Source organism: Kordiimonas laminariae (assembly GCF_023008165.1).
GTDB lineage: Bacteria > Pseudomonadota > Alphaproteobacteria > Sphingomonadales > Kordiimonadaceae > Kordiimonas > Kordiimonas laminariae.
The window spans coordinates 342,889-456,811 of sequence record NZ_JAKQZA010000003.1 but is presented as its reverse complement, the minus strand read 5'-3'; the positions used below and the strand labels follow the sequence as shown (position 1 = coordinate 456,811).

Genomic DNA, 113,923 nt, shown 5'->3' with positions numbered 1-113,923 from the left:
GTTGGGGTGATAGCTTCCAGTCTGTTCTCTTCTGTAACGCCCGATGCTTTGGAACCCTGCCAGGCGGCAAGCATACCTTCAAAAGCATCAATGATATCAGCTTGTGTTTTTTGCACCCGGCCATCAAAGAAACTGAGAAGGGCAGATGCTGGAATAGCAACTACAAGCCCTGCAGCGGTAGTAAGAAGAGCGCCCCAGATACCCCCCGCAAGCGCCGCAGGGTCAGCACGCATGCCGGCACCCTGTAGTCCCTGAAACGCTTCAATCATCCCGATTACGGTTCCAAGCAAGCCAATGAGCGGTGCGAGGGAAGCAATTACATCAAGTCCGCGCAGGTACGCGTTTATTTGGAAGAGCGCGGCATTCGCCATGCGCTCCCCCTGTTGTCTTGGAAGTGTGTTGGTTTGTTCGCTCGTATGCATTTCTTCAAGCGCAGCATTCAGAACTTTTGCAACAGCATGGTTGCTTGCTGAGGTAATTGCCTTTGCTGCTTTGATGTTTTTTTCGGCAACAAAATTAATGACCTGCACAGATTGTTCTTTGTGCCACCGGCCTGCGCGCCATTGTTCGATCAACTTAAACACAGTGATCGTCAGCACAATAATAGACATAGCGCTTAGGAGTATGGTGATAGCACCGCCAGAGAGAATGAGAGAAAGCAAATCCATTGGTTCTTCCAATCAGGTTAGCGAGCTGCTGAAGCTTTTGCTTTCTTCGGTTTCTGAGTTGCCTGCTGCTCCCGTTTTGGCGCAGGGTCATCATCGGCAATGAAACCATCTTTATTGGTATCAAGACGATCAAACATGCGAATGCCGGAAGCTTCAAATTCTTCCCAGCTCATGGCGCCGTTTTCATCTTTATCAATGGCTTTAAAGCGGATTTTTGTTTGCTTTTCTGAAGCTTTTACGGAAGCAGGGATTGCAGCAACCGCTGCTGCTTCAGCAGCGCCAACATATTCAATGCGGCTTAATACGCCGTTGCCACTTTTATCCATGTTCTTGAACATGGTGTCGCGTACTGCGTGATGCTCACCGATGAGAACGATATTATCACCGTTGGTGTCGTATTTTTTATAAAGCCCCTTATGCTTGCCGTTTGATTCCTTTTGGTCAACACGGCCATCATGGTTTGGGTCATGCTTATAAAAGTGTTCGTCTGATGCCACTTTGTATTCTGCTGCCGTCAGCACATAGTCTTTGTTCGTATCCGTTTTGCGGAAGTTATCGAAAGCGTGCTGCGTGCTTTTAAGTTGGCGTTCTTTCAGCATGCTTTCATAGCGTACTTCAAATTCAGTGAGATATTCAGCTGGACTGATAGTGCCATCACCATTTGTATCGGTGTTTGCGAAGCGCGCGCGGCGCACCTGCGCAAATTCCTCTTTGGATACTTTGTTATCGCCATTCAGGTCATAGTCGCGGATCATGCCTGCTTTGAAGTGAGATGCTGGTAGAGCGGGGGATGTAATAACAAGAACGCTTGCAGCAATTGCCAGTGTTGAAACAATCTTTTTCATGGGTCTTTTCCTTCGGGCCAGATTAACGCGCCGCTTCGAAAGTGAGTGTGTATGTATAGCTGTAAACAGGGGCTTTAGCGCCTTCCGGAGCTTTCACTCTGTGACGAGCGCGGGCTAGATAATTCCCTGTTTTTTCAGGTGTGAATTCGATTTTACCTTTGGCATCAGTCTTAAGCTTGGCTACTGGCTCTTTTGCACTGAAGGCACCGCTTGCATCATATACAGGGATTTCAAGGCCAACGGCTGGCTTGCCTTCAAACAGCACAGTTAATTCAACTGGTTCGCCTGCATAAACATCGTTGGGATGAGTGATAGGCGTAATTTCAAGCCCTTTGCCTGATGGTTTGAGGGCCGCTTCTGTTGGCGCACCTTTGGATACATATGTTTCTGCGCGTGTTACGGCCTGAAAATGTGCAGTTTCTTTTGCGCCTTCGGGCAGAGGTTCGCTTGGGTCTTCCATACGGCCTGGTTTGCCGTTTAGCTCATACATACGGAAGATGCGACCATAGCGCATACCGGTGGAGAATTTATATGTACCCTTGTCTTCAAGAGAATGCTCGATCACCACGCGGGTTTTCAGATCACTTCGTGTATCTGGGGAAATCTGCTCGCCGTTTGGAGTGACGATGTAAAACTCGCTTCCAGTGAAAGCAGCTTCAGGCAAGAAGAACTTCTCAGCAAATGAGGCATCCAATGTAACCATTTTGCCAAAGGCCGGATCAAAGCTGATTGGAACAATATAGGGCGTGTGTGCGGATGCTGTGCTCGCGAGCAGTGCTGCTGCCCCAATGGAAGTAAAGAGAAGTTTGCGAAGTTTCATGTGCCTAGCCTCAATTAAAACTGAATGAATCAGTTAATAATGAAAGTAAGAATGATTATCAAATATAAAATGTTGGTTTTGTGAAATATAGAAGCGAAGACTGTGTTCAAAGTGATTCCTGTACGGTCAGGTGATGTTCTGGAGGCTACGGCCACCTATTTTATTCAGTGTGGTTAAGCCAGTAAGGAAGGATTATTTAAATGAGTGCTGGGAGTTTGGCGATTAGCTGTGCCACTTGGGCTGTGCGAAGGCGTCCTTAAGGAAATCAATGAAGGTTTGTACTCGTGTAGCCCGGTTGGTTCTGCTTGTTACGAGAGCGACAACGGGTGCAGCGGGTAGATGAAAATCACCAAGTAGTCTTACAAGCTTTCCGTCACGTATATCCTGCTGTACGGCCCATTCAGAACGCTGGATGATCCCCAATCCCTGATGCGCCCATTTTTGAAGCGTCTCGCCATCATTTGCAGACATTTGAGATTTAACTCTTACATTGATTTGTTGCTGGATATCGTCATCCGCAGATTTAAATGACCAATATGTGTCATCTTCCTCATTCTCTCGCAAAGTTAGACATACGTGATTTATCAAGTCTTGTGGTGTTTCCACCGAAGGGTGGGTTTCAAGATATTCGGGGGAGGCGCAAACAAAACGCTCGTTCTCAGCTAACTTGATTGCAATTAGGCCGCTATCAGCGAGAGGTGCTACCTGAATTATAATGTCCCAGCTTTGATCAGGGAGTTGCGCAAGATTATCGGAAAGGGTTAGGTCGATAGATACATCGCTATGTTTTTGCCTGAAATCAGCAATAACTGGTGCAATATAGTGTCTTCCAAACCCGAGGGGAGCCATAACTCTTAGCCTGCCAACAATCTTCTTCTGACGATCAGCCAGTTCTGAGGTCATGCTATCTATATCAGCAAGAATATTGATCGCTCTTTCAGCTAAAAGCTCGCCATCTGAAGTAAGTAGTACGCCTCCGCGGCCTGACCGTTCAATTAAGCGTAAACCCATTTTTGTTTCTAAAGAAGAAAGGCGTTGGCTGACTGCTGGTGGGGATATGTTCAAATCCCTTGCTGCAGCGGCGAGAGATGTGTTTTTTGCCAAAGCGACAATAAATTCCATATCTGCAACAGATATCATCACAACCTCTCTCTATAGTTACGCTTCATTGTCAGGCCAATGTTAAACCGTGGTTTTCTATAACTACCGCATATAGAAAACCTGTGTAATCCCTGCCGCTGTTAATTGAACAATAAGAGCTGCTTAATGGCAGGGCTACCTGATTTTCACTATCTTAGTGCTGAAATTATCAGACGAGGTTTGCTATGCTGGAAATTCATAACCTATCAAAAAAATATTCGAATGGTGTACAGGCGCTGGATAATGTGAGCCTTGAGATAGGGAAAGGTATGTTTGGCTTACTGGGGCCGAACGGAGCTGGTAAATCTTCTCTGATGAGAACCATCGCAACACTTCAAGATGCAGATGCTGGCAATATTACTTTTAACAATATTGATATCAGCAAATCCCCTCGGGAATTACGCTTACAGTTAGGATATCTGCCTCAGGAGTTCGGGGTCTATCCAAAATTTTCGGCATTTGACCTGTTGGACCATATGGCAACGTTGAAGGGTATTTCTGATAAAAAGCAGAGGCATGAGCAGATTAATGCTCTTCTGCACCAAACAAACCTGTTCGATGCTCGCAAGCGTGCGGTAGCAAATTTTTCAGGTGGTATGAAACAGCGATTTGGTATTGCCCAAGCGCTACTTGGGGACCCTAAGCTTATCATTGTTGATGAGCCTACAGCAGGATTGGACCCGGAAGAACGTAACCGTTTTCACAACCTTCTTAGCGAGATTAGTGAAAATATTATTGTGCTGCTTTCCACGCACATTGTTTCTGATGTTGAAGATTTATGTACGCGTATGGCGATCTTGTCAGGTGGAAAAATTCGCGAATGCGGCCACCCGACGGAGTTGATTAACCGATTAACGGGCCGTGTATGGATGAAGGCTATTGGAAAGGCAGAAATAGAGCCTTTTGAACGGGATTATCAAGTGCTGTCGCGGCAGCTTCACCTGGGCAAGATACAAGCCCGGATATTGTCGGAAGTTTGCCCTGAAGATGGCTTCAAGTGTGTAACGCCAACACTTGAAGATGTTTATTTTAATACATTGCAGCAGGGTTAGGCTATGATTGGCACATATTGTAATTTTGAATGGCAGTATCATACTAAACAATTAGCGTTTGTTATTACCTTCGCCGTATTTCTATTTCTTGGACTTATTCTTACTTTTAATTTCAGTAGTGGTGATGGGGGTGTTCATACAAATTCACCATATCTTATCACCTTTAAATTTGGGCTGATTTCTTGGCTTGTAACCTTTGTGATTGCAGCTTTTTGTAATCGCGCCGTATTGCGCGATTTAGATAGCAATATGTCTGAGTTGGTGTTGTCGACTTCCATTACGAAGAAGCAGTTAATCATTTCACGCTTTGTTGGGGTTTTACTGTCTTCAATATTGGTGATGCTAGCTGTACCGCTTGGTATGATGCTTGATTTTATTCTAACATCAAATGCCGCAGCATCAGCCGCTAGTTTTAAGCTTTTTGATTACATCTGGCCCTTCCTGGTCATGATAATGCCGACTGTGTTTTTCATCAGTAGCTTCTTGTTTTTTATTAGTGTGGTGACGAAAAGCCATATTGCGACATATTTGGCGGCTGTCATGCTTTTCGGGATGTATATGTTTTCATCCACATTCATTGGTTCTCCATTGCTTTCTGGAACAGGATCAGTAGTAGCAAGTTCGGGAATCCAGCAATTGGCTGCCCTTGTCGATCCATATGCTGTTTCGGCCTTTTTACAACAAACTGAATATTGGAGCACTCAGGAGCAAAACACTTTGTTGGTGGGGTTAAGCGGTAATTTTCTTATTAACAGATTGTTATGGACAGTTAGCGGCGGCGCACTGCTCTGGCTTGCCTTTACAAAGTTTAATATGCAGAAGGCATATGTTCATGAAAAATCAGCTGATAAAGAGGTAGGGGTAGATAATGTTCAATTGAAGGGCATAATCCCTTCGGTTGCTTGCAGGGTTAATGATCTCAAAAGTGTGCTTTCTTTAATAAAGATTGAAACGAATCTTTTGATTAAAAGTAAAGTATTCTGGATAGCGATGACCGTTTGGGTTGCTTTCGTGAGCGCTGAAATGCTCACAGTTATCGCCAAGTTTCCTTTCAGCAGCCCGGCACTTCCCACAACAGCAGCGCTTATCAAACGCTTCCAGCCTGATCATTTGCCAACATTTGGGTTGTTGATGCTGATTTTCTTCAGCGGGGAAATTTTCTCCAGAGAAAAGAATATAGGCATCAACTACATTTTGCATGCTTTACCGGTTAAGTCTTTAGGGTTTCTGTTTGCGAAAGTTGTTGCTCTTAGCGTTATCCCTGTTGCGATGATCACACTTGCTATAATGGCGAGTATGGTGCTGCAATTGCTCAACGGCTTTTATGAATTTGATCTTGGAGTATATGCATCACTGTATTATTTCGGGCTAATTCCACTTGCTATCAATGGTGCGATTTGCGGATTTTTTCAGGTTATTGGTAATAATAGATATGTTGGCTTGTCACTTTCATGTTTGTTTTTTGCCGTTTTTTCCACTGACCTTGCCATCCCGTTAGGTATGGAGCACCCCCTGTTTCACTTCGAACAATTTCTACCTGCTCCTTACACAAAATTCAGTGGGTATGAGACAAGCTTTGGGGCTTTTAGTGCCTACCAATTATATTGGCTGGCATGTGTAGCGCTGTTGTTGGTAGGGGCAGGTAAGATATGGGCAAGAGGCAACCGAACGCCTTATAAGAATTTAACTTTGGTGAAGTTGACAGATTTTAAAAACATCTCTCCTATCCCCGTTGCTGTAACCTGTATTGCTTTAATCTCTGGTAGTTGGATTTTTTACCAAACGAACATCGCAGCAACCTATCAACCGCCAAGTCGTATCGTTGCTAATAAGATTGCCTATGAGCGTACGTTTGCGGCCTTTAAAGATGTGCCTCAGCCCGCAGTTACAGCAGTTACTGCTGAATTGGAGTTGATGCCAAAAGGGCGTGCTTACCGTCTCGCCGGACAGATGGAACTCGTCAATCAAACAAGTGCCGACATATCCCGGATTTTGGTTGGTGGCGCCTTATCTGCTGAAAGTGAATTTGAAATCATTGATGCAAAAATTATAGATGACAACATTCACCATCACACGGCTATTTTCGAACTAAATACTCCTTTAAAACCAAATGAAAAGACCACACTGAATTTCTCGGTGAACCATCGGCAGTCAGGTTTTAGTAATAGTCGGCCTGTGAATACAATTACCCAATCGCATGCTTTTATTTTCTTGGATCGGTATGTTTTGCCAACAATTGGGTATCAAAAAAAGCGGACTATAGTCAGGCCCCGTTTACGAAAAGAACATAACCTTCCAGCTATGCCTGCTATGGTGAAACCAGAAGCTGCTGTGGCTGTTGATGGTAGTGATCTTGAGCGGCAGGGCGACTGGATCACACTTGATCTTACAGTAGCAGCACCAGATGATTTCACGGTTGCAGCACCTGGCAAACTTGTAGGTTTGGAAAAGTCTTCAAAGGGAACAATACATCATTTCACCGCGCGGCAGCCTATTCGCAATATTTTGCCTGTTGCTGCGGGTCGGTATATTGGTACAGAACAAATACATAGCGGCGTTAAAACAACGGTATATTCATCTCCTGATTCTTTAAGGAATGTGGGCCGTATACATGAAGCTGCAGCGAACGCGATTGCACATTTTTCCGAGATATTCGGACCATATCCTTATGAAGAGTTGAAGATTGTTGAAGCACCGGCTTTTGCTGGCATCACAATAAGAGGCTTTGCTGCACCTGGAATGCTGCTGTTCGGGGAACAATCGATTTTCAGTTTGGATATACGTAACTTGCAGGACGATAAGATTTTCATTGATCATGTGTCTCGCGTGGTTGCTCGTGAAGTTGCCCGGCAGTGGTGGGGACATAGTTTAGCACCCGCGAATACGGATAAATATGAAGGGGGTGGTTTATTCCTTGAAACTGTGGCTCGTTATGCGGAGTTACTCTCGCTTGAGAAGCATCAGGGAAGAGATATTATGCTTGGTTGGCTAGGAGTGGAACACGATCGGTATCTTTCAGGACGGTCAGGACTTTCTTCTCCAGAGGTGCCTCTATACCGCGTTCAGGACCATCAAAATTACCTCTCCCAGTATAAGGGTGTTATGGCGTTGCATGCACTGAAGGAAACTCTTGGGGGAGACTTGGTAAATGGTGCATTGAAGGAAGTTCTGGAGAAGCACAGATATCCTAATACACCGCCTATTTCTCTAGACTTGATTATGGCATTAAAAAAATTTACGCCGCTCGAAAAACAAAACCTGATTGATGAATGGTTTAAGGCTACTTCTTTCAGTGAAATTGGAATCGATGAAGCGCATATCCTGAAGATAGAAGGAGGCAAATATAAGCTCGAACTATCAGTCGCGGCTAAAAAAATCACTACCAACGGCTCAGAAACCCGAGAGACTGAGCATCTGACACAAGATATTACTGTTGGTATTTACAATGCTGATCGTGAAACAATATATGAAATCAGGCATAATATCGCGCTGTCAGGTAATCGGCTGACATTGATTTTAGATGAAAAGCCATTCGAGATTGTACTGGACCCATATCTAGCTGTTATCGACCTGAATAGAGATAATAACCGAGTAAGATTGGAGTAGATGAATGGCATAAAGACTGTTTATCTCTGGTATTATAACCCGAGTTATCTGAAATCTGTTTTTTATGCTGATATCATTATTCTTCGCGCTGACTGGTATAGAGGGCAATTGGATAGTTAGGTTGCGAGCAAGCGTTTCAGGTGTGCTTACAGCCCTAGGCCTTTAAATATGATGACTGGAAGTAAACCACTCATAAGGATAGTTATAAGTATTGAAGCTGTGTTTGGTTTGATCAGGAAGCTCTTCTCTGGTGATTTCGGATTATAAAAAACCGCAACTTTATCAGGTGAAATTTTGGTTATTCTGTTCATCTGCCATCTAATAATAAACTTCAGGTTATATGTAACTAGAACAGCCCACGGCGATAGGCGTTTACCAGAATAATCTTTTCCATCCACCGTGTAGGTATATTCAACTTTTGCTGCAAACTTTTGGTCGTCATCGGCGCGAGGTACCCCCCACCCTGATACTTCAGCTGTTTCTAAGGTGCCGATTGCCATTGGCCATAATTTAACCCGCCACTGATAAATGAGGCTCATAACCCCCATTAAAATAATATAGGCACTCGAAGCTATGAAAAGAGCTTGCTTATCTCCATCAAGGAGGTTCTCGAAGAAAGAATGTAACACTTCCACCATATAAAATTACCTCATGTAGCTTGCCTTGAATGCTTCTCTGTAAGTGGGCGGAAAAGGCTCCGAATTCCCTAGTTAGGAAGTTTCATTGATGTATGTTTGTTTTGTTGTACGTCACGCCTTGTTTGGAAATCTCAGATATTAACCATGGTAATGATATTCCTGAATAGCGCTGCAATTGAATAGATGGTTTATTATGGAAGTGAGCCCAATATTCGGTCTCATCCACGGCTTCGTGCTTATGAATGTATCGTTCTTCAATCCCAGTGATATCTGAGAGAGCAGAACGAAAGCCCGTCTCTTGTCCGTGCGCGTGATTTGGGACATCCCAGATCAAATACTCATTATCTAGCCTGAAATGCCATTCGCCTACAGTATTCAAGGAACGGCGGGCAAACGCAGCAGCTTTAAAGAGCGTCACCACCCCTGTGCCAATGAATATTACCCCTAAAAAATCCCATACTGTAAATGCCGTGGGGCTATCAATTCTGGATAAATTTAAAGCATCCTCCGGTAGCAGGTATGTGCCCAATAAAATCCAGAGACTGGCAAACAGTGGGGTGATAATCAAACGTTTCATATTTCTACGTTTGAGAGGCACTCGTACATCAAATGCTGGCTGGTCTTTATTCATCGCATAATTTGTGGGTGATGTAAGGCGCATGATGGCGTTTCACAGAATCCCTTATCTTTTATCAACCGTTGATACATAAGTTGCAACAGTATGCCGCATATCTTGAGATAATCCATAATTTTTGACACATAAAATGCGCTAATCGGACGGCTTTGAAACATGCCGTGGTGTGTGGCGTGTTGTGCTTTTAAGGATCAAACACTTTGCTGGACTAGTTGAAAACCATAGAGTTATAGAGTGATTGGTGAGTCTATTTTTTCAGTTTATCAGATAAAAAGTCGACAAATGCTCGGACCTTCGGAGCCAGATGCCGATTATTTGCAAAGACTGCACTGATAGGGGTTGAGGATGGCATCAGAGCAAAGGGTCCAAGCAGTGGGGTTAGCTGTTTATCCTTAATGGCAGCTTGCACCATCCAGGAAGGGATCATGATGATTCCTTGCCCCGTGAGAGCAAGCTCTTTCAGGAATGTCAGGTTATTAGCATTCAGGTTACCGGAAATTGGGATTTCCAATATTTGCTGGTTTTCTTGGAATTTCCAGTAATTCTTCCCCGGCGCCGTTCTGAAAGATAAACAGTTGTGCTCGGTAAGCTGGCTTGGATGGGTTGGGGTTCCGTGTCTGGCAAGATATTCAGGGCTAGCACAAATCACAGAAGAGCTTGTGGCAATTTTCCGGGCAATCAATCCGGAATCGTCAAGGTGCCCAAAGCGTATCGCAAGATCAATGGCGTTATCAACAATGTCTATATTATCCGTGTTCATGGAAAACCGAATTTGGACATCGGGATACTTTTCGAAAAACTCCGGTAAAATCGGGGCAATAAAAGCGGCGGCAAAATCTGTTTCTACAGTGACATGTAAATGCCCTTTAGGTGTTGCGGCTAACTGGCTGACCGACTGTTTTGCTTCTTCAATATCTTTCACTATCCGCATTGCATGTTGATAGTAAATCTGCCCCGCCTCGGTAAGGCTTTGCCTGCGTGTAGTGCGGTGAAAAAGCCGCGTTCCCAGCTCATCCTCTAAATGCGATATTTGTCTTGATACCGATGATGGCCTGACACCTAAAAGCCTTGCTGTCGCAGAGAAACTGCCTTCCTCAACCACTTTTACAAACAATTGCATGTTAGATATTTGATTCATTTGTGCATTAAGCGCATCAATCCTTTGCTTTTCAAGTCATTTATCCCCTGAGTGGCGAATATTATGTTTATCCCAAGCCGAAGGCCAACGTATTTCACGGATGAACAGCAGCTAAGGAAAAATAAAATGCCGCTTATAACTGTCAAAGTTTTCAAAGATGAACTCAGTCAATCTCAGTCAAAAGAATTAATCGAAAAAGTAACGGACTCTGTTTTGGAGGTGACCAGCGAAAAGCTGCGCGATGCCACTTGGGTGGTGATTGAAGAAGTAAAGGATGGCCAGTGGGGTGTTGGAGGCAATGCGCTTGGTCTTGATGATGTGAAAGCCATGATTGCTGATTGATCGCGCGCTGAGCAAAGGAAACAACCAATGAAAAACTTGAAAAAAACATATGAAGGCTGGGCGTTAGTTACCGGTGCATCATCAGGAATAGGTGAAGAGTTCGCCCGTGAACTCGCCAAACAAAAGTTTGATCTTATTCTCGTGGCAAGAAATCAGGCTGCTCTTGAGCGGTTATCAAAAGAGCTTGTATCGGAATATCAGATCAACACCCGGGTTGTGGCGATGGATCTTGTTCAGGTTGGTGCTGCTCAGGCGCTTTATAACAGTGTTAATGATCTCAATGTGAGCCTGTTAATAGCCAGCGCGGGCATCGACGAGATGGGCCCGTTTTTAGAAAAAGATTATGCAGACCTTGGTAGGATGTTGAAGCTGAATGTAGATGTTCCAAGTGAGCTTGCTCATTTATTCGGTAAAAACATGGCGGCGAATAATACCCACGGAAACAAGCGGTCTGGTATCATTTTGGTGTCTAGTTTGTTTGCCTATCAGGGCATCCCAAATTTTGCCGCATATGCAGCGACAAAAGCTTATATCCTAACCTTGGGAGAAGCCCTTACCGCTGAAATGAAAAGCAGTGGTATTGATGTTCTGACACTGTCACCTGGGCTTACCTCCACACCATTTGCTGCTGGTTTAAAGTTGAATGCCGCGCTCTTGCCTATGATCCCACAACGCCCGGAAACTGTTGCACGTACTGGCTTACGTAATCTTGGACGTAAAATGAGCGTTGTGTCTGGATTGCTTAATAAATTGTATGCCTGGGAAAATCGCCTTATCCCGCGTTCGTGGCCTGTTCATCTCTTTGGTTTTTTGATCGGAAACGCGATGAAATCTTATGAGCGACGCCAAGCCAAATTAAACACCGAAAGCAAGACAAACACCTGATGATTATTGACCAGCTGAGGTAAATAATCCGAATGAAGGATGAAATCATGAATACAGAAATTTTCCCATTACTTGAAAAAGATACTGCGCCGGAGGCTTCAGTAGAATGGCTTGAAAAAGCAGAAGCAAATTTTGGAATGATTCCCAATGTTGAAAAAGTTATGGCGCTCAGTCCGCAATTGTTGGCTGGATACACATTCATGTGGGATGGCTTCAATACTGCCAGTTTAAATGCACAGGAGCGGCAGGTCGTATATCTGACCGCGAATTATGAGAATGAATGTAACTACTGTGTCCCGTGGCATAGTATTTTAGCAGAACAAAGTGGGCTATCTGAGAAAGATATTGAAGCTTTAAGAGGTGGAGGAAGTCTTTCCAATTCTAAACAAAATGCCTTGAGTCAATTTACGCGGCTGTTGATTGCAAACCGGGGGAAGGTCTCGCAAATGCAGCTACAGGAATTTTTTGATGCGGGCTATAATTCGCAGCAGGCTCTTGAAGTGATTTTGGCATTAGCAGTTAAACTTATTAGTAACTACACTAATTCAATTGCCGGTACGCCGCTGGATAAAGAAGCTGCTCACAAACGCTGGGTAAAACCAGTTATTCGTGAAGCTTAATGCTGGTTTAACGATATCAGCCTCCATAGGGGCATAATCCGGTGCGATTATGTCCCTATGGGTATTGTTGGGTGAAGCAATAGGTACGACTGGATTCCACAGAATTCCTCATGTTTTGTCGGCTTTTGACACATAAAGTTCGGTAATCTTATGAAAGAGAAGTCACCGGGCATGCTGATTGATATGAGCTAAAAGATTGGTTCAGGATTTTTAATCCACAGTCCTATCCACACACACGCTGTAACCCCCCTTCACTGTTCCCCGTCAGGCTCTATGGAACGCAAAAGCGCTTTGCTTCTATCATTCTTAATCTTGCGCTTCATCTTGAAATTCGAGGATGTCCCCTGGTTGGCACTCTAAAACCTTGCAAATAGCATTCAGTGTTTCAAGGCGTACAGCTCTGGCTTTCCCCCGTTTTAGAATGGAAAGATTTTGCACAGTGACACCTATCCGGCTTGCTAGTTCTTTTGACTGCATCTTCCGCTTTGCTAGCATGATATCTAAATTAATAATTATGGTCATATCTAAATCGTTAATGACTGTTCTTGTTGTAAATCAACCGCCTCATGAATTACCCGGGAAATGAGTACGATAACACCGCCAAGAAAAAGCGGGAAAAAATCGGACAGATAGATATCCAATTCTATATAATGACCTAGGTGAGAGCCGTTATCTTGCGTTAAAATAAGACTGATTAATACATCGAATATAATATTGGTGATGATCAGGAACATCAAGGCAAAGCCGAGACTACGAAGACATTGTGCGGTTTGTTCAATGAAGATAGTCCCATCCTTTAAATACCCTAACCAGCGCCGTAAATTGATTAGCCCATAGAGCACCGGTGACAATGGAACTAGTGCAGCTGCAAATGCTTGTAAACCTATTTGTATGGAAATCGGTTGATTTGGCACACTGGCCCACACATTCAGATTTTCAGGCAGGTAGTTGAAAGAAATCCAATACAATAATGTCAAAACCGGAAGGCCATACAATAATGCCGCTGCAACAATATTGAGACGACGGCTCAGTTTTTGAATACGAACTCTATTTTCCGTTACCACACGCTTGCCCTTACTTATCCACACAATCAATAATTTATCATCAAAACATCGCAATTCGATCATTAATGATTGAATTACGATAATTAATGATTAATATACGAGCTATGTTATCAGAAGGGTTATTAGAAGCCTAAGGAAAAATTCAAGATAAGGAACTAGTGAGAAATCGCTAAGAAAATAACAAGGCCATCAATGAAAGGCCAAATAAGACAGTGACGAGGAATAGAGATGATTAACTTAAAAACTGCTATTCACCGAATGGTGACCGGAGGGCTTATATTAAGTTCTGTACCTGTTTATGCGCTTCCACCTACCAATGAAAATCAAGCATACGAAGTTCCTGCTACAAAACTAGAGCGTTTTATAGGGGACTATGTCACCAACGATTTTTCTGGAACGCTTTTGATTGCCCAAAACGGCAAAATACTTCATGCCCAAGGGTACGGCCTTGCGAACCGAGAACAAAGTGTCCCCAATAAGATGGACACAGTTTTCGCAACAAACTCGCTTACACAATATTTTACAGCAACCGCTGTTCTGAAACTGGTAGAGCAAAACAAGCTTTCGCTGGATGATACGCTTCCTGATTTCTTTGATAATGTTCCTAAAGCCAAACAGCATATCACTGTTCATAACTTGCTTACACATACACCGGGTTTACTTGGTGAGGAGGGCCTGGATGTTCTGGAAGCTGTAGATGAAAGCGACTTTTTAGAGGATGTTTTTGCCAGAGAGAACAGTTTTAATCCGGCGTTCTTTTTACCAACTTTTACCTTTCAGCCCGGGGATAGGCAGATCGGATTTGACGAGGGCTATAATCTGTTGGCGCTTATTATTGAGCGACGCTCTGGTCAGTCCTTTGAAGCCTTTCTAAACCATCAGCTTTTCAAGCCGGCAGGCATAATAAATACCGGTTATCAGATACCTGATTGGAAACCTGAACAACTGGCTAACAGCTATGTTGGCGAGGATGGTGAAAATTGGGGTAATTTGCCTGACCGCCTTATGATTCAGGATAAATTACCGCTTTATTTACAAGGTAGTGTCGGGCTCTTGTCTTCGGTCGATGACCTTTATGCTTGGCATAAGGCGCTTTATGCCGGGAAGGTTCTGCGCAGGGACTTGCTCGATCTTTTACATACCCGTCATATTGGCGTTACATCAACCGATGAGTCCGATATCGATTATGGATACGGTATTGAGATATTGGAAACCTGGACAGGCACACCGTGGATATCGAATCCGGGTGCAGGCAGTAGGAGCAATAATAGTATCCCCGCTTTTGAAGCCAAATACCACTATTTTCCGGATGAAAATATAGTCCTCATTTATGGCAGCAATGGAGGAGTTAACCGCGAATTCACCGACAAGATTAACACGCTTGTTCGTGTACTTTTAGAACCTGATTATGAACCGGTTCTTACTAGTACCAATAACCAGCAGTAGGGAGAATTGAGCAATGCAAATATTGTTGAAAACGTTTTCTACACTACTAGTTTTCCTGGCTGTTGCCGCATGTGGTTCTAGTAATGAAACTTATTTTGCGGGCAATGAATATGCTAAACGCGGTGTTGTCACTTCGGAGACCAGTGAGGGTGCATTTAACATATCGTATTTGACATCTGGCAGCACTGGCCGCCGGGTAATTATTTTGCACGGAACCCCGGGTGCCGCAGATGACTATTACCGGTTTATACGTAGTAGCCCACACGATATCGAATATATTGTCGTTGATCGCCCAGGGTACGGTGAAACAAAACCCCATAAACTTGTTGCGTCTCTTGAAACGCAAGCTGATGCGATTATACCTTTGTTAGTCGAGAAAAACGGTCAAAAGCCTATCATTGTTGGCCATTCGTCAGGTGGCCCGATCGCAGCGATGGTGGCTATTCGGCACGGAAATAAGATAGGCGGGCTGCTTTTGGCATCGTCTTCACTTGATCCGGAACTGGAACCTACCCCTCTGTTTGTTCAGAAATTAGGAAATGCACCCGTCATTTCATGGTTCGTGCCGAAAGAGCTTAAGATTATTAATAGAGAACTGCTGGCTTTGCCAAAACAGCTGGAAGCCATGGGGCCGCAGCTCAGCAACATCACCGTGCCGACCATTATTATGCATGGTACAGCTGATGTGTTGGTTCCTTACGGCAATGTGGCTTACATGGAAAAACATATTACCAACGTTTCCCATAGAGAAACTGTCGCCATTAAAGGCCTCGGCCATGAGGTCCCAAGGGAACGTTTGGTTACCTTTAGCAAGGGCATTCGCAAACTGGTTGACCAACGTTATGATATTGCAACGCGCGATATTAGAATCGATAGGCGCCATTGGCCCCTCCAATCTCAAATCCAAGAAGAGTTTTGGGATCCGGAAAGTCGGGCGGAAAAATAGATATCACATAAGATTACCAGAAACATAGTCAGGAACCGCACGGATTTCCGGTGTGGGTTCTTGAGCGGCAACAACACAACATTTCACACTCTTGGGATAAAGAAATTATGAAACGCTTCTTTCTAGTTGCTATATTCGTTTTATGCGGCGCTAATGCATACGCATTTCAAGATCATTCAGGCCTGCGCATTCAGGTTGACCCAGATGAAAAAGTCTTCGCCAACAAGATCACACAGGATAGAGCAATTTACGATATCCTGTTGCAGAATCTCTGGATTTCTAATGACAGTGATAAGACGCTTAAGATTGATAAAGTAACAATCAGTGTTCTGAGAAAAGAGCGTGTTCTGATTGAAAGATACATTGAAACGTCAGCGATCCGGGCCTCTGCTAAGCAAATTGTTCGACTGGAGAAAGCTGGAGCACTTGATCTTTACGACTTTCAATTTCGCACCAAAGAACAGAAAACAGCTGGCATGTCACTCGCGACCTCTGAAAAACTGGTGCCGAGTGAAACTATTCTGATGATCCATCAATATCTAACTGTTCAAGGTAAGCCTGATACGGTCAAAATTACGGTTCATGCACTCACTGAGGATGGTTCGAAAGTTTCGGCGAGTCATCATCTCAATGTTGCAACCAAACCTCACAACTCAGATTTCATTTTCCCTCTAAAAGGTGATTGGTACATCGCAGTGGGGCCTGATGTACGCGGACACCATCGTTGGAATGTAGCGAGTGAATTCGCTTTGGATATTGTAAAGCTAGGCGAAAATGGCGCTTCCTTCAGCGGGTCCACAGGCAAGAATACAAGCTACTTTATATATGGCGCCCCTGTTCGCGCGGTAGCAGATGGTGTAATCGTTGGAATGAAATCAGATGTGCGGGAAGATGAAACTTTACTACGACAAACGGGTGAAAGCGTTGAAGCACATGAAGAACGCAGTTCAACTGCGCAGACAGAATTATTGCTTCAGGGCGCTGACGGCATCGCCGGGAATTATGTGATAATAAAACACAAAGGTGGGAGCTATTCGCAATATGCGCACCTTCGCCCTGGCTCACTTCGTGTGAAGATCGGTGAACGAGTTGCTCAAGGTGATATTGTTGGTGAGGTGGGAAATAGCGGTAATTCAAGTGAACCCCATTTGCATTTTCAGGTAACAGATGGCCCTGATGTTCTTTATGCACGCGGCTTACCAGTTACGTTCAGACGGATTTCGAACCCATGGACGGACCTCAATGACGCGGTGCTTCTGACGGGTACGGTTGTTCATGCCAAATAATAGTGATTGCTGGTCTTTGCTGTAGGTGGCGTTCTCCGTTAAAATAATGGTACGTTGAGGCGAATTTTTACCGACTTTGCATCACTTCAAATGAAATCAAAATCCTCTCTTGGGTAATCCATAACTTTGGTTCCATAGGGCATGACACATATTTTTCGATAATCCATCGGTTTTGATACATAAGACGCGGCAATTCTATGAAGCTGAAACCACCGTAGAGTGAATGGAAAATGTGGTTTCGATATTATCTGTTTTCAGCTTGCTTAGATCAAAACATGAAATAAGGAAATGCTATGTTTACCATATATGGACCACTTCAATGGGGCTGGGTCAAGTAAGTAGTCACTTGACCTGTATCTACTCAGTTGATCGCCCCTTTGCCACAAGGAAGGCCAGCCTTTCAGGACATTCAACCGCAGGCGCAGCAACGCCCGTTGGTGTGAAATAACGCCAAGGTCATCGAAGCGAAAGCAAAGATAAATTCTACTCCCAAAACCACTAAAAAGTCTCGTTATAGGGTGGCTTTCGTGTTCGGGATTAGGATAAATCACTGCCTAATTCCGAAAAATAAAGCTCCCACTGGCAGTCGGCGCAATATTTCATACCCTAAGCAGCACCCTGCCAGCGTTAATAAAAGCACAAGGCTAAATTCAATGAATGGGTTAAGCCCATAAGGAGTAAGCATGTAGCCAGCGATTATTATGATCGTCTGATGCATAATATAATAAAAGAAGACTGCATTCGTGAGGTACGACAATGTCCTGCTGGATTGATTTAACCAACGCTGACTAATACCCAAAAGTGCAACTATGGATGACCATGCATAGACAGTGAGAAGAAACATAGCCAAAGGGCGTAATGGCATTTCAAAGAGAGATGGATAGATTTCTGGGTGACTTAGCATCAAGTAAAGTCTAACAGCACAAATACAGATAGCTGTAGCAAGTGCATAAGGCCATGATTTTACAATCGCTGCCCAGAAACCGGCATGCTTGGCAACAAAATAGCCCATTAAAAAGATAGTGAAGCGATGTGCATGGTTTGCCCAATCATCAATGAGGGCGTGAGTGACTGGAAAACGAGAACTCAATGTCAATTCGAAGAAAACAAACGGAAGAGGCATTAAAAAAATAAGTGAGATAGTGTTGTTGGATACCCAAGATATTATTTTACCAGCGCTCCCGTTTGAAACGGATCGCAATACGGGGAATAATGGTGTCACCATCAGGATATAAACCAATAGATACACGATATACCATAGATGGTTCCATGTTGGTGTGATGATTGAAAATGCTTGCGAGAGGTTCAAATATTCTGGCCAAAATGTCGTAAAACCGGATGAAACTTCATTTGCTTGGCGAAGTTCCAAATAGGCTTGAGGTGCAACAACCACGGTCATTCCCAACAGAATAGGCAACCCCAAATGCTTCAAACGTACCTTAGCAAATTTCAACTTGGAAACCGCCTTGTCTGATGCGAACCGAACGGCAATACCTGAAATAAAGAATAACAAGGCTAATCGCCACGGATTAACAATCTGCATCAACGGTTCGAGGTCTGAATTAGCATACTGACTTTTTACATGCCAATCCCAGCTCACATAAAGCATACCGATGTGATAAAATATAAGGAGACCAAAGGCGATCACACGAAGCCAATCTAAATCATATCTACGGTCGTTAATTTTGGATTGAGGCTCAAATTGCATTAGTTGACTTCTTTTTATGCGACGTACTGTAAAGGAAAGCGATAGATTTATTTTCTCGAAAAATATGCTCTTTCATCGGGGTAATCCATAATGACCCTAAAATATTGTAAAAGTGACCCGCCAACAGCTCCGTCGATTGGTTGATCCATAAAGGGGCCCATCCCTTCAACAAAATTCTTATCAGGGCGGCGGGCAAACCAGACTGGCCCAACCTCGAGGCCTGCTATCTCAATTTTTGGAACTTCAATTAGAGGAAGTGGCTTGCCCAGTATGAGGTCACCTTCTTCGATATATCGCCAATCAGGATGCTTGTTATGCCATTCGTCGAAAATAGACGCTATCATGTATGACGCGCCCACAAGTGACCCTTTCGCCCCTAACATTACTTGTGTAGACGAGCTTACTTTTATCGTAGCACCAGTATCGAACAGCATAGAATGCACAGTTCCATCCACAGTAATCTCTATCCGTGGGAATGCTGTTACATAATTGCCAAAGGCGTTTTTTAAGATGGGTGCAGGTATAGATTTAAGGTCTGCGATGTTAGTTCTATCGATTGAGGAATGAAAGGCCATCGTGTGTTTTATATAGTTCCATTCAATGATTTTTTCAGCATGCCATTTACCGCCGAGAAACCCATCGTAATTATCTCCTAAAAATGTCAACTGGGCTTTAGGAACTAAGATTAGACGGTTGCGAAGATTATTATTCAGCCCAGCATTGGGAATACTCCGATTTTTATGCCATTCCGGCATTGGAGTTATTTTGAAAGTCCTTGTTCCTCTGAACTCTTTCTCTAATGGCCAATCATATTTGTGGGCAAGGACAACATCGACCATATTCCATCCCCCACCAGTATCAGTATAGAAACGCAGAACTTGCCCGTTTGGGAGCATGGGAGTAACAGTCACCCTATTGTCTACGAATTCAGCAGGTATTTGGTCGGCCTGGGCCGCGAAATGATCCTCTATACAATATACTGTTATTATTAGTAGTGAGAGAAACCTTTTTCCAATTAGCATATATGTTCTCATGTTGGTGCGTATTAAAGTGTTGCTAGTTCTCATTACTGTTGTGCTTGGTGATGAGGCTAGCTGTTTAGGGTTAGATACAACTGCTATTGTGGACTGCAATGCCGTAGTGTCGATTGCCAGTGTGGCTGAGGTATAAGTACCCAGTTTGTGTTGAATAACGGCTTATGAAGGCTGATTGGCGGAAAGATGTTCTCGCACTTCAGGGGTGTTTTATATATTCATTGCGTATTGCAAATAGGATAATTGCTAATATTGCTCAAAGATGGAAGCTCGATGGTTACCGAAGGAGAAAACTTCATAATTCAAAGGAAAGTAACAGTTTATATTCTAGGTTTTTTATTTGCTTTTATGGTTGTTGATGTCTTGTCTATTGCGACGGAAAAAACTCGACAAAACCTTACCCCAGATTTTCTACATATCTTTGTCATGGAGGGGACAGCGATTATAGCGTTAGCACTATCTCTACCAATCATCTCCTATATCAATCAACGGTTTCCCTTAGATATAGTCAGGATTAAAACTGCTTTATGGATTCATACAACGTCGAGCATAGTTGTAGCTGCATTCGTTATAATTCTGATGATAGCATTCAGAAGCCTCTATTTTGGTGATGCTTATAGTTTTGGCTCTAACTGGTTTCAGGAGGTGGTCTATGAATATAGAAAAATCCTCTTATTCTATGCTGGTTCCGTTGTTTTTTATACGTTGGGTTTGCAACTTTATAATGCACAGCAAGAGCTAATTGCTGCTACTCAAGAAGCCAAAGAAACCCAGCGCATAACATTGAAAACCAACGGCCGTACAGTCTTTGTGTATGGTAGAGATATTCTATGGATGAAATCTGGCATGAACTATCTAGACATAAAAACAAGCTCCAACCAATATCTAGTAAGAGGTACTCTCAAAGATATGGAGACCTGTTTAGATGAAACTGGTGGGAATTTTGCTCGTGTTCATAGGTCTTACATTGTAAATTTAGATGAGATTCAAGATATACAATCAGATGGTGAAGGTGGTTTAAACCTAACAATGACTGACAATCAGGATATTCCATGCAGTAGGAAATATCGTTCTATCCTTAAGGCGTGATTCACGTTTAATATTTAGCAGAGCTATGGCGAATATGAATACAATATTGTAATATATGTTCATGGCTCAGATTAAACCAATTAATGATGTATATGACTATCGAAGGGCAATCGTTCGTATTGCCGTTCTGATGGATGAAATGTCAGATGATCGAGAAAATGACGAGTTTGAGATTCTCAGCATATTGGTAGAAGCCTACGAGGAAAAACACTTCTCTATGGGTATTGTTGATCCCGTTACAGCTATTGAATTTGTTATGGAGCAAAAAGGCTTCGATCACAATGATTTAGCTATGATCTTGGATGTGAAGAAGCCTGAGGATATACTTAATGGTAGTCGTTCCCTGTCAATTTCCGAAGCGCGTATATTGCATAAAGAGTGGGGCATTCCCGCTGATACGCTTTTAGCTTAGTTGTATTTCTCTGGCTAATCTTGAGATTGCTTTTCGGCAAAAAACATATCGCCTAGATCTATTTAGTGGTCTGTTTGGTAGTGGAACAATTTTACCACCTTTAATGAGTTTGTTAGCTCGTCTTTCTCCAATGCCTAAAATAGATCTCATTTCTTTCGCGGTAATAATATCCTTTTGACCTTCAAGGTAGCCTTGAATACTTACCTTGGTGATCAGCCTCAATGTTCTGCTTTTCGCGTCAGAGCATATGGCAGTTAGTTGGCCGTGATCAATTAACTCCAATATCTTCCTATAACTCAATTTCAGAGTTTTCTTTGTTTCTGCCAAGGTCATGTATTTTGAAGAGTGAAGCCGGTTTTCTGATAGGCGTTTATTCTTGTTGCTGAGGAAGCCTGCTTGCCAATTGTTTTGTGCGTATGATGCGAGAGCTTCCTTAAGGAACTCAAACTGGGGTTTACGGAATTGTTTATGCCAGGTTTCATAAAAGCTGCCCAACCGCTTCTCTAGCCCTGTGTCTTGACGGGTGTTTTCAATTTGGTTCAATAGGGCGAGGAAGTTTTCGGGCCAGCAAGTTAGGACATTCAGTGCCACTGAGATGAGCTGATGCATTTCGGCGTTTGTAAGTTTCGAGCAGAGCCAGTACCCGGTACCATGAGTTTTCTTGAAGCATGCATGTGAACCGAGAAACAAAACTAGTTTCATAATATCAGATAAGGACAGCGGCGGTGTTTTTGCTAAATATGATATCTGCTTGGTCGGTATATGAATGTGACTGATCAACTGCCTAGTGAATGCAATCATTCTCGGTTTACAGGGCTTAGGGTTAAGTGCTGTGAAAGACTGTTCGCATGTTTTGCAATGCGTAATGCCACAGTTTTTCCAGCTAATGGATGTTTTGCAGTTCGGGCAGGTGTCAACCAACAAACAACCGTGATCTGGGCAGCAAGTTATCAGGCTATAATCCCATGATACGTGACGATAAGAGTTATGCTTTAAGCACTCGGGGCAAAGTTTAGGAGAATACAGAGAAAAATAATATCTCTTCATGCCTTGCTTTGATAGCCAATGTGCACTGTCAAAGAGTTTGATTGTTGGGGTTGTGGTAACGATGGCCAACTTGGCAAAATCGCTTTCAGTAAAGTTGCTCCTCGCCCGTATGTTTGCCAGCCCAAGTATCCAGGTGAAATCCTCGTATCCATTATGCTCGGCTACCCTTGTGAGATAGCCGAACAGGCTTTCATGCTGTCTTATACTTGGTGTAATCAATAGTGGCATGGGGTTAGCTAGCTATAGATTTCCCTTATCTCTCTACTTGCTTCAGCTTTTGACATTGGAGGTTTGCGTTTTGCTGCAGGCTTTTGAGATTTAGAGGAGGGCTTAACTGCGTCTGCCGGTGTCCAATCCAGGCTGAATGGGTTTTTTTCGTACCTGCTTGTTCGGAGATTAGGGTTTCCCTTTGACATAGCAGAGATTTTTCTATGATGAAACTCTGCCATATCCTTAAGCTCGATTGTTTTTTTGCCTTGTTTTTTGCAGGAAAAAGTGACCATTCGAACAAGAAGCATGAGCGGTGATAGATACCCATTGGTAGCAGCATACATACGGGGCAGCATGTCCTCTGATGTTAGGTCCATGTCGAACTTAAGTATTGCATGCTCTTGAATGATTTTGAGTAGATGCTTGAAGTCTTTATTGTTAGCGGAAGGGTATTTGATAGGCGAGATATGTAAAATATCAGAAAAGCGTCTTTCAAGTTGTGAATTGGCAAACAATACCCTCAACGATTTCGGTAGACCAATAAGTGTGACTGGAACCTTTGTCTCACTGATTAAATTCTTCAGCCAGTTTGAAACTGAGTTGAGGATTTTTTCACTGTCGCAATCGATGAAATGATGAAACTCATCCAGCAGAATCATTTCTGTTTCACATTCTTTGAGAAGCCGGTAAAGCCTCAGTGTTTTCTGGTGGAGTGTACCTTTTACAGCGAGGGGATCACCAATTTTGGTTAGCAGAGCGGTGACTAATGTCATCATAGTGGCAGGAACAGGAATCGTTGCTGACAGCACTGGCACTTTGGTGCCTGTATCAGTTTTTTCTATAGCATATTTTGCTGTATAAAGGTCTTTGATCGTTGTTTTACCTACACCTGGTCGGCCAAGGATAAGCATACAGTTTGGCTCTCGAGATCCTTTCGAGGCTTCTTTATATTCATCAATACGGGCAATTGTCCGTTTTATTTGCGGGTGTTCAATGACCAACTGCTGCATGGCCGTATAGGCGTCAGGTTTCAGGCCGTCACGGGTGCTATTCCGGGAAGTTTTCATTGGATGAGATCCCCCATTCATAATCATCTTCAAAGTCATGGTCGTCTTGGAATTGTTCAGTGAAACCGTCTGCTTCTGTTTCGCTGAGTGGTTCAGGTGCCGGCGGCTCAACTGATGCTGTCTCGAAGGATTGGTATTGGTTACTTCCAATGCCTTTTGAACGAGCAATTTTCTTTTGGTGAGAAACCTTTTGAGCACTTCTTTGAATGCCTGAAAGCTTGTCTCGAATTTGCTCTCGAGCTTCCGCTAAACTGACATCCCGGTCGGATGCGTCTTTGAGTTTAGCAGCGTATTTCTTAATGATCTTATGATGCCACAGGCCTAGACTGCGCGCATAATCCATATCAAGGGCCGGCACCTTGATGTATATTTCTTCATTCGGATCGTACACATGAATATGGGAAATGTCCGATGGATCGAGTTTTATGAGAGCGTCAGGGTTTTTATTGCCTTTATATAAATCCATGCGTAGGGCGCCTAGTGCCGGGCTGTTGTATCTTAAGCTATTGAGTTCAATGCCATAGGTATGGATTTTACGGCTTTCTGTTTTGGACAGTGTGATAAGAAGGTCTTGTGAACTTGATGGTATTTTGATCAGAGGATTTGTTTCCATTCCCTCGTTCCAGCGCTGAATAGGAATACCCGATAATTCTCTATGATATTTTTGAGCATAAACATCCACTATCCACTGATTTAACACCTCAACAAATGTTGCCAGGTCTACGACCGCATCTTCTTTAGGGTCATATTCTTCTTGAGGCAGTAGTTTGGAAAGAAACTTGGCAATCGTTCGGCCTTTGGCTTGAGATGTTAGCCCTAGATCCAGTGTGTGGAAAAACCGCTCGATTTTGCCTTTGTACCAAGGCTTGGCTCTGGGAGCATACTCGATATCGATATTGAGTTGTTGGCAGGCGAGATCTAAATCATCGGAATGAAACTCCCGTCCGTTATCAACAATCAGAGTCTCGCATGTACCTGCAACGGGCCAATCGTTTTTATGTCCGGGTATTGCGCGAGTGTCGGTCCCTTGGGTAGCACTGAGTGTCTTAAGCAGTGTAAAACTGATGACCAACCGGCAGGTTCAAAACCTACATAAAAGCCCGTTGGCATTCTTGAGTAGGCATCTATAGCCATGGTGAGTGTAGGTCTACCGATGGCAAGGCCTGTTTCCAAATCAATGAGAAATAGATTTAAAACTGTATGGTCAATCTCAACGCGCTCAAGAACCCTTGTGGCAATAGGCGCCTTTTGTACATTCGCGAATAGACGCTCAGCCGCAGCTTTGCCGTGCCGCTTCTTTATCCTGAGATATGGGTCTATTTTCTCGATTTCACGGTAGATTGTCCGGACGTTTGGCGTCTCTAGCTTCTCAGGGCCCCTTCGAAACTCATTGGCTTTAGCGATGTTTATTTTTACACGATCATAAACGGCTTCTACACAACCGTGTGGGCCACAAAGATAACGTGCTTCTATAGCGGCAGTGATGATATCGTAAACCTCCGGAGCCAGCCGCTTGTTTTGGTTTCCCTTTTTACCGTGTGAATCGATGAGTGCACGCGGATCACTCTTGGCAGCAATAAACGCATTATACCAATTGAGAAGCGTACTGAAGTGTGGAGGGTTATCGTCGTTAATCTTCTTGGCAGCCTTTAGAATAATGGGCTGCATGCGCTCTTTGGTTTTGGGAACCGGCATATAGTTGATTAGTGTTTTTACATAAGCAAGCTTACGGTCCAAGCTCTCGCGGGCTGCAGGCTTCAGGTCTGATATTTCCTGCCGAAGCCTGTCTTTAATACGGCGTTTCTTGTCTCTGTCTGTCTCTTCGAGAAACAATATTTCTGCTTCACCATTGGTAATCTTCTCCATCAAATCGAATAGGTTGGTTTCAATGAACTCCTGATCGTTGGTTCGAAGGAGGCGTAGTTTTTTCGGATCAGGTTTACCGATCAATGTGTGATGTACACCGTTGATTTTGAGGGGTGTTGAAGATGTAAGGTTTATCGCAGGCATTATTGATGTCCTTTCAGAGTAAGGAGGGATGCTGGCGTAAGAGGAGTGTGGAGGTCGCAGCTGAAATAGTGCTCTGATAGAAGCCAATAAGCCATAAAGTTGGGTATTGAAGAAGCGGCAAAGAGCCTCTCGTATTTGGATAGAGGTAGCTGTGGATTACCTCTGGCAAGTTGGATGCAATCCTCCAACATGCTTGCAGGTGGTTGGTATGACCGAAATTTAAGCAAATACCGGATATTAGGCAGGAACGGTTCTATGCGGATTTCATTTTCTGTGAGTACAGCGAAAGCTGTTCCTTCATCAGCAAGGGTTGCTTCGAAAGCGTCGAATACAGCTGCATATTTGGCGATCTGTTTTGAAGGCTTAATCTCTTCGTAGATTTGCCCTGTGGTTAGCTGTACCAGGAAATCAGGTGTGTAACGGGTTTGTTGGCCATTAACTATCAGTTGGAATGTTTTTGGCTGCTCGGCATAGCTGAGAACGTCCTTATGAAATTCCAGCATCATTATTCTGTCTCTTTCCAATTGAGACTCCCAATGCACATGGCGAGCGTTCTTTCGGCTAGGAAACTTACCCACCAATCTTGTTGGGCCTCGGGTGATGACTTTTCTTGCTGGAGTGTACATGATGACTACTTTCTATACATATAAAATGCACAATGTGCAAATATGTATATCTATCAAAAATGATTTTGCAAACAATGAATCATCATTTATGATGGTTTTTGCATACAAGATCATGTTTGTGAAAATCAGGAAAAGGCACTTTTGATGGATGTTTCTGAGGCTGTATCTGCGTTAAAAGATGCCAAGAAAATCAAGAAGGATTGGCAGGAAGTAGCTGGCATTGTTCGCTTTATTCAGGAGAGTGGGTATTGGCAGCAAAGTTTTTCCACACCGTCGGCTTGGCTAGATAAGGTCGCAGAAACAACAGGTTATAGTGTTGGCGTTATCCGCCGTATGTGTGCCACATATGATTTTCTTCAAAAAATTAGCTCGGAAATCTCAGATTTTGAACTGCTGAAGAAATCTACTGACGCTAAATTTAATTTCCCTACAATAGAGATATTCAAAAGGCTGTATGATTTAAAACCTGATGACGTAAGAAAATTACTTCCTGAATTTGTGCAGGGACAAAAATCATCCGGTGATATCAGAGAAATTTACCTACAGGCTAGTCATTCGGCTGTTAGCAACCATGGTAATGATCCTCGACTCGGTAAAAGGGACTTTGTGAATGCTACATCCTTTTCCCGTAAAGCTGGTAAGATTGCTGTCAAAGAATTTATCCAGCATGCCTCTGTAGCTATAGAAGCTCAGTTAAAGCAGGTTACGGCTAGTGAAACATGCCGTTTTTATACCGGCCAATATAAGTTCAAATATGTGCGCCCTCAAGCGGTAGCTTTTGAGCTTGATGGCTACAGCCCCAAGTGGGTTGATGGATTTGATTTTAAGCATTTGTCCGGAGCGCATTCATCCCCAGGCAATATACTGACAGTTTCTAGTATTGCGCTAGCGTGCAGTTTCTTTCGCCATTACTGGCTTGTGGTACCGAAGCATGAACGTATGGTTCAGCGGCTTCTAGAAGATTTTGAAAACTTACGGCTGAACAATGCTGGGCTTATTGCGTTTGATGAGGAAACTGGTTCTATAGAGTTGAAGCTAGTTCCTCAGGGTGTTCCAATGCCTGACAGGCAACATCATGTTGTTGCTCGTGTTGTTGAACAGGGTATTCCAGAGTTAGTTGAATTTTGAGAGCTATTATTTATACATAAGCGATTTTGTAAATTTATAACCTATCTAGTCTGAGTCTCAATTTATTGTTCGCCTAATATGTTTCGAAGGTGTTCTAGGCGCTTCTCCAGTTGTTCCAATTTTGTTGCGCTAATATCCTTACCACCGGGTGAGAAAATTTTTGCACCAATTTTGAACCATTTAATCTCATCTTCAATAAACTGTCGTTCAGCGGTAATCCACTTTTCTTGTTCAATCTGCGATGTGTAGTTTTTCATTATAACACCTTACCTTACGAATTAGTCTTAAACGGATAGTCTCATTGTTTAACGAGGTGCGCTAAGTTCTTGTTTTTGAGTCACTTTTCATGCCATTAACACTTTGTAAAAAAAGGACTTTTCTTGATTGTTCTAATGTACTAGGATTTTGAAAATTTTCTCTAAGCAAAATAGTATCGTTGATAGATATATGGAAGCTACTGTTGAGTACTCGCCACCTCCGGTGGTAGATTACACAGATATATATGAAGCAATAATGCAGTTTAATAAAAATAAAACTGCATTCATTCATCAATGGTATCCGTTTGTTGAGGGTTACTCTAGAGAATTTATAGAGAGCATTATTAATGAGTTAGATTATGAGCCAACTCATGTGCTTGATCCTTTCGCTGGTAGCGGAACAACTCCGGTTGAACTACAGGCAATGGGCATAAAATGTTCATCATTTGAAGTTAGCCCATTCATGCATTTGCTTGCGTCCACAAAACTTAATACACAATATCATCTGAGTTCTTTTGAACGAGAGCTTACGCGTATGTCTGGTTTTTTGCGAGGGGCACTTCTACCGATCCGACAATATATGTCTCCTCCATTGGCGAAAACTTTTCAGCCTAGAAAGGGACTTAAAAAGTGGGTTTTCGACCAGGGGGTCATGAATGGTATATTGGATGTCAAATATACTATCTCTTGTACAGATGATGCGAAATATAGGTCTCTTTTCAATGTAGCACTTGCATCAATTCTACTTGATGTAAGCAATGTATACAGAAATGGAAAGTGTCTTTCTTACAAAAAGAAATGGCAAGAAACAAAAATGTCCCGTCGTGAAGTGCATGAACGCTTTCTAGCCAAACTTGAAAAGATGAAAGATGATATTGCTCAGATAGAGAAAAGCGAATACCTCGTCCAGAATCGATTTGATTGCCATTACGGAGATGTTCGATCATCTATTGATGTTTTGGCGGAAGATAGCATTGATTTAGTGATTACTTCTCCCCCTTACCTGAATTCCCGAGATTATACAGACATCTATATGGCCGAGTTATGGATGCTTGGCCTAGTCAGTTCATATGAAGATATTAGAGCATTGAGAAGAAGAACACTACGCTCGCATGTTCAAGTGAAGTTGGGTGAGGTAGAGACTCCTGAAGTGTCAAAATTGCAGGAGTCTTTGCGGGCGTTAGACGCTGTGGATGCAGATCTATGGAATGAGGATATTCCTAATATGATTAAAGCATATTTCTTGGACATGGACCTGCTGTTTAAGAAAATGAAAGCCAAAATGGCGCCGTCTAAAAAGGTTTTCTTCAATGTGGCAAACTCTGCATATTATGGTGTTAAAGTTGATGTCGACGAGATTGTATCTGAAATTGCCGATCAACATGGCTTTCACGTGGAGGAAATTCGCGAAGCCAGGAAACTTGAACCTAGCAGTCAGCAAAAGAAGCAGGTTGGAAAGTTAAGAGAAAGTGTCATTGTAATGACTTCCTAAGCAATACAATCTAAGTTGATTTTATTTAATGCCTTAAAATGTTGATCGTAATACGGCTTTAGGTCTTTTTGCTCGTCTAAAAACTTGAAATCGTCATAGTCAATCTCTGTTTTTTCATCACGGACATCGAAAACACAAAGAAGACCACAGTGAAGATTGTGGTTCATTTCTTTAATGACCTCTCGAATATATTCTAAGGTTTGGATCACACCATTTCTAATTGTCGCGTTTGTATAATTGGTGCTGGAAACACCACTATTATCGGATTTAATAGATCTACCCATCCATTTGACTTCAAGGATATAATGCTTCCCATCAGCTTCAGTGTATAGGTCGAGTTCGCGTTGGTTATTAAGCTCGGCTTCTTTCAGGAAGGTATATTGAGTGTTTAGGTTCAAGAATTCTAAAAGATTGTCCCTCAGGGTTTTTTCAGCCTGATATTTTAATAGGTTCTTAGGACAATCGGAGAGGGTCTTTTTTAAGGACCTATCACAGAAGAATGCTTCATTTACTCCCGGCTGGTTTATATACCTTTCATATTCCTTCAAGCATTCAGGTAGCTGGTCCATACTAAAATTCCTTTTATACTTGGCACGATCAAGTTCATTGTAAAAGAAATTATGATTGGTAATGAATTTTCCTTTAACTACAATGTCAATGCCAGTCTCTCCAAAAAAGATAGCGATCTGACCGCTTTCTGATAGCGATTCCAGTAGTGTTCGGGTTAAGTTGAGGTGCTTGGATGCCACAATGCTGAAATCGGGAGCCAAATATATGCAGTTATGAGTCTTTAAACTCTCTGAAATACACGTATCAAGCGCCGTAGTCGCCTCAGTAAGTGCAAGTTTATCGAGTTCATCTTCAGCTAAAAAAAAGGCAAAGTGTGTTCCTTGGTTGACTCTTGCTCCCCAGAAAGCGGGCAGTGCTATATTAACTAATTTTTTAAGTGGGAAAGAGTTCGCAATCTCATTGCGTTCTGTATCAGCCAGGAGAGCAAAGTCGTCTTTATGTGCCTTGAATAGCTTCTTCACATCATCAAGTTCGGACATTAATTCTCTCTTTTAAGAATTTTACTGAAGACATACTCGAAATAGAGTTCCAAATATTGGGTAGCGTCCACATTTTCACTGTGTTGAGGAAGCGTCTCTTCAAAGGCTGCCTGGAAGCCTTTTAGGAACTGAATCGTCCTATTTTCAGGGCCAATATCAAACCCGGTGGTTTTGTTTGACTTGATGGCATCTTGATATTCTTTGTCGCGGAAAATGAAGTCATAAATCTTATTTTCTCCGTAGAGACTTAAAATTGAAACGATCAATTTGAGCCATTCATCCCTCGCTTGCACCAGAGCTTCCTTAAAGATCTGATCTGCGGCATTGGTTCCTAGAGAGTATAGGGGTTCTTCTTCTCCAGAGGGGATTAAATACTCATCTTTAGAAAGAAAATTTACACCCTTTTCGATATCTGAACTGAAAGGGCCTACGTACTTTTCAATCGAAAAGTTGTATTTTGAAAATATGTTATCTTTTTCTGGGAATTTGAAACCAAACAATACTGAGGCAAGATACATGACTCGATGAACAGAAGACTTCCGTAGAGATTTCCAGTCTAGCGCATCTGCTGATCGAAAAATTGAGAGTATATCCGCATATACGACATATTTATTGGTGTCGTTCATGGATCTTCCTTTTCACTTTTCTAGACGCAGCAATCAACTGGTCACTGGTCGCTTGAACACCTGATTGTCTGCCTATCTCAAGCAAGTTCAGGCAATCAATGTTGGCAGCTTGGCTTATTAGATAGTCTAAAAACTCACTGTTATTTAGGTTGGATGTCAGGATCAAGTTGTTTGGACGTTCTAGATACCTCATAAAAATCTTTGCAGCATTCTGTTCGTAAGAAATATCAAGGCTGCTGTCAGGGGTTTCGCACATAAAAAACGATGCTTGATCATTAAGAAGCCTTATGAGGCTCATGCGAAACGATTGGTCAATGAAAAAACGTTGAGATTCCGAAAGGGCTTCTTCCTCATACCGAACTACGCCGTTAATTTGAGGATAGTATCTTCTCTCACCGTTTCTTTCTGGCGCTTCGTAGACTAGAGTGCTTGGTTGACCTAAGAAAAGGCCACTAAATGTATCAAATATTCTTGAAAGCTCCGCTCTTCGGTCATTCAGTTGCTCATCAATTTCTTCTGCAATCTCATTTGCTTTGTTTTGTGCTTCTTTTGCTAGCTGATAGTTCTCTTCTTTTTCTTTATCAAGTTCGTCTAGCCTCTTACGCATGACCAAAAACTCAGTGTCGGTCTTTTTTACAATATCTGTTTGGTGGCGTTGGAATTCATATTCTAGTGCTCTCGCATCAACGATCGCTTTGTTTCTCTTGGAAGAGATAGTGCTAAAGCGTTTGTCAATTTTTTCTAAAAGGCCTTCTAGTTCGATAATTTTCCGTTCTTGAGAGCGCAGAGAATTTAGATTGCCGTCTATTTCTTTGTTAATTTTATCGAGTTTCATGCTTGACTTATCCGCTTTGCGAATGTCGTTCTCGCAGAGCATGCATTTATGCTCATTTGAGACGATCTTTATCTTAAAGTCTTGCGTGATGCCTTGATTGCACAACGGGCAATCGTCCGTAGATTTAAGAAACTCCAAATATTCTTGATATTTAGGGGTTAAGCGCTCAAAGACACCCAGAAATATCTGGCGTTCTTCTTTATTTTTTTTCTTTTCAAGATCTTCGATATTTGCTGTTAAGGAGTTCTTAGTGCTGTGAGCTGATTTTACTTTTGACTCGAGTAAACGGCGTTCTGCTTGAAGAGATTCAAGTTGTTTAAATAGTGTTTCTACCTCTGTTTTTTTGTTCTCAAAATCTTCGGAAAGTTTCACATAATTTTTATTTCTGTCCTCAGAGTCTTGCAGAGAAGAGAACATCCTTCGGATGGCTTTTCCTTCTTCGGATTTATGGCGACCTAAACTATTTCGATACTTTGCGTGTCGCTCATATTCGCCTTTCAGATGATCCTTTTCGGGATCAATTAGGAACTTGCTAGAGAGATCTTTTTGAATGTCCTTATCCCACATGATTGTCTTACGACTTTCATTAAAAAATAGAACTTCATTGACGATGAAGATCAAGCTATCAAAGTAGTCAAAACCTGAAAGTTGAGCGACAGTCTTTTCGTATTGGCCTTGAAGCGACTCTTCTGCTTTTGCAAGCATCTTTTCATCAGCAAATGCTGCATCATAGTCACTTTGTTGGAGGCTCAATCCGGCAATAGGTTTCCATTCATCGCCAGATTTTAATGCAGCAGCAGTCACTTTTGGAGTACATAAATCTCTTGTTACAGAAACTAAACTATCGCCTAGTGCGAACTCAAGAGTGACGGATGCTTTCTCATTATAATCTACAGTCGGATCTACGCGAGCTTCAAAGAAATCATATGGAAGATTACTACGCTTATCATAGCGTTTTTCCTTACCCTGATACTCGCGACGTCGAACATTGATTTCTTTTTTATACAATCCGATAAGCGCATATTTGATTATGTTGAGGAATGTTGTTTTTCCAACACCATTTCCACCAATGATCAAATTGACACCATCAATGAAATGATACTCTAGATCCAAAGCCTTTGGATATAGCGAATAATTTTGAATCTGAATCCTTTTTAAAGAAGGTAAGTATCTAAGTGTCACTAGCTGGGTCACCGAATTGAATGCTTATATCTAACTATTATCTATTGGAGGCGAATAGTTCAATCCTAAATATAAGAGTTATACCTATAGCGATAGTGTTGATGTAGTTCTTAAATAATTACAGGCCAATAATATTATATGGTTATGCTCTAAAAAAAAGGCCCAAACGCTCGGAAACGCTGGGCCTATTATCGAAACTTATGTGTCGCATTGTCGAACTTTATGCGTCATTTGTCGAAACTTATGTGCCATCCGACAACTTATGTGCCATCCGACAACTTATGTGTCATCCGACAAAAATCTGAGGCAGATTAAATATCCAGGTTGCTCACGTTGAGCGCGTTTTCCTGAATGAAGTTTCTACGTTCTTCAACCACATCACCCATCAGCTTGGAGAAGATTTCGTCAGCTGTATCTGCTTCTGAAACTTTCACCTGAAGAAGTGAGCGCGCGCTTGGGTCAAGTGTTGTTTCCCAAAGCTGCTCCGGGTTCATCTCACCAAGACCCTTATAGCGCTGAGTGTAAAGGCCCTTACGGCCGAAGCTGAGAAGTAGCTCCAGCATTTCAAGCGGCGTTGCTGCGCTGTGCGTTTCTTCCTTACGCATGATAGAGAGCGGCTTGGTAAACAGTTCAATCATATCCGCCATGCGCTTATGAAGATTGCGGGCTTCTGTTGTCTCAAGCAGATGACCATCAATTGTGTGAACATCTGTTACGCCGCGTACGACATGACGGAAGATATAGCCGCCTTCATCAGTAACATCACCGCTCCAGCCTGCTTCATCGTCGTTTTCTGCAACAGCATTGAGGCGCTCAGCCACTTTGTCGGCTACAGTCTTGCGACCAGATGCATCATCACAAAGAGCCACATCCATACCGCCCATAAGTGCGATGGTTTCAATCAGCGTTTTGTTATAACGAGGCGGCATTGCAGCGATCGTATTTTTGATAGCGCGTGCGCCGGATGCCAGATGCTTGATCTCCTCACCAGCGTGCTGCGCGCCTGTTGCATCAGTGATGACAATATCCGCAGTACCAGCGTTGAGGAGATAATCAATCAGCTCTTTATCGTCCTTCAGATAGACCTCTGATTTACCGCGACCAACCTTATAAAGTGGTGGCTGGGCAATATAGAGATATCCATTTTCGATGAGCTCAGGCATCTGGCGGTAGAAGAAAGTGAGAAGTAGTGTACGAATGTGTGCGCCGTCCACGTCCGCATCAGTCATGATAACGATTTTATGGTAGCGCAGTTTCTCAATATTGAAATCTTCACGACCGATACCTGTACCAAGTGCTGTGATCAGCGTACCAATTTCCTGGCTTGAAAGCATGCGGTCAAAGCGCGCGCGTTCCACGTTCAGGATTTTACCTTTAAGCGGTAGGATCGCCTGGTTCTTTCTGTCACGGCCCTGTTTTGCAGAACCACCCGCAGAATCACCCTCCACTATGAACAGTTCGGCTTTAGAAGCATCACGTTCCTGACAGTCTGCCAGCTTACCGGGCAGGGATGCTATATCCAGCACACCCTTGCGGCGGGTCAGCTCGCGCGCTTTCCGAGCAGCTTCACGGGCAGAGGCTGCATCAATAATTTTCTGGACAACTGCTTTGGCTTCATTCGGATGTTCACCGAACCATTCGCCAAGCTTTTCGTTCACAAGGCTCTCAACAGCAGGGCGTACTTCAGAAGATACAAGTTTATCTTTGGTCTGGCTGGAGAATTTCGGGTCTGGCACTTTCACGGAAAGTACGGCTGTTAGACCTTCACGAGCATCATCACCAGAGAGGCTTACCTTGGATTTCTTCGCGAGCCCGCTTTCGTTCACGTAAGTATTGATGGTACGTGTCAGCGAAGCACGGAATGCCGCGAGGTGTGTACCACCATCTCGCTGTGGAATGTTGTTTGTAAAACATAGTACGTTTTCGTGGTAGCTATCGTTCCACTGCAGAGATAGTTCAGTGGTGATGCCGTCTTTTTCGCCAGTGATGGTGATTGGTTCACCGATCTGGCTTGCTTTGTTGCGGTCCAGATAGTTTACGAATGCAGTGATACCACCTTCGTAAAAAAGATCTACATCTTGAACATCAGCATGGCGGTTGTCTTGCAGGCGGATATGAACGCCTGAGTTCAGGAAAGCAAGTTCCCGGTAGCGGTGCACAAGACGACCAAAATCAAATTCAATGAACTGGAAGGTATCTAGGGACGGATGGAATGTAACCGCAGTACCTTTTTTGCCATCTGCATCACCAACAACCACCAAATCTTCAACCGGTTCGCCTTTTTCAAAGCGCATGAAATGTTCTTTACCGTCACGCCAGATGCGTAGTTCAAGCCAATCAGAAAGCGCGTTTACAACAGATACGCCCACGCCGTGCAAACCACCGGAAACTTTATAGCTGTTCTGGTCAAACTTACCGCCAGCGTGAAGCTGGGTCATGATCACCTGTGCAGCTGATACGCCTTCTTCTTCGTGAATATCTGTTGGGATACCGCGACCGTTATCTGTAATGGTGCAGCTACCATCCGGGTTCAGGGTCATGGTTACAAGATCACAGTGGCCGGCTAAAGCTTCATCAATAGCGTTGTCTGATACCTCAAACACCATATGGTGGAGGCCGGAACCATCTTCGGTATCGCCGATATACATGCCAGGACGTTTTCTTACCGCATCAAGACCCTTGAGGACTTTAATGGAATCCGCGCCATATTCTTCAGCAACGCCTTCAGCTAGTTCTTCACTCATACCCAAATGACCCTTCCTTATTACCTGCCTGATGGCTGGATCTTGCCGTCAGACACTTCAAAAAATTCTGCTTTACCAGACAGGCCTTCGAAAAGGCTTTTGTCGGTTCCTGTCAGCCAACATTGACTTCCAAGCGATGCAAGCGCTTCGAAAAGCGCTATTCTGCGGTCTATATCAAGATGCGCCGCAACTTCATCCATGAGCATTAAGGGTGCCCGGCCCTTGAGCGCTGCCTGCAGCTTTGCGTTCGCAAGAACAAGAGCTACCAGCAATGCCTTCTGCTCACCTGTTGAACACAGGTCAGCACGCATATTCTTTGGCGCATGGGCTACAACAAGATCAGTCTTGTGAATGCCCACATTTGCCCGGCTGTTTGACCCATCAGCCATACGGCCCGCCTTTAGCCGCTCGCGAAACGCCAATTCCGCATCAACGGGGGCGGTTCCATCTGCCAGCATGCCCTCAAGCCAACCATCAATCGCGAGCAAGGCCTTTGGAAAAGGACCGTCCTCAGCTTCATCCAGTTGGCCTGCCAGCTGCCCGGCAAATTCGAGCCTGGCAATGGCGGCCGCGATACCGTGTTCCGCCATTCGAGCTTCAAGAGCGCTTAACCACGCACCATCTGCTCTGTTTCCCTGTTCAGCCAGCAGTTTGTTTCTTTCGCGCATTACACGCTCATAGGCACCAACCTGCCTGCTGTGGTCAGGGAACAACCCTAAAACCAGACGGTCTAAAAAGCGCCGTCTTGAGGATGGTCCCTCAATGAACAATCTGTCCATTTGGGGCGTTAGCCACCCGACTGACCATCTTTCACCCAGAACATTACTGTTTTGGGCATTTTCACCGTCAACTCTTACGAGCCGTTTTGCGGTTTCTCCGCCGGGAGTAGGTTCGATCCCCGTTCCAACTTTAATCATTTCATCGCCAACCATCAGGTCAGCGGCGGCGGCCCAGCTTCCGGGCCCTGATTGTCTGGCAACGTCTGTCAGGCTTGATCGCCTTAACCCTCTGCCAGGGGCCATATAGCTCAGTGCTTCCAAAATGTTTGTTTTGCCGGCGCCGTTTGGGCCTGTCAGCACAACAAGAGGATGGTCGCAGCCGAGCTTAAGCTGGGTATGCTGGTAACAACGAAAATCAGTAAGGGTGAGCTTGGAGATAAAAACGCGATTATGTTCCAAACTGCTCCATGCATTTTTATCCGTCACTGAGGATATTCCTTTGCTGCGGAGCAGTTTTCACCCTTTTCATCTAGTTTCGCCGCCAGTCGCTCGTCTTACACTCGCATCGGCATAAGAACGTACAGAACCGCATCATCCATAATATCTTTCAGCACTGTAGGGGCTGAAGGATCATTCAGGTAAACCTGTACGGTTTCGCCTTCAATCTGCGCTAGGATATCCAGAAGGTAGCGGCTGTTAAAACCGATCTCCAGCGGGTCTGCACTGTAGGCTGCAGCCAGTTCTTCTGTCGCTGTGCCACTATCTGGGCTGTTAACAGAAAGTGTCAGGTTATCTGGTGCGATAGATAGTTTCACAGAACGTGTTTTATCAGAGCTGATTGTGGATACACGGTCTGTTGCTTCAGCAAAGATGCGGCAATCCATTTCAAGCTGCTTGTCGTTACCTTCAGGGATCACACGGCTGTAATCAGGGAAAGTACCGTCGATCAGCTTGGATGTGATCGTCACGCCTTCAAAAGCGAAGCGGATTTTTGTGTCAGAAAGAGCAACACTGATTGCGCCTTCTGTTTCGTCAATCAGCTTGCGTACTTCTGCAACTGTTTTGCGCGGGATAATGATGCCCGGCATGCCAGATGAACCTTCAGGAACATCCTGCTCCACCTGTGCAAGGCGGTGGCCATCTGTTGCTACCGCGCGGAGGCGTGGACCATCTTCTGTTGTTGCAACATGAAGGTAAATGCCGTTCAGGTAATAACGTGTTTCTTCAGTTGAGATCGCAAAGCGAGCTTTATCGATAAGGCGCTTCAGTTCCTCGGATGCAATTTCGAAACGGTGAGGCATATCGCCTTCGTTCATTATCGGGAAATCTTCTTTGTCGAGGCATGCCAGTGTAAAGCGAGAGCGACCGGCTTTAACAACCAAACGATCATTTTCTTCAAGAGTTAGCTCAACTTCAGAGCCATCAGGAAGTTTGCGGACGATATCAAACAATGTATGCGCAGGGACAGTTGTTGACCCTGCTGTAATTACCATCGCATTTGTATTTTCAATGATGGCGATATCCAGATCGGTTGCTGTCATGGCAACAGTGTCGCCGCTCGCTTCGATCATCACGTTTGAAAGGATAGGAATAGTATTCCGACGCTCTACAACAGACTGTACGTGCCCCAGAGTTTTCAGAAGGCTATTGCGTTCGATAGTGACTTTCATGGAATGTTTCTTCTTATCTGACTGCTTATCTTTGGCCTAACCACACTTGTTTGAAAGCTAATCATCCTCCTCCCCGGAAGAATGAAAGAGGGGGTAAAACCTCTCTTCGCCACAAGTGGGTATCTATTTATAAAGACAATAGCGATTTTCGCCCTTAAACCAAATGAAAAAGCATAAAAAACTGCATTTTTTTCTCGGTAGAAACAGAGTGATTCCTACCGAGTCGAAATTTATGAAAATAAGGCTTGGGAAAGCGTTTTATTTTAAGCCTCTAGAAGACGTGAGAGACGGGTAATATCTTCGTCCAGCTGGCTATCATCTTTACGCAGATCTTCGATCTTGCGTACAGCGTGCATCACCGTTGTGTGGTCACGGCCACCGAAGCGGCGACCGATTTCCGGCAAGCTTCGACTCGTTAACTGCTTGGAGAGATACATAGCGATCTGGCGAGGGCGAGCAATATTACGTGCACGGCGCTCTGACAGCATTTCTGAAAGCCGCAGGTTGAAGTAATCCGCCACAGCACGCTGAATTTCATCGATGGTTAGCTTACGGTCGTTTGCTCGGATCAGGTCCTGCAGTACATCCCGTGTCATATCCATCGTGATAGGGCGACCAACCAGTGTTGCGTATGCCATCACCCGGTTAAGGGCACCTTCAAGCTCACGGACGTTAGACGTGATCCTGCGTGCAAGGAATTCCAGTACATCAGCTGGTACGTCAACGCCGGCTTGTTGTTCTGCTTTTGACTGAAGGATGCCGAGACGGAGTTCATAATCAGTTGGATGGATGTCAGCCACTAAGCCCCAGCCGAGACGGGAGATGATCCGGTCTTCAATGCCTTCAAGATCAGTTGGTGAGCGGTCAGCTGTGATAATCACCTGGCAGCGGTTGTCTACAAGCGCATTGAAGGTGTGGAAAAATTCTTCCTGCGTACTGTCTTTGTTGGCGATGAACTGGACATCATCTACCATCAGCAGGTCAACATTCCGGAATTTCTGTTTGAAAGCGTGTGTGTCTTTGAAACGGAGAGCTGCGATAAATTCAAACATGAATTTCTCGGCCGAGATGTAAGCTACTTTCTTCTCGGGCTGGCTCTTCTGAACTTCCCAGGCAATAGCATGCATAAGGTGGGTTTTACCGAGACCAACGCCGCCGTGTAGGAAGAGCGGGTTAAAAGCAACTTCAGTGGATTCTGCAATGCGCTTCGCGGCCGCATAAGCGAGTTCGTTAGATTTACCAACAACAAAAGAATCAAAGGTATATTTAGGATCGAGAGCAGCCCCTTCCATCTGTGGAGCCTGTGATGGAGCGGCAGGTACACTTTCCGTCTCTGACGAAGTATTGCCAGTTGGCCTCTTTACTTCGGAGCGCGCTGAAAGGCGGATGTTTAAGCCCTTGATGGATGGGTTTTCTGCAGAGAAATAATCTTTAATGCGTGGTGCATAGTGACGTTGAATCCAGTCACGAACAAATTTTGTTGGTGCTGTCAGCTCAACGGTACCTGCATCAACACCATTATAACCGATTTGATCGAGCCACGTTGTATATGCCTGTTGTCCAAATTCATGCTTGAATTTCTCGCAAACACGCCCCCATGACATATCGTCAGTACTAGCATCAAATTGCTGTACTGCAGCGTTCTGTGCTCCCATTTTATTTGGCTCCCTGTTGACCATCGGGTTTATTTACTCCTTCACCACGCGCTACCGGCTACCCAACTTGCCAGTCCCGATGAAACATCCACGCCCGCGTTGGACTGCCTTATGTGTTGGCCGTGTGCAGTCTCTCGAGACAAAAAAGCACTGGCGCGCCAAAACAGGAGCGTGAACATCAAAATTTTTTCAAAAGCGATAGCGTAACCCCAGCTTTTAAACCCCTTCGCCTGAGTTACTTCCAAGCAGCTCTCCTATCGGAGATGGCTGGTTGCTCGGTAAGGCCTATCGCAGTCAAGAAACGAAGATACATCCGGCTCAGAACGCCAGCAACTGAATCTATCGCTTGACTCTAAGATTCTTAGTAGCCGTATGGTGATTCATGATTTGGACCACAAGATATTGATTCAGGGAAATTGTATACAATTTCGTGTGCATGCTTTGTTCTGGTTTTTGTCTCAAAAATGAAAAAGGCCACATCAGGTGATGCAGCCTTTTTTCAATTTGAACCGCTTCTGAAGAAGCGAATCGGTATTTCGATTAAGCGATAGCTTTAACGCGAGCGCTTAGACGAGAAACCTTACGTGATGCAGTTTTCTTGTGCATAACGCCTTTAGTAACACCGCGCATGATTTCAGGCTGTGCAGCTTTAAGAGCTTCTGTCGCAGCAGCTTTATCACCAGCTGTGATCGCGTCTTCAACTTTACGGATGAAAGTACGGATACGGCTAACGCGTGATTTGTTAATAGCAGCGCGGCGGTCATTACGACGGATACGCTTTTTGGCTTGAATTGTATTTGCCATTTTTTTCAACCTTCGTTGGCGGCGCTTCCTGCTGGTTTCTTCAACCAATCGGGCGCTCACCCTAATTACGTTACATAATGCGTTTTCAGCAGCCTATTACAGTTTTACTGCAACGCCAATGAATTTGACGCGGTGTTTAAACTGTTTCGAGCCTTCGGTCAATAGTGAAAAGACTGGAAAACCAGCCTTTTCCGATTCGTTTTTACCGGTTCTTAAATTGAGGCTGACGCTTCTCAATAAAGGCGTTCATGCCTTCCTTCTGATCTTCTGTTGAGAAGAGCGAATGGAACACACGGCGTTCAAACAGCAGGCCTTCTTGAAGTGTTGTCTCAAGAGCACGATTCGTTACTTCTTTGGCAAGGCCAACAGAAGGTGCAGAAAGTTCGGCGATAGCGCTTGCTACTTCAAACACGCTTTCCTGCAAGTCTTCTGTTGGAACGATGCGACTAACAAGGCCGGAACGTTCTGCTTCTTCAGCATCCATCATGCGGCCTGTAAGCATCATATCCATTGCTTTGGATTTGCCAACAAGGCGTGTAAGGCGCTGAGAGCCACCAATGCCGGGAATGACGCCAAGCTTGATCTCTGGCTGGCCGAATTTTGCATTTTCAGCTGCGATGATGAAATCACATGCCATTGCAATCTCGCAGCCGCCACCAAGGGCATAGCCTGAAACTGCTGCAATCACTGGTTTGCGCACTTTGGCGAACACTTCGTTGATTTCAGCAAACTTGTTTTCTTTGAGTACGTCAGCAAATGTTTGTTCAGACATTTCTTTAATGTCTGCACCTGCGGCAAAAGCTTTTTCACTGCCAGTTACAATAACAGCGCCGATTTCATCGTCGCTATCAAGAGCAAGAAGCGTGCTGCCAAGTTCACTGAGGAGCTGTGCATTCAGTGCATTGAGCGCGTCTGGGCGATTTAGCGTGATAACGCCAACGCCATCTTGCTTATCAAGCAGGATCGTTTCAAAAGTCATAAATGAGCCTTCTTTTTGGTCCGACTTCTTAAAAGCAGACTCCTACTTTGTAGCGAACCATTTGAAAAGGGTTTTGTGACGAACAGAGTATGTTCGGGAATATATGGTTATTTTGTTGGCGCAAGCCTCAAGATGATGCGTCCTGTTTCCGCCTGAGGTGCATCATTCAGAAAGGTAACAGTATTACCGCCGCGTGTGCATTTTAGACTCTGGGGAGGGCGTTTACAGCTCCAACCAAGGGCGGAAAGGGCAGTTTTGTAGGCATTTAACGCCTCTGTCCCTTTGTTGCTGGTAAGTAAAGTAGCTTCAGCAACCGTGCCGCTCGGGGTATCAAATACCACTGGATCACCTGCAATTTCACTTACGATTTCAAGCTTCGGTATATCCGGAAACCCTTCAATAAAGCCATCTTCAGCTATCAGCACCGATGAAGCAAATGTGAAGGCAAAAAGTGCGAATATCTTGGTTAATTTGGTCATAAAGCTCTTATCGCTGACATTTGGGGCAAAAAAATGTTGATCGATTCGATTGCACGATCCGGTCAACCGTACCACCACATCCTTCTTTCAGGCAAGTTTCGCCTTCACGACCATAGGCCTTGAAGCTGTGCTGGAAATAACCAAGTTCTCCATCCACTTGTGCATAATCCTTCAGGGTGGAGCCCCCTGCCTCTATAGCTTCGCTGAGAACAGCGCGAATTGTTGGCACAATCGCTTCAATTTGTTTTTTACTGATGTCTTTGGCAGCTGTTTCTGGGTGCACGCTTGTGCGCCACAGCACTTCACACACATATATATTGCCAAGCCCGGCGACGATTCGTTGATCCAGAAGCGCAGCTTTAATATTCGTCTTCTTATTATGGAAGGCGGTCAGCAGGGTATCTTCATTAAAGCTGTTGCCAAGTGGTTCAGGGCCGATGTTTTTAATATGGTCATGATCATCAATGGAGTTGATGTCGGAAAAGAGCCAGAAACCAAACCGGCGCGGGTCATTATAAACCACACGGTCGCCTGCCTCTGTCTCTATATAAATATGATCATGCTTCTCAAGCTCGGGCGCTGTACCAGCCTTATATATATTAAAGCGTCCTGACATGCCTAGATGTAGGATAGAGACAAGCCCGTCTTCGCATTCCATTAGAATATATTTTGAGCGTCGCTTAAGGGCAGTAACCTTATTGCCTTCAAGTCGTTCGCTGAAATCTTGCGGAATATCATAGCGCAGGTTTTTTCGGCGCGCTTTGGCAAGGCGAATGGTTGAGCCTTCAAGAACAGGGGCTAAACCTTTGCGTACAGTCTCTACTTCGGGAAGCTCGGGCATTTTGTCGCTATATTCTCTCTAAATATAAAGGAAGCTGGTATCCTCGGTTAGCCTAGTTTATGGTCGCCCGCAATATTCAAGTAAAGTAAGTTTAAGGCACTGGTGCTATGAGCAGTTCAGCAAGCGAAAATCAATCCGGCGAAAACACTACCCATTTCGGCTATAAGACCGTGCGGGAAGAGGAAAAAGCTGGCCTTGTAAAAGGTGTGTTTAATTCGGTTGCTGACAAGTATGACGTGATGAATGATGCCATGAGCATGGGGATTCATCGTGTTTGGAAAAACTCCCTTATTGATACCGTGAATCCTCGCCGGAAAATGCATCTGCTTGATATGGCAGGCGGTACTGGTGATATCGCTTTTCGTTTCCTTGATGCATCACCTGAAAGTTCTGTAACTGTCTGTGATATTAACGCGGAAATGCTGCGCGTTGGCCGTGACCGCGCTGAAGAAAAGGGCTACGCTGATCGCTGTGAATTTGTGTGCGGTGATGCCATGAAGCTGCCGTTTGAAGACCGCAGCATGGATGCATACACCATTGCGTTCGGTATCAGGAATGTAACCCGCATTCATGAAGCGATTGAAGAAGCTTACCGTGTGCTCAAGCCCGGCGGTACATTTTACTGCCTTGAATTTAGCCCTCAGGTGGTGCCTGTGCTTCAGGAAGCCTATGATACATACAGCTTCAATGCGATCCCGTGGATGGGCGAAAAAATCACAGGCGACAAAGAAAGTTATCAGTATTTTGTGGAATCAATCCGCCGTTTCCCAACACCTGATAAATTTGAGGCGATGATCCGAGAAGCTGGTTTTAGCCGTACTGCTAAGCGATCTATGTCGGCAGGTATTGCTTACATCCATTCTGGCGTACGTATTTAATAGGGCAGCTATACGTGAAGACACTTTTCCACTTATGGCAACTGATTACCATGGCTGCAGGGTTCCGCCGCTATGGAGCTTTGCGCGCACTAGATAATATTCAGGAAGTACCCGATTGGGCACCGCGTCTCCTGCGCTGTTTTACTTTCTTTATTCCGCGCCGCAGGAAGTTACCTGAAGCAGACGGCGAACGTCTTGCGCTTGCACTCGCTGATATGGGGCCGGCTTATATTAAGCTTGGGCAAACACTTGCTACACGCCCCGATCTGGTTGGTCGCCCCATTGCAGAAGGGCTTTTGACCCTTCAGGACAGTTTGCCTGCTTTCTCATTCGGTAAAGTAAAAGCAACAATAGAAGAAGAGCTGGGCGGCCAGCTTTCTGATCACTATAGCGAGTTTGCGGAAACTCCAGTAGCTGCTGCTTCTATCGCACAGGTGCATAAAGCGGTGACGACTGAGGGGAAGAAGGTTGCTGTGAAAGTGCTGCGCCCGGATGTGGAAAAGCGCTTCAACCGCGACCTTTCCTTGTTTAATTGGCTTGCAAATCTGGCAGAAAAGCACAGCAAGGAAGCACGCCGCTTGCGCCTTAAAAAGGTGGTGGCAAAAGTTCGGGAAACCGTAAACCGTGAGATGGATCTGCGCCTTGAGGCCGCGGCTTGTGCAGAACTCGCTGAAAACATGGCGAGTGAAAGCAATTACCGTACACCTAAGATGGAATGGGAGCTTACCGCCCGCCGTGTGATGACCCAGGAATGGGTGGATGGTATTCGCCTTGCGGATAAAGAGGCACTTGAAAAGGCAGGCCATGATCTCCCGAAGCTCGGCAACACAGTTGTTCAGGTGTTCCTGAAGCAGGCGCTGCGGGATGGTTTTTTCCATGCTGATCTCCATCAAGGTAATCTTATTGTGCAGCCGGACGGCAGTATTGTTGCGGTGGATTTCGGGATTATGGGCCGCCTTACCAAGCGTGAGCGCCGGTTCCTTGCGGAAATTCTGTTTGGTTTTATTCGCCGCAATTATACACGGGTGGCGGAAGTGCATTTTGATGCGGGCTATGTGCCACGTACTGAAAGCGTTGAGGAGTTTGCGCAAGCTATGCGTTCGATTGCTGATCCAATTATGGATCTGCCGATCGAAGAAGTATCTGCAGGCCAGCTTCTTGCACAGCTTTTTGCCACAACAGAGCGGTTTAAGATGCAAACCCAGCCACAGCTTTTGCTGCTGCAGCGTACGATGGTAATGGCGGAAGGTATGGCACTTCATCTGAACCCGCAGGCGAATATGTGGAATATCTCAGAGCCAGTGATTGAGGAATGGATCAGATCTAACCTGTCGCCAGAAGCACGTCTGGCGGATTTGGTGAATAAGCTGCCAAACCTTCTGGAACGCATTCCAAGCCTTATTGAAAAATGGCTCGATGAAGACGAAGCTACCGAGGAAGACGAAGAAGAAACTGTTGAGCAACCACGCCCGCAAAAGCTCTGGCCGTTTGCACTCGGGCTTATCACTGGTGCAGCTATTCTGAAAATTCTCACACTTTGATGTTACCTCGCTGTACGCCAGCGTGATTGCAGCGCGGCATGTTTCCCTTTATATGAAGGGTGGAATTAAAGTTTAAGGAAGCCCTTATGCTGAACGGCAAACGCATTCTTCTTATCATTGGCGGCGGTGTTGCGGCCTATAAAGTGCTTGATCTGGCGCGCAGGCTAATGGAGCGCGGTGCGCACGTGCGCGGAGTGCTCACAAAAGGCGGGCAGGAATTTATCACCCCGCTTTCTGTTGCAAGCCTGACAGGTGAAGAATGCTATACAGAACTTTTCTCGCTGAAAGATGAAGCAGAGATGGGGCATATCCGCTTATCGCGAGAAGCCGATCTTATTCTTGTGGCACCTGCAACAGCTGACCTTATGGGCAAGATGGCTGGTGGGCTCGCAAATGATCTCGCGTCTACTGTGCTGCTGGCAACTGATAAACCAGTAATGGTAGCGCCAGCAATGAATGCGCAAATGTGGGACCACCCCGCAACCAAACGTAATGTCGCAACACTCAAAGGTGATGGTGTCCACTTTATCGAGCCAGGCGAAGGTATGCTGGCTTGTGGTGAAGTTGGTGCCGGGCGCTTGGCCGAAGTGCCAGACATGGTTGAAGCGGTTGACCAGTTTTTTTCGTCCGCACCACAGCCTCTGAGCGGCAGGCACATTATCGTGACAGCGGGGCCGACCCACGAGCCGATTGATCCTGTGCGCTATATCGCCAACCGTTCAAGCGGCAAGCAAGGTTTTGAGATTGCAGGCGCGCTCGCAGCCCTTGGTGCAAAGGTTTCATTGGTGGCAGGGCCTGTGAACCAGCCAACACCAAAAGGCGTGAACCGCATTGATGTGGAAACAGCGCTTGAAATGAAAGATGCGGTGGAAGCCAGCTTGCCAGCCGATAGTGCAGTATGTGTTGCTGCAGTGGCTGATTGGCGTGTAGAAAATGGTGGCAAGACCAAGCTCAAAAAGTCTGTGAATGGCCTGCCTGAATTGGCGCTTGCTGAAAACCCGGACATTCTCAAAACTATATCGAACTTAAGTGGTAATCGACCACATTTAGTTGTTGGTTTCGCTGCCGAAACAAATAACGTGCTGGAGTATGCTGCCGCCAAGCGTGAGCGCAAAGGCTGTGATTTAATCGTTGCTAACGATGTATCAGACGCTACTGGAATTATGGGAGGGGACCATAATGAAGTGCATCTGGTAACCGGTAGCGGGGTTGAAAGCTGGCCGAGCATGGCGAAGGCCGACGTGGCGGGTAAACTCGCTCAAAAGATTGCTGATTTATTAGGATAAATTTGATGACTACTACCGTATCCATTGAAGTTAAGCGCCTGCCGCACAGTGAAGGCTTGCCGCTTCCGAAGTATGAAACATCTGATAGTGCTGGGATGGACCTTTATGCTGCGCTTGCTGAGGGAGAGACAATCCCGCTTGGTTCCCTTGAACGTGCAATGATCCCCACAGGATTGGCGATGGCGCTGCCAAGCCGGCATGAAGCACAAATCCGTCCGCGCTCCGGTCTTGCTGCAAAGAACGGAATCACCTGCCTGAATACACCAGGAACCATTGATGCCGATTACCGCGGCGAGGTGAAAGTGATCCTCGTAAATCTATCAAATGAACCATTTACTATTGAACGCGGCATGCGCATTGCCCAAATGATAATAGCGCCCGTAACACAAGGTGAGTGGTTAGAAGTTGTGGAACTTGGGGAAACAGAGCGCGGCGAAGGTGGATTTGGATCAACGGGGACAAAATAATGTCAAAGCGCTGGGAATGCCCAAAGTGTGCAAACACTTCTTATGAAACAGATGAAATTACAACGACAGGCTCTACATGGAGCAAGTTCTTCAATATTCAGAACCGCAAATATGTAGCGGTGACCTGCCGGAACTGTAATTACACTGAATTTTATAAAGGCCAGACCAGCACCCTTGGTAATGTGATCGATTTCTTCGGCAATTAGGAAGCCTTCTTGGATTTCACAGACGAACAATTAGAGCGCTATGCCCGCCATATCATCTTGAAGGAAGTTGGCGGTGCTGGGCAGATGGCTTTGTCACAGGCGAAAGTGCTTGTGGTGGGGGCTGGTGGTCTTGGTGCGCCTATGCTGATGTACCTTGCAGCCGCAGGCGTGGGCACCATTGGTATTGTGGATAATGACCATGTGGAGCTATCAAACCTGCAGCGGCAGATTATCCATCACACGCCCGATGTAGGTGCCTTAAAGGCAGAAAGCGCGAAGGCAAAGCTTGAAGCGCTGAACCCTGAGGTAACTATCAATATTATTCCTAAACGTCTTGTGTCAGAGAATGCGGAAAGCATTATCGGTGGCTATGATATTGTGGCAGACGGTACTGATAACTTTAAAACGCGGCACCTTATCTCCGATACCTGTGTAAAGCTTGAGAAGGTACTTGTTTCAGCGGCTCTTGGCCCATACGAAGGGCAGATAGCAACCTTTAAACCCCACGCGGGTGAAGGCTTGCCGTGTTACCGTTGTTTCCTACCCATTGAACCTGATCCATCGCAGGAGCGTACTTGTTCTGATTTCGGTATTCTTGGTGCGGTCGCTGGTGTGGTTGGCAGCCTTCAGGCACTTGAAATTCTCAAGGAAATCACAGGTGTAGGTGACGGTCTCGCGGGAAAAATGCTGATGGTCGATACTTTCAGTATGAATGTACGCAAGATTGGTTTACCGAAAGACCCGGGTTGCCCAAGCTGTGGGGAAGGAAACTAGTATGGCAAAGCAAGCACCTCGCAGACCAATGACCTTGATGGTCATTAGCCCGGAGGCTGACCGTATTCATATGGCATTGATGACAGCAGCGACAGCTGCGGCCATGGGCCAGCCAACAACTTTCTTTTTCTCAAAAGCTGCCGCCAAATTTCTAACGAATGAAGGTTGGGAAAAGCTTCAAACCAGTGAAGGGGTGGCGTCCACTGAAATGGATATAGCCCTTGATGCAGCTGGCGTAGCAGACAAAGCTTTGTTGATGGATGGCCTTGCTGCGCTCAACGTTCGTTTTGTTGTGTGCGAATCAGCGCTTCGCGAGCATAATATCGATGCTACAGAGATTATTACCCGACCAGCGGTGGAAGTTAGTGGCCTCGCTGATATCATCGAAAAAGGTACTGGCGGTGATTGGCTGACTTTCTAAAAAGCCAGCCTTTGGTGTTTAAACGCGGGCGCGTTCCATTTCGTAGGTGCCTAGAATATTCACACGCTTTGAATGAAATTCCAGTTCCTCCATCGCGCGTTTCACGTTTGCCATACCCAGATGGCCTACGATATCCACGTAAAACTCTGAAACGGTAAAGCTGTCTGATTCGTAATAGCTTTCAAGCTTGGTCATGTTCACGCCGTTAGTGGCGAAGCCGCCAAGGGCTTTATAAAGCGCGGCAGGGATGTTCTTCACTTCGAAAGTAAAGCTTGTCATCAGTTCTCCGCGTAATTTCTCAGGCTCTGTTTTTTCCTGTGAAAGTATAACAAAGCGCGTGGTGTTATTGCCTTCGTCCTGCAGGTCTTCGGTGATGATCTGAAGGCCGTAAACTTCTGCAGCCAGCTTGCTGGCGATGGCAGCAACAGAATTATCGCCGAGTGCTGCAACATGTTTGGCCGAACCCGCAGTATCTGCGAAAGGTTCTCTGTGCAGGCCCATAGCACGCAGGTTTTTCCGGCACTGGCCAAGCGCCTGTACGTGGCTGGTTACTGATTTCAGTGTTTCTTTACTGGCATCTGGTGTTGCTAAGAGGCAGTGACGGATGCTTTCAAAGTGCTCACCAATGATATGAAGGCCTGAACCTGGCAGAAGGATATGGATATCCGCCACGCGGCCAGCGGTGCTGTTTTCAATGGGAATCATCGCAAGCCGGGCTTTACCATTTTGTACCGCTGCAAGCGCATCTTCAAAGCTTGGGCAGGGCAGAACATCCATAAACGGAAACTTCGCCTGTGCTGCCATGTGGGAATAAGCGCCGAGTTCGCCTTGGAAGGCGATCGTATTCTTTGGGTCTTGGGCAGAGGTGTTCATTGAAATTTCCATTTAAAAACATATTAGAAGGGTAGAATTTGTGCCAAGAGCAGCGCGCTAAGTCAACGGATTGAGAGGCGTTTTAGGTCCTGCGGCTTCGTGTCACGCCAAAAAAAGTGATTTTTTTGTCGAGATTCTTTAAAAAGGTGCAATTGACATCTTGAAAAAGATGCCCATGAGCGGCTATTGTCGCGCCGAACTGGTTACCGCGCTATATTAGGCTCTGTCAGGGGTGATAGAACGGGTAACTGATGGATTGCTCGTCTGCAAGGAGAAGAGCCTGTGGATTCCTTTGAGTGGAATAAAGTAATGGGCGCGGTTATTTCGTTTGCCCTACTGATCATGGTTATTAGAACCATTTCTGATAGCACGTTTCATGTAGAAGAAACGAAGCCTGCTTTCACAATTGAAGTTGCCTCTGCTGGTGGTGCTGCTGAAGCTGTAGAAGAAGATAAGCCTTCGCTTGCAGTTCTTCTTGCTTCTGCTGATGCTGCAAAAGGTGCGAGACAGTTTGCTAAGTGTAAAGCTTGTCACACTGTTGAAAAAGGCGGCAGAAACGGTACTGGCCCGAACCTTTACGGTATTATTGGTCGTTCAGTTGCTGCGGATGATACGTTCAAATATTCTTCAGTTCTTGGTGGTGCAAACCAGATTTGGACTTGGGAACTTATGGACCAGTGGCTTACAAGCCCTAAGAACACATTCAAAGGCACATCAATGGGCTTCGCTGGTATCAAGAAAGAACAACAGCGTGCTGACCTGATGGCGTACCTACGTACATTTGCTGATGTTGAAGAAGCACTTCCAGTGGAAGAAAGTGCTGAGAAAGCTGAAGAAGCTGCTGAGGTTTCCAGATAAGCTTTAAGCTGATAAGAATTTCAGGAAGGCGGTACCATCTGGTATCGCCTTTTTTGTTGCTTGGTATCTAGGTTGTGAGGCGCTTGAAACCTGAAAAAGGTGGTTTGTCTGTCTCGCTTGCCACCCAGCGAATCACGTCTTCAAGTGGATCAATAGTTACAGCCATGTGAGTGGCGTTCGCGTGCAGTAAGCGTGTATCATCCAGCATCCAGCCTACGTGGCCTGGAAAGAAAGCCAGATCACCATGCCTTGGTGTTTCATGCTGCTCTAACAAACGACCAAGACTGTTAAACTGAGCACCTGAATCCCGATGAGTGCGAATACCGCATGCAGCAAGGGATATTTGTATGAGACCTGAGCAATCTATCCCCAAGCGTGAGCGACCACCCCACAGGTAAGGCGAGCCAAGGAAAGAAAGCGCAATACCAACTGGGTCCGCTGTAACGGCGCCTATTTCATCAAGGTGCTTGCTGTAAACCCAGTTACCATCAGCAAGTGGCAGAAACTTATTCTCCTCTGCTCCGGTGGTCGCCGTAAGGTAAGACCCCATCGGAACTGCCTGCATAGGCTGGGATTTAAGAGAAGGCTTCGCATAGATATGTGTAAGAGGCGCTGAAACTTGATGGGTTGGTTTCTGAAGAGTTTGGCTCAGAGATGAAATCTCCACCCACCCTCTATAGCCATCAATAAGGCTAGTGATAAAAGCCCAGCCCGTTTCTGCTTTTTCCAGATATACTGGTTCGCCGTAAAGAAGGCAGCTTAATGTTTCTGCATGAAGATCGCCGGCTTCTTTAAGTAAAACAATCGGCTCTGAAACCTGATGGCTTGCTTCATCTCTCAGGGAAAGATGCGCTGCTGTTTCCAGAAGGCCTTTTGGGTCCAGAAAATCAGGAAAGCCAAAAGCCTGAGTTACGTTATTCATCGTCCTGCGGGATTTTCTTATCAGCGGCTACGATACGGTCAGAAAGCTCGCTGAGAAATACTGCACCTTTCACTGTGCGCTGTACCAACACACTGCGTTTGTCTGCATCGTCTCGTTTCCGTTTCACGAGACCCATCTGGCCCATTGTATCGAGAGCGCGTGTGATAACAGGTTTTGTTACATTCAGGTCAGCCGCAAGGCCGCGAACAGTGTGTGGTGGCTCTGTCATGTAAACAGAAAGAAGAACAGACATTTGTCTGGATGTTAGGTCAGGGTCTTTTGATCGCACGCTTTGAAGGTGAGCTTCACGCCACACTTTCAGCATTCGCGGATTTGTTTTCTCTGACATAACAGCGACTCCTCTAACCCCATAGTATAGCTGTATCTAGACAGCGGAACAAACCCTGTCCCAGAAAGAGGTTAGTCGTCAAGCGTCAAGATTGTGTTAATCGCTTTAAATGATGCACGAATTCCCTGTGCGGCACCTCCGTGAGGGCGCCCAGGTTTGGTAGACTGAGACCAAGCATATACGTCAAAGTGAACCCACGGAATATTTTCACCAACAAACTTCTGGAGATAGAGTGCAGCTGTAATAGAGCCGCCAAAACCACTTTCAGCGCAGTTGCTCATATTCGCGATACGGCTGGAGAACATATCATTATAGGGAGCCCAAAGCGGCATCCGCCATAATGGATCGCCTGTTTCCTTTGCGCCTTGTTCTAGAGCTGACCAAACAGAATCATCATTGGTGTATGTAGCGGGTAAATCTTGGCCCAACGCTACGCGTGCAGCACCGGTTAGGGTTGCGAAATCGAGCATAAGATCAGGGTTTTCCTCAGATGCTAAGGCGATAGCATCACAGAGAACGACACGGCCCTCGGCATCTGTGTTGTGGATTTCCACTGTCAGGCCCTTGCGGGTGTCGATTACATCACCCGGTCTGTAAGCGTTTCCGGATACGGCGTTTTCTACAGCAGGTATAAGAAGGCGCAGTCGCACTTTCAGGCCAGTAGCCATGATAAGCTGCGCGAGCCCAATAGTGTGTGCGGCGCCGCCCATATCTTTTTTCATGAGGCGCATGCCGGCCGCAGGTTTTACATCCAGTCCGCCTGTATCAAAACAAACACCTTTGCCAACAAGAGTTAGCTTTGGTGCATCTTCCTCTCCCCACTGCAAGTCTATTAGGCGTGGGGCTCTGCCCTCAGAGGCGGCACGGCCCACAGCATGGATCGCAGGGAAGTTTTCTTCAAGAAGATCGTCGCCAACAATCGTAGAGCAGGTGGCGCCATATTGTTCCGCCAGTGCTTCAACGGTATCCTGAAGATGGGCCGGCCCCATATCTTCTGTTGGCGTGTTTACAAGATCGCGTACCGTGGCCATCGCGGATGCTTCGGCCGCGATAAATTCCATATCGATGCTGGCAGGAAGAAGAAGTTTCTTCGCTGGCTTCTCTGCCTTGTCTAAATATTTGGTAAAGCTATGTTGAGCAAGGCACCAACCAAGTGCCCCTTGGCTAAGAGCCGTTTCAGAAGCTTTACCTTCAACACGATATGCTCCGTCTTCCAGTCTTTCTGCAACTGCCGCGAGCCACCAAGGGTCGTCGCCAGAAATACCATCGCCAGTTCCCACAAGAACTTTGGTTAGTTCACCTTCCGTGTTCGCTACAGCAAGTTGCTCACCTGCTTTGCCAGAGAACCCGTTTGCTTTACACCAGTTTAATTCTGTAGCTGATAACCCTGACAGGCCTTTAGTAAAAGCACCGTTATCTACAAGAGTTAAAGAAACAGCACTTTGAGTATCAGAATCTGTGCCGAGAAAGGCGGTGAAATCAAACAAAAGGGATCTCCGAAATAGCTTGTTAGGGAAGTTTAGTCTTCTGGGGCCAAGGTTACTTTAAGGCCATCCATGCTGTCATCAACTTCTACCTGGCAGGAAAGGCGGGAGCTGCCGGACTGGAAATGCTCACTATCTTCCAGAAGATACTGTTCATCATCTTCCATCTCGGGAAGTTTGGAGCATTGCTCTTCTTCAATAAAAACATGGCACGTGCAGCAGCTACAGCAACCACCACAAACAGCGGCCATATCATCAAAATCATTGTTACGGATATTTTCCATTAGAGAAAGACCAACCTCGGCTTCGATTGTGCTCGTTTGGCCCTCGAGGTCTGTCACAGAAATCTTTACCATGCTTCTTTCCAATTGTAAGGCATCACTAATATATACTAGGGAGATAGGTTATTCGGCAAAACATCAAGCTTTGGCAAGCAAAAAGCGGAAAAATTACGGTGAACTGATGCATATTGTAAAAATGGATAACGTTAAAACCCCAACGATTGATTTGGGTGGTGAGCGCATATTTGAGCTTTTAAATGCTTCAAAAGCCGGTGGCGGTGTTCAGAACCATAGTATGATTTTGTTGGAATTAGACGCTGGTCAAGCTTCACCTTCAGAGGCACATTTTCACAAGCAATCGGAAGAAACTTACGTGGTTCTTTCTGGTTTAGCAATTATGCGGATCGAAGATCAGGAATTCAGGCTTGAAGCAGGCGATGTTGCGGTTGCCGGTATAGGCGAAAAACATCAAATCATAGCCCAGGGAGATCAGCCGTTGAAGTGTTTGGCAATTATGGCTAAGCCCTTTGATGTTGAAGATGTATATACCTAAGTGGCTGTCGCTACTTAATAGTTGGGGATAATTTGTGCAGCGCGTCTTATTTCATTGCGGATCGGCCAAAACTGGTTCAACGGCTATCCAGCAGCAAGTTTTCCTGAATGATGATATACTTAAAAAACAGGGTATTTTTTATTGTCCGCGGTTCGTGCGTGCGGGCAACGTTGACCCGCTTAATCTCTATTTAAGAGATCTGAAATTTAAGACCGACCACCTGGAAAAACAGATGCTGGTGAAAGCAGGGCAGGAACGTTTACGTACTCTTGAAGCTGAGGGCTTCCATACGGTGATTATCTCCAACGAATCTGCACTTGGTGACCCATTTCACGATAGGAAAACGGGTTTTTTTCCTCATTTGAAAGCTACCGCACCTTATGTCAAAGAGCTTTTCAAAGATGTAGAGGTGATCCCTCTGTTTGTAATCCGTAATGTAGCGTCTCTCCTGCCGTCGTTTTATGTGCAGCGTGTAAGGCAAGGGGGTATTTATTCTGCCGAGGATTATTACGATCAAGTTTGTGCACATGATGTATCTTGGATTCCGGTTGTTCAGGAGTTGCTTAGGTTGTTTCCTTCTGCTGAGCGGCGGGTTGTATCCTTCGAATGGTTAGCAAGGCAGGAGCAATCGCTTGGACAAGGGCTGTTTGGTGGCTTACTACCAGAAGAATGTTTAAAGCTTGATCGAGATCGTCCCAGTAATCGTGCAGCAGGGCAAAGAGCGCTTACTATGATGCGTATGATTAACCGAATGGGTGAAACATATGCGGGTATCGCTGGAAAAGATCCGGTACGTGTGCAACGTGAACTGAGAGATAGATTTTTCCCAATTGTGGAAAAATTCGGTGGTGAGAAATTGTTGCTCAAGGGAAAGCTTGGGGAAACACTGACCATGCTTTACCAGCAAGATCTTAGGGCTTTGAATATCGCGGGATAAAAAAAGGGCCGGTAAAAACCGGCCCGAAAGTACATCTGCACTCCGCAGATGTGAGGGACAATCTGTTACTGAATACGAGCGTAAGCAGGTGTTGTAAGGAACTCTTCCAGCTTGTCGGCGAAGGCTAGTTCGAGGAACAGCTCGCCTGCTTCCGCAAGTCTGCTGTTCTCGAACTTGTCCTGGCCTAAGGACTCTTTCATTTTCATAAGCTCATCGTCATAAAGCTCACGGATCATGTCTTTGGTAACGGTTCTGCCGTCTGCCAGCTCCGCGCTATGAAGCAGTTGCTGCCAGATTTGCGTACGGCTGATCTCTGCCGTAGCGGCGTCTTCCATTAGGTTATAAAGTGGTACAGCACCGCGGCCTTCGAGCCATGCAGCAGTATACTGGATGCCAACGCGGATGTTCTCGCGCACACCGTTTTCGGTTGCCTGACCTTTGTGGGGAGCTAGCAAATCTTCACGTGTGATTTCCAAATCTTCGCGCAGACGGTGGATTTGGTTCGGGCCTTTCATCAAGCTATCAAATACTTCCTTGGCAGTTGCTACCATGCCTGGGTGTGCCACCCATGTTCCGTCATGACCAAAGCTTGCTTCACGGTCTTTGTCGGCTCGAACTTTATTGAAGGCGATTTCGTTTGCTGCTTCATCATTTTTTACAGGGATCTGTGCAGCCATACCGCCCATCGCGTGGGCGCCTCGCCGGTGGCAGGTTTTAATAAGTAAAAGCGAATAAGCTTTCAGGAAGGCTTCACCCATCACCACCTGCGACCGGTCCGGCAACAAATAATCGGCGCTTTTGCCGATGCGTTTAATGTAGCTGAAAATATAATCCCAGCGGCCACAGTTCAGCCCTACAATATGATCTTTGAGCGCATGAAGAATTTCATCCATTTCAAAGGCGGCAGGTAGTGTTTCAATAAGAACCGTTGCTTTAATAGTGCCGTGCTTGAGGCCGAGGAATTCTTCTGCATAGGTGAAAACATCATCCCACAGTTTGGCTTCCTTATGGCTTTCCATTTTTGGCAGATAGAAGTATGGACCAGTGCCTTTATTAATAAGTTCGCGGGCATTGTGGAAAATATATAAGCCAAAATCAAAGAGAGATGCTGACATTGGCTCACCGCCGAATTCTGCATGGGCTTCCAGCATATGCCAACCACGTGGGCGCACCTTAAAGGTGGCAGTTTCTTCGTTCATAACATAGTTTTTGCCAGTGTTCGGGTCTGTATGCTTCAGCGTATTGCGGGCATAATCCATGCCGTTGATTTGGCCGTTCAGCATATTATCCCATGTTGGCGATGAGGCATCTTCAAAATCTGCCATGAAAACATTGGCGCCTGAATTAAAGGCGTTGATCATCATTTTGCGGTCAACAGGGCCTGTGATTTCAACGCGGCGATCTTGTAGATCATCTGGTGTGCCGAGAATTTTCCAGTCACTCTCACGAATGTCTTTTGTATCTTCAAGGAAATCAGGAAGTTCACCACGATCATATGCCTTTTGGCGTTCTTCGCGAGCTTTTATCAGCTCGCGGCGGCGACCACCAAACCGATTTTCGAGGTCGGTGATAAATGCAAGGGCATCGTCAGTCAGGACTCGCTTGTAAGCGTCTGTAACTGAACCGGTAATCTTAAGCGTTGGCGAAACTGCTGCTCTTTCCGCTGTAGTTTGCATTTGTAAACCTCGTAAAAATCTATTTTGTCCACTCATGTAGCGCTTTTGTTTTCTTGCGCCTTCAGTGTCTATATTTCACGAAAATTACTGAAAACAAATTAATATTGATACAAAAAGTGTTCGATTGTATGTTTTTGTAAAAGTTATAAAGTTAATTTGTAAAAAATGTAAAAGGTATAGTTCGTGTCTGATTTAGCGTCAAAGAAGATATTCGCAGGCCCGCGTATTCGCCGTTTACGCCGCGAGTTGGGGCTTTCGCAGTCACAGATGGCATCAGAGCTTGGGTTTTCCACAAGTTACCTTAATCTGGTAGAGCGCAACCAGCGGCCGGTTTCCGCGCAATTTCTTTTGCGGCTCGCAGAGGTGTATGATGTTGAGCTAAGTGCTTTTGCAGGTACTGACGAAGCACGAGCCTTTGCTGATCTTTCTGAAATACTCGCGGACCCTATGTTTAAAGGCCTCGATCTTTCCCGCGGTGAAATGCAGGATATGGCCGATGCCGCCCCTCAGGCGGTTGAGGCTTTCAGTCTTCTTTATAAATCTTTTCAGCAGGCCAAGCAGAGTGCGACAGAGCTTTCCAGCCAGGTGGTGGAGCGTGGTGGTGCGGAGCCTGATGCAATTTTCCCTGTGGACGAAGTGCGTGATTTTATCCATGACAGGAAGAATTACTTTCCAGAACTGGATGAAGCCGCGGAGGCGCTGCATGAAGAATTAGGGTTGCACCGTGATGATGCTTTTATGGTGCTGGCAGGGCGGTTGGATGAAGAGCATGGTATTCGTGTGCGGATTATGCCGTATGAAGTAATGCCTGAAACCTTGAGGCATTTTGATCTGCATCGCAGGCAGCTTTTAATTAGCGAAATGCTTGATGCCAGTACCCGGGTTTTCCAGCTCGCACTTCAAATCGCTATGCTTGAATATCGTCCTGTGGTTTTGCGTATTGGTGATAGTCATAGTTGGCGGACAGAAGAAGCGAGGCGTTTGGTAAGAATTAGCCTGTTTAACTATATCGCAGGTGCTCTTTTAATGCCTTACAGCCGCTTTCTGAATGATGCCAAGGCGCTTAAGTACGATATTGAACATATGTCCCGTCGGTACGGTGCCAGTTTTGAGCAGGTTTGTCATCGATTGACCACTTTGCAGCGCCCTGGTGAGCGAGGGGTGCCTTTCTTTTTTATTAGACTGGATAAGGCTGGGAATGTGTCGAAGCGCTTTTCGGCGGGCCGCTTCCATTTCTCCCGTTTTGGCGGTACGTGTCCGCTTTGGCGGGTGCATGATACTTTCTCAACGCCCGGTAAAATAGATACCCAGATTATCGAAATGCCTGATAACACGAGGTACTTTTCTGTAGCGCGAACGGTGAGCAGGCAAGGCGCGCGGTATGGTGACCCAGATCAGCAGTTAGCTATTGGTTTGGGGTGTGATATCGCTTATGCGCGTGAGTTAATTTATGCTCGGGGGCATGATCTCGAAAATCCTGAAGCAACGCCAGTGGGGCCTAACTGCCGTCTGTGTGAACGCCCAGCATGTCCGCAACGCGCAAACCCGCCGCTTACGAAATCGCTGGTTCTGGATGAGCGGTCGAGAGGGATTTCTGCATACCGATTTTCCCAAGAATAATGTGCGTGTAATTTTATTACGTACTACCAAAGGGCAGTTTTGCTGCTCTTTTTATGTATGCGAAATAATATTTCTTATTTGATGGATTAAATTTTTCCGATTGCCTTACTGCATTTTCCACCATAGCTTGGCGCGCAAATAACAAGAAATTTCTGTGGGGCAACAGAGTAATGAGCACAAGTGTTCTTGATCTTTTCAATATTGGAATTGGGCCATCCAGTTCCCATACCGTTGGGCCAATGCGAGCCGCACGTGACTTTATTGAAAACGTCGAAAAGGCTGGAAATCTGCCAAAAACTGTTCGGGTTGTAACCAAGCTTTATGGTTCGCTGGGGGCAACTGGCCGTGGTCACGGTTCTGATACGGCTGTTCTTTTGGGGCTTCTCGGTGCCTGCCCGCGCGGTGTGGATGTGGAAGCCATTCCTGATATGATTGCAGATATTCGTGTGCGCAAGAATATTTCAATCCTTGGAAAACAGGATATTCACTTCGAGGAAGAAACAGATCTTCAGCTCCTTCCAAGGGAGCGCCTTGATTTTCACCCCAATGGGATGGAGTTCTGGGCATATGCTGAATGCGGTGAAGAGCTTGCCCGGGCGATCTATTACTCTATCGGCGGTGGTTTCATTGTTACCGAACATGAAGCTGAGATGGACCACTTTGAAGAAGAAGTGGTTAAACATCCTTATCCGTTTACGAGTGCACAGGAACTTCTTGAGCGCTGCGGGGAAACGGACCGCCCTATCAGCTGGGTGATGCTGGAAAATGAAAAAGTGACACACTCAGAGGAGCATATTCGCACTTCCCTTCTTGAAATATGGGAAGTGATGAAAGAGTGCGTGCAGCGTGGCTGTTCTCGAGGTGGTGTTATGCCGGGGCTTAAAGTAAAGCGCAGGGCGGCTGAGCTCTACAAGCAGCTTTCAACAAAAGCAGAGGCAGCACTTACTGATCCACTAACTATTCTGGATTGGGTGAACCTATATGCGTTGGCGGTGAATGAAGAAAATGCCGTTGGCGGTAGAGTGGTAACAGCCCCGACCAATGGTGCGGCTGGTATCGTACCTGCTGTTCTTCATTATTACGCCAATTTCGTACCGGGCGCGAATGATGATGGTATTGTTCGTTTCCTCCTTACCGCTGGGGCTGTTGGCCGCTTGTTTAAGGAAAATGCTTCAATTTCTGGCGCTGAAGTTGGATGTCAGGGTGAGGTAGGTTCCGCTTGTTCGATGGCTGCAGCCGGGCTTGCAGAGGTACTTGGTGGTACGCCTGAGCAGGTGGAAAACGCCGCAGAGATTGCCATGGAACATAATTTAGGGCTTACATGTGATCCTATCGGTGGGCTTGTACAGGTACCGTGTATCGAGCGGAATGCTATGGCCTCTATTAAAGCGATCAATGCCGCGCGTTTGGCCTTGAAGGGTGATGGTGAGCACTTCGTAACGCTGGATAAAGTGATCCGTACTATGAGAATTACCGGACGAGACATGCAGTCCAAGTATAAAGAAACGGCCGAAGGTGGCCTTGCTGTTACTGTGCCGATCGCTGCTACAGTGGTAGACTGTTAAAGACATATCAGCATAAAACTACGAAAAAAAGCCGTTGTCTGCGGCTTTTTTTATGTTTCTTTCAGGTGCCTAATCTATCACATCAGTAAAATTGCCGTAGACACCAGCTTTTCATAAATTATGGTATGGTCCTTTGAGGCTGAGGGGCCCTTGCGGAAAGTGGAGGAATGTTATGAGTGAATTAGACCTTGTACCTGTGAAAGATAGTGCGCTTGCGAATACTCTATGTACGAATGAAGAGTATATGGCCAAGTATGAGCGTTCAGTGAAAGACCCGGAAGGGTTTTGGCGTGATGAAGCAGAGCGTATTAGCTGGATGAAGCCTTTCTCTATCGTAAAAAATACCGATTTTACCGGCGATGTTTCTATCAAATGGTTTGAAGATGGCACCCTGAATGCCTGTGTGAACTGTGTTGACCGTCATTTGCCGGAAAAAGAAAATGATACAGCGCTGATTTTTGAGGGTGATGATCCGTCCGAGAGTGCGCATATCACCTATGGTGAGCTTCTGGGCCATGTCAGTAGGTTTGGTAATGTTCTGAAAAAACAGGGCGTGAAAAAAGGTGACCGGGTTACCATTTACATGCCGATGATCCCTGAAGCGGTTTATGCGATGTTGGCATGTGCTCGGATTGGGGCTGTGCATTCTGTGGTGTTTGGTGGTTTCTCTCCTGATGCGCTCGCTGGTCGTATCCAGAACTGCGAATCTGATTATGTAATCACTGCAGACGAAGGTCTGCGCGGTGCCAAGAAAGTCCCGCTTAAGAAGAATGTGGATGAGGCGCTAAACCAGTGTCCAAACGTGAAAAGTGTGGTGGTGGTGAAGCGTACCGGCGGTGATGTTGGCTGGGTTGAGGGCCGTGATGTTTGGTATCATGAAGAAACAGCACGGGTATCGGCTGATTGCCCGCCTGAAGAAATGAATGCGGAAGATCCACTCTTTATCCTTTACACATCAGGTTCAACAGGTCAGCCGAAGGGGGTGCTGCACACCACAGGCGGTTATATGGTTTGGACCAGCATGACCCATGAGTATGTGTTTGATTATAAAGACGGCGACGTTTACTGGTGTACGGCTGATGTAGGCTGGGTAACAGGCCATAGCTATATTGTTTATGGGCCGCTTGCGAACGGTGCCACGAGCCTTGTGTTTGAGGGTGTACCAACTTATCCGGATGCAGGCCGATTCTGGCAGGTGTGTGAAAAGCACAAAGTGAACATCTTCTATACAGCGCCAACAGCAATTCGCGCTTTGATGCGTGAAGGTGATGAGCCTGTGAAGCGCTATGATCTTTCAAGTTTACGCCTTCTGGGTTCTGTTGGTGAGCCAATCAATCCTGAAGCCTGGGTTTGGTACTATAAAACTGTGGGCGAAGAACGGTGCCCGATTGTGGATACATGGTGGCAGACAGAAACGGGTGGTGCGATGATCACGCCGCTGCCGGGCGCGACTGATCTGAAGCCGGGTTCTGCAACGCGGCCAATGTTTGGTGTGCAGCCTGCGCTTCTGGACGGTGATGGGAATTATCTTGAAGGTGCGATCTCAGGTAATCTGGTGATCACAGACAGCTGGCCTGGGCAAATGCGTACTGTTTATGGGGATCATGAACGCTTTAAACAGACCTATTTTTCCACATATAAGGGACTTTATTTCACCGGTGATGGTTGTCGGCGTGATGAAGATGGCTATTACTGGATTACGGGCCGTGTAGACGACGTGATTAATGTATCAGGCCACCGTATGGGGACTGCCGAGGTGGAATCAGCGCTGGTTGCCCATGAAGGTGTTTCTGAAGCTGCTGTTGTTGGTTTCCCGCATGATATTAAAGGACAGGGCATATATGCCTATGTAACGCCGCCAGTGGGTGTGGAGCCAACAGAGGAGCTTCGCGCTGAGCTTGTGAAGTGGGTACGCCATGAAATTGGCCCAATTGCCACGCCGGATCATATCCAGTTTGCGCCAGGCCTCCCGAAAACGCGGTCAGGCAAGATTATGCGCCGTATTCTTCGGAAAGTAGCTGAAAATGAATTCGGTAATCTGGGTGATACATCTACGCTGGCAGACCCTGCTGTAGTGGATGACCTGATTGAAAACCGCTTAAATCGTTAAGGGTTCGCTGTGCGGCAATACTCCAGCTTTCCCCAGATTTATGAATTGGTGAAGTTAATCCCTGAGGGGAGAGTGGCTAGCTACGGCATGATAGCTAGCCTTGTCACTGGTGCTACCCCGCGCATTGTGGGGTTTGCGATGGCTGGTGTTGGGGCGCAGGATGTGCCGTGGCACAGAGTTATTAATTCTGCTGGAAAAATCAGTGAGCGAGAGGGGGCTGACCGCCAACGCCAGCGGCTTGAAGAAGAGGGTGTGGTCTTTTCAAAAACGGGCAAAATTAAATGGAAAGAATTTGGTTGGTCCGGGCCTGAAGAAGATTGGGCGGAAAAAACAGGTATGGAATTCTTTGAGTTTCTGGAGATAACCGCAAGATGGCCGGTGCATAAGTAGGTTGTATCTTTTCCGCCACAATGCTTGCTTCTGATTGCACGAGAGACAGGATGTTAACCTTTTGTTTTGACTTAAGTGCTTATTTATGAGAAATTAATTCCAATTATTCTTATGCCGATTCTGTCGGCAATGCAAAATTCGTATGAAACGGAGCATTATTATGCGTAAGGCAGTGATTGCAGCGGTATTAACAATGGGGCTTGCTGCGCCTGTGATTTCAACGGCTTCTGAGGCTGTTCAGCCAGTGCCAGCGCTTAGCCAAACTGAGCAAGCTTCTGTTCAAGCTGCAATTAATGCGGTTCTGAATAACCCGAACCTGACAGCGGCACAAATTCAGGCGCAGATCGCGGCGATTGTTGCAAGCTCATCTAACCCGGGTGCTGCTGCGTCGCTTGTAACAGCTTCGACGTCTGGTGCTTCTAATACCGTTCAAGCTGCTGTTGGTGCGGGCCTAGCGCAAGCAGCGACTACGCTTCAAACAACAAACCCGGGTGCTGCTGCTTCTGTTCAGACGGCGGTTGCCTCTGCTCCAGCGGCGGTTCGTAGTTCTTATACATCGAACGTTGGTCGTACAGGTACTACACCAACAACGCCGCTTACTGTTGTGATTCCAACAATCCCGACAATTCGCACTGTTGTTGTTGAGCCTTCACAGTCTCAGACTGGTAGCGGTACCTAATACAGTAGTTTACATAGTTTCTGAAAAAGGCGAGGATATCCTCGCCTTTTTTGTTTGTGAGTTTGGTGGATTAGATGGGTTTGTTTTCGAATATCTTTGGCAAAAAGCATGTGGACGAAGAAGTATTTCGGGTGCCGGATGGTGAGCTTGTTTATGCTATTGGGGATATTCACGGTCGGGCTGACCTGCTGGAAAAACTGCTCAAGCAAATCTTCGCTGATATTGAGGCTCAAGGAAAAGGTTTCAAGGTAACACTAGTGTTTCTCGGGGATTATATTGATCGCGGATTTCATTCAAAGGAAGTGATAGACATTCTAGTGCGGTTACAGCGAGAGATGGAAAATGTGGTTTGTCTTGCTGGAAACCACGAAGATATGCTCCTTCAATTTCTCGATGATCCGCTTAGCAGCGATATTTGGCTGCAGGTTGGTGGTGTAGCGGCACTCGCAAGTTATGGTATTTATCTGCCTGATGCGCCTGAGGCGAATGATTTGATGAATGCCAGTAACCAGCTCTCAGATTTACTGCCCCGAGATCATTTAAAGTTTTTCCGTGCGTTGAAAGAGCATCACCAGATTGGTGACTATTATTTTGTGCATGCCGGCGTGCGCCCTGGGGTGGTGCTTGATGCACAGTTACGCGAAGATAAGCTTTCAATCAGACAGGAATTTACAGAGGCCCGCTGCCGGTACGGTGTGAAGATTGTACATGGTCATTCGGTGGTGCGTTCAGCAGAGATCCTTGCAAACAGAATTGCAATTGATACGGGTGCGTTTGCCACAGGAATGTTAACCGCAGGAGTGTTTTCCCAAAACCGGGTGCGGTTTCTAACAACCTGATTGTTTGTGAATGTTGTTTGCTAGCAACAGCAGCTATTTTTTTGATATTCATAGACTATTTACATTTATTATAGTATGTATTTTCAGGATTTGTATGTCATTTTAGTATTTATGTGATTCAGTTTATAAGATTTGATGGCTTCGGCTGTCCTAGCCAATTGGGGTTAAAAAGATGAAAAGTACGGTATTGAAACTTGCAGCGACAGCTCTTCTAGGTAGCACAGCTATGGCAACAGCAGCTTTCGCTCAGCAAAGCGATGAGCAAGTGCAATCTGTTTTCGAACGCTATCGTCCAGACTATACATCTGTTGGTATTCGTACTGGCAGTTTTATTTTCTCTCCGACTATTGGCGCTGAGGGTAAGTTCAACAGCAATATCTTTGCCCAAGATAATGATAGTGTAGATACAACAGACGATTTTATCGCTGTGATTAAGCCATCGCTTGCACTGGTTTCTGATTGGAACCGTGGTTTCCTTAGCTTGACGGCCGACGCAGATATCGCGCGTTATGCAGACAACAGCACAGAAGATTTTGAAGATATTCGTCTTAATGCGCAGAGCCGTATTGATATTACACGTGGTTCCAATATTACCTTTAACGTAGGGTATTCAGACCTGCACGAGGATCGTGGTGCTCCTGACTCAAATGGTCAGCAGGATCGTCCTACAACGTTTTCTATTTTCTCAACAGATGTTGGTTATACACGTGATGAAGGTCTAGTATCTTTTGCGGTTACGGGTAGCTATGAGAACTTTGATTTTGATGATACAGGCCTTGTTGGCGGTGGTATCTTTAACAACGATGATCGTGACCGTGAGAGAACGGAAGGTACTGTTCGTGTTGGATATGACCTGAACGAAGATTACGAAGCGTTCGTAAAGTTTGCAGCACTTAAAGTTAAATATGACGATAGCCGTGAAGATGGTGGCCCACTTCGGGACTCTGATGGTTGGTCTGTTGTTGGTGGTGCAGCGTTCGACCTTGGTGGTAAATCCGAAGGTGAATTTTACGTTGGTTACCAGAAGCGTGATTTTGATTCAGCCTCTCTAGGCGACTCTTCAGAGTTTATTTTTGGTGCCTCTGTCCTTTGGGCGGCAACGGGTTTGACATCTGTTAAGCTTGGCGTGGACCGTGATGTGAATGAAACCACTGTTGGCCAGAATGGACTGTTTGCTTCCGGTACACTTGATACTTCTTTCTCTCTACGCGCTGAACATGAACTACAACGTAATGTTCTACTAGGCGCTGATGTTTCCTATACAAAGCAGGATTATATTGGTGTAGGCCGTGAGGATGATGTTTATCTTGTAGGCGCTGAGGCGAAATATTTGATGAACCGTCTGCTTTCTATGAAAGCTTCTTATAATTTTGAAAAGCGTAACACAAACGCCGACCAGCAAGATTATAACCGCCACGTATTTATGGTGGGATTGACTGCTGCATGGTAGTCAAATCGCAAACGACATGTTAAGTTGCTTTGAGTTAGATTAACATTGGAACGTTTGCAGCTATGATTAGACAAGTTATTGTATCAATGCTGACAGCGATCGTTTTTTCGATCGCTGTTTTTGCTCAACAAGATACCCCTTCATTGCGTTATCAATTAGGATCAGGCGATGAAATCAAGATAACTGTTTATGGTGAAGAAGATCTGTCTGGTGAATTTGAAATTGATGGATCTGGCAGCATTTCGATACCACTTATTGGTTCTGTCACTGTTGGCGGCAAAAATTTAAAGACAGCGGAAAAACTAATTACAGAACTATTGGCTGATGGCTATTTAATTTCTCCGCGTGTGAGCATTGAAGTGCTTAATTATCGCCCGTTTTATATTCTGGGCGAAGTTGATGAACCTGGAAGCTACCCTTATGTAAATGACATGACAGTATTAAACGCTGTTGCGTTAGCCTCAGGGTTTACATACCGGGCAAACAAAAAGAAATTTGAAATTACTCGTAAAGTTGGCGGCAAAGAAGAAAAAATAACCGTTGATATTACTGCTCAAGTTTTGCCTGGCGATATTATCCGCATTGCGGAACGTTTCTTTTAAATATTTGGATTTAGTGCATGTATGATAACAATCTGAAGCAGGGTATCTCGCCAGAGAACAGATCGTTTGAACAGCCAGTGGTTGATAGTGATACGATTGAAATTCGGGCACTGTTCATGACGTTATGGCGTAGAAAATGGGTTATCGCTAACACGGCTATTTTCTTATTGGCCATCGCTTTTATTATTCTTGTTCAGTTAACTCCTAAATATACTGCTAGCAGTCTTTTGGCTATCGAATCCCGGCAAAGTAGCGTAGTTGATCTTGAAGCCGTTATGTCCGGTGTTGGCACTGATGTAGCAGCCATTAAAACAGAAATTGATGTTCTTCAATCACGACGCTTAGCAGGCAAATTGGTTGATAAGTTAAACCTGACAAGAGACAAAGAGTTTAACGCTGGATTGATACCATCTGGTGGGCTTCTCTCTTTTCTTAATCCGCTTAATTATCTACCTGAAAGTTGGTCTAATGCCATTTTGGGCAAACAGGAAGATACGCGCACTCCTGATGAAATAGCTGCAGCCACACGAACTGATGTTATTGATGCAGTTTTGAGCAGATTGTCAGTAAATAATGCAAGGTTATCATACAGTATTACAATTGCGTTTGAGTCAGAGAGCCCCAAAAAAGCAGCCTTGCTTACAAACACTTTGGCCGATTTGTACCTGGATGATCAGCTGGAAGTAAAGTTTGAGGCCACACAGCGGGCAAACGACTGGCTAAATACAAGAGTTTTCGATCTAAGGCAAAATGTCCGGGAGTCTGAGCGTAAAGTACAAGACTTCAGGGAAACCAACCGCCTTGTTCAAACAAGTGCAGCAGGATTGGTTAATGAACAACAGTTAGCGCAGCTTAATAATCAATTGATTGAAGCAAAAACTGATTTAGCGCGAGCTGAAGCAAGGCAGGAGCAAATCAGGCAAACTATCGCTAGTGGCCAAGATGTTTCAACGAGCGGTTTAGCGGAGGTTATTCAATCTACTTTGATTGGCCGCCTGCGTGAACAGGAAGCCGAGGTTTTGAGACGTAGGGCGGAGCTTGGTACGCGTTATGGACCCAAGCACCCTCGCATGAAAAATGTTGAAGCTGAGGTTTTGGATATTAATCAGAAGATTGAGGCTGAAACACAAAAGGTAATCAATAGTATCAGTAACGAAGCTGAAATTGCAGCTATCAGGGTGCAGACACTGGAGAAGAACCTTGAAGAACTTTCTGTTCAAAGTATTCAGGTAAATCGTGCTCAGGTTCAACTGCGGGAGTTAGAGCGCGAAGCGGAAGCAAATAGGGTTCTTTTGGAAACATTTTTGACCCGATTTAAGGAAACATCTAGTCAGGATGGTTTGCAGCAGGCGGATGCGCGAATTATTTCAGCGGCTGATGTCCCAACAGAAAAATCATTCCCAAAAACAATGTTGGTGCTTGGGTTAGCTGGGTTTGTTGGTGTTGGTCTTGGAGTAGGCGTTGCCTTCCTTCTAGAGGCACTAGATAACGGATACCGGAATTTTGATATCTTAAAACAGGATATTGGTATTAAGGGGCTGGGTATGGTTCCTCTTCTCAATAAGGGTAATCTCAAGCTCCAGCGTCCTGAAGAATATCTGCTGTCTAAACCAACCAGTTCGTTCGCTGAGGCACACCGTAATATCCACGCATCTTTGATGTTTAGTGGTTCTGCGGCTGGTGTGGCACCTAAGATACTTGGGATTACCTCTTCTATTCCTGGCGAAGGTAAGTCTACGGTTGCGTTGTGTTTTGCCCACATCCTTGGAAAATCAGGTATGAAGGTCTTGGTAGTTGAGGCAGATATGCGACGTCCAGTTCTGAAGCGCCGTATTGAAATACCTGAGCAATATATTAGCTTAAACGAAGTATTTTCGACGACCACTGATGGTGCGACTAAAAAGGATATCTTCGCGGATCCGAATTCCGGTGTGCATATTTTGTATGCCAATAAAGAAGATGATCCTCAGAGCCTGTTCGCATCGAAATCCTTTGAGCTGTTCCTTCGAGAAGCACGAGAACAGTATGATATGGTGATTGTCGATACCCCGCCGGTTATGGCTGTTTCAGATGTTATTGTGGCGTCTAAGTACTTTGATTCTCTTGCATTCGTTATTCAATGGGAGAAAACGGAAAAGGGTATTGTTAAATCCGCGTTTAAACAGCTACAGCAATTGAATGTACCAGTTGCAGGAGCGATATTAACGCAGGTGAATGTGAAACGCCACCAAGGGTATGGGTATGGTGACCAAGGTTACTATTATGGCACCAAAAGTGGCTATTACACCAATTAACCCTGTATATTAGATGCTTAAATATAACTTAAAAAAAACTATAGCCAGTATCCTTATAGCATTGGGGAGTGTGGCTATAGTTCTTTATTCTTTCCCTTATTTCATGGCGCATGTCTGGATGGCTGTTGGTAACGATGTTTATCATCGGTTGTCGGCTGAAACTGTAACTGTTCAGGAAATTGAGGTGTTTATTGAGAGCCGTGAAAAAGCCATAGAATGGGCGGATCTCTATAAAGCGAAAACAGATCTTACAGTATTACCTTTAGTCTCTGATGCACATCGATTTGAAGCTCTTTCCACCTCAGAAACTCTAAAAGCTTTTCTCGAAGATAACCCTTATAATGCGTTTCTATGGATGCGGCTGAGCGACCTACAGGAGCTGGCTGCAGTACCTGTTTCAGATATTTTAATGTCATGGCGTCAATCATACCAGTATATGCCTTATGAACCACGTATTGCTTATAGCAGGCTGTATAAAGGTTTACGTTTTCGTGAGTTTTTAACTGGGGCGGATAGGTTGCTGGTACGGGGAGAGATTGAAGCCCTGTATAATAGTTATTATCGAACGGCGCTCCGTCAACAAATTCGCCAATATAAGCTTGAGCCGATAGTGGATGAATTCTTAATTGATGAGAAGATGCGCGAGTATTTTCTCTCATAAACGCAATTGACGTTTATGTACTTCTTTGTAGCGATTCTTATAAAAGGATATGGCGGAGTCGAAGGGATTCGAACCCTTGAGGGCGTTGCCACCCAACACGCTTTCCAGGCGTGCGCCTTAAACCGCTCGGCCACGACTCCGCAAAAAAAAATGCTGTTAGAAAAAACAATTATTTGGGATGTACCCACAAAATGTTTCAAGCATTTGTACTTAGCGCCGCGCACTATAGACATCTCATACGTTAAGGCAAGCGGTAAATTATGAAGCGGGTATTTTCTCCCGAACCTGCTGTGAAAATAGAGAATCATATGAAGTTAGTTGAAATAAATCGCAGATTTAATATTCGTCTCCCCTTAGGTTTTTTTTGAAGAACTATTATGAATGAAGCCCTCTATTTAGAATAGAAGATAAATGGCATGCCGTTGCATAAATATTGATACGAGGAAGCATCTAATGGTAATTAGTTGTCTTCATATTTTACTTATTGGTTCTTAGATAAAAGTCTTATACGATCTATAACTGATCAAATAATTTGACCATATGGTCAAGATAAAGAGGATTCTATATTTATTTTAGAGAAAAAGTATTCATGCGAGCGTCTATTTTATTTAAACATTCGTAAAAACATAACTAAAATTGTTAAGTTAACTTCATCTTAACCACGCGCGGTGTCTTTATATTAACCAAAGGCACCATATAATGCGGGTGTAAGGGTACTGAAATGGAGGATTTGATGCCTAAGGGTATTGTAAAACAGAGTCTAGGTAAGGTTGCTAAACTATCGGCAGCTACACTTATTGCAGCGAGTTTCGCAATTGCTGCACCAGTTCAAGCGGATGAGCGCTCTGATTGGACCAAAGCAATTGCTAAGAAAGTGGCAAAAAGCCACGTTTATCCACGTTCCGCAATTCAGCGTGAAATTGAAGGCCGAGCAAAAGTACGAATCACTATTGATCGTGCTGGTGCGATTACCAACTATGAAGTGGTAGAACCAACTGGTAAGAAGGTACTTGATAAAGTTATTCCTCGCATGGTTAAGAAAATGAGCCCTCTGCCAACACCTCCTGGTAGCGTTGGAGATAACGACCTGACGTTTATTCTGCCTATTACTTGGCGTCTGCAATAATTTAAAACTATTAACTGCAGCCTCCATATTCCTTATTAGGGACGGCACAGAAGAATTTCAAAAGCATCAGCCTATTTGGGTTGGTGCTTTTTTATTGCCTGAGTTTGCGTTCATTTGACCAATTTATATGTGACGTGCCCTATTGTCGGCGATTGTAGGCCTTTGAGATCAGTGCATTGGTCTGGGGGCTCGTTATATAGCAAGATTACAGCACTAGGATAACTGGGTACGTTATTTGGCGGGATGTAGCATAAAAAAAGCCCCGCCATGTGAGGCAGGGCTTTTAATTTATTTGCTCAGATTACCAAGCTCTACGCCCGAATAGTTTTCAGGAAGTTTTCTACCTGACCGCGGAGGTCGGTAGACTGCTGTGTAAGCTGCTGCGCGGCACCAAGCACCTGTGTAGCAGCAGCGCCTGTTGATGTAGCGCCCTCATTCACTGCATGGATGTTGGAGGTTACTTCCTCTGTACCGCTGGATACTTCAGAAACGTTACGAGCAATTTCTTGAGTTGACGCATCTTGCTCTTCAACAGCAGAGGCAATGGATACAGAAGTTGATTCGATATCCCCAATAATGCTCTTGATCTCATCCATAGCACGCACAGCGGTATTCGTGGCCTGCTGCATACTACCAACCTGCTCACTGATTTCCTGTGTCGCGTTCGCTGTTTGGTTCGCAAGTGATTTCACCTCAGATGCCACTACTGCGAAACCTTTACCTGCGTCACCCGCGCGGGCAGCCTCAATCGTTGCGTTGAGGGCAAGGAGGTTTGTCTGTTCAGCAATGTCGTTGATAAGCTTCACAACGTCACCAATCTTCTGCGCAGCATCTACCAGCTCAGAAATATCCTTACCAGCATTCTCTGTCCGGTTCACTGCATCACGTGCAGCGGCGCTGGACTGCGTTGTTTGGCCAGTGATCTCACGTACAGAGGCAGATAGTTCCTCTGCTGCACTAGCCACCATCTGAGCATTGCTGCTGGCCATCTGTGCGGCGTTCGCAACTACATTAGATTTCTGAGAAGTATCTTCAGCAGTGGAAGCCATACCACCAGCGGCTGTTTCCATTTCTGAAGCAGAACCAGAAACGCTTTCCACAACGGCCATTACAGATTCTTCAAACTGATCAGCGAGCTTGAGCATTTCGTTACGACGTTCAATGCGAGCCTGTTCAGCTTGTTGTTCGTCACGGATACGGCGTTCTTCGTCTTCGCGGCGTTTCATTTCCGCTTCTTGTTCTTTACGCTGACGCTCTTGCTCTTCCTGCTCACGTTGGCGCGCTTCCATCTCACGGCGTTCCAGAGCGTTATCTTTGAAGACCTGAACGGAATTAGCCATAGAGCCCATTTCGTCATGCTGTTCAGTAAATGGGATATCAATATCCAGATTACCTTGTGCTAATACATCCATTGTATCTGATAGCGCATTAATCGGTCGAATAACGCGGAAGTTTACAATATAGAGTGCACCACCGCCGATAAGAACGACTAGGATCATCAGAAGGATAGATGTCCAGACGCTGCTGGATGCATCATTTACACCTTTTTCATTCAATGCCCGGGCAAGTGTATCAGCATAGCTGTTCATTTGCATTACAGGTTCTTTGGCTGTATTTGCCTGTTCCACCCACTCTTCTGGCGAGATTTCATAGTCTACGAAGATATCACCGTTTTCATCTTCTTCAGCAAAGTCGGAAACATCATAAAGTTCAAAGCGTGTGTTCTCGAACTCATCAAAGAAAACAGTTTGAATATCTTCAAGCATTTTGTTGAGCTGGCCAGCGTTGCTGCTTTGGTCAGCGATCGTCATTGAGTTGGTGAGACCCTGCACACTGCTCCAGGCAGCCTGGCCTTGGCCATTGTAGCTGGCGCCTTGCGATTTACGGATGTCTGAAATCTGTGTACCGCCGGAGATGTTTTCACCAAGGGATGCTGCTTCACGCGTCGCATATTCAACCATCAACCAAAGCTGATGCTTCAATTTCATCACTCGGGAAATTGTGTCATTTCCAAAATCATAATTTTCTTCGAGGTAAGAACGCAGTGTCGCTGCTGCCATGATGAGGTCAGTCATTGGCCCAATTGCTTTACGGCCACTTAGCTCTTTTTCAGAGGACTCGATATCGCTTTCAATTGTTTCCAGCGTATCTTCATAAGCAGTGTATGCATTCTGGAATTCTGTTTTCGCTGATGCAAATTTGGAATTGATAGATTTGTAGAACTCTGGGTTCTTCTCTTCACCTGCAAAAGGAGACAGATTATCAAGAGCGCCAGTGATTTCTTCATAAGCGCCAAGAATAGCGTTATCGTTAATGGTCACTTTGGTGATAAGGCTATCGCTTGCAGCACCTGCGATCCCATACGCAGTATATGTAGCGGTACGTTTATCACCGAGAGCCATTTTGAGTGAAACGATATTATCAATCACCTCATTCAATTGCATGGCTTGTTTCGCTTGTGTTTCTTTTTCAAGCGCATCATTCATGTTGGAAATGGTTAGTCCCAGCACAAATAAGGCAAGAACACTGGTTACTGCGAATAGCAAATTACGGATGCTAAAAATATTGGACTGAGATGTACTATCAAGCGCGGCCATTGTTGAAACTGCCCCTCGTTTACCTAAAATTGAGCCCTGAAAGCTCCTCGAACATCTAATTCATCTACGATTGCGGTTAAAGAAACATAAACACATCGTAAAGAATCTGAATTTTTCTGTGGTTTTTTGCCCAACTCCCCATTGAGCACCCCCTAAAACCGAAAACCATACTAGAGCGGTAAATGAACATAGCAACAGCTAGTTGAGTAAGCGGCGAAATTTCCTTCAGATTCGGGTGAGCAATTAGCGGCGGTGTAAGAGCTTGTGAAAGGTGGATAAATTCAATAAAAGTGCAACGCAGAATAATCTGTTTCTTTATAATATTGGAATTTCCATGTCTGAGTATGATGTCATCATTATTGGCGCAGGTGCCGCGGGGCTGATGTGTGCGTTAACGGCGGCAGGACGTGGGAAGAAGGTATTACTGCTTGAGCATAGCAAGAAAGCTGGCGCAAAAATCCTTATCTCTGGTGGTGGACGATGTAACTTTACCAATATGGATGTGGTACCATCAGCATATTTAAGCCAGAATCCGCATTTCGCAAAATCTGCTCTTAGCCGGTACACCCATTGGGATTTTATTGAACTTATTTCTAAACACGGCGCTACCTGGCATGAGAAGACGCTAGGACAATTGTTTTGTGACCAAGGGGCGGGCAAGATTTTAGATATTCTGCTTACCGAATGTATGACGTCTGGCGTAACTCTGAAAACTGGCGTGAAGGTGGATGCCGTAAGCTATGGCCCAGATAAATATTGGCTGAAAACGTCTGATGGGGCTTTATCTGCGGAAAAACTTGTAATCGCTACTGGCGGTGTGTCAATTCCAAAAATGGGCGCCACAGGCTTTGCTTATGAGGTTGCAGCACAGTTTGGTGTACCCGTTGTTGAGCCAGAACCAGCTTTAGTGCCTCTTGTGTTTGATACAGAAACAGTTGCAGCAATGAAAAGCTTGGCAGGAGTGGCTGCCGATTGTGTTGTTAGCTGTGGTAAAACCGAGTTCCGTGAAAACCTGCTATTTACGCATCGCGGACTTTCCGGGCCAGCTATCCTGCAGATTTCTTCTTATTGGTCTTTAGGGCAAGATATTAAGGTAAACTTGTTACCGAACATTCCTGACGCCTTTGATTGGCTTCGAGAGCAAAAAGCAGAGCGCCCCAAATCTACAGTTAAGGCTGTTTTGAATGAAGTGCTGGCAGAACGACTGGCCGAGGCAATAGCGCTATCATGGCCGGGTAATCTTGCAGATCTACCAAATGTAGCCTTAAAAGAAATTGCTAAACGCTTGTCTGCTTGGCGGTTAACCCCGACGGGTTCTGAGGGCTTCAAGAAAGCAGAGGTAACTCGAGGTGGTGTTAGTACTCAGGCGTTAAGTTCCAAAACTATGGAAGCGAATAACCAAAAAGGGCTATATTTCATCGGCGAATGTGTTGATGTTACCGGATGGCTGGGCGGTTATAATTTCCAGTGGGCTTGGGCTAGCGGCCACGCATGTGCTCAACATTTGTAGAGGTACTTTCTAAAAGAGTGGAACTATTACTGAGCGGTTCTGCCTCCGATATTGCTGCCTAATGAAGCTAACACATAGATTGATCAAAGGCTGTTTGGGCTATCTGCGTCATTGGAGCCAAATCTGATAAAGTTTGGTTGTGATCAAAGAAGACAGCTAGAAAATATAACCTGTTTGATATCGACCATAAGTTATGCCCTTGGATTCCACCTCTTCGCGATATGAATTATGGTAAACAATTTATTAAACCATACCGTGAATCGCAGATGTTTGTTGCATAACTCAATCATGACCAAAACAGTGTGATTTTGCTACTACTTTGGTTGTATATGGAATTTGTTCCGTTTTTGATTCTTTAAAGTAGGTTTATACGACAGTATTTTTGCGTAATTTTACCTTTGAAATAAATTCAATAAGCTGATCACGTTTTTGTGAACTCAAGGATTTGTGTTTTGTCACGGTCAATTTTGCACCTTATGAGCGCGATCAGGAAATTTAGGGGTAAAAGATAGCTAAGCTTACGAAAGCTAAGCATCTTAGAGGGCTTTTCCTTTATAATATTGGGGGTATATCTAGCATGGGTTGTATGAATTGTCCGGCGCTGTCATTCTCGATTTTTAAAGGCCAAGGAACGCCTTTAATAAAACTTTAAGTTATTTCCGAAATACACGAAGAGAACAAAAAATTTTGATTTCAGAAAATCTGAAAAAAACTCAGGGCGAAAAATGGTAAACTTGAATTTATCTAAAATTAGCGTAGCAGCGTTATGTGTGGCAGCAGGGGTGGTGGCACCGCAAGCGTCAGCGAGAGACGGTATTATTGACTTTCTAAAAGAGGGTGAACTTGATCTTTCTCTAAGGCATAGAGTAGAAATCGTTGATCAGGATGCTTTTGATCGCACAGCATCTGCATCAACCCTTCAAACACTTGTTGGTTACAAATCTGCCAAGCTTGCTAATTTCCATGTGTATGGCCAATTCCGTTATGTAACGAACCTGGGTACGAGTAACTTCAATAACACAATTAATGGCAGGACAGATTTACCTGTTGTAGCAGACCCTGAAGCCGCTGAGATTGATCAAGGATATATCGCCTATACAGGTATTCCCGGTACTCTCATTACGGTTGGCCGCCGTAAGCTTGCTTGGGGTAACAAGCGTTTTGTCAGTAAGCTTGTTTGGCGTCAGAACCACCGCTCTTTCGATGGTGTGACACTTGAAACTAAATTGTCTGATAGACTGGATTTCAAATATTCCTACGCTTTCAACGTGAATCGCGCATTCACTAATGATTCCCCGGTTGGGAACTTTGACGCCAACATCCATATGGCAAATTTAGATATTGATCTGGGTACAATTGGTAAAACAACAGTATACGGTTATTCGCTGGATATGAATGACGCGTTTGCGCTGCCGCTTTCTACGCAGACATTTGGTGCGAACTTTACTGGTAAGCAGGCAATTAGCCAGAATGTAAAGATTGGCTATACGCTTGAAGGTGCTACACAAAAGGATATCAAAGATAATCCTTTTGATGTGAGCGTTGAATATTACCGTATTGAGCCAAGCATTCAGGTTGGCGCTTTTCAGTTCCGTGCAGGTCTTGAAGTGTTAGGTGGCGACGGTACCCGTGGTTTCCAGACACCGCTTGCACTGTTGCATGCTTTCAACGGCTGGGCAGATCAGTTCGTTGTGACACCGGCAAATGGTCTGGAAGATTATTATGCCGAGGCAAAGTACCGTTTCAATAATACGGATACGTTCTTTGACGGTATGAATGTAACTGTCGCGTATCATGATTTTTCTTCTGATATTAACGGCCAGCATTATGGTGATGAGTTTAATGCGGCAATCAGTAAGAAACTATTTGGTAAAGTAACGGCTCTAGCGAAAATTGCGGTTTATAATGCCGACGAATTCTCGACAGATACTACCAAATTCTGGTTCCAGCTTTCAGCAAGCTTCTAAATAGATAAACTTTCCTAAAGGGAAGCCTTTTCGCGTGAGCGGGGTTAAATGGTGAAAAGAATGCGTACCTTATTTGTTTCTATCTTCGCAGCTGGGCTGATGATTTTCAGCCCAGTAGTGAAAGCACAAAGTGCAAAACCAGCGGATGTTCTTTTAGTCGTTGATACGGTTAAGGAAGAATTGAAGCTTTTGTTTAAAGCGAGCCTAATGACGGCACCTTCGCTTAAGCGTCTTGAGTTAAATCCGAAACGGCCAAGGCATGTTTATCAGAAAGCCAGAGAGGTTTTTTTGAAGGTGCAGGTATTGCGTCGCTTGAATGGCTTAGACGAAATGCGGTTGCCTGAAGCCCCTACAAGTGAAGTAACACCGGCGAATGTAAGGGATCTTGTTTACGCATCTCGTGATGGTTTGCAGGAGCTTTATCCACTTTACTGGATTGCTGAAGTGAGCGTTGAAGTTCCCAAGAAAAATAACGCATCGCCAACTGATGTATATCAGGGGCTGCAGGGCGTTTCGCAGTTGGTAGATGCACTTGGTATTCCGCCTGTTGTACCAAATGATGTGTATCGTATTGCTCAGGTAATCGAGCAGGATATGGGTAAGCTATATGCGGCACGCATGGGGCAGGCATATAGTGGTAGCCTGCCTGAACCAGCCAGCGGTAAATCTCCAAAGGATGTGTATGAAGCAGAGATGGCGTTCCTCGCAGATTTGAAAGCATTCACTGAGAGTGCTGAAAATGCTGCGATCCCTGCCGGAATTTCTATCCCTCCACAATTTGAAGGCCGTATTACGCCGGGCCGAGTGCTGGAAATCGCAAATTCTGTTCTTGCAGAGGTCGGTTCTTTGAAAGTGTTAGCGGGTGCTGATATGCGCCAGGAATTGCCAGAGCCTCCTGCAGGAAGAACGCCTTCCAATGTTTATGACCGTATTGTAACTGCACACCAGTTACTGCGGGCACTGAAGTAGAGAGTGGGGGATAGAACGTGGATAATATAAAAAATCTTTTCACTGGATTGAGCGGTAAGCTACTGCTTCTTGTACTTGTACCAATGCTGTTGATGGGCATTATTGCTCTCGTATCAAACGGTGGAATGCAATCAAGCCAGCAAGAAGCCAGCGCAACTCTGATGCAAAATCAGCAAAGCCTGAACGAGGCTGCCGCAGAGGTTGCTGAAATCAACAGTCTTGTCCGTACATCGCTGACACTGGTTAACAAGATGATTTCTGGTCACCAGACATCAATGTTGCTTCAAAATGCTGGGGCTGCGTCGCAAACAGCGCAGGCCGTGGGCAACAGTAACGATGCCCTTGAAACACTTGAAGATGCCGCCAAAGCACTGTCGGAAAAATTACAGACACTGGGGCTTATCAGCCTGACTGTTGCTGAAGCGACTACGGCATCAGATAATCCAGATCTTTTAAGTCAGGATGCGCGGCTTAATTTCTTCAATGCGCTTCGTTTATCTACCAACACGCTGCAAGCCTTCCATTTGCTTGAAGAATCTAATGGCCGGACCCTTGCTTTTATTGAAGCACAAAACTTCGATGCGGCGCGTAATAACTTCCGCTTTGAAGAAGTAAGCCGAATTAACACCTTTAATAAGCTTGCCTCAAACCTGCAGGCGGCCCTTGATACTTTGGGTACTGACTTGCAGCGTTATGCAGCAGCTAAGCAGACAGCGCTTCTCGAAGATCAGGCTGCGACCTCATCTGAGGTAGCAACAACTGCAAACTTGGTGTTGGTCGCAGCACTTGTGATTGTCGCGGCTGCAACGAACCTTTTCTCGCAGCGTCTTCTTGTGAAGCCACTAAAGGATCAGGTATCTGCCATGACGGCTCTTTCAGGGGGCGATATGGATGTATCTATTCCTGAGCCTAGAGGTGATGAGCTTGGAGATATTTCTCGTGCGCTTCACACTTTCAGAGATAATTTGATTGAACGTGAGCGACTTCGGGAAGAACAGCAAAAAGCAGAAGAACTTGAGCGTGAACGTCAGCGCGAGCAGGAAGAACTTGATCGGGCGCGCCAGGAAGAAGAACGTGCGGCCGAGCGTGCTAAGGCCGAACAGGAAGCTGAGAAAGCAAGCAGGCTTGATGCGATCATTCAAACGTTCCGTGAGCATATAGAGGAAGCGGTACAAAATCTTTCGCAATCATCTGATAATATGTCCGGCGCTGCTTCTGAGATGGTAGGTATTGTTGAAGATACAGACCAGAAAGTTAATGGTGTTCAGCAAGCTTCAGGCGCTATGCAAGAAAATGTAACTACTATTGCTTCTGCTCTTGAGCAGTATTCTACCTCTATTTCAGAAGTGAACCAACAGGTGCAATCTGCGAATGGTATCTCTGCAAATGCAGTAACAGCGTCTGATAGTGGTAGTCAGGCGATCCAGCAACTTGCTACGTCATCTCAGGAAATTGAAAATGTAGTGAAACTGATCAGTGATATTGCTGAGCAAACCAACCTTCTCGCACTGAATGCTACGATTGAGGCTGCAAGAGCGGGTGAAGCTGGTAAAGGTTTTGCTGTTGTTGCATCAGAAGTGAAATCTCTTGCGAACCAGACAGCAAGTGCAACTGAAGAAATCACAAACCAGATCAAGGGAATGCAGTCTGTTACAGAGAAGGCTGTAAGCTCTATTGAAACAATTGGTCATACGGTTGGTGAACTAAATCATGTGATGATCAGTATATCCTCTGCGGTAGAAGAACAGCAGGCCACTACATCTGAAATTAACCGCAGTGTGCAATACGCATCCGACAGTACGCAGCAGGTAAATAACGATATTGCTGTCGTTGCGGAAAGCGCAAAACGCACTGGTCAAGCGTCATCTACCGTACTGGAAGCTTCTCAGAAGGTGGATATGCTTTCAGGTAATATTAAAACCGAGGTGGATAGCTTTATTGGCGATGTACGCGCCCTTTAAGGCTCTTTGGTAATAACAATATAAAGCCAGCTTCTCTTTTTTGGGGAGCTGGCTTTTCTGTGCTCATGTTTTTTGCGTCATCCGTTTCTTCAGCGTTTGCGTATATCTTTTATGGAAGCCCTCGCAAGTATACCCAAGGATGGACAGGCTATCATTATTGGTAGTTCGGGCGCCATTGGTGCTGCCCTTGAAGTTGTTGTCCGCAAAGCAGGCTTCCCGCTTGTTCACTGTTTTAATAGAAGCAGTGGTTTTGATTTAACTTCTGAAGTTTCTATCAAAAGAGCTGCTGAACAGGTGAAAGGCTGTGACCTTCCTGTTCGGTTTCTATTCATAGCAACTGGCTTTCTTCACGATGACAATCAGATGCCAGAGAAATCCATGCGTGAGATAACGCCACAATATTTAGAGAAGGCGTTTAAGCTTAACGCCATTGGTCCCGCGCTGGTGTTGAAGTGTTTTACACCGTTCTTAGCAAGAAGAGAAAAGGCTGTCGTTGCAGCTCTTTCAGCTAAAGTAGGGAGCATTGAGGATAATCAGCTTGGTGGGTGGTATGGTTACAGGGCCTCTAAAGCAGCGTTAAACCAGCTTATAAAAACCAGCGCTATCGAGCTTAAGCGAAGAAATTCAGATACATTATGTGTGGCGCTGCATCCGGGGACTGTAGCGAGCAGATTTTCAAAACCTTTTCAAAAGACTGGGCTGGATGTGCGCCTGCCTTCAGTGGCAGCGGAAGAGCTTGCTGCAGTTGTGGATGCATTGGACGGGGCGAATGCATCAGGAGGATTTTACGATTATAAAGGTAATCAACTACCTTGGTAGCTAATTGGCGAGAGGGTCACCAGCAACGCCGCTCGGCTGTTTGGAGATATCACTACCTGCGCCTTCAGTAAATTTCTTTAGGACAAGATCAGGCCCAGCGAGAATCATAAGGCCAAGCTGGTCAGAGCCTTTCCATTTGATTTCCACAGCGAATTCACCCAATCCTTCAATCTCCAGAAGCAGGCGTTCACCCATATCAAATTCAGCATCACAGGATATTAGAGTACCTGCATGGGAAACATCTCGTACATCACAAGGGAAACTGTGGTCATCATCAGTCGTTATGGTGCCAGTCCAAAGTACTGGTAGACGAGAGTCCTGCCGTTTTTCCGAAGATGCCATTTGGTTATCCTTGCAACATAAAATTTAGCTCAATTAACAAACTAGCTGATTTTTTTCTTGAGTTAAACCCGCTTAAGGTGGCAAGTGGCTTATTCATGCCGGATTACTATTCGGTAACACTTTTCGGGAGCTTCGAAACATGCCGGTTATCAATGCTATTCGGTCAATCTTGTTTAACGTTATCTTTTATCTGTTTGGATTGATCTTTTTGTCTTTGGTGGCGATGCCTACTTTGCTGTTCAAAACAGAAAAGCAGATGCGTTGGGCTGTTGGGGCCTTTTGTCGTAGTTCCTTGTTTATCGCGCGTTGGGTGATGGGTATTAAAGCCGAATATCGTGGCTTGGAAAATCTGCCTACGGAAGGTGGTTTCATTCTGGCTGCCGCGCATCAGAGCAATATGGACCCGATTATGACATACCCTGTGCGTGGGGATGTAACAGCGCTTGCAAAAAAAGAGCTGTTTGCCATGCCGCTTGTTGGGCCAGCGCTCAGGAAAATTAATATCGTACGTATCGACAGGCAATCACATAACGCACATAAAGATATGAAGCGTGTGGGTGAGCAAGTGCAAGCACAAGAGCGGCCTCTTATTGTTTATCCACAGGCAACACGTGTGCCTATTGGCCAGAATAAGCGCTTGAAAAGCGGGGCTTTTCATTTGCATGAAGACACAAGTTTGCCTGTAGTAACAGTAGCAACAAATACAGGCTTGTTCTGGGGTAAGGGCTTTTGGCACCGTTCTGGTACAGCTGTGTTTGAAGTGCATCCCGCGTTCCCAAATGGGCTTCCAAAAGATGAATTTATGAGCCGCCTGCAAAAAGAAGTGGTGGAGCGCAGTCACGAATTGATTGCTGAGGCTGGTTATAGCCACCTGTTGCCCAAGAGTGATGACACAAAAAGTTAAGGTTCTTCAGGCTATTATTCTGTGTTAGAAGTTTATTCTAATAGAGCAAAACCTTTTATCGCGAGAAAGTGAAGAATTTCTAGTGTGATAAGGGGTTGTAGATGGGGGCTCAACGCATAAACTGTATGGCACAGGATTTCGGAGACCCGCGCGTATGACAGATATTTCAGATACACCAGCTGATCTTGCATCTATTGCAGAGAGACTGCGTGAACATCATGAAAAATATCAGGATATGTCTGGTCTTTCCCTTGGAAAGATAGGCAATCTTCTTAACAAGACCATGGCAGTTATGTTCCCGCAGTATGCTTTGGCGGAAGATGATGGTTTGTCGCTTGAAGCACGCCTTGGCGTGCTGGAAGGTGCATTTTATCGTATTGTAGATCAGTTATGCCGGGGGAAGGACGTAGGGTGCGCTCGCCTTCTTGTGCAGCGCTTCCTTGCTGATCTCCCGGGTATTGCGGATGATTGCCACCGAGACGCTAAGGCTCTTGTAGAAGGTGATCCAGCCGCGCAATCGGTTGAAGAAGTAATTCTAAGTTACCCAGGTTTTTTTGCAGTGGTAGCTTACCGTATTGCGCATAAGCTTTATCGGCGTGATGTACCGTTGTTGCCGCGTATGTTAACAGAGTATGCTCACCACCAGACTGGTATTGATATTCATCCGGGTGCTCAGATTGGTAAATCATTCTTTATTGATCACGGCACAGGTGTGGTGGTTGGTGAAACAGCGGTTATTGGTGATAATGTGAAAATCTATCAAGGTGTAACGCTTGGTGCATTACGGGTAGACCGCGATCAGCGCTTGAAAAAACGCCATCCGACTATTGAAGATAATGTAGTTATCTATGCGGGCGCTACCATTCTTGGTGGTGAAACCATTGTTGGTCAGAACTCCGTTATTGGCGGTAATGTATGGATTACACGCTCGGTACCTGCGTGGTCACGGGTAATGTTTAAACCTGCTGATAATGATGAAATAGTATCCATTCGCGCTCGCCAGCAGGCGAGTGGCGCTTCATAATTTAAGAACTGCGAGAGACAGACACTATGAAAGTATCCAATATTCTTGAAACAATTGGAGGCACACCACACGTGCGCCTTGCAAACCTTTTTCCAAACCATGAAGTTTGGTTGAAGCTTGAGCGCGCAAACCCGGGTGCTTCTATTAAGGACCGGATCGCACTTTCAATGGTGGAAAACGCTGAAGCAGATGGTTCCTTGCAAGAAGGTGGTGTAATTATCGAACCTACTTCAGGTAATACAGGCATTGGCCTTGCGATGGTCGCTGCGGTTAAGGGATACCGTCTTATTCTGGTTATGCCAGAAAGCATGTCTATTGAACGCCGCCGTGTGATGTTGGCGTATGGTGCTGAATTTGTACTCACACCAAAAGAGCTCGGTATGAAGGGCGCTGTGGCAAAAGCGACTGAACTGGTTGAGCAAACTGAAGGTGCCTGGATGCCTCAGCAGTTCCAGAACCCGGCAAACACAAAAGTACACCGTGAAACCACAGCTAAGGAAATTCTCGCAGATTTCCCTGAGGGCCTTGACTATATGATCACCGGTGTTGGCACTGGTGGTCATATCACTGGCTGTGCGGAAGTGCTGAAAGATGCATGGTCTGATTTTAAAGTAGTAGCGGTTGAGCCAACACTATCACCTGTACTATCGGGTGGTGATCCAGGCCCACACCCAATTCAGGGTATTGGCGCAGGCTTTATCCCTGATGTAATGAACACAGAGCTGCTTGATGAAGTTGCTCAGGTCGAGCCAGCAGACGCTAAAGAAATGGCTCTCAGAGCAGCGAAAGAGGAGGGTATCCTCATTGGCCTTTCTTCTGGTGCAACGCTCGCGGCTATCGCAACGAAAGTCAAAGAGCTACCTGCAGGTACTCGTGTTCTAGGTTTCTGTTACGATTCAGGCGAGCGATATTTTTCTGTTCCAGAATTTTTCCCAGAACAATAAAGTTTTGCAAAAGAAAGACTTTATGGAAGGCAGAGAGTTATTCTTCGCCTTCTTCTACATCAGAAGATGTTCCGCCTGTTTCAAGACGTACGATCAGAGCAATCATATCTCCACGGATCGCCAGCTCCTTGTATGAACCGCGTGGGAGTGGGATGCCGTGGTCGATACAGTGATTAAGCACTGCACTACCAACTTCCTTGCTTGAAAATTCTATTGGTTCGCTTTCGCCTGCCTGATGAATACGAACGAACACTTCACCTTCCGCATCAAGTGATGCTTCGATATCTGTTATGGAGATATCTGCGGAAACACCTCTGCCTTCCAGAAGCGGTCTTAGTGCCAGAAATAGTTCATCATTCGAAAAGATGATGCTACGGGATTCAAGTATCATAAACCTTTGTGCCCCAAACTTCGGTTGCCTGCCCTCTATTTACACAGATAAATATGCGTTTGAAAAGCTAATAAAATTAACTTGTTAGCAATCTATCATTTTCAGCGCTGCGTTCACGCCATGCTCTGATGATGGCATTGGCAACTGTTGCTAGCGGGATGGCAAAGAAAACGCCCCATAAACCCCACAGTCCACCAAACACCAAGATCGCGATGATAATAGCATTTGGATGAAGTTTTACCACTTCTGAAAACAGAAGCGGCGCAAGTAGATTGCCGTCAAGAGCTTGAAGCACCAAATATGCACCTACAGCGACCAGCATCTCGCTCCCCATTCCCCATTGGAAGTAGGCTACGAGAGCCACAGGGAAAGTGACTGTAGCAGCACCAAAATATGGAATTAGAACGCTAAGGCCTGTCGCGACCGCAAGCAGTGTTGCATAGCGAAGCCCAATCACCTGATAGGTAACAAAGGCAGCTACGGCTACAATGAGAATTTCGTATACTTTACCACGGGCATAATCACCTGCACGCTCGGTAATTTCGCGCCACACCTGTTCAAGTAGAGGTTTGTCAGTTGGTAAAAACCCGCCAAACCAGTTCAAGATCGCATCCTTATCCTTGAGGAAGAAGAACACCATCACGGGTACAAGTACTGCATAAACAACAAAAGCAACCGCGCCTGTTAGACCCGAGACAGAATACTGCAGAATACGAGGGCCCAAATTGGCAATTTCATTGCCGATGTTAGAAAATAGCCCCTGCACCTGTTCTTCAGAAATCATATCCGGGAATCGCTCTTGCAGCTGCATCAAAGCAGTTTGGAGACTTGCGGCCATTGCTGGGCTATCCTGAATAAATGCACCAATCTGATTAATCAGGGGGGGAACCACTGCCAGAAGTGTGATGATAGAGACAAAGAGAAAGCTCAGGTATACAAACACGAGCGCAGGCATACTGCCCATGCCTTTTCGCTTCAGCCATTCAATCGGTCCGTCCAGAAGAAAGGCAACCACAACTGCTGCAATAGCTGGTGCAAGCATGCTTGCGAAAAAGGTTGCGGCCAGTGCGGTGAGAATGAGTACAATTACCAGAAGCACAACCTGTGTGTCAGAAAAGGTTTTTCTGAACCATTGGCTTACCATGTTCATTGGTTGTGTCTCCTAAAGCGCTTAATAAATATAGCTGGTAGTTAATGTAACGAGATTCAAGGATGAATGCGGCATCCATATGGCCTTAACCGCTTGATGTGCCGCCGTCCACCACGATGTTGGCACCGTTCATATAGCTGGCTTCTTCACTGGCAAGGTGGAGTACTGTTTTGGCAACCTCTTTTGGGTCAGCCGGGCCACCATCAGGTAATCCACCTGCAAACTTGCTCATGTCGCCACCAATATCATCGAGCGCACGCTGGAACATAGGGGTAAGCATAGGGCCCGGCGATACAGCATTGATGCGGATGTTTTCGCTTACATAATCAAGAGATGCGCTTTTGGTCATACCGATAACTGCATGCTTACTGGTTCCATAAGCGGCCATCCAGCCCGCACCAGATTTTGAAAGAATTGAGGCAATATTAACAATTGAGCCACCACCGGATGCAATCATATGCGGGATTTCAAAACGCATGCTATGCCAGATACCGAATACATTGGTGTTCATTACGTTTTGCACAGTTTCCATATCCTGGTCTGCAAAACGGGCGGCAGTATGGCTTATCCCTGCATTGTTTACAGCGATATCCAGTTTGCCTTCTTGTGTGGCTGCATGATCAATGAACGCTTTAATACTGGTTTCGTCTCGTACATCAGCATGCATATAGAAAGCTTTACCAGCAGTGGCAGATGCTTCCTGCACTACGCGCTCACCTTCATGATCAACTAGGCCACAAAAGTAGACATGACCGCCTTCCTCGGTGAAGAGTTTAACGATCGCTTCACCAAAGCCTGATGTGCCGCCTGTTACTAATATAGATTTGCCCGAAAACCGCATGCTTTCTCCTGTATTTCAGGATTTGGCTACACCGCTATGCGCATTTGAGCAAGTGAATTAATGATGTGAATGGCTATGGCTATGCTTATGCATGACAAAAGATGGCATAAGTACAGAAAAGAAAGCCCGCGCGCCGGTGTGTACGATAATGGCAGAAAGGGCGATGAGCCAGATAGCGAAGAGTATTTCACCGTGTTCAGCCATTGGAAGAACTTCAGGGAAAAGCGCAGCGAGAATACCTAAGCACAACCATAGGAGCACGGTCCACGGTGCAACAGCCTGTACTGCTTCATAACTCTTCTTAAAGCCTTGCCCTTGGATGTGTGCGTAAATGCCAGCCCCTCCCATAACAAGGAGCATGATAGGAGCAATCAGGCGACCAACGCCTGCAAGCATATCTACATCGTGGTGATTACCATGTGCGTGTGCTGCTTCAACAATTGGGCCTGGCGCGTGTTGGAAATAGTGGGCGCTTATCAAGCTGATGATAAATATGATGCCAAAGGCCGTACCAATGCGGTGAGCGCCGTTTGTGTGCGGCTCAGGTGCTGTATTGTGATCTTCCAGCGGATGCATAACGATATGGAACAGGGATCCTGCTGCAAACGCCTGCCAGTAACCCACCAGTGGAACGCTGTACCATTCGCCTGCGAACAGCACCATAAAATACCCAACCATAGTAACGGCACCAAGTGCCAGTAACACCGCAATGCCGCCAAAGGTGGTTAGAATAGGTCTTAGAAGCCACCATACCGCAATGGCTACTCCAACGCGGTGGAGCACGACACCCGTAGCGAGGAATGAACCATGTTCCATATTATTTGCAAAAGCGAGGATAGCACCGTCGCTTGCTGCATGAATAACAAGGGCAAGGGCTGCGATAAACATCAACACCCGGTGGGTCATCTCTTCAGATTTATGGAACATACGTTCGGTAATCCAAGGCAGGAAAAAGCCGAAGGCAGCAACCACTAAACCCCATAGCCCACCTGTATTCAGTGCTTCAGGTAAAAGCGTGAGAGTGATCAATCCGAGAACTGTAATCAGCACAAAACCGTCCAGCCCGCCCTTCAGGCTTGGGTGCTTGTTAACAAGCCGAGCCAGAAGCGGTGCCGCAATAAGAACGAGAACTGATATGACGAGTGCTAAATCCACAGAATCACCAAATGTTATAATTTAACCGTACAGTTATAATATCACATTTAATAAATCCAGACAAAACATCAAGTTTTGCATAGCTTTTTTGCGTTTTTGGTATTGCTACTGTGTTTGTTAACAGAAGCTTAGGTTGTTCGTTTAGGTTTTTATCATAAAAGTGTGGTGCTTCAGATAACCGAAGCACCATTCAAAGTGTTTAACAACAAGGGCCGCAAGGTTCATTACGAGGTACAGCGCAGTTGCCTCCCGTACCTAAAAAAGTTTTGTCCGAAAGATAGAAATCAGTGAAGCTTTGCTCGAAATCCTCTGCAACAGATTTTTCCGCTAGCCCAGTTTTCATTAAGGCCTCTCGCCATGCCTGTACCTTTGAGTAGCCTGCGAGGAAATCATACCCAGTTTCCTTACGGATGATTTCCGTTCGGTGGAGCAGTACCAACCACGCGATATCTACATTGCCAATTGTGTTGCCACTAAAGTATGGACCATCACCTAACTGTTTTTCAGCTTTGGCAAACGCTTTGCCGAGGTTTGCGCTACGTTCGGCCAGAGTTTCTTCATCAGGGCTACGCATGGCGCTACACTGAACGAGATAATGTTTAGATGCCTGATAACTCCACGCCCGGTTCAACGCTTTGGCTTCCGGGGTTAAATCAGTCTCTAGTGGTTCTGATATCTCATCAACATATTCGATGATAGCATCTGATTCAAAAAGTGGTGTTCCATCTTTTGCAATAAGCACAGGTACTTGCCCGGTAGGCGAGATATCAAGGAACCACTGCGGCTTATCCTTGAGGCTGATGAAATCAATTTCATAGGGGATGCTTTTGGCCTCTAGCAGTGCTGTTACACGCTGTACGAACGGGCATATTTTAAAACTAATAACTTTAATCATGGGTTTTTCTTTCTGTTGTTACACCCCTAAGACGAGGTGCTTTTCAGAAAGACGAAAAAAAGATCAGCAGTTTTTGTATTTATCGTTCTTTGGTGTGTAGTCAGTGATATTGCCGCGGCTATCAATGCTGAAATGACAACAATCTTCAAAGAGTTTGAGAAGTTGCATTCTGCTTTTCTGCACGCGAGATTTCAAAGTAGAATAACTGATGTTCATTTCCTTAGCGAGTTCCTTCTGGGCTTTCCCCTTAAGGTCTATAGCAACCAGTAGGTTGGCACTCTCTTCAGGCAGAGCTTTTATGAAAGGTTCAATGCAGTGTTCTAAGGCTGTTCGGATGCTATCATCTGATTGATTGTACCACAGATCATCGGCGGAAAGTGGTTTTGGAGCGCTGCTTTTCCGGTAGAAATCAATGATGGTATGATTAGCGATCTGGAACAGCCATGCTTTTGCGCTTTTAGCTTCTTTCAGCGTATGGAGATTGTTGTAGGTTTTGATCAGGATATCCTGCAACAGATCTTCTACATCGGCCTGATTAGCTACTTTCGACTGTAGAAACGATTTGAGACTATTACGGTAGCTTTGCCAGATATCGTCAAAACCTAACGGAGTTTCCAAGGATTTTCCTATCAAACAAAAGTTCCAGCGAGGGTTAATGGTTCAGCGCCAGTGCCTAATTTAAAGCGGGCAATACCACCCAGATCAGCGGTGTTGAGGCCTCCTAAGTCCAAGAACTTAATACCGCGTTTTTTCAGTTCAAGCATGGTTTCCCATAAAACCCGGTTTTGTGCATTGAGCGCGCGGCCATCATCACCTGCCCAACCGATATGATAGGTGGCACTGTTACCGTGCAGAAGAAACAGGCCGCCCGCTACCTTGCGCCTGCCGTGAAGAGCAGTAGCCGATAAAATAGCTGACTGTGATTTAGGGGTAATAGCGGCTTCAAAAGCTGGTACAATTCCCAACGGCGTTGCTTGGTATCGGCGGTTATCCCGCTGTTCAATTTCTTTTTCTAAAAGCCAGGAATATTGGTGCGATTTTTTACCGCCGAAGCTGATTTTCAGGCTTTCTGTAACTTCCGCTTTCTCCGCTTTCACCAGCTGGTTACGCCATTTGCCCTTCAATTGCTTGCGCAAGGTTTCTTCATTTGGGCGTAGGTCAATCCATGCGGTGGAAAAACCAGTCATCACACGGGTAAGTCCTGTTTTATTTAACCCGCTAATGTATTCAGGCGTGTCAGACAGTTCTGGCAGGCTGGCGAGAAAATCCCACTTCCAGCGGCTGAAGCGACCGTGGATAGCGCGATATACGTCGAGCTTCTGATCGGTGGTAAGACCCGGTTGGCACCATGCGGGGCCTCTGAAAAGTGTGCTGAAGCAGATAACACCAAAGAATTTACGTTTGATAATAAGAGCAAGGGCAATGGTTTTGTCGTTATCCCTGATTGTTAGTTGCCGCGCTGTTGCGCCAAAGCTTGCAACTGCATCTCCGTATGTTGGATGTTGCTGTAACGGAAGAGGGGTATCATCATCCACAGCTGTCCACTCAGCAGGGTTCAGGATACTTTCTTTAATTTCAAGCTGGCTAAATGCTTGTTGCATATACGGTCTCTTCAGTTACCATTGCCAGCATGTTTAACAGGAAAAAGACAGTTGAGACAATAATGGGATGGCGTATTCCGCCGGCTCGCTTAACCCTTGGGGCTTATTGGATTGCCTTCAAGCATGTTTTTGCGCCTGTGCTTTGCGCATTAGCAGCCGTTGATATTGTCCTGTATTTTATCTTTAAATACATTTTCAACAGCTGCTACGGCGTTATGTGTATGCTTTAGCTATCTACTGAAACTAGCTCTACAGTGAAGATAAGCGTTGCAAATGGAGGAATTGTGCGGGAACCGCGCTCACCATAACCAATGTCATGTGGAATGAAGAATTCGTACTTGCCGCCTTCTTTCATCAATTGTAGGCCTTCTGTCCAGCCAGCAATTACTTGATTAAGTGGGAAGCTTGAAGTGCTGCCGCGCTTGTAGCTGCTATCGAATACATCACCAGTTGTCAGTTTGCCTTCATAGTGCACTGTTACGTCAGATGTTGCTGATGGTGATTTGCCTGTACCTTCTTCAATCACGCGGTACTGAAGGCCAGATTCAGTTACATTGATGCCTTCTTTCTTTGCATTGTCATCAAGGAAAGTGAACTGTTCATTCTTGAATTCAGCCAGAGCTTTCTCAGCTTCTGCTTCCATCTCTGCACGCGTTTTAACGTCAAGCAGTTCTACCTGGAAAATTAGTGTCGCTTTTGGAGGAATAACACCGCCAGCGCCTTGATCGCCATAGGCAAGATCAGATGGGATGGTAAGTTCGTACTTATCACCAACTTTCATCATTTGAAGTGCTTCAACCCAACCCGGGATCACACCATTTGTCGGGAATGAGATCGGCTCACCACGCTTGTAGCTGCTGTCAAATTCTGTACCGTCGATCAAGCAACCAGAATAGTGAACAGTTACGAAGTCTTCCACGCCTGGTGTAGCACCATCGCCAGATTCGATCACGCGGTACTGTAGGCCTGTTTCAGAAACCTGAACGCCGTCTTTAGCTTTGTTTTCTTCGAGATATTTTACGTTGTCTTCGCTCATGGGAGGAGTAGCTTCCTTAAAGTCTATTGTTTGGCAAAAGTTCAGATCAGCATCTGCAACAGCAGCCACTTCTGCAGTTTCTGCTGCTGATTCTTCTGTTTTTGTATCGGTGCTGCTATTCTCGCTACAAGCAGCAAGTGAAAGGGCCAGCAAACCTGCGGCTACCTTAGCTGTTTTACGCATTGTCACATCCTTTGTGGCTCTTTTGCGCTGGACAGTAGCCGTAGAAACAGGCATGGGAAAGGAAAAACCGCATAAACTGTGTGATATATGCGATTTACCGAAGGTTTGGAGTGAAACGTGGCAATTACAGATGATAATATCAGGGATGAAATCCTGAAACAGATGAGTGAGAAGGTAAGCACAGCCCCTCGTGATGTGGCGCAGGCGCTTACTTCAAAAGATGATGACTGGCGCAAGTTGTTGCCGCGCATTCGTCATATCTCCAAGCTGCTTCATACGGAAGAAAAGCTGCTCTTTATCAGAAAGCGTAAAGTTGTTTCGCCGGAAGGCTTGAAGGGTGTTTACCGTTTGGCGGCACCATCATACGCTGAACGTGTTAAACCAAGCGAAGAATAGGGGAAACCTGTGGGAGATACATATCCGGTATTTGATGAAAGCGTTTTTGAACGCATGAAATCAGATGTGGGGGATGATGTCGCCCTTATGCTCCTTGGTTCCTTACAGGGTGAGATTGGTAAAGGTGCTGTAGCACTTCGGCAGCATTTTATAGCCCAAGATTATCACATGCTTGAGAATCAGGCCCATGCACTTAAAAGTGCGGTTCGAAGTTTCGGGGCTATGAAATTGGGAGAAGCCTGTCTGGAACTAGAGATGGCAGGGAAGGAGAACCGCTCTTGGTCTGAGTTAGAACAACTCTTAAATGATTTTGAGAGTGTCTCCGACGAAACACTCTCTGCCTTGAAGCAGTAGTATTAGAAGCGTGTAAGCTGCGCGATTTCGGCGCGTACTTCTTCCAGACCCCAGCCTTTTTCACTGCTTGTTGCCAGTACAATAGGGTGGCACGCGATAAAGGTCTTGGCATCCGCAGATGCTTTTTTAAGCGCTTTTTCGCGTTCAGCAACTTTGAGCTTATCAAGTTTCGTCAGCACGATTTGATAATTCACAGCTGCATCATCCAGCATTTTCATGATTTCGCGGTCATTTTCCTTAAGGCCATGACGGCTATCAATAAGCAGCATGATCCGTCGCAGGTTCGGGCGACCACGAAGATAATCTTTTACGAGCCTTGTCCAGGCCTGCACCTTTTTGCGTTCAATCTTAGCGTAGCCATAACCGGGCAGGTCAACCAGATAGGCTGCTTGGTCCATCTGTTCGCCCATCTTGAAGAAGTTAAGTTCTTGTGTGCGTCCCGGTGTATTGGATGTACGCGCCAGCGTGTTGCGGCCGGTAAGTGCGTTTACAAGGCTTGATTTACCTACGTTCGAGCGGCCCGCAAAAGCGATTTCTGGCCGGTCAGCGCCAGGCAGGGTTTTCAGCGAAACGGCACCCATCATAAAGTCTACAGGGCCGGCAAACAGTAGCCGGCCCCGATTAATATCATCAGCTGTGAAGCGTTCTTCTTCAGTCATTTACTGACCTTCGGTTTTGGCGTTTTCACGTTTCATAATGAAAGTCTGCTGCGCAATGGTAAGGATGTTGTTCCATGTCCAGTAAAGCACAAGGCCAGCGCTGAAGTTTGCCATAATAAACGTGAAGATAATTGGCAGCATATTCATAATTTTCTGCTGCGCTGGGTCCATATTTGTCTGTGGGTTCAGCTTTTGCTGGAAATACATGGAAACACCCATCAGAATCGGTAAAACACCAATGGCAATAAAGCTTGGCGGATCCCAAGGAATAAGGCCAAATGCGTTGAGTGGTGTTAACGGATCTTTTGCAGACAAATCGGTGATCCAACCAAAGAATGGCTGATGGCGCATTTCAATAGTTACATACAGCGTTTTATACAGCGCGAAGAAGATGAAAATCTGCGGGATCATCGGTAAACAGCCAGCCATCGGGTTGATTTTCTCTTTCTGGTAAAGAGCCATCATTTCCTGTTGCATGCGCTGTTTATCGTCTTTGTAGCGTTCCTGAAGAGCTTTGATCTTTGGCTGCGCTTTTTTCATATGCGCCATAGAGCGGTATGATTTGTTCGCCAGCGGGAATACAAGCCCTTTCAATACCACTGTCATCAATAGAATAGCGATACCGTAGTTACCAGTAAGAACAAAGAGCCAGTGAAGGCCAAAGAAGATTGGCTGTGTCAGGAACCAGAACCAACCCCAGTCGATAGCACGATCAAAGAGTGGAATATCATACTGTTCCTGATAGTCATTAATTGCTTCAACGATTTTTGCACCGGCATAAAGGCGGTTTGTTGTTTCAAAAGAAGCGCCAGAGGCTACAACACGCCAATCCTGAAGGTAATCAGCAAAATATGTATCCGTACCACCATTGTTGCGGTAACGCAGGCGAGCGCGTTTCAAATCTGCAGATTGATCCGGGATAAGAGAAGACATCCAGAATTTATCTGTGATACCCATCCAGCCACCTTTTGTTGGTGCGTCAAAGGTGCCGTCATCTTTAATATCATCGTAGCTAATTTCTTCTAGCGCATCATTAAACACACCAATCATACCTTCATGAAGTACGATCATGCCGTCTGTTTCTGGTGTGCCGCGACGTTCAATAGCCCCGTACGGTGCAACAGTAACTGGTGCACCAGATGTGTTCACTACAGATTGTGTGACAGTGAACATAAACTGGTTGTCAACAGCGACTTTAATAAGATAGCGAACGCCTTTACCGTTATCCCAAGCAAGAGTAACAGGGGTTTCAGGTGTTAGGGTATCGTTATCAGCTGTCCAGGCGCTATCGACAGTAGGTGCGTCTGTCTGGGTTTGGTCAAACCAACCGAAGCTTGCAAAATATGGGTTTGAACCATTCAGTTTGTTAAACAGGTGGATGTTGTCTGAGTTTTCATCCTGTTCAATGTTGTGGTTCTTAAGAGACAGATCATCAAAACGTGCACCGCGTAGAGAAATTGAACCAGAAAGTTCTGGTGTATCAATCTTTACAAAACCAGCATCTTCAAGCGCGAGTGAGCGTGCTACTGGTGTGTGTTTACTTGGTGTTTGTAAATCCGGATCAATGGCAGGTGCATCTATAGCTCCGCCACTATCTTGCTGAAGTGCAAGTTCCTGCTGTTGACGCTGATATTCCCGAAGCGCAGCCTCTTTTTTTGGCCCTGCTACAAGAAAGTTATATCCAAGAAGAATCGCCATAGAAATTACGGCGAAGAGGATAAAGTTCTTATTTTCACCCATCGGATATCTTACCCTGACTATCCTGCTGACAAGCGCCAGCGGTACATAAATTTTCTTTCGGTTTTGATGCTGAATTTAATGCATCAGCCGACTCGTTGCTGCTTTGTGGCACAGGATCATAACCAAATCCACCCCAAGGATGGCATTTTGCTATGCGTTTTGCGGCTAACCAGCCTCCTTTTAAGCCGCCATGCGTTTGAAGTGCTTCAATGGCATATTGGCTGCAGGTTGGTTGATAGCGGCACCTGGGCGCTAAAAACGGAGAAATAAACAACTGGTAGAACCTTACAAGCCCGTGAAAAAGCCATGCTAGCGGCGACTTTCCTGTTGCTTGAGGTTCGGATGACATTTGCTGATTACCCACGCTTCTGTTTTTTAGGCTTTGTCTTTAAATCGGCACCGGATGCGAGTTTTGCAAGAGCCCACTTGATATCTGAGCATAATTTCTCAAACGGGTAGTCTGTCATGCATTCCCTGCAGACAAAGACATAATCCCATCCGGTTTGACCGTTTCCCGGCACAACCAGACGCGCAGCCTCACGGATTCGGCGTTTTGCTTTACTCCGCTTTACCGCGTTCCCTACTTTCTTTGAAGCAGTGAAGCCTGCGCGAGGTGGTGTCTCGGTATCATTTCCAACAGGCGGCTTTGCCTGAAGGATAAATGAAGGGGTTACCCAGCGGCGGCGCGTAGAAGATACAGCCAGATACTCGGGCCGTTTCTTGATTCGCACTAATTTTTCTGCGCTGTCCACCATGAGTTAAGCCTGTATCTTAAAATCGAAAAGCCGACCGGAAAAATCACGGTCGGCTTTTCAAATGTGTAACTGTGTCGCGTGTTAAGCGAGCGAAAGACCTTTACGCAGAAAGGCGCTTACGGCCTCTTGCACGACGAGCTGCCAGAATCTTACGGCCGCCTACAGTCGCTTTACGTGCACGGAAACCGTGACGACGTTTGCGTACCAACACACTTGGTTGAAAGGTGCGTTTCACTTGTTTTACTCCAGTTATCACCCGAACATCGCAGTTTGCGGCGGGTGCTTAAATTTCGAGAGCGGTGTATACTCCCCTCCTAAGCCAGAGTCAACCATGCTAAACACAGGAAACAACGATTATTGTCTTTTTATAACAATTTTCATGTTTTCTTGGTTTTAAAGCCTGTCACTATATGGTTAATCTATGTTTCTTATATTGTGAAACAATCTTGCTTGCAATTTTATTGGGAATAGGGTCAAACGCTTTTTATGCCAGAGCATTATAGACCAGTTTCATCTAGTTTGAGATCACGCCTTTTGATCCTTACATTCATCTTTGTGATGATTGTCTCGGGCTTTGTATATTTGCCGTCTATCGCTACATTCCGTCAGGAATTCTTGGAAAAGCGCCTAGAAAATGCGCAGATTGCTGCGATTGCTCTTGAAGTAGCTGAAAACAATATGATCAGCCCAGAGTATGAAAAACGGCTTCTTGATACCTCTGGCGTGCTTTCAATTATCATGCGCCGTGAAGATATCAGCTTGCTGCTCGGGATTGATTTTATCCCTGAACGCGTTGATGCAGAATTTGATATGCGGCAGCCATCACTTGGTGAATTGATCCGCGATGCTTTTGGTGCCTTAAAAGCTAAAGGGGACCGTATTGTCCGGGTGACTGGTGATCCAATGGTTTCAGGCACACGTCTCTTTGAAGTAACGCTTGATGAGGCTGATCTTTATGAGGCACTAAGGAATTATTCAAATAATCTCCTGATTCTCTCTGTGATCATTTCACTCTTTGTGGGGATTCTTGTTTATCTGTCGCTACACTGGATGCTTGTACGCCCGATGCGCCGGGTAAAAGATAGTATTGTTGAATTTCGCCGCAAACCAGAAGCAATTTCCAGAATGCGCAGAAGCTCATTACGTTCAGATGAAATTGGTTTGGTAGAGCGTGAGCTTGCGCGTATGCAGGATGAACTCCGTGCCAGTTTGAAGCAGAAAAACCGGTTGGCTTCCCTTGGTGAAGCTGTGGCAAAAATTAACCATGATCTCAGGAATATTCTTGCTACAGCTCAGTTAGCGTCTGATACGTTGCAGCGCATTGATGACCCACTCGTGAAGAAGGTTTCCCGACGTTTGATGACAGCGGTTAGCCGGGCAGTAGCACTTTGTGAGAGCACAATGCGCCACGGGAAAGTGGAAGAACCTGAACCTGTACCTGAGGAAATGAGCCTGCGTTCGCTTCTTGAAGATGTGGGTATGTCGCTTGGGCTGATGGATAATGAAGACTTTACGTTTGATATTCAGCTTAATGATGATTTCATTATTATTGCTGACCCTGAGCAAATTCACCGAGTCTTCCTGAATCTTTGCAGGAATGCTCATGAAGTGCAGAACGGCAAGGGTACCATTACAGTTAGAGCTGAACGCGACCCTGACGGTACCACGCACACTTATATAACGGATGCGGGGCCAGGTATCCCTGAACATGTGAAACCAAACCTCTTTAAGGCATTCACATCGGCTAAGGCAGGGGGGACAGGCCTTGGTCTTGCAACCGCAAGAGATATAGTACTGGCGCATGGTGGCCAGATTGGGCTCGATACAACAGGCCCAGAAGGCACTACTTTCAAAGTATGCCTGCCGGGTATTGAGGACTAATCATGAAAATTACAGCAACGCCGGGTAAAACCGATAGCTTCACTGATGTTATGGGTATCAAGGTGGGGCAGGCGCACGATGTTGGCGTAAATACCGGAACAACGGTTATCATTCCTGATAACCCAATTCCTATGGGGGTTGATGTTCGTGGTGGCGGCCCGGGTACACGTGATACAAATGCGCTTGATCCAACATGTCTTGTTGAAGAATTTCATGGTCTTGTATTGTCTGGTGGTTCGGTTTTTGGCTTGGATGCTGCGGGCGCTGTAACAGAAGCGCTTTCTGAGAAGGGTATCGGTTTCCCGTTTGGCCCAAGAGCATTACCTGTGGTGCCATCAGCTATTCTTTTTGATTTGAAAAACGGTGGCGATAAAAACTGGGGTGCTGAAGCGCCATATCGCCGCCTTGGCCTTGAAGCACTGAATAACTTGTCCACCACAGTTGAGCATGGTCGATTTGGTGCGGGGCACGGTGCGACAGCAGGCGGTGTTCAAGGAGGTATCGCTAGTGCGAGCCTCGAAACAGAAGACGGTTTGATTGTATCTGCAATTGTTGCAGTGAATAGTTTTGGGCCAACGGTGCATGATGTGCCTATGGAGCACGGCACTATTGAAATGCCCAAGCTTGGCTTTGTTGGCACGAATACTACCATTGGCGCTGTGGTGACCAATTTGAAGCTCGATAAAGCAGGCTGCACGCGGCTCGCCATGATGGCACAGGATGGTTACGCCAGAGCGATCAGGCCTATTCATACGCCGTTTGACGGTGACACGGTTTTTGCTATGGCGACAGGTGACAAAGAAGTCTCTAAGGATGCTATGGCAACCACTATGGCGGTTGCCGGTACCTTGGCTGCCGACTGTGTTGCCAAAGCTATTGAGAAAGCTGTTAAGGCTGCATAGCAGCTAGAGCTTTCCGTTCTCCTATAATGAACACATCTAACGCTTGCTTGGTTTCAAATGCTTTTTTCCAAATGCCCGTTTTCATTAGGGAAGGGGAATCAACGATAGCGTCAAACTTGCTTAGCATATTGCTGTATCGTGTCAGCTTTAGCTGTGCATCGCGCCATTCGATAAGTTTGTTGTCACCAGTTGCTGATTCTATTTTGTTTTTCGTATTGAGGTAATCCGCAAGGATATTCTTGAGTTTAGCCTCGGTCGAATCAAAGAGCTTGATAGCGGTTGACGTGGTGAGTGGAGATTTTTCTTCTTGCAGTCGAGTGTTAGCTGGTTCTGCCCGTTCAATAACCCGTTCATGCTCAGCTGTATCGGGAAGTGGCTCGGCCAGACTCGGCCAATCACCGGATGTGCTGCTACAGGCGCCAAGAAGCATGATTGTTACAAAAAAACTGCAATTTTTTATGTGCGAATTTCGCATTTAAAATCCTGTATTATCAATGGGTTATTTATTTTATAATGGTATTATAGCAGATAATTTCAAAGAAAAAGCGATTTCTCTCTTGCATTATAAAAACAATCTTATATGTTCCGCCGCACGCCACGCTGCAAAGCGAGGCAACACAATTGAATAACGCGCACCGGTAGCTCAGCTGGATAGAGCACCAGACTACGAATCTGGGGGCCGGGGGTTCGAATCCTCCCCGGTGCGCCACTTCAAAAAAACCGCTTAAGCAATCGCTTAGCGGTTTTTTTGTTATTTAACACATGTAGTTGAGAAATTGACTTTGCCGTCTCTAACATCATGTCATGTTCTTTTGAAACCAGCTTTGAATTTAAATTAAGAAATTTGATGATTGAAATTAATAATAGATCGGTCTAATTTAATGTTTCTATAGCATTTTCATTACAGAGGTACGGGCAAGGCTCGTGGCTTTTATATGTATGGTAGGAAGCGATGGTAGAGTTAGTAAAACGTTTGCACATATTTGCAACTATTCACCCAAAACCGGAATTCTTTGAAAAGGCGAAGACAGCTTTAGAGCAACTGGTCCCGCCGACACTGGAAGAACCTGGGTGTCATTTGTTTACCGTTCTGGAAAGTAAGGATGAACCAGGTATTTTACATCTTTTCGAAATCTTCGATAATGAGGATGCGGTGCAGGAGCATTATGCGCAAGACTATACAAAGGATGTTTTTGCGAAGTATCAGGATTGGCTCGCAGCGCCCGTGAAAATTCAACATATGTCACCTGCTTCGATGTCGTCAGCGGAGCAATTCTATGCCTAAAAGAGCATTAATTATTGGCGCTGGGCCTGGCTTGAGCAGTTCACTTGCCAGATTATTTGCCTCAAAGGGGATGAAAGTATGCCTTGGTGCCCGGAATGTGGAAAAGCTTGCAGATATCTGTGCTGAAACGAAGGCTAAGGCGTTGAAATGTGATGCTTCTGACCCGAAAAGTGTTGAGGCCATGTTCAACCAGCTTGATCAACAAGGAATGTTGCCTGATTTGGTGGTATATAATGCGGGAGCTTATACGCGGGGCCCTATAACCGAATTAGATACAGAGGATGTGTATAATGTCCTTATGACAAACGCATTTGGCGCGATGCTTGTGGCGCGCTGTGCTGCTAGGTATATGCTTGAAAAAGGAGAGGGAGCACTTCTTTTTACCGGCGCATCAGCTGGAATTAAAGGTTATGCACAGTCAGCTCCCTTTGCTATGGGGAAATTTGCCTTGCGTGGATTATGCCAAAGTCTGGCACGGGAGTTATCACCTCAAAATATTCACGTCGCTCACTTTGTGATTGATGGCTGTATTTTCCAGCCAGAGAGAGGTGCACCATTTGATGATCCAGAAACAACACTGAATCCGGACGAGATTGCAAAGACTTATCTTGCCATCGCTGAACAGGACCGTAGTGCCTGGACTTGGGAGGTAGAATTGAGGCCCTCTGTTGAGACGTTCTAGTGTATAATCTGATGTTACACCCCTGAAATGGGATGTGGTTGATTGATATATGTAAGTTGGATATTGGAAGGCGATGGCTAGAATTCGTGATGACAAAGCGTTTAAAGATACTAAAGCTCGGCTTTTGGAAACGGGGCTAGAGCTTATTCGTAGCCAAAGCTATGCTGCCGTTGGCATTAATGATGTCCTTAAAACTGCCAAGGTACCGCGTGGTTCCTTTTATCATTATTTTGCCAGTAAAGAGGCATATGGTCTTGAAGTGGCGAAATATTATCACACAAGGCAACTCAGAGCCGCCCGACAGATTTTGTTGAATGAGAATATGATCGCTTTGGAACGACTTGAGGCATTTTTTCTTCAAGCTTACCAGCAATATGAGAGGTTAGATTTTTCTCAGGGTTGTCTGATGTGTAATCTTTCCATTGAGCTTGGCGATACAAATTTTCATTTTCAGGAATTGTTAAACCAACAATGGAAAGAACTATCTTCTCTTATTGGTGAATGTATTGAAATGGTGGATCGTAAAAAACTGAAATGCGATCATTTAACTGTTTCTGAAGCGGCAGAATGGCTCTTGAACTCCTGGAGCGGGGCGTTAATACGTATGAAGGCTGATCGCAACGGGGCAGCATTAAAGCTTTTTTTAAAATCGGTTTTTTAGTGGCCGTTTCCGCCTAAGCGGAGCGGCCGTTTATGTTGGGTCAAGAAATTTACTGCTCATTCAATTTAGCGATGTTTGGATAAACCCACCACCACGGATAGGCTGTTTCTCCCAGAATCATTTGGGTGATTTCGGGAAAGATAATTTCCGCTCTTACACTGTTCGAGAGCATGATAAGGCAGCGTTCGCTTTCTTCTTCACAGATAACTAAATTGCCAGTCCAGTCGTTATGTCCACCTTTTGAAAAATAGCGCCCTTTGGGACCTTGCCACGTAATAACCCCCAAGCCCGCTGACAGAGTGATGTCAGCTGCTCTAGGATCTTTGGTTTTTGTATAGGCAAGGGTAGGAAATTTTTGTTTTGAGTGAATATTTATCTGGGGTTTTGTCCATTCAGCTTGGGCCGTTTTGGAAAGTAAACGACCAGCCGCCATGGCCTTCCACATATTTGCTTGATCCTTGAGGGTTGTGTCCATAGAGCCCGAGGCGCTTACGTTACTGCGTTCATCGTGTGGCTCGAAAGAACCATCCATCGCATACCCATCGGCCAGGTTATCTGCGAAACTGTCCCGCCACTGCATATCGGTATTTGGCATGTTAAAGCGGTTAAATATTCTGGTCTGCATTTCATGTTTCACGTCAAGGTCTAATCCTTCCTCCAGCACAAACTGAAGAAGCCGGAAACCTTCGCCGGAGTAAGCGTAATATTCACCTGGTTTGAAGTGAAATTTTAGGTCCTGGTCTGGTTCCAGAAATCGAAGGTTCGCTAGTCCGCTCTGGTGAGAGAGAAGGAGCCTCGCTGTAAGTTGGCGCCAATCATGATCTCCTGTCAGGGTTTGCCATTTAGGGTATGCAGGAAGTGGATTTGGAAGATAACTGCTGATAGGCGTATCCAGATCAAGGATACCTTCTTCAACCAGTTGGAGGACCATGTATGCAAAAGCAGCTTTCGTCAGTGAAGCGCCGTACATGACGGTATCGTCTTCAAGAGGAAGTCCCTTTTCCACATTGCGGTAGCCGTATGTCGCCAGATGTGTGATTTCACCTTTTTCTGTTACCGCGACACCTAAGCCTTTAACATCTTCCTTTGCCATTAGTTGCTCGATGGCTTTATCAAGCTGTCTGGTGCAGGGTAAGTCCTCTGCCTGTGACATATGTATGCTTATAAGGGCTGCGGCACCCAGTATCGTCGCTATCATTCCTTATACTCCTTTGTGAGGCTGCAACTTCATGCTGCTTTCTCACAGTCGTGAGCAGTCATAGAGGGAATACAAGCTGAATATTGATGAATTTACAGGCGTGGTTCTCGCCACATAAGCCACATGGGCGGGCAGTCAGTACCCGGCACTACCTCTTCCACTATTTCAAAGCCGTGTTTTTTATAGAAAGGCACATTTTCAGGTTTGGAGCTTTCCAAATATGCGGGGGCACGTGTTTCATCCACTTGTTTGAGTGCTTCTTTCATCAATTGGCTGCCAATACCTTTTCCCTGCAGGCTTGGATGCACAGAGATAGCAAACAGATAGTAGTGCGGTTCTTTTGGTTTTTTCTTTTTGAGGTATGCGTCTATCTGGAGAGAGTTTTGGACTGCTTTTAGATCGCCGTGCTTCAAAATGGATGCACCCATTTTAATATCGGCCAATAAACTGAACTGTTTGGGCACGCCCGGCGGTAGCCATAGAGCACCGGCATTTTCTTCGTTATTCACCAAACCAAACCCGGCTGATAGATAGAGGTGGCTTGCCATAGTTGTGAACACTGGCTTCATTGCACCGGTATTTCTAAAAGCCCACAAGTTTACCGGATCATCGGCAAACCCATCGGCGATAATCTTCCCGATAAGATGATGCTCATTATGTTTTAGAAAACGAATGTGCTCAGGCATAAAAGGCGATCCATAAAGTGAATATGTTTCACTTTATGGTGTTTTTAGACAAGTATCAATACTGAAACTTTTTAGGAGCGGTCTGCAAATTCTTCCATCATTTTGCGGGTGTTTCTGTCACGCACGACCATAATTGCGTGAATGGCAAGAATAAGCCAAAGCACAAAGCCTGCGCCGAAAAAGAGGGTAAGAACAATAGAGGCGATCCAGAATGCACCACTGATAACAGCCTGAAAGGGTTTGCCGCACAAAAGAATGGCCAGCGGTGGCAGAAGAAGAGCAACAAGATACAGCATGGTTACCTCACAGATTTATAGTTTAATGAAACTGCATAATGCTAAGCTGATGATCATAAGGCAAATAAAAAGCCGACTGAAAAGCCGGCTTCTCAAAGAATATAAGCTCTAAAAGCTTAAAGATCTTCTTCCAGGATGCAGATGCTGAGGGAGTAGGAAACTTCACCTTCATCTTCATCGCGGTAAGCAACACCGATAAATTCATCGCCGATCATCATCTCAACTGAATCTTTAGCTTTTGGGCGCTGCATAAGCTTGATGTTGCTGTTATCAAACTTGTCTTGAAGATATGTCTCAAGTTTAGCGATTTCCTGTGGGCTCAATTTAGGCTCCTTTGTCCCGAATATATATATTTGATCTGATTTATCGAAATTGCTGGGCGGATTGCAAGGAAAACTCGTGCCTCTCTAGCTTGTAAACAAATAAATAACTGTTTTTGTTGCATATTATGCTAAAATAGTTGTCATACTGTGGATTGGGGTAAATCGAGAACAAATGACTGAAGTTGTAGATACTGATTATTCATATGCGGAAGATGACGAGCTGGTAGCTCAATTTCTTGAGTGGACAGACACAGCCGTGAAAGACATGCGCGGGATTTTGGATGGTATGCCGGACAAAGCGGGACCTAAGGAAGCGAGTGTCCAGCAGGTTTATGATTTAACTCATAATATCAAGGGGATGGGTAGTAGCTTCGAGTTCAACTTACTTACAAACGTTGGCGCATCCCTTTGTAAATATCTGAAACAGATGCCTGATGACCAGCAAGCAAGCAAGCGGGTGCTGGAAGGGCATGTTCGTACCTTTGAAGTGGTCTTGCAGCACAAAATCAAAGGTAGTGGTGGTGCCCAAGGCGAAGCTATTCTACAGCGGCTTGAAAATATCATTGATGAAGAGGCCAGTACCTGATTTTTCATGACTGAAACGGTTAACATCACGCTCGGCGCTGAAAGATTGCTGGTGGAACTTGGTTATGCTCCTGTGCGGGAAGTGGTGCTAAAGAATAATCGCCGGGTTGATATTTTGGGGCTGAACAAACCAGGCGGTCTTGTGGTTGTTGAGGTGAAATCAGGTCTAAGTGATTTCCGTTCGGATACTAAATGGCAGGAATATCTAGACTATTGTGAAGAGTTTTATTTCGCTGTTGATCAACATTTTCCTATTAATGTGCTTAATGAAAGTACCAGCCTTCCAGATATAACAGGTATTATCATTGCAGATGCTTATGGCGGGGAGGTAATTCGTGAAGCAGCCTCTAGAAAAGTAAATGCCGCTCGCGCCAAAAAACTTATTCAGCAAATGGCACGAACGGCAGCAATGAGACTTTTTGAAAAGGCTGTTGGTTAAGCCTCTTCAGGTTTTTCCATATAGTGACTCCAGCGATCCCTGCCGCCTTTGTTTTCCAGAATATTTTGTAGAGCTGCTACAATCCGGCGTTCAAATTTCGTACCGCATTCCTGATGAAGAATATCAGCGGCTTTGTCAAAGCTCAGCCCATTTCGGTGCGCGCGAGCTGAAACCATACCCACGAAAGCGTTAGCAACTGCGAGCACACGGGCTCCGGCTTCGATATCTTCACCAGCTTTACCGTGTTCGCCGCTGCCATCCCAGTTTTCTCTGATCTGGTCGAGAATTGCGGCTACTGGTCCTTTGAAATCCAGCCCTGCAACAAGTGAAGCGCTTTGCTGCATACTATCACGTACCAGAGAGAGTTCTTCATCGGTAAGCGGTGTTTGTTTGGTAAGGATTTCAATTGGGACAAATATCTTACCGACATTTACAAGTTGGGCTGCGATATTGACACATTCTTTACCGTCTTCGTCCCATTCCAGTTCCTGAGCTATAGTAACACTAACATCTGCTACACGCTCTGAATGGTGTTTGCTCCATGGGTCACGGGCATCAATAATTTGCGTAAGTGTTGAGACCAGTTTTTTGAATAGTTCTTCCGATTGCGCCTGTGCTTCAACAAGGTCAGAAATATCCCGCATCACCATTAGCGCAGTGGCGGGGTAATCACCACCAGCTTTTAGAGGAATGGTATCCATTCTGAAGGTGCGGTTACTATGTGTAACATTGAGGTTGTCTGGGTGCCCGGAAGTGGCTGCAGCAATGCGAGAACGCATTTTCTCTGCAAGGGAACTACGGAAGGCAGTATCAAGCCTTCTGCCAATAAGATCATCTTTATTGATCTCTGTAATATCTGACATTTGTGTATTGGAAAAATGCACAGTCATATCGTTGTCAACAGCAGCTACGGCAGCGGGTTGGCTATCCGTTACTGATTGCAGGAACTCGCTTAGAGACTCGTTCTTCTCCGAAAGCATGGCTTGTTCGTGGTAGGAATTTTCCAGTTTGCGGGAAATACCGTGACGCCACACCAGAATAAGGGCTGCGAGTACAAAAAGACCTGCTAGAGAAAGTGTAACAATGAGACTATTGCGGCGTTCCGTAATAGCGGCGACTGCTTCACTTGTTTTAATGGTGCGAACCAGTATCCACGGAACCGGGGCTGACAGTTCCTTGCCCATAACAAGAACTTCAGTGTTTGCGTAATTCATTTGTGTGCTGAAACCACCCGGTTGTTTCACCGCAAAAGAAGCGGCTGCATCCACGGTGGTCGCGCCTAGCCTGCCACCTTGAGCAAGCGGTGTGATAACCCTTACTAAATCATCGCTTTCGGGCTTTACCAAATATGTTTCAGAAGTTTGGGTATCGTCACCCGGCTGCACGAGTGTTTGAAGGAAGTCACCATCCAGTGGGCGTGCGCCAATTACCCAAACTGTGCCGGTACCAGAGATCGCTTTTGCACCAAAAATTACGAGTGGGGTTTTATCGCCAAGTTGTGGGCCTAGGGCGATAAAAGACTGCGTGTTTGCCAGAGGAATTTCCTCTGGTCGTAGAAGCGGCATGCCTGTTGTCATAACAAAGGCCTGTCCTTTATCTGAAACAACAGCAATACCTGCACGGCGAGGGCGGTTTACATTGGCTGCTACCGCATCAATGGCTCTGTTTTCATGGAAGCCGTGGCGTTCTGCCTCTGCTGAAATAAGTGAGAAAATATAACCGCGCTGTGCTTCGACGGCATCCTGATCTTCAGGTGAAGACATTTGAGCTGCATATAGCTGCACTGAGGCATCAGCTGCTAATTCTTCAACGGCTTTAAGGTGTCGGTTAAGCCAGGTTGAAACCTCTGCGGCTCTGCTATCCGCTATTAAATTGATACGAGATTGCCAGTTCTGGAGATCTTGCTCGGCTTCTGAGGCTGCAAATCGAGTGATGAACCATAGGCCAAGCGCGATAAGCCCCATCAAGGCACCAGCGTAGGCCATCATATTTTTGTTTGAAGACGTTTCCGTTTGCATGGGGGCCCCTTACTAATGCGTTCGTGCTGTAACATTGTCACTGTTCAGTGATAGTATGAGAGAGCTCTTGGCTCTCTGTTCGCTTGTGGTTATGTTGGTACATATTTGTTTGATGCTCAATTAAATTCGAACAAAAAATATGTGAGATCAGGTATAGAGGCCAGCCAGTTTTTATGTTCCGAATTATAGGCTTAATAAGTATTGTTTTGGGTTTTCTGGTAGTAGAGCCATTTGTTTCTTCGGCAGATGCCCAGCCCCGCACAGGCTTGTTCGGTAGCCGGGAAATACGCTCCAAAAGCATGAAGTCTTTTGATAAATGGACTGATTTGTGGCGTCGGCATAACCTTTCTTTGACTGAAGAAATGCCGAAGCAAGAAAGCACAGTAGAGCAAAACTGCAGAGGTAGAGACCGTTTGCGGTGTGGTAAAGCAGCGTGGGAAGAATTTATCGCTTCTCAAGAAGGAGCTGAACCTCTTGAGATGATTAAAGCGGTTAATCAATATATGAACCGTTATCCATACATCGTAGACCCAGTTAACTGGGGGCTTCCTGATTACTGGGCTACACCAGATGAGTTTTTCCTGAAAGATGGTGATTGTGAAGATTATGCGATTAGCAAATATGTAACGCTGAAGCGCTTAGGGGTTGCCCCAGAATCCATGCGGCTGGTGATATTGCAGGACCAAAACCTTCGGGTAGCGCACGCCATTCTTGCCATAGATTATGAAGGTGAATATCTGGTTTTAGATAATCAGGTGGATGCTGTATTGCCCGACAGCAAGATTTTGCATTACCGACCAGTTTACTCAATTAATGAAACAGCTTGGTGGCTTCATCAGGTGAAAAAATTTGGTAGATAATTAAACATATCGTATTCTGATAAACTATGAGTGGGGACTGGTTTTATTGCGATTTAACACGTGACTGAGTTTTGAGGTTATATGGCAAAAGATATTAAAGCCGTACATGAAATGCTTGATTACACCAAGCAGCTTAGGCTTCATACAGAAGGCCGGAGGGCCTTGCATATAAGGCTTTCAGTGCTGGAAAAGCATTTGCAGGAAGAGCATTATCGTCGGTTCGCTGCCGCCAGCTTTAGAACATTGAAAACCGATTATGGCGCTGCGAGTTTCTCGCTGCCAAATAATGATTTAGTCCTGATCGTTAAAGATGCACGGGTTGATGTTATTGACCCTATGTTGAATCAGGTCCGCTTAAAATTCAAAGAGGCTAGTGCCTTACGAGCGATTGATCCCATTCAAGGTGTAAGTGACGCTTTTGTTGAATGGTTTGATCTTGAAGCAGAATATGATGTTTTCACAAAATATGTAGCAAGGTTGGCTCAAGCAGTGCTGGAAGGGAAAAAGATACCAGCATCCAGAAATGTTGGCGCCTCTAAATCTAAAAAAAAATCTAAAGCAAAGCCTGATGTTAACCCGGATACGGGACTTATTAAGATTGATCCTCAAGGTGATGCAGGGGCACCTTTACCATCTGAACCGCCGCAAAAAATGAAGGTGAGCAAGATTGAAAGCCCTGCGAGAAAACCGCAGAGCAAAAAGCTTGACCCTGAGATGTTATTAACTCTTACAAAGGCTATTACGTCCGCTGATGTAGGTGGATTGCTTAGGCGGCAATGTGTGATGGCTATACTTGGTATTCAGGCACCTCAGATGGTAATGGTGCACCGCTGGGTGCCGCAGCAGGTGGTTTTTGATACCTTTTTGAAAAGTAAGCTTACGGAAGTTGACCCTTGGCTATCGGGGTTTCTTGAAGACCTTATCGCGAGTAGGGTTTTGGCGTCTGATCCTAATATGGAGAATGAAAACTCTCTTGCTTCAAGCTTGAAAGTAACGGCTGCCGGTGTGTTAGCCAGAGAGTTTGATAAGTTTGAAGAAGGTTTAGGAAAAAAAATCCGCAGTAATATCGTCTTAGAGTTTTCCAGCCTTGATGTAACGTCGAATTTCGCAGCCTATTTGGCGGCTCGTGAAAAGCTACAAACCTTAGGATTTAAAAGCTGTATTGCAGGGGTAGACCCTCGTGCCTTAGCTTGGCTTAATTTAGGTAACCTACAGTCTGATTTTCTGAAAGTGACGAACCCTGCTTCGAATGTGGAAACGTGGCTGGACCGTAAAGAAGAAGATAGAATTATCAATATTATTGAAAAGATCGGTAGTAACCGAATTATCTTGGAAGGGTGTCATTCTTCTGAAGATATTATCTTAGGCCAACGCCTTGGAATCACGATGTTCCAAGGCGAAGCCGTTGATCCTTCAATTTCCAATTAATCGGTATTGGACGTTATTGAGGGGAACGTTTTGCAAGAATGCGCTGCAGTGTTCGGCGATGCATGTTAAGCCTGCGTGCGGTCTCAGAAACATTGCGATCACACAGTTCATAAACACGCTGAATATGCTCCCATTTCACACGGTCCGCAGACATAGGGTTTTCTGGCGGTGGCGGCATATGCCCTTCGAGGGTTAGGAGTGTTTTCTCGATCTGGTCAGGGTCTGCCGGTTTTGCAAGATAATCTACAGCGCCGGCTTTAACTGCTGCTACAGCGCTGGCGATGTTTCCGTATCCTGTCAAAATAACCACGCGGATATCGGGGCGGATTTGGCGTAATTGAGGTACTAAATCAAGTCCGTTACCATCTTCCAGGCGCATATCAACGACAGCATATTGAGGACGATGTTCAGCGGCCAGAATACTGCCTTCTTCAATGCCTTCAGCTGCATAAACTGTGAAACCTTTTCGTTCCATGCTGAGCGCAAGGCGGTTTCTGAAAGCTTTGTCATCTTCTACGATTAGAAGGGTTTTTGCTGGTGTTTCTTGAGTCATGCTAACTCCTCCTCATCTGAGAAATCAGGCTCTTCCTGTAAGGCTGAGCGAGGCCAGTTTAATTCAACACGTGCACCACCAATAGAGGCTTCTTTAAAGCTCATTTTTGCGCCGGTGCGTTCTAATAAGGTTTTAGATATAAACAGTCCCAAGCCTAACCCACCATCTTTGCCCGGTGTTGGTTGTCTGGTTGTAACATAAGGTTCGCCGAGACGTTTCACAATTTGTGGATCAAAGCCAGGGCCATCATCTTCCACATATATTTGCAGGTTTTCTTCATCCCATTCGGCATGTATCTGAACTTCATTTTCTGCAAAGCCAGTGGCATTTTCTACGATGGTGCGGAAAGCATGGATTTGTTCCGGGGTACGCCTAAGGATCAGATTATCTGGCCCTTCGCTACTATATTTCACTTTCACACCGCGCATTTCATGAGGGTGCCCAGCTTCTCTTAGAATCGCTTCAATACCCAGATAAGTGAAATGTTCCGCATCACCTGCTTTACGTTTTTGGCTGATTTCTGCCAGAATTTCACGACAGCGGCTGGTTTGGTCAATAATTAATTCGATATCAAGCTTGGTTTGCTCATCTTGATCTTTGCAGTGGTTTTGGAGTTCCTTGGCAACAAGTAGAATGGTCCCAAGCGGTGTACCCAATTCATGCGCTGCGGCAGCGGCCAGCGTTCCGAGGGCTGCTAGGCGCTGTTCTTGCTCCAGGGCAGCTTGAGTTGCTGCAAGCGCCTTTGCCCGGTCCTGACCTTCCTTGCTGACCCGCGACATATACATGGCCAGAAAAACAAGTGTGAAACAAAGGCTGATCCAAATACCAGCTTTCAAAATATCATCTACGTTTGGCGCAGGGCCATCCCATGGTAGAGGAAAAGGCGTATAGGCAAGTGCGGTTACTAAAACCACTGAAATAGCGATGAGTACTTTGGTACTGCGGGGGCTAAGGATTGATGCTGACACGCTGGAAGGAGCAAGCATCAATACAATGAAGGGATTTGATAAACCTCCAGTTAAAAACAGCAAAGTAGACAGGTGAAGCAAATCAAACACCATATGCCAGGTGGATTGTTTGTCTGAAAGTCGTGTGTTTAGATCTTCCCTCAGGGAGAACCAAAGATTCATCATGCCTGAAATAAACACAACGGTGAATGTCATCTCAGGGCGAATATCAAAGCCAAGAATATAGTGTACAGTAAGCAGAGAGAGCATTTGCCCCGCCACTGCCATCCAGCGGATCATAATAAGGGTGCCAAGTCTCACGCCATTACCTTGGCGGAGGGCCGGGTCCATCATCTGAATGATATTTTGTTCGTTCTCGCTGGAGGCCATGCCCGCTTCTTTCTATTGCGCAAGTAAGGAAGCAAGGTAGAGAAACAGCAGTATACCTACCGTGAGGTACACTGCATTGGCGACAAGAATACATAACCACCCCTGACGGAGATGATTTGCCTGTAATCTTGCGCGGCCATCCTTTGGGCCTATCCATTCTACAGATTTGCTTCCCTGTATCCTGAAACAAATTTCTACCCCAGTTGCGACAATATTCAATGGAAAATAGGTGCTAGGGAGGCCTTTTGTCGCAGGATTGAGGAGGGTTAAAGCGGCACTGATTTTAGTGAAAGGTAAGCAGATAAGGGCTGTGGCAATAAAAATGCTGGCAACTAAACTAGGCACAAGAAACACAATTTCATGAATAAGGCTGACGCCTGAATTGTATGGAGATTGTGGATGATCTGCAGAAATTTGCGGTGCAGTGAATAATAGTCCGATCAGTAGAACGGCCGGGAGCAATAGAGCAAAACCGCCAATTAAAAAGGTAAGTGAAAGTGGGACAGTGCGGCCACTGAAACTCAATACTGTCTGTTTAAGGAGTTCTGCGTTTGAACTGTAATTTGAAAGGTTTTGTTTTCCTTGTTGTAAGTTTTTCCAGCCAGAGCGCTGGGCTAAGAGAGGTGTCAGTATCAGGCATGTTAAGGCATCTGATATGGTGTTGATAAAGGCAATTTGGTTTACTATTACGCCAGTTCCGTAGGCTACAGGTAAAAGCACTAAAGCGACGATAGCGCCCCGATAAAAGCGCTCGGTACGATTTCTTGAAGGTTTATCCAAACGGCTTTTGAGGTTGAGGCCAAATGCGGATGCAATAGTTTGTATGTTTGGCAAGATTTTAAGAAGTTTGGGGCCAGCTATGAAGTCTGCTGCAAGAGCCAGTAAAATAATGCTGACCCGAATTATCAGGTCAGTGGCTGTTGGAGAAGCTATCCCTAAATCAAAATTAATAGGTAGCCCCCGCATCTTGTAATAATTTTACCATCCGACGATTGCGAGAAATTTTGGCATACTCAAGAGCTGTTTTACCTGTAAGGTCCTGTACGTTCGGATCAGCGCCAGCTTCAAGTAACAACTGCACGGTTTTTGATTTCCGTGCTCGTACTGCTTTCATAAGAGCTGTTTCCTGACCGATATCAGCACGATTCGGGTCTGCCTTGAAGGCAAGTAGCAATTTTACCATTTCATTGTCGCCTACTGATGCGCGTTTCATCAGTGGTGTTACGCCCCGCGTACGATCAGAAATATTTGGGTTTGCACCAGCTTCCAGAAACATCTTCATCATGGCAAGATTACGCTTGTCAGCGATGATCAACATAGCAGGAATGCCATCTGACCGTTTTCTTGTATTGGGGGATACACCTTTTTTAAGCAGGCTTTTAACTTCTTCAATGTCGCCTCTTTCAACAGCACGTAACAATTCAAACTGTGGTGTTGCTATTGCCGGAAGGGATATAGATGACAGCCCTAAAAATAAGATGGCTAATATTAAAATAAACTGCTTTTTCATAGGTACTCCATCATCAACAAGGCGTCATAGATTGCTGCAAATTTAATGGCAACGTGACAAACATCGCCTATATTTCTATAACCGTGCGAGAATCACAAGTATTAAAGCCCAGATGTTCCAGTGGCTTTCAGAGTGGAGATTTAACATGAAAGCAATCAGGCTCGTTGCATGGATCGCGGTAGCTATAGCTGCGGTTGTGGCTTATGTAAGTTTTAATAGTGGCGGAAACAAGACCTCAGGTCCAGGTGGTCCGTTTGTACTGACGGCCCATACAGGCGAAAAAATCTCTAGTAAAAGCTTTCACGGCAAGTATCAGCTTATTTATTTTGGATATAGTTATTGTCCAGATGTATGCCGGATAGAGCTCCATAAACTAACGACTGCTCTGAATATCCTTGAGGAAGAAGGATATGATACCAGTCCTATTCAGCCGGTATTTATTTCAGTAGATCCGGAGAGGGATTCCGTTGAAGAGTTGGCGGATTATGTTCTGGATTATCACCCGAATTTGATCGCTTTCACAGGCTCTGTTCAGGAAATTGCCGATGTTGCAAAGCAATACCGGGTATATTACGCGAAGCGAGAACAGGAAGGGTATGATGGCTATTTGATGGACCATCAGAGCTATATTTTCGTAATGGACAAAGACGGTAAATATAACCGTCTGTTCTCCAGCAAGGATAAACCACAGGATATTGCGAATACTTTTAAGCCGGTGCTTGAGAAGAAATAATCATGTCATTCTGGAAAGAAAAAGCTCTGTCTGAAATGTCTCGTGATGAATGGGAATCGCTTTGTGATGGGTGTGGTAAGTGTTGCCTCCACAAACTCGAAGATGAAGATACAGGCGAAATTCATCATACAGATGTAGCGTGTCGTTTTCTTGATCCCGTAAAAATTACTTGCGGAAAATACCTCACTCGTCAGCGTTATGTGGGTAATTGTGTTGTTATGTCGCCAGATTTGCTGGCTACACTACCTTGGATGCCAAGTACCTGCGCATATCGCCTGCTGTATGAAGGGAAAGACCTCTATGAATGGCACCCGCTTGTGAGCGGAGATAGGGAAAGTGTTCATAAAGCCGGACAATCCGTACGCGGGAAAGCGGTGGATGAGCGCGAAGCTGGTGATTTTGAAGATCATCTTGTTGAATGGCCAGCTTAGGGTGATGGTTTGACCGAAGCACGTTATCTGCGGATTGGTAGTGAAGATATTCCCCTAAAAGTGCGGCGGAATGCCCAAGCCAAACGCATGACCTTAAGAGTGGACCGAACCAGCGGTGATATTAAAGTTACTACACCGAAACGAATTAGTGAAAAGGCAGTAAACCAGTTTCTGACAGCCCATATGGATTGGATAGCGAATGAGCGCGCAAAGCTCTCACTTGAACCAATCAATGATGGAATGATACTTCCTTATCTAGGCGAGAAAAGAAAGCTTGTTTTTACCGGTATCGCACCTCGTTCTGTTGAATGCCTGAATGAAGAACTTCAGGTGGGTGGCCCGTTCGATATGGCTGCCGGACGGCTGGAGAAATGGTTTCGTGCCCAAGCTAAAGAAAAACTGGAGGTCGCCTGTAGACGGTATGCTAACCAGCTAGAGGTTTCTTATGGACGCATTAGTATTGGGGATATGAAAAGCCGTTGGGGAAGTTGTTCTTCCAGTGGTACCTTGCGCTTCAATTGGAGACTGGTGTTGGCACCACCTGCAGTCCTTGATTATGTGGCCGCCCATGAAGTGTCGCATTTGCTGGAAATGAATCATTCTGAGCGGTTTTGGGCACATGTAGCCCGCTGTATGCCTGATTTTGACAAACAGCGTAAATGGCTTAAGCAAGATGGTGGTAGTCTATTCAATTATCAGTTTGGCTAAGAACAGCTTGTATTAGTCACTATCAAACTGATTGTTAACAGATATGGCCACTAGGATTCCGGCCCCCACTATTACGCCGCCCGTAATAAGTAGAGCCTTGCCAACGTTAAATCCCTTATTCTCTTCGTCGTTCAGGTAAACAAATTTTCCTTGCAGGTCTTTTCGAATGATAGGAAGTGCTGCTAGCTGCACTTCTTCAAGGCCTCGATCAGAGAAGTTAATATCTACAACATTGCCAGTGAAACTCTTCTGCTTGAACGCATCAAAGCCTCCTCTGGAAAGCAAGTTATATTGAGGCCCCGCCTTGAAGCCTAATTTATATTTCGATGGACTTTTTTGTTGTGCCCCAAATGGTACAGAGAAGTATAGCCCGGCATAAAGGGCTGTTTCCTGTCGGTCTGAGGCAAAGGATTGCCCGTTAGCGGGCGGTGCCACAAGGAATAATAACGAGATAATGATACTAGCACTGAAGCGAAACATCTTGAAAGCTCCCCAAAAACTAAGATGACTATAGCATTATAGTATCATGAATAATTCTCGCATAAGGTATCACTTTAAAGTTATGGGTTTATCCGCTGTATCGCTCTATATCCGGAAGAATAATCCGTTTTTTAGACTGCTGGCGATACGTTCTGCTTTTTCTGAAGCGGCTGCGGCCATATCGGGATCAAGCATTCTCTTGGCTACCGGATGAAATATTCCTAGCCACATGGCGAAATGCTCTTCCTTTAGTGCGGTTACCTGACGGTGAACCCCAAATGGATTGCCTTTATAGGTGCGCGCACCAAGCAGAACATTCATCCAAAAATCGGTGAGTGTCTCAAAGTGCTCTTCCCAGTGATCGCCAATCTTTTCATCAAAGATTGGCCCGAGGACACTGTGTTTACGTATTTCACCGTAAAAGGCACGTACGAAACGGCCTATTGATAGCCTGTCTCTTGTAAGCGCTTTATTTGGTTTTTTTTCAATCATGACTAATTAGGTAATATTTAGTGAAAGATATAGCAAGTAAGGCGTGGCAGTATGCCGCGTGCTAATCTTTCCCGCCAAAGATGCGTTCCAGAAAACCTTTCTTTTTCTTCTTTTTAGGTTTTTCTTCGATGATTTTTTCAGGACCCGCTGACGTGCTGTAAATGCCAGCATCTGCAAGTAAGGGGCGTATAGGTTGGCCCACATGCGCTTCCAGCATAAAATCTGACCAGATACGGGCAGGAAGCCCACCGCCTGTTACGGCCTTCATAGGTGTGCCGTCATCGTTGCCAACCCACACAGCTGTCGTCATATCGCTTGTGAAACCAACAAAAACCGCATCGCGGCTGTCTTGTGAGGTGCCAGATTTCCCGGCGGCAGGCCTGTCAATACGGGCATTTTTCCCAGACCCCCAGGTTACCACGCTGGTGAGCATTTCAGTCATGTCTTTTACAACAGGATAGGCAAGAGCAGGCACTGGTCTAACCGGTGGTTTGCGGTACAAAACTTCGCCGTCTAGCGATGTAATTTCTACAATGGCGTAGGCAGGCGCGAGGTGCCCACCATTTGCAATCACGGCATAACTGCTGGCCAGATCAATCAGTTTTAC

General features: G+C 45.5%; 117 protein-coding genes and 2 tRNA genes (2 of these 119 running past the window's edge). 56 read left to right on the top strand and 63 right to left on the bottom strand.

Annotation, left to right across the window (positions count from 1 at the left end; all coding sequences use genetic code 11):
* From MF542_RS08220 to MF542_RS08205, 4 genes are all read right to left on the bottom strand, one after another.
* Positions 1-668, bottom strand: partial view of a MotA/TolQ/ExbB proton channel family protein gene (locus MF542_RS08220; protein WP_247017836.1) — the 5' portion only. The gene continues 31 nt to the left of window position 1, outside the view; 668 of the gene's 699 nt are visible here — the first part of the coding sequence; it begins with the start codon at positions 666-668; its stop codon lies beyond the left edge, outside the window.
* 17 nt (positions 669-685) lie between these two features.
* Positions 686-1,513 carry an EF-hand domain-containing protein gene (locus MF542_RS08215; protein WP_247017834.1) on the bottom strand — a complete coding sequence of 276 codons (828 nt, stop codon included), beginning with the start codon at positions 1,511-1,513 and terminating at the stop codon, positions 686-688.
* Positions 1,514-1,535: 22 nt separating this feature from the next.
* Positions 1,536-2,333, bottom strand: a complete 798-nt coding sequence (locus tag MF542_RS08210) for a DUF4198 domain-containing protein (protein ID WP_247017832.1) — start codon at positions 2,331-2,333, stop codon at positions 1,536-1,538.
* Positions 2,334-2,555: 222 nt separating this feature from the next.
* Positions 2,556-3,473 (bottom strand): LysR family transcriptional regulator, encoded by a 918-nt coding sequence (locus tag MF542_RS08205; RefSeq protein WP_247017830.1) that lies wholly within the window; start codon positions 3,471-3,473, stop codon positions 2,556-2,558.
* Between the two features lie 185 nt (positions 3,474-3,658).
* Between MF542_RS08205 and MF542_RS08200 the strand changes: the two genes are divergently transcribed.
* Together MF542_RS08200 and MF542_RS08195 are read left to right on the top strand one after the other, a co-directional pair.
* Positions 3,659-4,525: an ABC transporter ATP-binding protein gene (locus tag MF542_RS08200; RefSeq protein WP_247017828.1), complete on the top strand. Its 867-nt coding sequence runs from the start codon at positions 3,659-3,661 to the stop codon at positions 4,523-4,525.
* 3 nt (positions 4,526-4,528) lie between these two features.
* Positions 4,529-8,131: a hypothetical protein gene (locus MF542_RS08195; RefSeq protein WP_247017826.1), complete on the top strand. Its 3,603-nt coding sequence runs from the start codon at positions 4,529-4,531 to the stop codon at positions 8,129-8,131.
* A gap of 146 nt (positions 8,132-8,277) precedes the next feature.
* On the opposite strand, the gene MF542_RS08190 is transcribed toward MF542_RS08195, so the two are convergent.
* The 3 genes from MF542_RS08190 to MF542_RS08180 form a co-directional block, all read right to left on the bottom strand.
* Entirely contained in the window at positions 8,278-8,769 is a 492-nt protein-coding gene (locus tag MF542_RS08190; RefSeq protein ID WP_247017824.1) for a DUF3592 domain-containing protein, read from the bottom strand.
* Positions 8,770-8,851: 82 nt separating this feature from the next.
* On the bottom strand, positions 8,852-9,430 hold the full coding sequence (locus tag MF542_RS08185) for a hypothetical protein (protein ID WP_247017822.1): 579 nt from the start codon (positions 9,428-9,430) through the stop codon (positions 8,852-8,854).
* 220 nt (positions 9,431-9,650) lie between these two features.
* Complete coding sequence (locus tag MF542_RS08180; RefSeq protein ID WP_247017820.1) at positions 9,651-10,523, bottom strand: LysR family transcriptional regulator; 873 nt, start codon at positions 10,521-10,523, stop codon at positions 9,651-9,653.
* Positions 10,524-10,667: 144 nt separating this feature from the next.
* Between MF542_RS08180 and MF542_RS08175 the strand changes: the two genes are divergently transcribed.
* The 3 genes from MF542_RS08175 to MF542_RS08165 are packed head-to-tail and all read left to right on the top strand — an operon-like array spanning position 10,668 to position 12,388.
* Positions 10,668-10,883 carry a tautomerase family protein gene (locus tag MF542_RS08175; RefSeq protein WP_247017818.1) on the top strand — a complete coding sequence of 72 codons (216 nt, stop codon included), beginning with the start codon at positions 10,668-10,670 and terminating at the stop codon, positions 10,881-10,883.
* A gap of 27 nt (positions 10,884-10,910) precedes the next feature.
* Positions 10,911-11,768 (top strand): SDR family NAD(P)-dependent oxidoreductase, encoded by an 858-nt coding sequence (locus MF542_RS08170; protein WP_247017816.1) that lies wholly within the window; start codon positions 10,911-10,913, stop codon positions 11,766-11,768.
* Positions 11,769-11,815: 47 nt separating this feature from the next.
* Entirely contained in the window at positions 11,816-12,388 is a 573-nt protein-coding gene (locus tag MF542_RS08165) for a carboxymuconolactone decarboxylase family protein (protein WP_247017814.1), read from the top strand.
* 306 nt (positions 12,389-12,694) lie between these two features.
* Here the strand turns inward: MF542_RS08165 and MF542_RS08160 are convergent, their stop codons facing one another.
* Complete coding sequence (locus tag MF542_RS08160) at positions 12,695-12,910, bottom strand: helix-turn-helix domain-containing protein (RefSeq protein WP_247017812.1); 216 nt, start codon at positions 12,908-12,910, stop codon at positions 12,695-12,697.
* 2 nt (positions 12,911-12,912) lie between these two features.
* Positions 12,913-13,452, bottom strand: coding sequence for a DUF2975 domain-containing protein (locus MF542_RS08155; protein WP_247017811.1), 540 nt, complete (start codon positions 13,450-13,452; stop codon positions 12,913-12,915).
* A 228-nt stretch (positions 13,453-13,680) separates the two neighbouring features.
* Between MF542_RS08155 and MF542_RS08150 the strand changes: the two genes are divergently transcribed.
* The 3 genes from MF542_RS08150 to MF542_RS08140 all read left to right on the top strand — a co-directional run bounded on the left by MF542_RS08150 (position 13,681) and on the right by MF542_RS08140 (position 17,130).
* The gene (locus tag MF542_RS08150) at positions 13,681-14,898 is read left to right on the top strand and encodes a serine hydrolase domain-containing protein (protein WP_247017809.1); all 1,218 of its coding nucleotides are present in this window, start codon (positions 13,681-13,683) and stop codon (positions 14,896-14,898) included.
* Between the two features lie 13 nt (positions 14,899-14,911).
* Entirely contained in the window at positions 14,912-15,844 is a 933-nt protein-coding gene (locus MF542_RS08145) for an alpha/beta fold hydrolase (RefSeq protein ID WP_247017807.1), read from the top strand.
* 107 nt (positions 15,845-15,951) lie between these two features.
* The gene (locus tag MF542_RS08140) at positions 15,952-17,130 is read left to right on the top strand and encodes a M23 family metallopeptidase (RefSeq protein WP_247017805.1); all 1,179 of its coding nucleotides are present in this window, start codon (positions 15,952-15,954) and stop codon (positions 17,128-17,130) included.
* 547 nt (positions 17,131-17,677) lie between these two features.
* On the opposite strand, the gene MF542_RS08135 is transcribed toward MF542_RS08140, so the two are convergent.
* Positions 17,678-18,838, bottom strand: coding sequence for an acyltransferase family protein (locus MF542_RS08135; protein WP_247017803.1), 1,161 nt, complete (start codon positions 18,836-18,838; stop codon positions 17,678-17,680).
* Between the two features lie 47 nt (positions 18,839-18,885).
* Positions 18,886-19,677, bottom strand: coding sequence for a hypothetical protein (locus tag MF542_RS08130; RefSeq protein WP_247017801.1), 792 nt, complete (start codon positions 19,675-19,677; stop codon positions 18,886-18,888).
* Positions 19,678-20,145: 468 nt separating this feature from the next.
* Between MF542_RS08130 and MF542_RS08125 the strand changes: the two genes are divergently transcribed.
* Positions 20,146-20,961: a LytR/AlgR family response regulator transcription factor gene (locus MF542_RS08125; protein WP_247017798.1), complete on the top strand. Its 816-nt coding sequence runs from the start codon at positions 20,146-20,148 to the stop codon at positions 20,959-20,961.
* A gap of 61 nt (positions 20,962-21,022) precedes the next feature.
* A complete protein-coding gene (locus tag MF542_RS08120; protein WP_247017796.1) occupies positions 21,023-21,373 on the top strand; it encodes a helix-turn-helix domain-containing protein in 351 nt (116 codons plus the stop codon).
* Here MF542_RS08120 and MF542_RS08115 read toward each other — a convergent pair.
* Genes MF542_RS08115 through MF542_RS08095 form a run of 5 tightly spaced genes read right to left on the bottom strand, consistent with a single transcriptional unit; the run spans position 21,365 to position 26,213 of the window.
* Entirely contained in the window at positions 21,365-22,648 is a 1,284-nt protein-coding gene (locus MF542_RS08115; protein WP_247017794.1) for a TniQ family protein, read from the bottom strand. The genes MF542_RS08120 and MF542_RS08115 overlap by 9 nt on opposite strands.
* An 8-nt stretch (positions 22,649-22,656) precedes the next feature.
* The gene (locus MF542_RS08110; protein WP_247017792.1) at positions 22,657-23,697 is read right to left on the bottom strand and encodes a TniB family NTP-binding protein; all 1,041 of its coding nucleotides are present in this window, start codon (positions 23,695-23,697) and stop codon (positions 22,657-22,659) included.
* Positions 23,678-24,769: a Mu transposase C-terminal domain-containing protein gene (locus MF542_RS08105; RefSeq protein WP_247017791.1), complete on the bottom strand. Its 1,092-nt coding sequence runs from the start codon at positions 24,767-24,769 to the stop codon at positions 23,678-23,680. The genes MF542_RS08110 and MF542_RS08105 overlap by 20 nt, the downstream gene beginning before the upstream one ends.
* On the bottom strand, positions 24,655-25,707 hold the full coding sequence (locus tag MF542_RS08100) for a hypothetical protein (RefSeq protein WP_247017789.1): 1,053 nt from the start codon (positions 25,705-25,707) through the stop codon (positions 24,655-24,657). Before MF542_RS08100 ends, MF542_RS08105 begins: the two co-directional genes overlap by 115 nt.
* The gene (locus tag MF542_RS08095) at positions 25,707-26,213 is read right to left on the bottom strand and encodes a TnsA endonuclease N-terminal domain-containing protein (protein ID WP_247017787.1); all 507 of its coding nucleotides are present in this window, start codon (positions 26,211-26,213) and stop codon (positions 25,707-25,709) included. Before MF542_RS08095 ends, MF542_RS08100 begins: the two co-directional genes overlap by 1 nt.
* A 264-nt stretch (positions 26,214-26,477) precedes the next feature.
* On the opposite strand from MF542_RS08095, the gene MF542_RS08090 reads away from it, so the two are divergent.
* The gene (locus MF542_RS08090) at positions 26,478-27,461 is read left to right on the top strand and encodes a hypothetical protein (protein WP_247017785.1); all 984 of its coding nucleotides are present in this window, start codon (positions 26,478-26,480) and stop codon (positions 27,459-27,461) included.
* 62 nt (positions 27,462-27,523) lie between these two features.
* Here MF542_RS08090 and MF542_RS08085 read toward each other — a convergent pair whose 3' ends face one another.
* Entirely contained in the window at positions 27,524-27,718 is a 195-nt protein-coding gene (locus MF542_RS08085; RefSeq protein ID WP_247017783.1) for a hypothetical protein, read from the bottom strand.
* A 190-nt stretch (positions 27,719-27,908) separates the two neighbouring features.
* Here MF542_RS08085 and MF542_RS08080 point away from each other — a divergent pair, with 190 nt between their 5' ends.
* Positions 27,909-29,210, top strand: a complete 1,302-nt coding sequence (locus tag MF542_RS08080) for a site-specific DNA-methyltransferase (protein ID WP_247017781.1) — start codon at positions 27,909-27,911, stop codon at positions 29,208-29,210.
* Here MF542_RS08080 and MF542_RS08075 read toward each other — a convergent pair.
* The 11 genes from MF542_RS08075 to mutM all read right to left on the bottom strand — a co-directional run bounded on the left by MF542_RS08075 (position 29,207) and on the right by mutM (position 42,793).
* Entirely contained in the window at positions 29,207-30,259 is a 1,053-nt protein-coding gene (locus MF542_RS08075; protein WP_247017779.1) for a hypothetical protein, read from the bottom strand. The two genes, MF542_RS08080 and MF542_RS08075, sit on opposite strands and share 4 nt — an antisense overlap.
* The gene (locus MF542_RS08070; RefSeq protein WP_247017777.1) at positions 30,259-30,885 is read right to left on the bottom strand and encodes a hypothetical protein; all 627 of its coding nucleotides are present in this window, start codon (positions 30,883-30,885) and stop codon (positions 30,259-30,261) included. Before MF542_RS08070 ends, MF542_RS08075 begins: the two co-directional genes overlap by 1 nt.
* The gene (locus MF542_RS08065; protein WP_247017775.1) at positions 30,869-32,902 is read right to left on the bottom strand and encodes an AAA family ATPase; all 2,034 of its coding nucleotides are present in this window, start codon (positions 32,900-32,902) and stop codon (positions 30,869-30,871) included. The genes MF542_RS08070 and MF542_RS08065 overlap by 17 nt, the downstream gene beginning before the upstream one ends.
* 311 nt (positions 32,903-33,213) lie before the next feature.
* The gene (gene gyrB / locus MF542_RS08060) at positions 33,214-35,646 is read right to left on the bottom strand and encodes a DNA topoisomerase (ATP-hydrolyzing) subunit B (RefSeq protein WP_247017773.1); all 2,433 of its coding nucleotides are present in this window, start codon (positions 35,644-35,646) and stop codon (positions 33,214-33,216) included.
* 20 nt (positions 35,647-35,666) lie between these two features.
* On the bottom strand, positions 35,667-36,851 hold the full coding sequence (gene recF / locus MF542_RS08055) for a DNA replication/repair protein RecF (protein WP_247017771.1): 1,185 nt from the start codon (positions 36,849-36,851) through the stop codon (positions 35,667-35,669).
* A gap of 68 nt (positions 36,852-36,919) precedes the next feature.
* On the bottom strand, positions 36,920-38,035 hold the full coding sequence (dnaN, locus tag MF542_RS08050; protein ID WP_247017769.1) for a DNA polymerase III subunit beta: 1,116 nt from the start codon (positions 38,033-38,035) through the stop codon (positions 36,920-36,922).
* A 263-nt stretch (positions 38,036-38,298) separates the two neighbouring features.
* Entirely contained in the window at positions 38,299-39,690 is a 1,392-nt protein-coding gene (dnaA, locus tag MF542_RS08045; RefSeq protein WP_247017767.1) for a chromosomal replication initiator protein DnaA, read from the bottom strand.
* Between the two features lie 540 nt (positions 39,691-40,230).
* The gene (gene rpsT / locus MF542_RS08040; RefSeq protein WP_247017766.1) at positions 40,231-40,494 is read right to left on the bottom strand and encodes a 30S ribosomal protein S20; all 264 of its coding nucleotides are present in this window, start codon (positions 40,492-40,494) and stop codon (positions 40,231-40,233) included.
* Positions 40,495-40,696: 202 nt separating this feature from the next.
* Positions 40,697-41,473 (bottom strand): enoyl-CoA hydratase, encoded by a 777-nt coding sequence (locus tag MF542_RS08035; protein ID WP_247017764.1) that lies wholly within the window; start codon positions 41,471-41,473, stop codon positions 40,697-40,699.
* 107 nt (positions 41,474-41,580) lie between these two features.
* Entirely contained in the window at positions 41,581-41,952 is a 372-nt protein-coding gene (locus MF542_RS08030) for a hypothetical protein (RefSeq protein ID WP_247017763.1), read from the bottom strand.
* 7 nt (positions 41,953-41,959) lie between these two features.
* A complete protein-coding gene (gene mutM, locus MF542_RS08025; protein WP_247017761.1) occupies positions 41,960-42,793 on the bottom strand; it encodes a bifunctional DNA-formamidopyrimidine glycosylase/DNA-(apurinic or apyrimidinic site) lyase in 834 nt (277 codons plus the stop codon).
* Between the two features lie 107 nt (positions 42,794-42,900).
* Here mutM and ubiE point away from each other — a divergent pair, with 107 nt between their 5' ends.
* From ubiE to MF542_RS07990, 7 genes are all read left to right on the top strand, one after another.
* Positions 42,901-43,671 carry a bifunctional demethylmenaquinone methyltransferase/2-methoxy-6-polyprenyl-1,4-benzoquinol methylase UbiE gene (gene ubiE, locus MF542_RS08020; RefSeq protein ID WP_247017759.1) on the top strand — a complete coding sequence of 257 codons (771 nt, stop codon included), beginning with the start codon at positions 42,901-42,903 and terminating at the stop codon, positions 43,669-43,671.
* 14 nt (positions 43,672-43,685) lie between these two features.
* Positions 43,686-45,212: a 2-polyprenylphenol 6-hydroxylase gene (gene ubiB, locus MF542_RS08015; protein WP_247017757.1), complete on the top strand. Its 1,527-nt coding sequence runs from the start codon at positions 43,686-43,688 to the stop codon at positions 45,210-45,212.
* A gap of 86 nt (positions 45,213-45,298) precedes the next feature.
* On the top strand, positions 45,299-46,498 hold the full coding sequence (gene coaBC, locus MF542_RS08010) for a bifunctional phosphopantothenoylcysteine decarboxylase/phosphopantothenate--cysteine ligase CoaBC (RefSeq protein WP_247017755.1): 1,200 nt from the start codon (positions 45,299-45,301) through the stop codon (positions 46,496-46,498).
* A gap of 5 nt (positions 46,499-46,503) precedes the next feature.
* A complete protein-coding gene (dut, locus tag MF542_RS08005; protein WP_247017754.1) occupies positions 46,504-46,965 on the top strand; it encodes a dUTP diphosphatase in 462 nt (153 codons plus the stop codon).
* Positions 46,965-47,171 (top strand): zinc ribbon domain-containing protein, encoded by a 207-nt coding sequence (locus tag MF542_RS08000; RefSeq protein ID WP_247017752.1) that lies wholly within the window; start codon positions 46,965-46,967, stop codon positions 47,169-47,171. The genes dut and MF542_RS08000 overlap by 1 nt, the downstream gene beginning before the upstream one ends.
* Before the next feature lie 9 nt (positions 47,172-47,180).
* The gene (locus MF542_RS07995; RefSeq protein WP_247017750.1) at positions 47,181-47,945 is read left to right on the top strand and encodes a HesA/MoeB/ThiF family protein; all 765 of its coding nucleotides are present in this window, start codon (positions 47,181-47,183) and stop codon (positions 47,943-47,945) included.
* 1 nt (position 47,946) lies between these two features.
* Entirely contained in the window at positions 47,947-48,366 is a 420-nt protein-coding gene (locus MF542_RS07990; RefSeq protein ID WP_247017748.1) for a DsrE family protein, read from the top strand.
* An 18-nt stretch (positions 48,367-48,384) separates the two neighbouring features.
* On the opposite strand, the gene MF542_RS07985 is transcribed toward MF542_RS07990, so the two are convergent.
* Entirely contained in the window at positions 48,385-49,239 is an 855-nt protein-coding gene (locus MF542_RS07985; RefSeq protein ID WP_247017746.1) for a prephenate dehydratase, read from the bottom strand.
* 282 nt (positions 49,240-49,521) lie between these two features.
* On the opposite strand from MF542_RS07985, the gene MF542_RS07980 reads away from it, so the two are divergent.
* The gene (locus MF542_RS07980) at positions 49,522-50,097 is read left to right on the top strand and encodes a c-type cytochrome (RefSeq protein WP_247017744.1); all 576 of its coding nucleotides are present in this window, start codon (positions 49,522-49,524) and stop codon (positions 50,095-50,097) included.
* Between the two features lie 67 nt (positions 50,098-50,164).
* Here the strand turns inward: MF542_RS07980 and MF542_RS07975 are convergent, their stop codons facing one another.
* The 4 genes from MF542_RS07975 to MF542_RS07960 form a co-directional block, all read right to left on the bottom strand.
* Positions 50,165-51,019 (bottom strand): C40 family peptidase, encoded by an 855-nt coding sequence (locus MF542_RS07975; protein ID WP_247017742.1) that lies wholly within the window; start codon positions 51,017-51,019, stop codon positions 50,165-50,167.
* Positions 51,012-51,368: a MarR family transcriptional regulator gene (locus MF542_RS07970; RefSeq protein WP_247017740.1), complete on the bottom strand. Its 357-nt coding sequence runs from the start codon at positions 51,366-51,368 to the stop codon at positions 51,012-51,014. Before MF542_RS07970 ends, MF542_RS07975 begins: the two co-directional genes overlap by 8 nt.
* Before the next feature lie 71 nt (positions 51,369-51,439).
* Positions 51,440-52,855, bottom strand: coding sequence for a leucyl aminopeptidase family protein (locus MF542_RS07965; RefSeq protein ID WP_247017738.1), 1,416 nt, complete (start codon positions 52,853-52,855; stop codon positions 51,440-51,442).
* Positions 52,856-52,887: 32 nt separating this feature from the next.
* Complete coding sequence (locus tag MF542_RS07960) at positions 52,888-53,208, bottom strand: 2Fe-2S iron-sulfur cluster-binding protein (protein WP_247017736.1); 321 nt, start codon at positions 53,206-53,208, stop codon at positions 52,888-52,890.
* Between MF542_RS07960 and MF542_RS07955 the strand changes: the two genes are divergently transcribed.
* Together MF542_RS07955 and MF542_RS07950 are read left to right on the top strand one after the other, a co-directional pair.
* Positions 53,207-53,686, top strand: a complete 480-nt coding sequence (locus MF542_RS07955; RefSeq protein WP_247017734.1) for a cupin domain-containing protein — start codon at positions 53,207-53,209, stop codon at positions 53,684-53,686. The two genes, MF542_RS07960 and MF542_RS07955, sit on opposite strands and share 2 nt — an antisense overlap.
* A gap of 34 nt (positions 53,687-53,720) precedes the next feature.
* Positions 53,721-54,623 carry a hypothetical protein gene (locus tag MF542_RS07950; RefSeq protein WP_247017732.1) on the top strand — a complete coding sequence of 301 codons (903 nt, stop codon included), beginning with the start codon at positions 53,721-53,723 and terminating at the stop codon, positions 54,621-54,623.
* A gap of 65 nt (positions 54,624-54,688) precedes the next feature.
* On the opposite strand, the gene aceB is transcribed toward MF542_RS07950, so the two are convergent.
* Positions 54,689-56,299, bottom strand: a complete 1,611-nt coding sequence (aceB, locus tag MF542_RS07945) for a malate synthase A (RefSeq protein ID WP_247017730.1) — start codon at positions 56,297-56,299, stop codon at positions 54,689-54,691.
* 183 nt (positions 56,300-56,482) lie between these two features.
* On the opposite strand from aceB, the gene MF542_RS17790 reads away from it, so the two are divergent.
* The 10 genes from MF542_RS17790 (at position 56,483) to MF542_RS07895 (ending at position 68,509) form a co-directional block, all read left to right on the top strand.
* Positions 56,483-57,919, top strand: coding sequence for a helix-turn-helix domain-containing protein (locus tag MF542_RS17790; protein WP_247017728.1), 1,437 nt, complete (start codon positions 56,483-56,485; stop codon positions 57,917-57,919).
* Positions 57,920-58,089: 170 nt separating this feature from the next.
* Positions 58,090-59,484 carry an L-serine ammonia-lyase gene (locus MF542_RS07935; RefSeq protein WP_247017726.1) on the top strand — a complete coding sequence of 465 codons (1,395 nt, stop codon included), beginning with the start codon at positions 58,090-58,092 and terminating at the stop codon, positions 59,482-59,484.
* Between the two features lie 172 nt (positions 59,485-59,656).
* Positions 59,657-61,594, top strand: coding sequence for an acetate--CoA ligase (gene acs, locus MF542_RS07930; RefSeq protein ID WP_247017724.1), 1,938 nt, complete (start codon positions 59,657-59,659; stop codon positions 61,592-61,594).
* 9 nt (positions 61,595-61,603) lie between these two features.
* Complete coding sequence (locus MF542_RS07925; RefSeq protein WP_247017722.1) at positions 61,604-61,984, top strand: MGMT family protein; 381 nt, start codon at positions 61,604-61,606, stop codon at positions 61,982-61,984.
* A 160-nt stretch (positions 61,985-62,144) separates the two neighbouring features.
* On the top strand, positions 62,145-62,663 hold the full coding sequence (locus MF542_RS07920; RefSeq protein WP_247017720.1) for a hypothetical protein: 519 nt from the start codon (positions 62,145-62,147) through the stop codon (positions 62,661-62,663).
* A gap of 74 nt (positions 62,664-62,737) precedes the next feature.
* Positions 62,738-63,502: a metallophosphoesterase gene (locus MF542_RS07915; protein WP_247017718.1), complete on the top strand. Its 765-nt coding sequence runs from the start codon at positions 62,738-62,740 to the stop codon at positions 63,500-63,502.
* Between the two features lie 172 nt (positions 63,503-63,674).
* Positions 63,675-64,952 carry an outer membrane beta-barrel protein gene (locus tag MF542_RS07910; protein WP_247017716.1) on the top strand — a complete coding sequence of 426 codons (1,278 nt, stop codon included), beginning with the start codon at positions 63,675-63,677 and terminating at the stop codon, positions 64,950-64,952.
* Between the two features lie 62 nt (positions 64,953-65,014).
* Positions 65,015-65,554, top strand: a complete 540-nt coding sequence (locus MF542_RS07905; RefSeq protein ID WP_247017714.1) for a polysaccharide biosynthesis/export family protein — start codon at positions 65,015-65,017, stop codon at positions 65,552-65,554.
* 17 nt (positions 65,555-65,571) lie between these two features.
* Positions 65,572-67,848, top strand: coding sequence for a GumC family protein (locus MF542_RS07900; protein WP_247017712.1), 2,277 nt, complete (start codon positions 65,572-65,574; stop codon positions 67,846-67,848).
* 13 nt (positions 67,849-67,861) lie between these two features.
* On the top strand, positions 67,862-68,509 hold the full coding sequence (locus MF542_RS07895; protein WP_247017710.1) for a hypothetical protein: 648 nt from the start codon (positions 67,862-67,864) through the stop codon (positions 68,507-68,509).
* Between the two features lie 50 nt (positions 68,510-68,559).
* Here the strand turns inward: MF542_RS07895 and MF542_RS07890 are convergent.
* Positions 68,560-68,649 (bottom strand) — tRNA-Ser (locus MF542_RS07890).
* Positions 68,650-69,242: 593 nt separating this feature from the next.
* Here MF542_RS07890 and MF542_RS07885 point away from each other — a divergent pair.
* The gene (locus MF542_RS07885) at positions 69,243-69,635 is read left to right on the top strand and encodes an energy transducer TonB (RefSeq protein WP_247017708.1); all 393 of its coding nucleotides are present in this window, start codon (positions 69,243-69,245) and stop codon (positions 69,633-69,635) included.
* A gap of 311 nt (positions 69,636-69,946) precedes the next feature.
* Here the strand turns inward: MF542_RS07885 and MF542_RS07880 are convergent, their stop codons facing one another.
* Positions 69,947-72,232: a methyl-accepting chemotaxis protein gene (locus tag MF542_RS07880; protein WP_247017705.1), complete on the bottom strand. Its 2,286-nt coding sequence runs from the start codon at positions 72,230-72,232 to the stop codon at positions 69,947-69,949.
* A 334-nt stretch (positions 72,233-72,566) separates the two neighbouring features.
* Between MF542_RS07880 and MF542_RS07875 the strand changes: the two genes are divergently transcribed.
* The 5 genes from MF542_RS07875 to MF542_RS07855 all read left to right on the top strand — a co-directional run bounded on the left by MF542_RS07875 (position 72,567) and on the right by MF542_RS07855 (position 79,458).
* Positions 72,567-73,742 (top strand): BaiN/RdsA family NAD(P)/FAD-dependent oxidoreductase, encoded by a 1,176-nt coding sequence (locus MF542_RS07875; RefSeq protein ID WP_247017703.1) that lies wholly within the window; start codon positions 72,567-72,569, stop codon positions 73,740-73,742.
* Positions 73,743-74,467: 725 nt separating this feature from the next.
* On the top strand, positions 74,468-75,709 hold the full coding sequence (locus MF542_RS07870; protein WP_247017702.1) for an alginate export family protein: 1,242 nt from the start codon (positions 74,468-74,470) through the stop codon (positions 75,707-75,709).
* A gap of 60 nt (positions 75,710-75,769) precedes the next feature.
* Complete coding sequence (locus MF542_RS07865; protein WP_247017699.1) at positions 75,770-76,678, top strand: hypothetical protein; 909 nt, start codon at positions 75,770-75,772, stop codon at positions 76,676-76,678.
* A 17-nt stretch (positions 76,679-76,695) separates the two neighbouring features.
* Positions 76,696-78,639, top strand: a complete 1,944-nt coding sequence (locus MF542_RS07860) for a methyl-accepting chemotaxis protein (RefSeq protein ID WP_247017697.1) — start codon at positions 76,696-76,698, stop codon at positions 78,637-78,639.
* A gap of 111 nt (positions 78,640-78,750) precedes the next feature.
* Complete coding sequence (locus tag MF542_RS07855; RefSeq protein WP_247017695.1) at positions 78,751-79,458, top strand: SDR family NAD(P)-dependent oxidoreductase; 708 nt, start codon at positions 78,751-78,753, stop codon at positions 79,456-79,458.
* Here the strand turns inward: MF542_RS07855 and MF542_RS07850 are convergent, their stop codons facing one another.
* On the bottom strand, positions 79,459-79,800 hold the full coding sequence (locus MF542_RS07850) for a PilZ domain-containing protein (RefSeq protein ID WP_247017693.1): 342 nt from the start codon (positions 79,798-79,800) through the stop codon (positions 79,459-79,461).
* A 139-nt stretch (positions 79,801-79,939) separates the two neighbouring features.
* Here MF542_RS07850 and MF542_RS07845 point away from each other — a divergent pair, with 139 nt between their 5' ends.
* The 3 genes from MF542_RS07845 (at position 79,940) to cysK (ending at position 82,672) form a co-directional block, all read left to right on the top strand.
* On the top strand, positions 79,940-80,704 hold the full coding sequence (locus MF542_RS07845; protein ID WP_247017691.1) for a lysophospholipid acyltransferase family protein: 765 nt from the start codon (positions 79,940-79,942) through the stop codon (positions 80,702-80,704).
* A 154-nt stretch (positions 80,705-80,858) separates the two neighbouring features.
* Positions 80,859-81,728: a serine O-acetyltransferase EpsC gene (gene epsC, locus MF542_RS07840; RefSeq protein WP_247017689.1), complete on the top strand. Its 870-nt coding sequence runs from the start codon at positions 80,859-80,861 to the stop codon at positions 81,726-81,728.
* Between the two features lie 26 nt (positions 81,729-81,754).
* Positions 81,755-82,672 (top strand): cysteine synthase A, encoded by a 918-nt coding sequence (gene cysK, locus MF542_RS07835; protein WP_247017687.1) that lies wholly within the window; start codon positions 81,755-81,757, stop codon positions 82,670-82,672.
* A gap of 37 nt (positions 82,673-82,709) precedes the next feature.
* Here the strand turns inward: cysK and MF542_RS07830 are convergent, their stop codons facing one another.
* The 8 genes from MF542_RS07830 to bamJ all read right to left on the bottom strand — a co-directional run bounded on the left by MF542_RS07830 (position 82,710) and on the right by bamJ (position 89,924).
* On the bottom strand, positions 82,710-83,063 hold the full coding sequence (locus MF542_RS07830) for a hypothetical protein (protein ID WP_247017685.1): 354 nt from the start codon (positions 83,061-83,063) through the stop codon (positions 82,710-82,712).
* A gap of 76 nt (positions 83,064-83,139) precedes the next feature.
* Complete coding sequence (locus tag MF542_RS07825; RefSeq protein ID WP_247017683.1) at positions 83,140-84,213, bottom strand: AI-2E family transporter; 1,074 nt, start codon at positions 84,211-84,213, stop codon at positions 83,140-83,142.
* A gap of 85 nt (positions 84,214-84,298) precedes the next feature.
* Positions 84,299-85,054: an SDR family NAD(P)-dependent oxidoreductase gene (locus tag MF542_RS07820; RefSeq protein ID WP_247017681.1), complete on the bottom strand. Its 756-nt coding sequence runs from the start codon at positions 85,052-85,054 to the stop codon at positions 84,299-84,301.
* Between the two features lie 57 nt (positions 85,055-85,111).
* Complete coding sequence (locus MF542_RS07815) at positions 85,112-86,209, bottom strand: ZIP family metal transporter (RefSeq protein WP_247017679.1); 1,098 nt, start codon at positions 86,207-86,209, stop codon at positions 85,112-85,114.
* A 199-nt stretch (positions 86,210-86,408) separates the two neighbouring features.
* Complete coding sequence (locus tag MF542_RS07810) at positions 86,409-87,104, bottom strand: glutathione S-transferase family protein (protein ID WP_247017677.1); 696 nt, start codon at positions 87,102-87,104, stop codon at positions 86,409-86,411.
* A gap of 63 nt (positions 87,105-87,167) precedes the next feature.
* Positions 87,168-87,722, bottom strand: coding sequence for an RNA polymerase sigma factor SigZ (gene sigZ / locus MF542_RS07805; protein WP_247017675.1), 555 nt, complete (start codon positions 87,720-87,722; stop codon positions 87,168-87,170).
* An 11-nt stretch (positions 87,723-87,733) separates the two neighbouring features.
* Positions 87,734-88,705 carry a peptidoglycan bridge formation glycyltransferase FemA/FemB family protein gene (locus MF542_RS07800; protein ID WP_247017673.1) on the bottom strand — a complete coding sequence of 324 codons (972 nt, stop codon included), beginning with the start codon at positions 88,703-88,705 and terminating at the stop codon, positions 87,734-87,736.
* 226 nt (positions 88,706-88,931) lie between these two features.
* Entirely contained in the window at positions 88,932-89,924 is a 993-nt protein-coding gene (gene bamJ, locus MF542_RS17605) for a BamJ family beta-barrel-assembly machinery protein (protein WP_281501583.1), read from the bottom strand.
* A gap of 117 nt (positions 89,925-90,041) precedes the next feature.
* Here bamJ and MF542_RS07785 point away from each other — a divergent pair, with 117 nt between their 5' ends.
* Together MF542_RS07785 and MF542_RS07780 are read left to right on the top strand one after the other, a co-directional pair.
* A complete protein-coding gene (locus MF542_RS07785) occupies positions 90,042-90,320 on the top strand; it encodes a DUF3253 domain-containing protein (protein ID WP_247017671.1) in 279 nt (92 codons plus the stop codon).
* 9 nt (positions 90,321-90,329) lie between these two features.
* Positions 90,330-90,674: an Hpt domain-containing protein gene (locus tag MF542_RS07780; protein WP_247017669.1), complete on the top strand. Its 345-nt coding sequence runs from the start codon at positions 90,330-90,332 to the stop codon at positions 90,672-90,674.
* 2 nt (positions 90,675-90,676) lie between these two features.
* Here the strand turns inward: MF542_RS07780 and yihA are convergent, their stop codons facing one another.
* From yihA to rpmH, 5 genes are all read right to left on the bottom strand, one after another.
* A complete protein-coding gene (gene yihA, locus MF542_RS07775; protein WP_247017667.1) occupies positions 90,677-91,333 on the bottom strand; it encodes a ribosome biogenesis GTP-binding protein YihA/YsxC in 657 nt (218 codons plus the stop codon).
* Positions 91,334-93,073 (bottom strand): membrane protein insertase YidC, encoded by a 1,740-nt coding sequence (yidC, locus tag MF542_RS07770; protein WP_247017665.1) that lies wholly within the window; start codon positions 93,071-93,073, stop codon positions 91,334-91,336.
* A complete protein-coding gene (gene yidD, locus MF542_RS07765; RefSeq protein ID WP_281501582.1) occupies positions 93,066-93,422 on the bottom strand; it encodes a membrane protein insertion efficiency factor YidD in 357 nt (118 codons plus the stop codon). The genes yidC and yidD overlap by 8 nt, the downstream gene beginning before the upstream one ends.
* A gap of 7 nt (positions 93,423-93,429) precedes the next feature.
* Positions 93,430-93,828, bottom strand: coding sequence for a ribonuclease P protein component (gene rnpA, locus MF542_RS07760; RefSeq protein ID WP_247017663.1), 399 nt, complete (start codon positions 93,826-93,828; stop codon positions 93,430-93,432).
* 100 nt (positions 93,829-93,928) lie between these two features.
* Complete coding sequence (gene rpmH, locus MF542_RS07755) at positions 93,929-94,063, bottom strand: 50S ribosomal protein L34 (protein ID WP_247017661.1); 135 nt, start codon at positions 94,061-94,063, stop codon at positions 93,929-93,931.
* A 251-nt stretch (positions 94,064-94,314) separates the two neighbouring features.
* Here rpmH and MF542_RS07750 point away from each other — a divergent pair, with 251 nt between their 5' ends.
* Complete coding sequence (locus MF542_RS07750; RefSeq protein WP_247017659.1) at positions 94,315-95,709, top strand: sensor histidine kinase; 1,395 nt, start codon at positions 94,315-94,317, stop codon at positions 95,707-95,709.
* Positions 95,710-95,711: 2 nt separating this feature from the next.
* Entirely contained in the window at positions 95,712-96,611 is a 900-nt protein-coding gene (locus tag MF542_RS07745) for a P1 family peptidase (protein WP_247017657.1), read from the top strand.
* Here MF542_RS07745 and MF542_RS07740 read toward each other — a convergent pair.
* Positions 96,598-97,086 carry a hypothetical protein gene (locus tag MF542_RS07740; RefSeq protein ID WP_247017655.1) on the bottom strand — a complete coding sequence of 163 codons (489 nt, stop codon included), beginning with the start codon at positions 97,084-97,086 and terminating at the stop codon, positions 96,598-96,600. The genes MF542_RS07745 and MF542_RS07740 overlap by 14 nt on opposite strands.
* Positions 97,087-97,243: 157 nt before the next feature.
* Between MF542_RS07740 and MF542_RS07735 the strand changes: the two genes are divergently transcribed.
* From MF542_RS07735 to MF542_RS07720, 4 genes are all read left to right on the top strand, one after another.
* A tRNA-Arg gene (locus MF542_RS07735) sits at positions 97,244-97,320 on the top strand.
* A gap of 243 nt (positions 97,321-97,563) precedes the next feature.
* On the top strand, positions 97,564-97,896 hold the full coding sequence (locus MF542_RS07730) for a putative quinol monooxygenase (protein ID WP_247017653.1): 333 nt from the start codon (positions 97,564-97,566) through the stop codon (positions 97,894-97,896).
* The gene (locus MF542_RS07725; RefSeq protein ID WP_247017651.1) at positions 97,889-98,578 is read left to right on the top strand and encodes an SDR family NAD(P)-dependent oxidoreductase; all 690 of its coding nucleotides are present in this window, start codon (positions 97,889-97,891) and stop codon (positions 98,576-98,578) included. Before MF542_RS07730 ends, MF542_RS07725 begins: the two co-directional genes overlap by 8 nt.
* A gap of 73 nt (positions 98,579-98,651) precedes the next feature.
* Positions 98,652-99,239, top strand: a complete 588-nt coding sequence (locus MF542_RS07720) for a TetR/AcrR family transcriptional regulator (protein WP_247017649.1) — start codon at positions 98,652-98,654, stop codon at positions 99,237-99,239.
* Between the two features lie 49 nt (positions 99,240-99,288).
* On the opposite strand, the gene MF542_RS07715 is transcribed toward MF542_RS07720, so the two are convergent.
* The 4 genes from MF542_RS07715 to MF542_RS07700 form a co-directional block, all read right to left on the bottom strand.
* The gene (locus MF542_RS07715) at positions 99,289-100,437 is read right to left on the bottom strand and encodes a serine hydrolase domain-containing protein (protein WP_247017647.1); all 1,149 of its coding nucleotides are present in this window, start codon (positions 100,435-100,437) and stop codon (positions 99,289-99,291) included.
* A gap of 92 nt (positions 100,438-100,529) precedes the next feature.
* Positions 100,530-101,123: a GNAT family N-acetyltransferase gene (locus MF542_RS07710; RefSeq protein WP_247017645.1), complete on the bottom strand. Its 594-nt coding sequence runs from the start codon at positions 101,121-101,123 to the stop codon at positions 100,530-100,532.
* A 71-nt stretch (positions 101,124-101,194) separates the two neighbouring features.
* Positions 101,195-101,419, bottom strand: coding sequence for a hypothetical protein (locus tag MF542_RS07705; RefSeq protein ID WP_247017643.1), 225 nt, complete (start codon positions 101,417-101,419; stop codon positions 101,195-101,197).
* A gap of 116 nt (positions 101,420-101,535) precedes the next feature.
* Positions 101,536-101,742 (bottom strand): DUF3126 family protein, encoded by a 207-nt coding sequence (locus MF542_RS07700; protein ID WP_247017641.1) that lies wholly within the window; start codon positions 101,740-101,742, stop codon positions 101,536-101,538.
* A 172-nt stretch (positions 101,743-101,914) separates the two neighbouring features.
* Here MF542_RS07700 and MF542_RS07695 point away from each other — a divergent pair, with 172 nt between their 5' ends.
* On the top strand, positions 101,915-102,328 hold the full coding sequence (locus MF542_RS07695; protein ID WP_247017639.1) for an Hpt domain-containing protein: 414 nt from the start codon (positions 101,915-101,917) through the stop codon (positions 102,326-102,328).
* A gap of 6 nt (positions 102,329-102,334) precedes the next feature.
* Positions 102,335-102,766, top strand: coding sequence for an MmcB family DNA repair protein (locus MF542_RS07690; protein WP_247017638.1), 432 nt, complete (start codon positions 102,335-102,337; stop codon positions 102,764-102,766).
* Here MF542_RS07690 and MF542_RS07685 read toward each other — a convergent pair.
* Positions 102,763-104,784 carry an HD-GYP domain-containing protein gene (locus tag MF542_RS07685; RefSeq protein ID WP_247017635.1) on the bottom strand — a complete coding sequence of 674 codons (2,022 nt, stop codon included), beginning with the start codon at positions 104,782-104,784 and terminating at the stop codon, positions 102,763-102,765. The two genes, MF542_RS07690 and MF542_RS07685, sit on opposite strands and share 4 nt — an antisense overlap.
* 173 nt (positions 104,785-104,957) lie before the next feature.
* Between MF542_RS07685 and MF542_RS07680 the strand changes: the two genes are divergently transcribed.
* Positions 104,958-105,644 carry a transglutaminase-like cysteine peptidase gene (locus MF542_RS07680; RefSeq protein ID WP_247017633.1) on the top strand — a complete coding sequence of 229 codons (687 nt, stop codon included), beginning with the start codon at positions 104,958-104,960 and terminating at the stop codon, positions 105,642-105,644.
* A gap of 81 nt (positions 105,645-105,725) precedes the next feature.
* Positions 105,726-107,072 (top strand): hypothetical protein, encoded by a 1,347-nt coding sequence (locus MF542_RS07675; RefSeq protein ID WP_247017631.1) that lies wholly within the window; start codon positions 105,726-105,728, stop codon positions 107,070-107,072.
* A gap of 13 nt (positions 107,073-107,085) precedes the next feature.
* On the opposite strand, the gene MF542_RS07670 is transcribed toward MF542_RS07675, so the two are convergent.
* Genes MF542_RS07670 through MF542_RS07655 form a run of 4 tightly spaced genes read right to left on the bottom strand, consistent with a single transcriptional unit; the run spans position 107,086 to position 110,472 of the window.
* Positions 107,086-107,625 (bottom strand): ActR/PrrA/RegA family redox response regulator transcription factor, encoded by a 540-nt coding sequence (locus MF542_RS07670; RefSeq protein WP_247017629.1) that lies wholly within the window; start codon positions 107,623-107,625, stop codon positions 107,086-107,088.
* Positions 107,622-108,962, bottom strand: a complete 1,341-nt coding sequence (locus MF542_RS07665; RefSeq protein WP_247017628.1) for an ActS/PrrB/RegB family redox-sensitive histidine kinase — start codon at positions 108,960-108,962, stop codon at positions 107,622-107,624. Before MF542_RS07665 ends, MF542_RS07670 begins: the two co-directional genes overlap by 4 nt.
* Positions 108,963-108,974: 12 nt before the next feature.
* The gene (locus tag MF542_RS07660) at positions 108,975-109,928 is read right to left on the bottom strand and encodes a hypothetical protein (protein ID WP_247017626.1); all 954 of its coding nucleotides are present in this window, start codon (positions 109,926-109,928) and stop codon (positions 108,975-108,977) included.
* Positions 109,909-110,472 (bottom strand): ankyrin repeat domain-containing protein, encoded by a 564-nt coding sequence (locus MF542_RS07655; RefSeq protein WP_247017624.1) that lies wholly within the window; start codon positions 110,470-110,472, stop codon positions 109,909-109,911. Before MF542_RS07655 ends, MF542_RS07660 begins: the two co-directional genes overlap by 20 nt.
* A 145-nt stretch (positions 110,473-110,617) precedes the next feature.
* On the opposite strand from MF542_RS07655, the gene MF542_RS07650 reads away from it, so the two are divergent.
* Genes MF542_RS07650 through MF542_RS07640 form a run of 3 tightly spaced genes read left to right on the top strand, consistent with a single transcriptional unit; the run spans position 110,618 to position 112,344 of the window.
* Positions 110,618-111,205 carry an SCO family protein gene (locus MF542_RS07650; RefSeq protein ID WP_247017622.1) on the top strand — a complete coding sequence of 196 codons (588 nt, stop codon included), beginning with the start codon at positions 110,618-110,620 and terminating at the stop codon, positions 111,203-111,205.
* A 2-nt stretch (positions 111,206-111,207) separates the two neighbouring features.
* Entirely contained in the window at positions 111,208-111,636 is a 429-nt protein-coding gene (locus tag MF542_RS07645) for a YcgN family cysteine cluster protein (RefSeq protein WP_247017620.1), read from the top strand.
* Positions 111,637-111,645: 9 nt separating this feature from the next.
* Positions 111,646-112,344, top strand: a complete 699-nt coding sequence (locus MF542_RS07640) for a M48 family metallopeptidase (RefSeq protein WP_247017618.1) — start codon at positions 111,646-111,648, stop codon at positions 112,342-112,344.
* Between the two features lie 12 nt (positions 112,345-112,356).
* On the opposite strand, the gene MF542_RS07635 is transcribed toward MF542_RS07640, so the two are convergent.
* The 3 genes from MF542_RS07635 to MF542_RS07625 all read right to left on the bottom strand — a co-directional run.
* Positions 112,357-112,824 (bottom strand): hypothetical protein, encoded by a 468-nt coding sequence (locus MF542_RS07635; RefSeq protein ID WP_247017616.1) that lies wholly within the window; start codon positions 112,822-112,824, stop codon positions 112,357-112,359.
* Between the two features lie 105 nt (positions 112,825-112,929).
* Entirely contained in the window at positions 112,930-113,316 is a 387-nt protein-coding gene (locus MF542_RS07630; protein WP_247017614.1) for a group III truncated hemoglobin, read from the bottom strand.
* Between the two features lie 61 nt (positions 113,317-113,377).
* A protein-coding gene (locus MF542_RS07625; RefSeq protein WP_247017612.1) for a transglycosylase domain-containing protein crosses the window boundary here: on the bottom strand, positions 113,378-113,923 show its 3' end. The gene runs 1,464 nt beyond the window's last position; the window shows 546 of its 2,010 coding nt (coding positions 1,465-2,010); its start codon lies off the right edge, out of view — the gene reads right to left on this strand; the stop codon is at positions 113,378-113,380.

What these genes read in the sequence shown, in the direction of transcription:
- MF542_RS08215 (WP_247017834.1), bottom strand. Translation starts at nt 1,513, where the DNA reads ATGAAAAAGATTGTTTCAACACTGGCAATTGCTGCAAGCGTTCTTGTT.
- MF542_RS08210 (WP_247017832.1), bottom strand. Translation starts at nt 2,333, where the DNA reads ATGAAACTTCGCAAACTTCTCTTTACTTCCATTGGGGCAGCAGCACTG.
- MF542_RS08205 (WP_247017830.1), bottom strand. Translation starts at nt 3,473, where the DNA reads ATGATATCTGTTGCAGATATGGAATTTATTGTCGCTTTGGCAAAAAAC.
- MF542_RS08200 (WP_247017828.1), top strand. Translation starts at nt 3,659, where the DNA reads ATGCTGGAAATTCATAACCTATCAAAAAAATATTCGAATGGTGTACAG.
- MF542_RS08195 (WP_247017826.1), top strand. Translation starts at nt 4,529, where the DNA reads ATGATTGGCACATATTGTAATTTTGAATGGCAGTATCATACTAAACAA.
- MF542_RS08190 (WP_247017824.1), bottom strand. Translation starts at nt 8,769, where the DNA reads ATGGTGGAAGTGTTACATTCTTTCTTCGAGAACCTCCTTGATGGAGAT.
- MF542_RS08185 (WP_247017822.1), bottom strand. Translation starts at nt 9,430, where the DNA reads ATGCGCCTTACATCACCCACAAATTATGCGATGAATAAAGACCAGCCA.
- MF542_RS08180 (WP_247017820.1), bottom strand. Translation starts at nt 10,523, where the DNA reads ATGCAATTGTTTGTAAAAGTGGTTGAGGAAGGCAGTTTCTCTGCGACA.
- MF542_RS08175 (WP_247017818.1), top strand. Translation starts at nt 10,668, where the DNA reads ATGCCGCTTATAACTGTCAAAGTTTTCAAAGATGAACTCAGTCAATCT.
- MF542_RS08170 (WP_247017816.1), top strand. Translation starts at nt 10,911, where the DNA reads ATGAAAAACTTGAAAAAAACATATGAAGGCTGGGCGTTAGTTACCGGT.
- MF542_RS08165 (WP_247017814.1), top strand. Translation starts at nt 11,816, where the DNA reads ATGAATACAGAAATTTTCCCATTACTTGAAAAAGATACTGCGCCGGAG.
- MF542_RS08160 (WP_247017812.1), bottom strand. Translation starts at nt 12,910, where the DNA reads ATGACCATAATTATTAATTTAGATATCATGCTAGCAAAGCGGAAGATG.
- MF542_RS08150 (WP_247017809.1), top strand. Translation starts at nt 13,681, where the DNA reads ATGATTAACTTAAAAACTGCTATTCACCGAATGGTGACCGGAGGGCTT.
- MF542_RS08145 (WP_247017807.1), top strand. Translation starts at nt 14,912, where the DNA reads ATGCAAATATTGTTGAAAACGTTTTCTACACTACTAGTTTTCCTGGCT.
- MF542_RS08140 (WP_247017805.1), top strand. Translation starts at nt 15,952, where the DNA reads ATGAAACGCTTCTTTCTAGTTGCTATATTCGTTTTATGCGGCGCTAAT.
- MF542_RS08135 (WP_247017803.1), bottom strand. Translation starts at nt 18,838, where the DNA reads ATGCAATTTGAGCCTCAATCCAAAATTAACGACCGTAGATATGATTTA.
- MF542_RS08130 (WP_247017801.1), bottom strand. Translation starts at nt 19,677, where the DNA reads ATGGTCGATGTTGTCCTTGCCCACAAATATGATTGGCCATTAGAGAAA.
- MF542_RS08125 (WP_247017798.1), top strand. Translation starts at nt 20,146, where the DNA reads ATGGTTACCGAAGGAGAAAACTTCATAATTCAAAGGAAAGTAACAGTT.
- MF542_RS08120 (WP_247017796.1), top strand. Translation starts at nt 21,023, where the DNA reads ATGGCTCAGATTAAACCAATTAATGATGTATATGACTATCGAAGGGCA.
- MF542_RS08115 (WP_247017794.1), bottom strand. Translation starts at nt 22,648, where the DNA reads ATGCCACTATTGATTACACCAAGTATAAGACAGCATGAAAGCCTGTTC.
- MF542_RS08110 (WP_247017792.1), bottom strand. Translation starts at nt 23,697, where the DNA reads ATGAAAACTTCCCGGAATAGCACCCGTGACGGCCTGAAACCTGACGCC.
- MF542_RS08100 (WP_247017789.1), bottom strand. Translation starts at nt 25,707, where the DNA reads ATGCCTGCGATAAACCTTACATCTTCAACACCCCTCAAAATCAACGGT.
- MF542_RS08095 (WP_247017787.1), bottom strand. Translation starts at nt 26,213, where the DNA reads ATGATGCTGGAATTTCATAAGGACGTTCTCAGCTATGCCGAGCAGCCA.
- MF542_RS08090 (WP_247017785.1), top strand. Translation starts at nt 26,478, where the DNA reads ATGGATGTTTCTGAGGCTGTATCTGCGTTAAAAGATGCCAAGAAAATC.
- MF542_RS08085 (WP_247017783.1), bottom strand. Translation starts at nt 27,718, where the DNA reads ATGAAAAACTACACATCGCAGATTGAACAAGAAAAGTGGATTACCGCT.
- MF542_RS08080 (WP_247017781.1), top strand. Translation starts at nt 27,909, where the DNA reads ATGGAAGCTACTGTTGAGTACTCGCCACCTCCGGTGGTAGATTACACA.
- MF542_RS08075 (WP_247017779.1), bottom strand. Translation starts at nt 30,259, where the DNA reads ATGTCCGAACTTGATGATGTGAAGAAGCTATTCAAGGCACATAAAGAC.
- MF542_RS08070 (WP_247017777.1), bottom strand. Translation starts at nt 30,885, where the DNA reads ATGAACGACACCAATAAATATGTCGTATATGCGGATATACTCTCAATT.
- gyrB (WP_247017773.1), bottom strand. Translation starts at nt 35,646, where the DNA reads ATGAGTGAAGAACTAGCTGAAGGCGTTGCTGAAGAATATGGCGCGGAT.
- dnaN (WP_247017769.1), bottom strand. Translation starts at nt 38,035, where the DNA reads ATGAAAGTCACTATCGAACGCAATAGCCTTCTGAAAACTCTGGGGCAC.
- dnaA (WP_247017767.1), bottom strand. Translation starts at nt 39,690, where the DNA reads ATGGGAGCACAGAACGCTGCAGTACAGCAATTTGATGCTAGTACTGAC.
- rpsT (WP_247017766.1), bottom strand. Translation starts at nt 40,494, where the DNA reads ATGGCAAATACAATTCAAGCCAAAAAGCGTATCCGTCGTAATGACCGC.
- MF542_RS08035 (WP_247017764.1), bottom strand. Translation starts at nt 41,473, where the DNA reads ATGACTTTTGAAACGATCCTGCTTGATAAGCAAGATGGCGTTGGCGTT.
- MF542_RS08030 (WP_247017763.1), bottom strand. Translation starts at nt 41,952, where the DNA reads ATGACCAAATTAACCAAGATATTCGCACTTTTTGCCTTCACATTTGCT.
- mutM (WP_247017761.1), bottom strand. Translation starts at nt 42,793, where the DNA reads ATGCCCGAGCTTCCCGAAGTAGAGACTGTACGCAAAGGTTTAGCCCCT.
- ubiE (WP_247017759.1), top strand. Translation starts at nt 42,901, where the DNA reads ATGAGCAGTTCAGCAAGCGAAAATCAATCCGGCGAAAACACTACCCAT.
- coaBC (WP_247017755.1), top strand. Translation starts at nt 45,299, where the DNA reads ATGCTGAACGGCAAACGCATTCTTCTTATCATTGGCGGCGGTGTTGCG.
- dut (WP_247017754.1), top strand. Translation starts at nt 46,504, where the DNA reads ATGACTACTACCGTATCCATTGAAGTTAAGCGCCTGCCGCACAGTGAA.
- MF542_RS08000 (WP_247017752.1), top strand. Translation starts at nt 46,965, where the DNA reads ATGTCAAAGCGCTGGGAATGCCCAAAGTGTGCAAACACTTCTTATGAA.
- MF542_RS07990 (WP_247017748.1), top strand. Translation starts at nt 47,947, where the DNA reads ATGGCAAAGCAAGCACCTCGCAGACCAATGACCTTGATGGTCATTAGC.
- MF542_RS07985 (WP_247017746.1), bottom strand. Translation starts at nt 49,239, where the DNA reads ATGAACACCTCTGCCCAAGACCCAAAGAATACGATCGCCTTCCAAGGC.
- MF542_RS07975 (WP_247017742.1), bottom strand. Translation starts at nt 51,019, where the DNA reads ATGAATAACGTAACTCAGGCTTTTGGCTTTCCTGATTTTCTGGACCCA.
- MF542_RS07970 (WP_247017740.1), bottom strand. Translation starts at nt 51,368, where the DNA reads ATGTCAGAGAAAACAAATCCGCGAATGCTGAAAGTGTGGCGTGAAGCT.
- MF542_RS07955 (WP_247017734.1), top strand. Translation starts at nt 53,207, where the DNA reads ATGCTTCTTTCCAATTGTAAGGCATCACTAATATATACTAGGGAGATA.
- MF542_RS07960 (WP_247017736.1), bottom strand. Translation starts at nt 53,208, where the DNA reads ATGGTAAAGATTTCTGTGACAGACCTCGAGGGCCAAACGAGCACAATC.
- aceB (WP_247017730.1), bottom strand. Translation starts at nt 56,299, where the DNA reads ATGCAAACTACAGCGGAAAGAGCAGCAGTTTCGCCAACGCTTAAGATT.
- MF542_RS07935 (WP_247017726.1), top strand. Translation starts at nt 58,090, where the DNA reads ATGAGCACAAGTGTTCTTGATCTTTTCAATATTGGAATTGGGCCATCC.
- acs (WP_247017724.1), top strand. Translation starts at nt 59,657, where the DNA reads ATGAGTGAATTAGACCTTGTACCTGTGAAAGATAGTGCGCTTGCGAAT.
- MF542_RS07920 (WP_247017720.1), top strand. Translation starts at nt 62,145, where the DNA reads ATGCGTAAGGCAGTGATTGCAGCGGTATTAACAATGGGGCTTGCTGCG.
- MF542_RS07915 (WP_247017718.1), top strand. Translation starts at nt 62,738, where the DNA reads ATGGGTTTGTTTTCGAATATCTTTGGCAAAAAGCATGTGGACGAAGAA.
- MF542_RS07910 (WP_247017716.1), top strand. Translation starts at nt 63,675, where the DNA reads ATGAAAAGTACGGTATTGAAACTTGCAGCGACAGCTCTTCTAGGTAGC.
- MF542_RS07905 (WP_247017714.1), top strand. Translation starts at nt 65,015, where the DNA reads ATGATTAGACAAGTTATTGTATCAATGCTGACAGCGATCGTTTTTTCG.
- MF542_RS07900 (WP_247017712.1), top strand. Translation starts at nt 65,572, where the DNA reads ATGTATGATAACAATCTGAAGCAGGGTATCTCGCCAGAGAACAGATCG.
- MF542_RS07895 (WP_247017710.1), top strand. Translation starts at nt 67,862, where the DNA reads ATGCTTAAATATAACTTAAAAAAAACTATAGCCAGTATCCTTATAGCA.
- MF542_RS07885 (WP_247017708.1), top strand. Translation starts at nt 69,243, where the DNA reads ATGCCTAAGGGTATTGTAAAACAGAGTCTAGGTAAGGTTGCTAAACTA.
- MF542_RS07880 (WP_247017705.1), bottom strand. Translation starts at nt 72,232, where the DNA reads ATGGCCGCGCTTGATAGTACATCTCAGTCCAATATTTTTAGCATCCGT.
- MF542_RS07875 (WP_247017703.1), top strand. Translation starts at nt 72,567, where the DNA reads ATGTCTGAGTATGATGTCATCATTATTGGCGCAGGTGCCGCGGGGCTG.
- MF542_RS07870 (WP_247017702.1), top strand. Translation starts at nt 74,468, where the DNA reads ATGGTAAACTTGAATTTATCTAAAATTAGCGTAGCAGCGTTATGTGTG.
- MF542_RS07865 (WP_247017699.1), top strand. Translation starts at nt 75,770, where the DNA reads ATGCGTACCTTATTTGTTTCTATCTTCGCAGCTGGGCTGATGATTTTC.
- MF542_RS07855 (WP_247017695.1), top strand. Translation starts at nt 78,751, where the DNA reads ATGGAAGCCCTCGCAAGTATACCCAAGGATGGACAGGCTATCATTATT.
- MF542_RS07850 (WP_247017693.1), bottom strand. Translation starts at nt 79,800, where the DNA reads ATGGCATCTTCGGAAAAACGGCAGGACTCTCGTCTACCAGTACTTTGG.
- MF542_RS07845 (WP_247017691.1), top strand. Translation starts at nt 79,940, where the DNA reads ATGCCGGTTATCAATGCTATTCGGTCAATCTTGTTTAACGTTATCTTT.
- epsC (WP_247017689.1), top strand. Translation starts at nt 80,859, where the DNA reads ATGACAGATATTTCAGATACACCAGCTGATCTTGCATCTATTGCAGAG.
- cysK (WP_247017687.1), top strand. Translation starts at nt 81,755, where the DNA reads ATGAAAGTATCCAATATTCTTGAAACAATTGGAGGCACACCACACGTG.
- MF542_RS07830 (WP_247017685.1), bottom strand. Translation starts at nt 83,063, where the DNA reads ATGATACTTGAATCCCGTAGCATCATCTTTTCGAATGATGAACTATTT.
- MF542_RS07825 (WP_247017683.1), bottom strand. Translation starts at nt 84,213, where the DNA reads ATGAACATGGTAAGCCAATGGTTCAGAAAAACCTTTTCTGACACACAG.
- MF542_RS07820 (WP_247017681.1), bottom strand. Translation starts at nt 85,054, where the DNA reads ATGCGGTTTTCGGGCAAATCTATATTAGTAACAGGCGGCACATCAGGC.
- MF542_RS07810 (WP_247017677.1), bottom strand. Translation starts at nt 87,104, where the DNA reads ATGATTAAAGTTATTAGTTTTAAAATATGCCCGTTCGTACAGCGTGTA.
- MF542_RS07800 (WP_247017673.1), bottom strand. Translation starts at nt 88,705, where the DNA reads ATGCAACAAGCATTTAGCCAGCTTGAAATTAAAGAAAGTATCCTGAAC.
- bamJ (WP_281501583.1), bottom strand. Translation starts at nt 89,924, where the DNA reads ATGCGTAAAACAGCTAAGGTAGCCGCAGGTTTGCTGGCCCTTTCACTT.
- yihA (WP_247017667.1), bottom strand. Translation starts at nt 91,333, where the DNA reads ATGACTGAAGAAGAACGCTTCACAGCTGATGATATTAATCGGGGCCGG.
- yidC (WP_247017665.1), bottom strand. Translation starts at nt 93,073, where the DNA reads ATGGGTGAAAATAAGAACTTTATCCTCTTCGCCGTAATTTCTATGGCG.
- yidD (WP_281501582.1), bottom strand. Translation starts at nt 93,422, where the DNA reads ATGTCATCCGAACCTCAAGCAACAGGAAAGTCGCCGCTAGCATGGCTT.
- rnpA (WP_247017663.1), bottom strand. Translation starts at nt 93,828, where the DNA reads ATGGTGGACAGCGCAGAAAAATTAGTGCGAATCAAGAAACGGCCCGAG.
- MF542_RS07750 (WP_247017659.1), top strand. Translation starts at nt 94,315, where the DNA reads ATGCCAGAGCATTATAGACCAGTTTCATCTAGTTTGAGATCACGCCTT.
- MF542_RS07745 (WP_247017657.1), top strand. Translation starts at nt 95,712, where the DNA reads ATGAAAATTACAGCAACGCCGGGTAAAACCGATAGCTTCACTGATGTT.
- MF542_RS07740 (WP_247017655.1), bottom strand. Translation starts at nt 97,086, where the DNA reads ATGCGAAATTCGCACATAAAAAATTGCAGTTTTTTTGTAACAATCATG.
- MF542_RS07730 (WP_247017653.1), top strand. Translation starts at nt 97,564, where the DNA reads ATGGTAGAGTTAGTAAAACGTTTGCACATATTTGCAACTATTCACCCA.
- MF542_RS07725 (WP_247017651.1), top strand. Translation starts at nt 97,889, where the DNA reads ATGCCTAAAAGAGCATTAATTATTGGCGCTGGGCCTGGCTTGAGCAGT.
- MF542_RS07720 (WP_247017649.1), top strand. Translation starts at nt 98,652, where the DNA reads ATGGCTAGAATTCGTGATGACAAAGCGTTTAAAGATACTAAAGCTCGG.
- MF542_RS07715 (WP_247017647.1), bottom strand. Translation starts at nt 100,437, where the DNA reads ATGATAGCGACGATACTGGGTGCCGCAGCCCTTATAAGCATACATATG.
- MF542_RS07710 (WP_247017645.1), bottom strand. Translation starts at nt 101,123, where the DNA reads ATGCCTGAGCACATTCGTTTTCTAAAACATAATGAGCATCATCTTATC.
- MF542_RS07705 (WP_247017643.1), bottom strand. Translation starts at nt 101,419, where the DNA reads ATGCTGTATCTTGTTGCTCTTCTTCTGCCACCGCTGGCCATTCTTTTG.
- MF542_RS07695 (WP_247017639.1), top strand. Translation starts at nt 101,915, where the DNA reads ATGACTGAAGTTGTAGATACTGATTATTCATATGCGGAAGATGACGAG.
- MF542_RS07690 (WP_247017638.1), top strand. Translation starts at nt 102,335, where the DNA reads ATGACTGAAACGGTTAACATCACGCTCGGCGCTGAAAGATTGCTGGTG.
- MF542_RS07685 (WP_247017635.1), bottom strand. Translation starts at nt 104,784, where the DNA reads ATGCAAACGGAAACGTCTTCAAACAAAAATATGATGGCCTACGCTGGT.
- MF542_RS07680 (WP_247017633.1), top strand. Translation starts at nt 104,958, where the DNA reads ATGTTCCGAATTATAGGCTTAATAAGTATTGTTTTGGGTTTTCTGGTA.
- MF542_RS07675 (WP_247017631.1), top strand. Translation starts at nt 105,726, where the DNA reads ATGGCAAAAGATATTAAAGCCGTACATGAAATGCTTGATTACACCAAG.
- MF542_RS07670 (WP_247017629.1), bottom strand. Translation starts at nt 107,625, where the DNA reads ATGACTCAAGAAACACCAGCAAAAACCCTTCTAATCGTAGAAGATGAC.
- MF542_RS07665 (WP_247017628.1), bottom strand. Translation starts at nt 108,962, where the DNA reads ATGGCCTCCAGCGAGAACGAACAAAATATCATTCAGATGATGGACCCG.
- MF542_RS07660 (WP_247017626.1), bottom strand. Translation starts at nt 109,928, where the DNA reads ATGCGGGGGCTACCTATTAATTTTGATTTAGGGATAGCTTCTCCAACA.
- MF542_RS07655 (WP_247017624.1), bottom strand. Translation starts at nt 110,472, where the DNA reads ATGAAAAAGCAGTTTATTTTAATATTAGCCATCTTATTTTTAGGGCTG.
- MF542_RS07650 (WP_247017622.1), top strand. Translation starts at nt 110,618, where the DNA reads ATGAAAGCAATCAGGCTCGTTGCATGGATCGCGGTAGCTATAGCTGCG.
- MF542_RS07645 (WP_247017620.1), top strand. Translation starts at nt 111,208, where the DNA reads ATGTCATTCTGGAAAGAAAAAGCTCTGTCTGAAATGTCTCGTGATGAA.
- MF542_RS07635 (WP_247017616.1), bottom strand. Translation starts at nt 112,824, where the DNA reads ATGTTTCGCTTCAGTGCTAGTATCATTATCTCGTTATTATTCCTTGTG.
- MF542_RS07630 (WP_247017614.1), bottom strand. Translation starts at nt 113,316, where the DNA reads ATGATTGAAAAAAAACCAAATAAAGCGCTTACAAGAGACAGGCTATCA.